This is a genomic window from Streptomyces sp. NPDC042201 (assembly GCF_055582185.1).
This window is the reverse complement of record NZ_JBVJDS010000013.1, coordinates 112,744-212,381: the sequence shown is the minus strand read 5'-3', so window position 1 is coordinate 212,381 and position 99,638 is coordinate 112,744. Positions and strand designations below refer to the sequence as shown.

Sequence of the window (99,638 nt, the reverse complement as noted above, 5' to 3'; positions counted from 1 at the left end):
TTCGCGATCTCCCACAGCCCATCCGGAACAATCCAACTCCACATACCCCGCCCCATGCACAGCCCAACGAGCCACCCCCACATAGGACACGGTCTAAGCCTTGATTGGTGCGGTCGACCTGGCGGCCTGCTCGATCTTCGCGCAGTAGGCTGCACGGGCTTCCTCGTCGATCGACTTCTCGTGTTCGGAGCGCAACCCGGTCCGGCCGTCGAGGCCCTCGCGCAGGATATCGGCGTGCCCGGCATGCCGGATGGACTCGCCGAGGACATGGACCAGGATGGCGAACAGGTTGGTGTCGGCATAAGGCTCCGGCCACCACGGCACGTGGCCGGGGGCGTCGAGGGGAAGCTCGTTGATCGTCGCGTCCGAGTGTTCCCACGTGCGCCGGTAGAACCCGATGATCTGATCGCGGGTCTCGTCCTCCGTCGCCCACAGATCGCTGCCGTTGGAGTCCTGCCACCGGGGCAGCGGTTCCGGGGAAGGGCGGTCGAAGACCTCGCCGAAGTACCTGGCCTCGACGGTGGCCACGTGCTTGACCAGGCCGAGGAGATTGGTCCCGGTCGCTGTCAAAGGTCGGCGGGCGTCGTATTCGGACAAGCCGTCGAGTTTCCAGAGCAGCGCCTTGCGGTCCCGCCGCAGTCTCCCGTGCAGGTTGTCTTTCGCGAATTCATCGATCATGCGGCATGAGCCTGCCATGGGCCGCTCGTGGTCTCAAGATCCCGTACGTGGCCCACAACGACAGGCAGAGCCGAGGCCTGGCCATGGCCGCCGCCCTGACCTGCTACAAGAAGCTCGCGAAACTTGCCACGTGAGACACCCTCTAAGCTTGTTCTTTGTCTTCCGGTCTCGAACTGAGTCGCTCACCTGGGGATTCGCCGGACGCGGGAGCGGCCTTCGTCTGATCATGTGCTCCGACCAAGGTGCACGTGACCGAGACGAAGGCCGTGAGTGTCCCGTCTCATTCGATCTTGCCGGTGACCAACCCCATGACCAGTGCGGATGCAAGGACGCGTGAGACAGGTCGAGGCCGGAATCTCGGTTGACGTTGTCGCTCGCCAAAGTTCACGACGACCAATCTCAGATGATCTTGTCGCTCGGCGTGGGATGGTCAGTATCCGAGCTTGCGTCGCCGCCATGCCTCTGTTTTGCACCTCGCTGAGCAGTAGACGGCTCCTTTCCGGTGTTCCAGCCCTTCGGTCCAAGTGGACTTGCAGATCAGGCATTTCACCTTCAGCCTGGACGGTTCCGCTTGATGGAGCCTCCATCTGCGTGCCCGGCATGCGCTTGAGCAGAAAGCTGCGTTCGGGCGGCCCTGCGAGCCGAGTCGGGTTCCGCAAGTGAGACAGCGCAGGTCGTTGGTGCCGCGGCTAGGATCCGCCCCTTCGCGCGAGCCAGCGACAGGCGGAATGGGAAATGGGTGATCGTCGGCCGTGCGGTAGTGACGCTCTGCCTCCATCCAACGGCGGAGTGCATCGCGCTGGAGTGCCCGTGTTTGTCGGCCAGCCGCACCAGGACGCCGGAGAGGCCGATCACGGTGTGCACCTTGCCGTCGAACCTCGCCCGGTCACCGGGCCTAACCGCCAGCGGAGGTCTCACCAGGCCGGCACCACCCGCTGGACCATGCTTCGCGGCCCCAACGGACGTGATTCCAGGTCAACTTCCAGAACTCGGCGCCAGAGCAAATGATAGAGAACCGGCAGCACAGCCGGGCGGTCACCGACCCGCTCGGCCCCGGCCAACAGGGCCTCCGGCTCAGTGAAGGCCGCCGCCAAGTGCGAGGCGACAGGTTCCCGGTGGTTGCGCGGGTGCCGGTAGCCCGCCAGCCACTTGACGTTCGCCAACAGCACCGGATCGATCACTCCACACCCGGTGGAAGGCCCAACCGGCGAGTTCGCAGGCCCGTGCGGTGGCTGCGAACGCCTCCGCATCGTCCGGCGCGATCCGATCGTCCGGACGGACATCCACCACCAGGCCGCCGCCGTCATCGAGTCGGGCGAAGAAGTCCGGGACGTGCCCGCGACGGCCGCGCCGGCCGGGCCAGAACAGCCGGAACGGCTGGCCAGCCAGAGCCGTGACCTGCGGATCGAAGTCCATCAGCATCGCGTGGTGCCGTTCCAGGTGCGACTCGCAGGACAGCTGCCCGGCCGTCGTGGCCGCCCAGTAGTCACGGGTCACGGACTTCTGCCCCTGGTAGGACTTGACCGTACGCACCGGCGACAGCCGCTCGAACCTCAGTGTCCAGCAGGCCGACAACGGCTCGCGGCGGCGTACGCAGTCCTCATCGACGTATACCACCTCGAACGCAGCCTGCCCCAGCCTTTCGACATCCATCGCCCGGCCCCCGGATCGATCACACGGAATCGATCCAAGCGAAGTCGCCAGCAGACACCTCCGCCAGCGATGCGGCCTCAGACCACCCGTGAGAGGGAACAGCACCTGAGACGGAGCATGGTCAGCGGCAACTCCAGCTGAGACTGCGGTCCGGGTCTGCCCAGGTCAGGAACGTGATCGCAGAGAACGAGCCAGGGCACCGGGCGGGGCATCGGGCGGAGCCGTTCCCGCCGCCGAGTGGGAACGCCCTCGCAGAGCACCTCGTCACCGTTTCTCTGAGCTGCGGTGATGTCCACAAACCGGAGCCGGTGGCGGTCGACCGGCCTGGTTCGCGGCCCGGAATCGCGGTTGCTGACCAGATCACTCCGTTACGGGCAGGCACTCGGTGAGCAGGTCGATGACGTCGTGCCAGGCGCGCTGCGCGTGCTGTGGGTGGTAGCCGACGCCGGGGACCATGGGGTGGTCGACCGGCGGGTGGTGGAAGGCGTGCAAGGCGCCGCCGTAGACCGCGAGGCGCCAGTCGACGCCCGCGGCCTGCATCTCGGCGGTGAACGCGTCCCGTTGCGCGGGCGGCATGATCGGGTCTTCCGACCCGACCCCGGCCCACACTGGGCAGCGGATGCGCGCCGTCTCGCCCGGTCGGCCTGTGGTCAGTGCGTTGACTGTGCCGATCGCGCGTAGGTTGACGCCGTCGCGCCCGAGTTCCAGCCCGATGGCGCCGCCGGTGCCGTAGCCGACGGCGGCGATCCGGTCGGGGTCGGTCCGCGGTTCGGCGCGCAACACGTCGAGCGCCGCGTGGCCTATGCCCCGCATCCGGTCGGGGTCGGCGAGCAGCGGCATGCAACGGGCCAGCATCTCGTCTGGGTCGCCCAAATAGCGCCCGCCGTGGACGTCGAAGGCCAGCGCTACGTATCCCAGTTCGGCGAGCGCATCGGCCCGGCGGCGCTCGACGTCGCTGAGCCCCGGGCCCTCTGGTCCGAGCAGCACCGAGGGCCGACGGTCGACGCCGGCCGGGAGCGCGAGGTGCCCGATCATCGTCAGGCCGTCGGCCGGGTACTCGACCGTGCGCGTTGTAATCGTCGTCATGAGACTGGACCGTAGTGATCGTCGAGCCCGGTCGGGCCGGTGTTCTCCGCCGGCGGAACAGCGCGGGAGTGCCTCTGAAATGCGGCGATGGCTCACAAGATCCGTCACAAACCCCGTTCCCGCAGCAGCGTTATCGGATCACCTGCCCTGGGCACGGTGCTGGAGGTGGACCTGCCGGGTCCTGCGCCGGGGGACCGGCGCCTACACGACGAACAAGTCGGATGCGAAGGGGTTCGCGGAAGCGTTCGCTGAACTCGACGGCCAGTAGAGGGAGCCCCCGCGAGCGCAGAGCTGGGGCGAACCCGACTGAGCGACAACATCGCGTGAGAATCAGTCTCCGCCCCGGCCCACTGCGACAACGTCACATGAGACCAGCCGCGAATCCAACAAGGTCACGTGAGACAGCGAGAACATTGCGAGAGACGGGACACGAAGGCCGTGAGGATGAGTCTGCTGCCTGCTGCCGTCCGGGGCGAAGCGTTCGCGGAAGCGTCACGCTTCCGTGGCGAGTTCTACGAGTGTCTGACCGCACGGCGCGACGAGTTGTTCGAGCTGGTGGACGCGGTGCTGTGTGCGGACGGTGCGGTCCACCCAAGGCTCACCCACCGCTCATCCTGGCTCGACCACGATGGTGAACTACCCCTGGTTGAGGGGACGTTGATGCGGTTGAAAGTCGAGCACCTGTCGAAGGACCGGGATGCCCCGCCGGTGTGGTCATGGTCCTCCAAGACCGGGGCCACCCCGGACGACGTGGACCGCTTCTGGCAGGCGTTTCTCCGCCGCTTCGATCTGGAACACACCTTCCGCTTCGCGAAGCAGACTCTCGGCTGGACCAGCCCGAAACTCCGCACTCCCGAGGCCGCGGACCGCTGGACCTGGATCCTGATCGTCGCTCACACCCAGCTTGCAGGGCACCCCGCTACGACGTCAGCAAGACCGTCAAACGCCCCGAGACCCTCAAGGCCATCGGCAAGCCCGGAAGATCTTGGTAGATAAAGAACAAGCTAAGGGGCTATATGAATGTCTCGGTGATGACTTTCTCACGTTCCCAGCCCCGTATGGCGCACGATCAGCGGATGGCCTGCACCACGTAGAGAGCACCAAGTGCTGCGGGCAGGGTGCCGAGAAGTAGTCGCAGAGCTGTCTCGGGGAGGCGCGGTTGGAGGTGGGCGCCGAGATAGCCGCCGACCAAGCCGCCGACTCCGCAGGCGAGGCCCAGGAGCCATTCCGGCGCTACATCTCCACGGCTGATCAGGGACAGCAACGCGAAGGTGGCCGCGCCAACGAGCGAGGTCGCGAATGTGGAGGCGAGGGCCGCCGGGGCGACGCGGGCGACCGGCAGGCCACGGCCAACGAGGATCGGTCCGAGAAGCGAACCGCCTCCGATTCCGTAAATCCCTCCCACGATGCCCACGGCCAGCGCGAGGCCGGTGACGGTGCGTGCGGACGGTTCACCAGCGGCCCGCTGGGGTGTTGGGCGGAGGGTGCGTGTGCACAGCCACAGGCCGAGCGGGAGGAGGAGGGCGGCGATGAGGAGTCGGAAGACGGTGGGGCCTGGGAGGGCGAAGACCCGGATGACGGCGCCGAGGATCACTCCGGGCAGGGTGCCGGCCACCAGGAGCCTGGTGAGTGGTCCGCGCAGGGCGCCGGTTTGGCTGTAACGCCACAAAGCCCCGGGTCCGGCGATGACGTTGAAGAGGAGGTTGGTCGGCGTGACCGCGGGGTTCGGCACACCGAAGACGCTCAGCTGGACCGGGAGGAGGAACACCGCCCCGGACACCCCGACCGGTGCGGTCATTGTCGCGATCAGCAGCCCTGCGGACAGGCCTCCCAGCGCAGTCAACCAGTCCACCGTTGCTCCCGCCCGTGTCCGTTGCCGGACCAGTATCAGCACGCCCGCCGGCGGCGCGGCCGGTCGGCAACGCGATGTTCATGAGCAGCAGGTGCAGCCGGGGCGGCAGCCGCGCGCGTCCGTCTCGTCGCCCGAGGACGGCACAGCTGCGACGGAGTGGGCGGATGGTGCGCAACAGCCCTTGCCCTGCCAGGCGTCGCGCCCTTCCTTCACCGCGATGGCGGCGATGACGAGGGCGGCGATGGGGTCGGCCCAGGACCAGCCGAGGGTGGCGTTGAGAACCAGCCCGATCAGCAGGACGGCGGAGAGGTAGGTGCACAGCAGGGTTTGCTTGGAGTCTGCGACTGCGGAGGCGGAGCCGAGTTCGCGCCCGGCGCGGCGCTGTGCGGCGGAGAGGAACGGCATGATCGCCAGGGACAGGGCGGCGATGACGATGCCCGGGACGGAGCGGTCCGCCTCGCCGGTTCCGGTCAGGGCTCGTACGGCGTCGAGTGTCACGTACGCGGCGAGTGCGAAGAAGGAGACGGCGATGATCCGCAGCGTGGTCTTCTCCCGGGCCTCGCGTACGCCGTGGTCGCGGGCGGAGAACTGCCAGGCGACTGCGGCGGCGGAGGAGACCTCGATGACGGAGTCCAGGCCGAAGCCGACCAGCGCGGTGGAGGAGGCGATCGTCCCGGCGGTGATCGCGACGGCCGCCTCGATGACGTTGTAGGTGATCGTCGCAGCGACCAGCAGCCGTATCCGCTTCGCGAGCGCGTCGCGGCGGGCCGGGGACGGCCCCAGGGATATCGCGGTCATCAGCAGCAGCCCTTCGTGGCGGCGTCCGGGCAGGTCTTGTCCGACTCGACCGCGACCACCGCGGCGAGGACATGCTCCAGGGCGTGGCCGAGGCGTTCGTCGGCGAGTTCGTAGCGGGTGCGGCGCCCGTCGGGCACGGTGACGACGAGGCCGCAGTCGCGCAGGCAGGCAAGATGGTTCGACAGCCGAGTGCGCGAGATGTCGAGGGTGTCGGCGAGGTCGGAGGGATAGGCCGGTTCCTCGCGCAGCGCGAGAAGGATCCGGCAGCGGATCGGGTCGGCGAGCGCGCGGCCGAAACGGGCCAGCACCTCGATGTCAGAAGCAAGAGTCAGCAGCACCCGCAAGACAGTACAGCGATATCTGAATTCAGGAAATCATGGATCATTGGCTCCGGCCGGACACCTTGCTCCGCTACGGTGCGCCGAGATCTTCCGGCTGGCATTCGGCGGCGGGCCGCCGCGAAGGAGCAGGCGATGAACGCGGTGGGGACCTCGGCCGGTGGCGGCGAGTTGAAGCGGCGCCTGGGGGTGTCCGACGCGGTGCTGATCGGGCTGGGGTCGATGATCGGGGCGGGCATCTTCGCGGCGCTCGGTCCGGCGGCCCAGGCGGCCGGGTCCGGGCTGCTGCTCGGGCTGGCCCTCGCGGCGGTGGTCGCATACTGCAACGCGATGTCCTCGGCGCGGCTGGCCGCCCGCTATCCGGCCTCCGGCGGCACCTACGTCTACGGCCGCGAACGGCTCGGTGACTTCTGGGGCTACCTGGCCGGCTGGGCATTCGTCGTCGGCAAGACCGCCTCCTGTGCGGCCATGGCGCTGACCGTGGGCACCTACGCCTGGCCCGGTCAGGCCCACGCGGTTGCGGTGGCCGCCGTGGTGGCACTGACCGCGCTCAACTACACGGGTGTGCAGAAGAGCGCGCGGCTGACCCGCGTCATCGTCGCGGTGGTCCTGGCGGTTCTCGCCTCGGTGGTCACCGCCTGCCTGACCAGCGGGACTGCCGAGACCGACCGGCTGGACATCGGCGCGGACGCCACGACGGGTGGTGTTCTGCAGGCGGCCGGGCTGCTGTTCTTCGCCTTCGCCGGATACGCCCGCATCGCCACCCTCGGCGAAGAGGTACGCGACCCGGCCCGCACCATCCCCCGCGCGATTCCCCTCGCCTTGGCCATCACCCTCGTCGTCTACGCCTGTGTGGCCGTCGCGGTTCTGTCGGTGCTCGGGCCCGAACGGCTCGCCCACGCCACCGAACCGCTCACCGAGGCCGTACGGGCGGCCGACGTCCCCGCCCTGGCCCCCGTCGTGCGCGTCGGTGCGGCAACCGCCGCGCTCGGCTCCCTGCTCGCCCTGATCCTCGGCGTCTCCCGTACCACCCTGGCCATGGCCCGCGACCGGCACCTGCCCCACACCCTGGCCGCCGTCCACCCGCGCTACGGCGTTCCCCACCACGCCGAACTCGCCGTGAGCGCGGTCGTCGCCATCGCCGCCGCCACCGTCGACGTGCGCGGCGCGATCGGCTTCTCCTCCTTCGGCGTCCTGGCCTACTACGCGATCACCAACGCCGCCGCCTACACCCTCACCCCGGCCGAGCGCCGCCTGCCACGCGCCGTTCCCGTCCTCGGCCTGGCCGGCTGCACGATCCTCGCCTTCGCCCTGCCCCTGACCTCCGTCATGACCGGAGCCGCCATCCTCGCCGCCGGCGCGGCCGTCTACGGCGTACGAAAGGCACGCGTCCGCAGCTGACCGGCGCTGAGCCCCACCCACTCTGGGGCGGGCGAAGCACCACACCCGATCTAGGGTGGTGCGCAGACCGGCAGCCTGGCCGGAACATGTGAAGAAAGACGCAGCCGTGACGGGACAAGAGCAGACCCCCCAACTGGCGCAGGCGTAGCCCGAGCACTGGCAGCACACCTACACCGCCCACCCCGGCATGTACGGAGAACAGCCCTCCGAGCCAGCCATCCACGCCGTCGGCGTCTTCCGTACGGCCGGAGCCCGGGACGTCCTGGAGCTCGGCGCCGGACACGGCCGCGACGCCCTGCACTTCGCCCGGATGGGCTTCACCGTCCAGGCCACCGATTTCTCCGCCACCGGCCTGGAACAGCTCACCCACGCCGCCCAGGCGCAGGGCGCCGGGGACCGTGTGGCCACCACTGTGCACGACGTCCGCGAGCCGCTGCCGCTGGCGGACGGCTCCGTGGACGCGGTATTCGCGCACATGCTGCTCTGCATGGCCCTGTCGACCAAGGAGGTCCACACCCTGGTCGGCGAGATCGCCCGGGTGCTGCGGCCCGGCGGGTCCTTCGTCTACACCGTCCGGCACACCGGCGACGCCCATTACGGCACCGGCACCACGCACGGCGACGACATCTTTGAACACGGCGGCTTCGCAGTGCGCTTCTTCGATCGCGACCTGGTCGACGCCCTCGCCGACGGCTGGACCCTGAACGAGGTCCACGCCTTCGAGGAGGGCGACCTGCCCCGCCGACTGTGGCGCGTCACCCAGGCCCTGCCCCGGTGAGTGCCGCCCCGATCCCGGTGCCCGACATCACCGTCGATGGCACCGGCCAGCTCTGCATCACCCTCCTCCTGCGGCTCGTCGCCCGCGTCAAGGACGCCCAGCCCGGCACGGTCGTACATCGCCACTGACCCGGCCGGCCCGCTGGATCTGCCCGCCGGGTGCCGCATGACCGGCCACACCTACCTCGGACCCGTCGCGGAACCCGATGACACACCTGCCGTCTACGCCCTGCGCCTGGCCGCCGACGCGCGGCCGACCATCCCCCACGCGCCCTGGCACCCGGCCTCGGCCTGACGCGCCCCGGCCGCGCGGATCAGCGCAGGATTTGACGGCGCTGATCTCAGCTGCCGCAGGCACAGCCCGCGGCTGCCTGCGCGGACGCTGCGGTCCCGGCGGTTTCGTTCTGCCCGGAACAACAGGCATCGCCGTCCAGAGCGGGGCTCTTGCCCAGCTGGTCGGCGTCGGCCTTGACGACATAGACCTCCCCCGGCTCCTTGCCGGGGCCGTGGACCCACACCTTGTCCTGGAGGGCGTAGCAGCAGGACGTGTCGTTCTCCTCGAACGTCGCGAGCCCGGCGTGCTTGAGCCGGGTGGCGGCGGTGACCTCGTCGGTGCTGTCGACCTCGACGCCCAGGTGGTCCAGGCGAGTTTCCTGGCCCGTCTCGCCCTCGATCAGGACGAGCTTGCGGCGGAGTGGTGATCGCGAAGTTCGCGTAGCCGGGGCGCCGCTTGGCCAGTTCCACGCCGAACAGCTTGGAGCACCTTCGGCGTCTGGGCGGACATCACCCGAGACCTCCCAGTCATCAGCCCAGCCGATGATGTGACCCCGACGGATGCGGCGGCGGTGAGTACATCTTCCCGCTGCACCGGGGATGACGCGGCGAGCTTCACCCGCGACAGCCGCCGCACACCGAGCAGGCACGTGCCCGCAACCGTCGTAGCGGCCACCCCCAGGACGATCTTGGTCAGCCTAGGAAGGTCAGGCGGACCTGGCGGCGGGGGTTGTCGATGTTGGTGTCTACCAGGCAGATGGACTGCCAGGTGCCCAGTTCCAGGTGGCCGTCGATGACCGGCAGGGTGGCGTGGGGTGGGACGAAGGCGGGGAGGACGTGGTCTCTGCCGTGGCCCGGGGTGCCGTGGCGGTGTTGCCAGCGGTCGTCGGCGGGGAGCAGGGTATGGAGCGCGGCGAGGAGATCGGTGTCGCTGCCGGCGCCCGTTTCGATGATGGCCACGCCGGCGGTCGCGTGGGGCACGAAGATGTTCAGCAGACCGTCCCGGCCCGCCGCGCTCTCCTGGAGGAAGCTCTCGCAGGCGTGGGTCAGATCGGTCACGGCCTCGGCGGTGCCGGTGCTGATGTTCAGGATCCTGGTGGTGAATGCGTCGGACATGCGTCCATCCTGCCGCCCGGTCCCTGGAATCGCGCGTCCGCGTGCCGAGACACCATTGACCTGATCAGGAAACGCTCGCTACGTTCTGCGCCATGTTGCGTTCAGCTCTGCTCACCACGCGCGGTCACATCGACCTGCTGCGGGTGGCGTCCGCCGCGTGTTGTCGCGGCTGCTGACGTCTTCTCAGCGCTCTCCCCGCTCTCTCTTTTTCGGCTGCGCCCCCTATCCGTGTGCCGGCCTGGCTCTCGTCGCACCGCCACGCGTGGACGCTGAGGCGATAGTCCCCCGCGCACCCTCTCGCGCCCGCTCCCCTCCTCGCCCTTCCGCTGCCTGTGGAGCCGCCATGACCGTCGACCATGCCCCGCCGGATATATCAGCCATATCCGTGAATCAACCGCCCGTTCTGGAGCCGGTCACTCCTGTCTCCGCCCCCGGCTCCCGGCGCCGCTCCGTCCCCCGCTGGCTCCGCAGGACCATCGGGCCGCTGCTGCTTCTGCTCAGCTGGCAGGTGCTGAGCGCGACCGGCGTGCTGCACCGCGACATCCTCGCCTCCCCCGGCACCATCGCCCGGGCGGCCGGCGATCTGATCGCGGACGGCACCCTGCCGGCCGCCATGGGAATCTCGCTCCAACGCGTCGCTGTCGGCCTGCTGCTCGGCGGTGTGATCGGGATCGCGCTCGCGCTGGTCTCGGGGCTCTCCCGGCTCGGCGAGGACCTGGTCGACGCGACCGTACAGATGCTGCGCACCGTGCCCTGGGTCGGGCTGATCCCGTTGTTCATCATCTGGATGGGCATCGGTGAGGCACCCAAGATCGCGCTCATCGCGCTCGGCGTCGCCTTCCACCTCTATCTCAATGTGTACGCGGGCATTCGCGGCGTCGACGAGCAACTCATCGAAGCGGGGCAGTCGTTGGGGCTGGGCCGCTGGGGGCTGATCCGGCATGTCGTGCTGCCGGGCGCGCTGCCCGGTGCGATGACCGGGCTGCGGTACTCGCTCGCCACGGCCTGGCTCGCCCTGGTCTTCGGCGAGTCCATCAACGCCGACGCCGGCATCGGCTTCCTGATGAACCAGGCCAGGGAGTTCTTCCGTACCGAGGTCATCGTCGTCTGCCTGGTCGTCTACGCCTTTCTGGGCCTGCTCGCCGATGCCGTTGTCCGCACTCTCGAAAGGCTGCTGCTGCAATGGCGACCGACCTTCACGGGCCAGTGAGCCCCGTGAGTCCGCACGCACCCCAGGTGTCCTCCTCCGGCCCGGCGGTACGGGTCGAGGGACTGACCCGGTCGTTCGACGGCCGTCCGGTGATCGACCAGCTCGATCTGACCCTGCGGCCGGGGGAGTTCACGGCGCTGCTCGGCCGCAGCGGCTGTGGCAAGTCGACCCTGCTGCGGGTGCTGGCCGGCCTCGACCGTGACATCGAGGGCACGGTGCTCGTGCCCAAGCGGCGTGCGGTCGCCTTCCAGGCGCCGCGGCTGATGCCCTGGAAGCGGGTCTGGCGCAATGTGTTGCTCGGGCTGGACGGCAAGCCCGAACGGGCCGTCGCCGAGAGCGCGTTGGCGGAGGTCGGGCTCAGTCACCGGTCGGGCGCCTGGCCCAAGACGCTCTCGGGCGGCGAGGCCCAGCGCGCCTCGCTGGCCAGGGCGCTCGTACGGGAACCGGATCTGCTGCTGCTCGACGAGCCGTTCGGCGCGCTGGACGCGCTGACCCGGATCAAGGCGCAGCGGCTGGTGGCCGAGTTGTGGCAGCGGCGCGGCTGCGCGGTCCTGCTGGTCACCCATGACGTGGAGGAGGCGCTGCTGCTCGCGGACCGGGCGCTGGTGATGCGGGACGGCGTCATCGCGTACGAGACGCCGGTCGCGCTGGAGCGCCCGCGCTCCGTGGGTGATCCCGGCTTCGCCGCGCTGCGCTCCCGGCTGCTCACCGAGCTGGGCGTGGACGAACCGGTCGCCCCGAGCAGCGCCGCCTAGGCCGAGCGCCCGAGCACACAGCAGAGAGCACAGAGCCCAGAGCACCAGCCGCCCGAGTCCTGTTCCGCTCCCGTATCCCCGTACCGCTCCCTCAGAAAGTCATCCGACCATGAAACGCTTCCTGCCCGCCGCCCTGCTGCCGCTCGCCCTGCTCCTCACCGCCTGCTCCGGCTCCTCGTCCGCCGGCGGTTCCGGCGGCGCGGGCGGGAACACCGACGGCAAGGGGTCCGTGACCCTCAATGTCGGTGACCAGAAGGGCGGTTCCGAGGCGGTCCTGCGCGCCGCCGGTGAACTCGACGATCTCCCGTACAAGATCACGTGGTCGACGTTCACCTCCGGTCCGCCGATGCTCGAAGCGGTCAACGCCGGCGCCGTGGACATCGGTTCCGTCGGCAACACCCCGCCCGTCTTCGCCGCCGGAGCCGATTCGAAGATCACGGTGGTGGCCGCGAGCCACGGCGATTCCGGGGGCGAGGCCATTCTCGTACGCAAGGACTCGCCGCTGAAGAAGACCACCGACCTCAAGGGCAAGTCGGTCGCGGTCGCCCAGGGCAGCTCGGCGCACTACCAGCTGATCGCCTCCCTCAAGAAGGCCGGTCTCGGCCTCGACGACATCAAGGTCACGCTGTTGCAGCCGGCCGACGCGCTCGCCGCGTTCACCAGCGGCAAGGTGGATGCCTGGGCCGTCTGGGATCCGTACACCTCGCAGGTACTGCACGGCGGACAGGGCCGGGTGCTGACCGACGGCCGGGGCGCTGTCAACGGGCTGAACTTCCAGGTCGCCGCGCCCGCAGCCCTCAAGGACAAGGAGAAGGCCGCGGCGCTCGGTGACTTCGTCGAGCGGCTGCGCCGGGCGCAGGACTGGGTCTTCGAGCACCCCGAGGAGTGGGCGAAGGTCTGGGCGAAGGACACCGGGCTGCCGTACGAAGTGGCCCTGGACGCGGTGAAACTGAGCTACGGAACCCGAGTACCGGTCGCTCTGGACGCGGCCGCCGTCGCCTCCGAGCAGGAGATCGCCGACACCTTCGCCGACTTGAAGCTCATCCCCCGCCGCTTCGACTTCGCCGACTACGTGGACGACCGCTTCAACAAGGACCTGCCGCCGTCGACCTCCCCGGCGCGCAGCTACGGAAAGGCCTCTTCCTGATGAGCATTCATCTGCACTGGTTCCTGCCGACCGGCGGCGACGGGCGCACGCTCGTGGACCGCCATGCCTATACCGACGGGGGTATCAAGCGCTCCAGGATCACCCCGGTGAGCGGGGTGCGCGCCCCCGACATCGACTATCTGACGCAGATCGCCAAGGCGGCCGAGCAGTTGGGCTTCGAGGCGGTGCTGACCCCGACCGGTACGTGGTGCGAGGACGCCTGGCTGACGACGGTGGCGCTCGCGCAGCACACCGACCGGCTGAAGTTCCTGGTGGCGTTCCGGCCGGGGCTGATCTCGCCGGTGCTGGCGGCGCAGATGGCGGCCACGTACCAGCGCATCACCCGCGGGCGGCTGCTGCTCAATGTGGTGACCGGCGGGGACTCCACCGAGCAGCGGCGCTTCGGTGATCATCTCGACCACGACCGGCGCTATGCCAGGACGGCGGAGTTCCTCTCGGTGATCCGGGGCGCCTGGAGCGGACGCCCGTACGACTTCGACGGTGAGCACTACCAGGTGGAGGGCGGGCTGACCGCGCTGCCGCCCGACCCACTGCCGGAGATCTTCTTCGGCGGCTCGTCCCCGGCGGCGGGACCGGTCGCGGCCGACCACGCGGATGTCTATCTGACCTGGGGCGAGCCCCCGGCGCAGGTGAAGGAGAAGATCGACTGGATTCGCGGTCTCGCGGAGGAGCGGGGCCGTACGGTCCGCTTCGGCATCCGGCTGCACACGATCTCGCGGGACTCCGCGCGGGACGCCTGGGCCACGGCGAACCGGCTGCTGGACGATCTCGACCCCGAGACGGTCGCCGCCGCCCAGCAGGCGCTGGGCAAGAGCGAGTCGGTCGGGCAGCAGCGGATGCTCGCGCTGCACGGCGGTTCGCGTGACCAGCTGGAGATCTCGCCGAATCTGTGGGCGGGGGTCGGCCTGGTACGGGGCGGTGCGGGCACCGCCCTGGTGGGCAGCCACGCCGATGTCGCCGACCGGATCGAGGAGTATCACGCGCTGGGGATCGAGCACTTCGTGCTCTCGGGCTATCCGCATCTGGAGGAGGCGTACTGGTTCGGGGAGGGCGTGACGCCGGAGCTGGCGGCGCGCGGGCTGCTCGCGCACGTGCCCCCTTCCCCGCTGCTGGGCGTGCCCGCGGTGAACGGCCGTCCGGCGTCGGCCCCCGGAGGTGCCCCGCTGCTGTTCGCCGGGGGCCGCTGAGCGGGAAGATCTCCGGCCCACGGTCTGTTGGTAGAACCGTGAACGACTTCGGGGTACGGGACATCGATGTGGTGGTCGTCGGCGCCGGGCAGGCGGGCCTGTCCGGCGCCTTCCATCTGCGGCGGTCCGGGCTCGCTCCCGACCAGGACTTCGTGGTGCTCGACCATGCCCCGCGGCCGGGCGGCGCCTGGCAGTTCCGCTGGCCCTCGCTGACATACGGCAAGGTCCACGGCATGCACTCGCTGCCCGGCATGGAGCTGACCACCGCGGAGGCCGATGACAGCCGGCCCTCCTCCGAGGTGATCGGCGCGTACTTCACGGCGTACGAGGAGCGCTTCGGCCTGCGGGTCCACCGGCCCGTCGATGTCGCGGCGGTGCGGGAGGGCGCGGGCGGGCGGCTGCGGGTCGAGACGTCCGAGGGGACGTGGTCGGCGCGGGCACTGATCAATGCCACGGGCACCTGGGACCGTCCGTTCTGGCCGCGCTATCCCGGTCAGGAGACCTTTCTGGGCCGCCAGCTGCATACGGCGGACTATCCAGGCCCCGCGGAGTTCGCCGGGCTGCGGGTCGTCGTGGTGGGCGGCGGAGCATCCGGCACCCAGCATCTGATGGAGATCGCGAAGGTCGCCGCGGACACGACCTGGGTGACGCGCCGGCCGCCCGTCTACCGCGAGGGGCCGTTCGGTGAGGAGCAGGGACGGGCCGCCGTCGCGCTCGTCGACGAACGGGTGCGCCAGGGCCTGGCGCCGCAGAGCGTCGTGTCGGTGACCGGGCTGCCGGTGAACGAAGCGATCACCCGGGCGCGCGAGGAGGGGGTGCTCGACCGGCTGCCCATGTTCGACCGGATCACCCCTGACGGCGTGGCCTGGCCCGACGGGCGGACCGTGGCGGCCGATGTGATCCTCTGGGCGACCGGGTTCCGCGCGGCCATCGACCATCTGGCACCGCTCGGACTGCGGGAGCGCGGCGGCGGTATCCGGGTCGAGCGGACCCGTGCCGTACGCGACGAGAGGATCCATCTCGTCGGGTACGGGCCTTCGGCCTCCACCATCGGGGCCAACCGGGCCGGACGGGCGGCGGCGCGGGACATCGTCCGGCTGCTGGAGCGCGAGGCGGCGGCGGCCTGACGAGCCCCAGCCGCCCCGCGGGTCAGCCTGCGTCGCTCGCGCTCCCGCGCTTCTCGTTGAACTCCTGGACGTTCTTCTCATGCTCGGCGTAGCTGTTGGTGAAGCGGGTGTCCCCGGGGGCCACCGTGACGAAGTACAGCCATTCTCCGCTCGGGGGGTTGATCGCGGCGTTCATGGCCTGCTCCCCCGGGTTCCCGATCGGCGTGGGCGGCAGGCCCTTGCGCTCGTACGTGTTGTACGGGCTGTCGGTCTTCGTGTCGGCCTGGGTGGTGTCCAGGGTGGAGCGGTTCAGCGCGTAGTTGAGGGTCGAGTCCATCTGGAGCGGCATGCCCAGGGCGAGCCGGTTGTGCACGACCCTGGCGACCTTGCCCATGTCGGCCGCCGTATCGGCCTCCGCCTGCACGATGCTGGCGATGGTGACCGTCTGATAGACCGTCACTCCGTTGCGCTTGGCGCCGTCGATGATGCGGTCGGCCCCGAAGCGTTCATTCGCGGTGTTGACCATATAGCTGAGCAGCGCGGCGGGCGTGGTCGAGGAGAGGACCGGATACGTCGCCGGGAAGAGATACCCCTCAGGGTTGCCCCCGGCGGCCTGTGGCAGCTTGAGCCGCGCGGTGAGCGCCGCTTTCCGGGCGGCGCCGGCGGGCACGCCCAGAGCCTGGTCGACGGTGGCGTACACCTGGGAGGCGCGCCGGCCCTCCGGAATGACCAGGGTCGTCGGCGCTTCCTGGGTGCTGGTCCCGCTGTTCCCCCCGGTCAGCAGAAGTACGGGAACCAGCACCACGGCCGCCACGACGAGGGTCGCGGTCACGATCAGGACCAGTCGGCCACGGCGGGTGAGACGGGGTCTGCGCCCGGGCCTGGCCGGCGGAGGCTCGTTCATCATGCGGGAACGCTAACCCGGAGTGATCGCCGATCCCGGCACCTGCGGTACTACGACACGGATCGCTTACGGACAGTGAGCGATCCGTGCGGACAAGCGCTCGAGTTCACGGCGCGATGGGTGCCAGGCTCTCGGCCGGTGCCGGGGTGCCGTCGGGCGTCGGATCCCCTTCGGCGATGTCGGCGTGTGCCGGCCGGCTGTCCCTGCGGACCAGTGCGGCGTAGCGGCCGTCCTGCCCGAGCAGTTCGTCATGGGTGCCGCGCTCGGTGATGCGCCCGGTGTCGAGGACCACGATCTGGTCCGCGTCCCTGACGGTGGAGAGCCGGTGCGCGATGGTGATCGTGGTGCGTCCCTCGGAGAGGGCGTCGATGGCCTGCTGCACCGCGTGCTCGGTGCGGGTGTCCAGCGCGCTGGTCGCCTCGTCGAGAATCAGGACGGGCGGGTCGCGCAGGATGGTCCGGGCAATCGCCAGCCGCTGCTTCTCGCCGCCGGAGAAGCGGTATCCGCGCTCGCCGACGAGAGTGTCGTAGCCATCCGGGAGCGAGGCGATGTGGTCATGTATCTGGGCGGCGCGCGCCGCTGTGCGTATCTCCTCGTCCGTGGCGTCCGGCTTGGCGAAGCGCAGGTTCTCCGCCACGGAGGCATGGAAGAGATAGGTCTCCTGGGACACGACACCGACCGCGCGGGCGAGGGTGTCGAAGTCCACGTCCCGTACGTCGACGCCGTCGAGCAGGACCCGGCCGCCGGTCACGTCGTACAGCCGGGGTACGAGATAGCTGAGCGTCGACTTGCCGGAGCCCGTGGGCCCGACGACGGCGAGGCTGCCCCCGGCGGGAACCGTCAGATCGATCCCCCGGAGCGTCATGCCGTCCTTGTCGTCATAACTGAAGTCGACGCCGTCGAACCGCACTTCGCCGCGGACCTTGTCGATCCTGACCGGCCGCTCGGGCTCGGTGATGTCGACGGGCAGATCGAGGTATTCGAAGATGCGCTGGAAGAGGGCGAGCGACGTCTGCATCTGCACTCCGGTGGAGAGCAGGCTCACGGCGGGCCGGAAAAGGCCCTGCTGGAGCGAGACGAAGGCGACGAGCGTACCGATGGAGACGGCGGTGCCACCGGTGCCCAGCGCGATGCCCGCGGCCCAGTAGATGACGGCCGGCATGGCGGCCATGACGATCCCGATGGTCGACATCCGCCACCGGCCGGCCATGTTGGAGCGCACTTCCAGGTCGACCAGGCGCTCGGACTCGTCGGAGAAGGACTTCGTGAGCGAGTCGGCGCGCCCCATCGTGCGGCCGAGGAGGATGCCGCTCACCGAGAGCGACTCCGTGACGGTGGCGGCCATCGTGGCCATCTGCCGCTGGCGGTCCGTGGTGATCTTCTTGCGCTCGCGGCCGACCATCCGGCTGATCCAGACGAACACCGGCAGCAGGACCATCGAGACGGCGGTGAGCCGCCAGTCCAGCGCGAGCATCGCGACGACGGAGGCGACGACGGCCGTGAGGTTGGAGACCAGGGAGGTCGCGGTGGAGGTCACGGTCGCCTGCATACCGCCGATGTCGTTGGCGATACGGGACTGGACCTCTCCGGTCCTGGTCCTGGTGAAGAACGCGAGCGGCATGCGCTGCAGCTGGGTGTAGACGCCGGTCCGCAGATCGTGCATGACCCGCTGGCCGACCGTGGTCGAGATCAGGGTCTGCAGCACGCCGAAGACACTGTTGACGACCGCGGTGAGGATCATGCCGAGGGCGAGCAGACTGAGCAGTCCGGTGCGGCCCTGCGGGATCGCGGTGTCAAGGATCTCGCGGAGCATGAACGGCGAGGCGACCGAGACCAGCGACGAGGCGCCGACGAGCAGTCCGACGACGGCGAGCCGGCCGCGGTAGGGGCGGAAGAGACCGAAGATGCGGCGCAGCTGGGCGGGTGGCTCCGGCTGCCCCGAACCCTCGGAGCGGGGCGAGGGGGTCCAGGTGGATGATTCGGGTTTCATGAGCTCCTTCGACGGGTGAGGGGCTTCGACGGACAGTTCGCCACACAGGTGGAACAGTGCGGACTTTGCAGAGCTTAGCTCACTGTTACCTATGTTCACAATGAGCCTTGTCCTGATATTATTCCGCCATGAGCACCCCCGACGTCGACGGCATGCTGGCCGAGCAGCTGCTGCGGCTGACCCGCCGGCTCCACCGCATCCAGACGCGGCAGATGGAGCCGATCGGCATCACTCCGGCACAGGCCCGGCTGCTGCGCACCGTCGCGTCGTACGACAGGCCGCCGCGGATGGCCGACCTCGCGGAGCGGCTCGAAGTGGTGCCCCGCGCCGTGACCAGCCTGGTCGACGGGCTGGAGGCGAGCGGCTCGGTGCGGCGCGTGCCCGATCCGACCAACCGCAGGGTGGTGCGGATCGAGCTGACCGAGACCGGCCGGGCCACGCTGAGATCACTGCGCGTCGCGCGCCGGTCGGCGGCGGAGGACATCCTGGCCCCTCTGACCACCGAGCAGCGCGAGGTGCTGGGCGGACTGTTGTCGACTCTGGTCGACGGAGGTCATGAGCACCAGCGCCGCTGCTGACCGAGCCCGGCGCTGACACCGAAGCCGACACCGACACCGAAGCCACTGTCCCCCGTCTGGGTGCATCCGCGCTGTTCATTCCAGGCCCCGTGCGGGCGGCCCCAGCTGGCTCGTTCTGGCTCCTGCTCGGAAAACCCATTGCCCCGGGCGCTCCAAAAGGGCGAACCTTGCACGGTTTGGGCCACCCACGAGCCATGGGACATCATGCAGATTCGCGACCTTCCGTATCCCGATCCAGGGGTTCCCGATGCTCGGTCAGGCCCCCGGTTCCTGCTGTGGCTCGGACGCAGTCAGCTGGGCGGCCAGCTCAAAGCCGTGTGCTGGGGCCTGCTGCACTTCGCCGGCATCGCCGGCCTGTCGGCGTGCGCCGGGCTCGCCGTCCAGGCGGTCATCGACCGCTCCGGCGGCCGGCTCGCGCTCGCCGGCGGCCTCATCGCGCTGTTCGGCGCCGCCATCGCCGTCGGCGACACCATGCTGCACCGCACCGCCGTCACCAACTGGATCACGGCGGCCGCACGCGTCCAGCAGCTGCTGGCCCGCAAAACCGCGGAGCTGGGCTCCGCGCTGACCCGACGGGTCGCCGCCGGCGAGGTCGTCGCGGTCTCCACCGGCGACGTCGAGAAGATCGGCTGGTTCGTGGAGGCGCTCTCGCGCTTCCTGGCCGCCGCCATCGCGATCGTACTGATCTGCGTCGGCCTGGTCCTGTACCTGCCGGAGCTCGGCACGATGATCGCCGTCGGCGTGCCGGTGCTCGCCCTCGCGGTGCTGCCGCTGCTCCCCCGCGCCACCCAACGGGCCGACATCCAGCGCGAGAAGGCGGGCAAGGCCACCGAACTGGCCTCGGACACCGTCGCCGGCCTGCGGGTGCTGCGCGGGATCGGCGGCGAGGAGCTGTTCCTCGGCCGCTACCGCGCCGCCTCGCAGGAGGTGCGCAAGGCCGCCGTCCGCAGCGCGCGTATGTGGTCGCTGATCTCGGCGATCCAGGTCCTGCTGCCGGGCATCCTGCTGATCACGGTCGTCTGGTACGGAGCCCGTCTCGCCCTGGACGGACGCATCGAGGTCGGCGGTCTCGTGACCGTCTACAGCGCGGTGACCCTGCTGCTCTTCCCGCTGCGGCACTTCGAGGAGATCGCCATGGCGTACTCCTTCTCCCGGCCGTCCGCCAAGCGCGCGGCCCGGGTGCTGTCGCTGGAGCGGACCTCGTTCGAGGACGAGCGCGGCGGTCTCGACGACGCCCGGCCGACCGGGGATCTGTACGACCCCGCCACCGGCCTGCTCGCCCCGTCCGGGCAGCTGACCGCCGTGGTGTGCGGCGATCCGGACGCGGCGGGGCGGCTCGCCGAGCGGCTGGGCGGCCACGCGACCGAGGAGGAGAAGAGTCTGTCGGTGCTGCTCGGCGGGGTGGCGCTGGACGATCTCCCGCTGGACGCGGCGCGGGCCAGTGTGCTCGTACAGGACAAGGACCCGGTCCTGCTGTCAGGGACGCTCACGGAGCTGCTGGACATCCCGGCCTCCGGCGCTGTCGACGCGGAACAGGCGCTGGAGGCCGCCCAGTGCGGGGATGTCCTCGAAGCGCTCGTCCAGGCGTCGGTGGACGGCAGCGGCGATCCGATGCGGTCCAGGATCACCGAGCGGGGCCGCTCGCTGTCCGGCGGGCAGCGTCAGCGGCTGGCGCTGGCCCGTTCGCTGGTCACCGATCCGGAGGTGCTGGTGCTCGACGAGCCGACCTCCGCCGTCGACTCGCACACCGAGGCACGGATCGCGGAGAGCGTGAAGGCGCTGCGGTCGGGCCGTACGACCGTGGTGTTCGCCTCCTCGCCGCTGCTGCTGGACCGCGCGGACCGGGTGGTGTTCGTCCACGAGGGCAAGGTCACGGCCGTGGGTCTCCACCGCGAGCTGGTACGCGGCGACGCCGACTACCGCGCGGTCGTCACCCGCGAGACCGAGGACGAGCAGCACGCCGGGCAGGACTCCCCCGCCGGCGAGGAATCCCCCACCGAGCAGGAACACATCATGACGCCGGCTTCACCGCGGGCACGGGAAGAGATCGAGGAATCAGCATGATCGGCCTGGCGCCTCCGGCGTACGACCCGGCGGCCCCGGCGTCGGCGACGACCCTGCCGGTGGGCACACCGGCGACCGTACGGGCCTATGTGCGGGAGCTGCTGAGCAGACACCGCAAGGCGTTCATCCTGCTCGTCACCGTCAATGCCATCTCGGTGATCGCCTCGATGGTCGGTCCCTATCTGCTCGGCGGCATCGTCGAGGACCTCTCCAACGGCGCGCGCGAACTGCATCTGGAGCGCGTCGCCGTGGTGTTCGCGGTCGCGCTGGTCGTCCAGACCGTGTTCGTACGGATGGTGCGGCTGCGCGGGGCGATGCTCGGTGAGGAGATGCTCGCGGATCTGCGGGAGGACTTCCTCGTCAGGGCCGTCGGGCTGCCGCCCGGCGTGCTGGAGCGGGCCGGCACCGGCGACCTGCTGTCCCGGATCACCACCGACATCGACCGGCTGGCGAACGCCATGCGCGAGGCCGTGCCGCAGCTCGCGATCGGCATCGTGTGGGTGGCGCTGCTGCTCGGCGCGCTGACCGTCACCGCGCCGCCGCTGGCGCTCGCGGTGCTGCTGGCGCTGCCGCTGCTGATCGTCGGCTGTCGCTGGTACTTCAAGCGGGCGCCCTCGGCGTACCGCTCGGAGGCCGCCGGATACGCGGCTGTCGCGGCGATGCTCGCCGAGACGATCGACGCCGGCCGGACCGTCGAGGCGCACCGCCTCGGCGGGCGCCGGGTGGCGCTGTCGGAACAGCGGATCAAGGAGTGGACCGCGTGGGAGCGATACACGCTCTGGCTGCGGTCGGTGCTGTTTCCGGTCATCAATCTCACCCATGTGACGATCTTCCTGGCGGTGCTGGTGATCGGCGGGGTCTTCGTCCTGCAGGGCTGGATCAACGTCGGTCAGCTGACGACGGGCGCGCTGTTCGCCCAGATGCTGGTGGACCCCGTCGGTCTCATCCTGCGCTGGTACGACGAACTCCAGGTCGCCCAGGTGTCCATCGCGCGGCTCGTCGGGGTGCGGGACATCGAGCCCGCCGCGGGTGACGCGTCGGTCGTGCCGGAAGGGCGGGACGTCAGCGCGGACGAGGTGCACTTCGGCTACCGCGAGGGCATCGACGTACTGCACCGGGTGACGCTGAACGTCAGCCCCGGTACCCGGCTCGCGCTGGTCGGTCCTTCGGGCGCCGGGAAGTCGACGCTGGGCCGGCTGCTCGCGGGTATCTACGGTCCGCGGACGGGCCAGGTCACCCTGGGCGGGGCGGAGTTGTCCGAGATGCCGGCGGAGCGGGTGCGGGAGCATGTCGCCCTGGTCAACCAGGAGCATCACGTGTTCGTGGGCTCACTGCGCGACAATCTGCTGCTGGCCCGCACGGGCGCGCAGGACGCCGAGCTGTGGGCGGCCCTCGGCGCGGTCGACGCGGACGGCTGGGCGCGGGCGACGGACAAGGGCCTGGACACCGAGGTCGGTTCCGGCGGTACGGCCCTGACTCCCGCGCAGGCGCAGCAGATCGCGCTGGCCCGGCTGGTGCTCGCGGATCCGCACACCCTGGTGCTGGACGAGGCGACCTCGCTGCTGGACCCGCGGGCGGCCCGGCATCTGGAACGCTCCCTGGCCCGGGTGCTGGACGGCCGTACGGTCGTGGCCATCGCGCACCGGCTGCACACCGCGCATGACGCGGATGTGATCGCGGTGGTCGAGGAGGGCCGGATCACCGAGCTGGGCAGCCATGACGAGCTGGTGTCGGCGGACGGCGCGTACGCGGCGCTGTGGCGGTCCTGGCACGACTGAGCAGGACTGAGCAGGGCTGAGCGGGGCTGAGCAGAGCCGCGCACGGTCGGCCCGGGCGAGCACGGGGGGCTCGTCCGGGCGGGCCGTGCGCGGCGGTCAGATGAAGCCCAGCGCGGCCGCGCCGCCCAGCCCGCCCAGCAGCATGAAGGCCGGCATCAGCACCTTCATCTCCACCCAGGCACCGGCCCGGAAGCGCAGGGCCTTCGGCGGGCCTATCGGGTACCAGCGCTTACGGCCCAGCGGTATGGGCCACAGGATCGGGCAGCCCGACACCGTCAGCGCGTCACCGATGTCATGCACGAGCGCGCCCAGGACGATCGGCAGGCCGAGCCAGAGATATTCCTGGCCGGGGCCGGTGAACAGCCAGGCCGCGCCATTGCCCGGCTTGTCCAGGATGTCCGCCAGCATCCAGGCGCTGGTGGCGCCGAGCAGCCAGACGAGCACATCGCTGGAGACCCGGGCGGCCCGCCACAGCAGGCCCTCCACCGCCAGCACCAGATGGACGAAGAGGATGAAGAGCACGGCCCAGCGGCCGCCGGATATCGCCAGCGCCGAGGCGCCACCACCGGTCAGGACCGCCCAGAGCCAGGTGTGGGTCAGCGTGCGGTGCCCGCCGGTGCGGCGGGGGTCGCCCGGCTTCCTGGTCGCCTTGTAGACGGAGTACGACAGTTTGTCGACGATCTCGCAGAGCGCGCGCGACACCGGACCGAAGGCCCGGGAGATCGTCGCGGCCTTGTGATCGAGGTCGGGAGCGAGGGCGGCACCCGCGCAGATCAGGGCGCCGACGACGAGGACCGGCCACGGCATCTCGTATCCGGCGGCGGCCGCGGCGGCACCCACCCCCAGCCAGGCCGCTGCCCCTGACAGAGAGTGTGCCGGTCCCATCATGGTCGTACCCGCCCCATTGCAGTGGTGATGAAGCCCCGTGTGCTGAAGCTCAGTTGACAGGGCAGCGTATCGCCCATGATCTTCGGCCCGCCGTCCGGTTCCCTGATCCCGGCGGAAGCCAGGCAAGATGGGGGCGTGACCCTTATCGATCAGCTGCCGCCGGATGCCGACCCCGATGCCCTCTTCGAGGCTTTCTCCTCCTGGGCCGAGGGCCAGGGCCTCACGCTCTATCCGGCTCAGGAGGAAGCGCTGATCGAGGTGGTCTCCGGGGCCAATGTGATTCTGTCCACCCCCACCGGCTCCGGAAAGAGCCTGGTCGCGGCGGGTGCGCACTTCACGGCGCTGGCGCAGGACAAGGTCACCTTCTACACCGCGCCGATCAAGGCGCTGGTCTCGGAGAAGTTCTTCGACCTGTGCAAGCTTTTCGGCACGGAGAACGTCGGCATGCTGACCGGCGACGCCTCCGTCAACGCGGACGCACCGGTGATCTGCTGCACCGCCGAGGTGCTGGCGTCCATCGCGCTGCGGGACGGCAAGCACGCCGACATCGGCCAGGTCGTGATGGACGAGTTCCATTTCTACGCGGAGCCGGACCGTGGCTGGGCCTGGCAGATCCCCATTCTGGAACTGCCGCAGGCACAGTTCATCCTGATGTCGGCGACCCTCGGTGATGTCGCCCGCTTCGAGGAGGACCTGACCCGCCGCACGGGGCGGCCGACTTCCGTCGTACGGTCCGCGACCCGGCCGGTCCCGCTGTCGTACGAGTACCGCCTCACCCCGATCACCGAGACGCTGACCGAGCTGCTGGAGACCAAGCAGGCGCCGGTCTACATCGTGCACTTCACGCAGGCCGCCGCCGTCGAGCGGGCGCAGTCGCTGATGAGTATCAACATGTGCACGCGCGAGGAGAAGGACCGGATCGCCGATCTCATCGGCAGCTTCCGCTTCACCACCAAGTTCGGCCGCAATCTCTCTCGTTACGTACGGCACGGCATCGGGGTGCACCACGCGGGCATGCTGCCCAAGTACCGGCGGCTGGTGGAGAAGCTCGCCCAGGCCGGTCTGCTGAAGGTCATCTGCGGTACGGACACGCTGGGCGTCGGGGTCAACGTCCCCATCCGTACGGTGCTGTTCACCGCGCTCACCAAGTACGACGGCACGCGCGTGCGCACCCTGCGGGCACGGGAGTTCCATCAGATCGCGGGCCGGGCGGGCCGGGCCGGGTTCGACACGGCGGGCCTGGTCGTCGCGCAGGCGCCCGAGCATGTCGTCGAGAACGAGAAGGCGCTCGCGAAGGCGGGCGACGATCCCAAGAAGCGCCGCAAGGTGGTCCGCAAGAAGGCCCCCGAGGGCTTCGTCGCCTGGTCGGAGACCACCTTCGACAAGCTCATCGGCTCCGATCCCGAGCCGCTGACCTCCCGCTTCCGGGTCACGCACACCATGCTGCTGTCGGTCATCGCCCGTCCTGGCAACGCCTTCGCGGCGATGCGCCATCTGCTGGAGGACAACCACGAGCCGCGCAAGCAGCAGCTGCGGCACATTAGGCGGGCCATCGCCATCTACCGTTCGCTGCTGGACGGCGGGGTGGTGGAGCGTCTGGAGACCCCCGACGCGGAGGGCCGTATCGTCCGGCTCACCGTCGATCTCCAGCAGGACTTCGCGCTCAACCAGCCGCTGTCCACCTTCGCGCTGGCCTCGTTCGAGCTGCTGGACCCCGAATCGCCTTCGTACGCGCTGGACATGGTCTCGGTCGTGGAGTCCACGCTCGACGATCCGCGGCAGATCCTCGCCGCCCAGCAGAACAAGGCGCGCGGCGAGGCGGTCGCCGCGATGAAGGCGGACGGCGTCGAGTACGAGGAGCGGATGGAGCGGCTCCAGGACGTCTCGTACCCCAAGCCCCTGGAAGAGCTGCTCGTCCACGCCTACAACGTGTACCGCACCAGCCATCCGTGGGTGGGTGACCATCCCGTCTCGCCCAAGTCGGTGATCCGGGACATGTACGAACGGGCGCTGTCCTTCACGGAGTTCACCTCGTTCTACGAGCTGGCCCGCACCGAGGGCATTGTGCTGCGCTATCTGGCGGGCGCGTACAAGGCGCTGGAGCACACCATTCCGGACGACCTCAAGTCGGAGGATCTGGAGGATCTCACCGCCTGGCTCGGCGAGATGGTCCGTCAGGTCGACTCCAGTCTGCTCGACGAGTGGGAGCAGCTGGCCAATCCGGAGGTGGAGACCGCCGAGCAGGCGCAGGAGAAGGCCGACCAGGTCAGGCCGGTCACGGCCAACGCGCGCGCCTTCCGGGTCCTCGTACGCAACGCGATGTTCCGCCGGGTGGAGCTGGCCGCCCTGGACAAGGTCAACGATCTGGGCGAGCTGGACAGCGAGTCGGGCTGGGACGCGGACGCGTGGGGCGAGGCGATGGACGCGTACTGGGACGAGTACGAGGACCTGGGCACCGGACCCGATGCCCGCGGGCCGAAGCTGCTCGCCATCGAGGAGGACCCGGAGCACGGCCTGTGGCGGGTCCGGCAGGCCTTCGCCGACCCCAACGGCGACCACGACTGGGGCATCAGCGCGGAGGTCGACCTCGCGGCCTCCGACGAAGAGGGCCGCGCCGTCGTGCATGTCACGGCCGTCGGCCAGCTCTGAGAACGGGAGAACACCGAACCATGACGAACCCCGCCGAGCGGCTGGTCGATCTGCTCGATCTGGAGCGGATCGAGGTCGACATCTTCCGCGGGCGCAGCCCCGACGAATCGTTGCAGCGGGTCTTCGGCGGGCAGGTCGCCGGCCAGGCCCTGGTCGCGGCCGGCCGCACCACCGACGGAGACCGCCCGGTCAACTCGCTGCACGCGTACTTCCTGCGGCCGGGACGCCCGGGTGTCCCGATCGTCTATCAGGTCGAACGGGTCAGGGACGGACGGTCGTTCACCACCCGCCGCGTCACCGCCGTCCAGCAGGGCCGCACGATCTTCAATCTGACGGCCTCCTTCCACCAGCCGGAGGAGGGCGGCTTCGAGCACCAGCTGCCGCCGCGCCTCGACTTTCCCGATCCCGAGACGCTGCCGACGGTCTCCGACGAGGTACGTGAGCATCTGGGCCGACTGCCCCAGTCCCTCGAGCGGATGGCCCGGCGCCAGCCGTTCGACATCAGATACGTGGAGCGGCTGCGCTGGACCCAGGAGGAGATCAAGGACGCGGACCCGCGCAGCGCGGTGTGGATGCGCGCGGTGGGGCCGCTGGGGGACGACCCGCTGGTGCACACCTGCGCGCTGACGTACGCGAGCGACATGACGCTCCTGGACGCGGTCCGTATCCCGGTGGAGCCGCTCTGGGGGCCGCGCGGCTTCGACATGGCGTCGCTGGACCACGCGATGTGGTTCCACCGCCCGTTCCGCGCGGACGAGTGGTTCCTGTACGACCAGGAGTCACCGATCGCCCGGGGCGGCCGGGGCCTGGCCCGGGGCCGGATCTACGACCGGGAGGGCCGGCTGCTGGTCTCCGTCGTACAGGAGGGCCTGTTCCGGCGGCACGACGACGCTTCGTAGCGCGACGGACCTGCGTCGTCGCTGTCAGACGCCGGGGATCGGGTCCTGGTCGGCCTCGCGCCGCCGGGTCCTGATGTCCGGCGCGGGCGGATGGAGCTTGGCGTCACAGGCGGGGCCGAGACCGGTACGGCGCGATGCCGCACCGGTGAGCGGCCTGCCGCACATACCGCATCTGACCGGACGGCGGGCGCCGCCGTCCGGTTGCGAGCCGGGCAGCCGGTCGTCGCCGGAGCCGGGCAACCGGTCGTCGCCGCGCCGTGATTCGTGCCTGTCCGAACTGTGCATGTCCCAGCTGTACCAGCCCGCCTGCGGCGGCGCTCACGCGCGGGTCCACAATGAAGCGAGAACGCCGGCCCCGAGGAGATCTTGATGACTCTGTACGACATCCCGCTGCACACCCTCACCGGTGAGCCCACCACCCTGGCCGCCTACCAGGGCCGGGCCGTGCTGCTGGTGAACGTCGCGTCCAAGTGCGGTCTCACCCCGCAGTACGCCGGGCTGGAGCGGCTGCAACAGCAGTACGGGGACCGGGGCTTCACCGTCCTCGGCGTGCCCTGCAACCAGTTCGCGGGCCAGGAGCCCGGCGACGCGGAGGAGATCCAGACGTTCTGCTCGGCGACGTACGGGGTCAGCTTCCCGCTGCTGGAGAAGACGGACGTGAACGGGGAGACCCGGCACCCGCTGTACGCGGAGCTGACGAAGACCGCCGACGCGGAGGGCGCGGCCGGGGACGTGCAGTGGAACTTCGAGAAGTTCCTGCTCTCGCCGAAGGGCGAGGTGGTCGCCCGCATCCGCCCCCGCACCGAGCCGGAGGCCCCGGAGGTCGTCGCGGCGATCGAGGCGCAGCTTCCGGCCTGACGGCGGACCGCCGGGGCTGCCGCCGCGCGTGAGCGGCCCCGGCCCCGCGAAGATCCGCCGGACAGGGCCTAGCGGATCGGCATGCCCGACAGGGTGCGGGCGATCACCAGGCGCTGGATCTCGCTCGTGCCCTCGAAGATCGTGTAGATCGCGGCGTCCCGGTGCATGCGCTCGACCGGGTACTCGCGGGTGAAGCCGTTGCCGCCGAGGATCTGCACGGCCTGCCCCGTGACCGCCTTCGCGGTCTCACTGGCGAACAGCTTCGACATGGAGCCCTCCGCCGAGGTGAACGGCTTGCCGGTCGCCGCCATCCAGGACGCACGCCACACCAGCAGCCGGGACGCGTCGATCCGCGTACGCATGTCGGCCAGCTGGAACGCGATGCCCTGGTTGTCGATGATCGGACGGCCGAACTGGCTACGCGTCCTGGCGTAGTCGAGCGCGACCTCGTACGCCGCCCGCGCCGTGCCCACCGCCATCGCGCCGACCGCCGGGCGGGAGGCCTCGAAGGTGGCCATGGCCGCGTTCTTCACCCGCTCGCCCCCCGGCGCCGCCGCTCGCTCCCGCGCCCGGGCGAGACGCTCGTCCAGCTTCTCCTTGCCACCGAGCAAGCAGTGCCCCGGCACCCGGACGTCCTCCAGGACGACCTCGGCGGTGTGGGAGGCGCGGATGCCGTGCTTCTTGAACTTCTGGCCCTGGGAGAGACCGGGGGTGGCCGGCGGGACGATGAAGGAGGCGTGGCCCTTCGAGCCGAGAGCCGCGTCGACCACGGCGACCACGACATGGACGTGGGCGATGCCGCCGTTGGTGGCCCAGGTCTTGGTGCCGTTGAGCACCCACTCGTCCTTGGCCTCGTCGTACACCGCGCGGGTACGCATGGCGGACACGTCGGAGCCCGCGTCCGGCTCCGACGAGCAGAAGGCGGCGACCTTCACGTCGTCCGCGTCGCCGTACATCTGCGGGATCCAGGTGCCGATCTGCTCCTCGGTGCCGTTGGCGAGGACCCCGACGGCCGCCAGGCCCGTACCGACGATCGACAGGGCGATGCCGGCGTCACCCCAGAACAGCTCCTCCATCGCCATGGGGATACCGAGGCCCGTAGGGTCGAAGAACTGCTGGGCGTAGAAGTCCAGGGAGTAGATGCCGATCTTGGCGGCCTCCTGGATGACCGGCCACGGCGTCTCCTCACGCTCGTCCCACTCGGCGGCGGCCGGGCGGATGACGTCCGCGGCAAAACCGTGGAGCCACTCACGGACCTGCTTCTGGTCGTCATTGAGATCGAGCGTGAACTCGGTCATGGTGCCCTCCAGCACTCCATCGCCTGCATATGTTACTTAAGGTAACAGCAGTCTGTTACTCGCAAGTAGAGGATGTCAACCGGCAACAACCTGGTCAGCATTGACGGCGGCAACGGTGTTACGTTGCCCAGGCGTCACGCAATCGCACGGGCGGGGAGACACCATGGAGACCACACAGCAGGCCGAGCAGCAGCGGTCGGCGCGACAGCGGCGGCGCCAGCTGCTGGAGGCCGCCGACCGGGTGGTCCTCCGGGACGGTCCGCACGCTTCCATGAACGCCATCGCCGCCGAGGCGGGCATCACCAAGCCGATTCTCTACCGTCACTTCGGCGACAAGGGCGGGCTGTACCGGGCGCTCGCCAAGCGCCACACCGACGCGCTGCTGGACGCCCTGCGGACGGCGCTCGACGCGCCCGCCGAGCGGCGCGAGCGGGTCGAGGCGACGCTCGACACGTATCTCGCCGCGATCGAGGCGCGTCCCCAGGTCTACCGCTTTCTCATGCATCCGGCCGAGGACACCCAACTGCCCGAGCAGGGCTTCGATGTCGGCCGCCATTCGGCCCCGCTGCTGCGCCGCCTCGGTGAGGAACTCGCCAAAGTCATCGAGGACCGGGTCGACCTCGGTCCCGGCAGCGAGCAGCTCGCCCGCGTCTGGGGGCATGGCATCGTCGGCATGATGCACGGCGCCGGCGACTGGTGGCTCGGCGAACGCCCCTGCTCACGGGAGCAATTGGTGCGCAGCCTGGCCGATCTGCTGTGGGGCCGGCTGGCCGAGGTCAGCGACCGCGCGGGCGGACCCGGCTTCTGAGCGGCCCGGAGATGGACCGTGCGGGTTACGAGCCGGTGGCCCAGGGCGCCCGGCGCGCGGCCCGGAGCGCCCTGGAGCGCCGCCATCCGCTGAGCCGGTCGGGGTAGACCATGCCCTCCAGATGGTCGCACTCGTGCTGCAGACAGCGGGCGAAGAAACCCGAGCCGCCGATCCGTACCGGTTCACCGTCCTGGGTGACACCCTCCACCACGGCATGGTCGAACCGCTCGGTCCCGGCCTCGATGCCCGGCAGCGACAGACAGCCCTCGGGGCCACGCAGCGTGATGCCGTCCGCCTCCGTGAGGCGCGGGTTGACGACGTGTCCGAGATGCCGGACGTCCTCGTCGTCGGGACAATCGAACACGAACACCCTCAGCGGCACGCCTATCTGGTTCGCCGCGAGACCCACCCCCCGGGCGGCGTACATCGTGGCGAACAGATCCTCGACCAGGGCGCCGAGCGCCGGTCCGAAGTCCGTGACGGGCTCACAGGGCGCGCTCAGCACCGGATCGCCGAACAATTTCATGGCGTGTACTCGCCCGGTACTGCCGGGGATCGGACGGTTTCGCATGACGGTCAGGGTACGGTCCACAGTGACCTCCGCCTTCTGCCCGGTGCCGCGGTTCGGGCCCCTGGCCGGATCTCGATAGGCTGACCCACGGACCGATGCGAGGAGGACCAAGGACGATGTCAGGCAACACGGAGCCGCTGTCGCCGCGGGCCAAGCTGGCCGTGACGGCGGGCAAGGCCGCAGCGGCGGTGTCGCGCGCAGCTGGGCGCGGCAGCGGATCGGTGATCGGCGGCAAGGTGGCGCTCAGACTCGACCCCGATCTCCTGGGGCGGCTCGCGCAACATCTGGACGTCATCCTCGTATCCGCGACGAACGGCAAGACCACGACGACGCGGCTGATCGCCGAGGCCCTGCGGGCCGCGGGGCCCGTCGTGTCGAACGCGCTGGGCGCCAACATGCCGGCCGGGATCACCTCGGCCCTCGCGGGCGGTTCCGACGCACGGTACGGCGTGATCGAGGTGGACGAGAAGTACCTCGCCGGTGTGGCGCGCGACACAACGCCCAAGGCCATCGCGCTGCTCAACCTCTCCCGCGACCAGCTCGACCGCGCCGCGGAGACCCGGATGCTCGCCGAGAAGTGGCGCGAGGGCCTGGCCGGCACGAAGGCCATCGTGATCGCCAACGCCGACGACCCGCTGATCGTCTGGGCGGCCTCCTCCTCGCCCAATGTGGTGTGGGTGGCGGCCGGGCAGGAGTGGAAGGACGACGCCTGGTCCTGCCCCTCCTGCGGCGGTGTGATGCAGCGCCCGGGCGACGACTGGTTCTGCGGCGAGTGCGGATTCCGCAGGCCCCCGCCCAGCTGGGCGCTGCACGGCGATCATGTGCTCGACCCGCACGGCTCCGCCTGGCCGATCCACCTCCAGCTGCCCGGACGTGCGAACAAGGCGAACGCGGCGACGTCCGCCGCCGTCGCGGCGACCTTCGGGGTGCCGCCGCAGGTGGCGCTGGAGCGGATGTACCAGGTGCAGGCCGTGGCCGGCCGGTACGACGTGGTGTCCTTCCTCGGCCGTGACCTGCGGCTGCTGCTCGCCAAGAACCCCGCGGGCTGGCTGGAGACCTTCTCCCTCATCGATCCGCCGCCGACCCCCGTTATCCTCGCCGTGAACGCCCGTGGCGCCGACGGCACGGACACCTCGTGGCTCTGGGACGTCGACTACACCCGGCTCGCCGGGCATCCGATCTTCGTCATCGGCGACCGGAAGCTGGACCTCGCCGTACGTCTCGAAGTGGCCGGTCTGGACTTCCGGGTCTGCGAGACGGCCGACGAGGCCGTGCAGATGGCCCCGCCCGGACGGATCGAGGCCATCGCCAACTACACCTCGTTCCAGGATCTGCGCCGCCGCGTCGGCAACTGAGACCCAGGGACACCCGACCCCGGCCGCCGACGAACGACCCCGGCCGCCGACCCCCCGACGGACCGACGGACACCCTGAAGGACGAGCGAGCATGAGTGACAACGGCCTGCGCCTGGTGTGGATCTACCCGGACCTGCTGAGCACCTACGGGGACCAGGGCAATGCCCTGGTGGTGGAACGCCGGGCCCGCCAGCGCGGTCTGGGCGTCACCCGCGTGGACGTGCGCAGTGACCAGCCGGTGCCGACCTCCGGCGACATCTATCTGATCGGCGGCGGCGAGGACCGGCCGCAGCGGCTGGCCGCGGAGCGGCTGCGCCGGGACGGCGGGCTCAGCCGGGCCGTCTCCAACGGCGCGATCGTGTTCTCGGTCTGTGCCGGCTACCAGATCCTGGGCCATGAGTTCATCAATGACCTGGGCGAGCGCGAGGCCGGCCTCGGGCTGCTCGATGTGGTGTCCACCCGCGGCGAGGGCGAGCGGTGCGTCGGTGACGTACTGGCGGACATCGACCCGCGGCTGAATCTGCCGCAGCTGACCGGTTTCGAGAACCATCAGGGCATCACGCACCTCGGTCCGTCCGCGCGGCCGTTCGCGCGGGTCCAGCTCGGCCGGGGCAACGGTACGGGCGACGGCACCGAGGGCGCGTACAACGACACCGTCTTCGGCACGTACATGCACGGTCCGGTGATGGCGCGCAATCCGCAGATCGCGGACCTGCTGCTGAAGCTGGCCCTCGATGTGAACGCGCTGCCGCCGACGGACGACCGCTGGTACGAGGCGCTGCGTGCGGAGCGGGTCGCCGCGGCGGTCCAGCCGGCCTGACGGCTGCCCGGAGCCTGTCCGGAGCCTGTCCAGCAGTCGGACGCGGTTTTCGGTACCGCCAGGGCACGCCGGTAGGCTGGCCGCCATCTGGCCGGACGATGGAGTCCGGCCGTCGTCCCTCGTTGCAAAGGTATTCCGGGCCATGCGAATTGGTGTGCTCACCTCAGGCGGCGACTGCCCAGGCCTCAACGCCGTGATCAGGTCCGTCGTACACCGCGCCGTCGTCGACCACGGCGACGAGGTGATCGGCTTCCACGACGGCTGGAAGGGCCTCCTGGAGTGCGACTACCGCAAGCTCGACCTGGACGCGGTCGGCGGCATCCTGGCCCGCGGCGGGACCATTCTCGGCTCGTCCCGGGTCCAGCCCGCGCATCTGCGGGACGGGGTGGAGCGTGCCAGGGGCCATGTGGCCGAGCTGGGTCTCGACGCGATCATCCCGATCGGTGGTGAGGGCACCCTCAAGGCCGCCCACCTTCTCTCCGACGCCGGGCTGCCGATCGTCGGCGTACCGAAGACCATCGACAACGACATCGCGTCGACGGACGTGACCTTCGGATTCGACACGGCCGTCGGGGTCGCCACCGAGGCGCTGGACCGGCTGAAGACCACCGCCGAGTCCCATCAGCGGGTACTGATCGTCGAGGTCATGGGCCGGCACACCGGCTGGATCGCGCTGCACTCCGGCATGGCGGCCGGCGCGCATGCCATCGTCGTGCCCGAGCGGCCCTTCGACATCGGTGAGCTGACCGAGCTGGTCGGCAAGCGCTTCTCGGCGGGCAAGCGGTTCGCGATCGTCGTGGTCGCGGAAGGCGCCAAGCCGCGCGAGGGCTCGATGGAGTTCGACGTGGGCATCAAGGACGTGTACGGCCACGAGCGCTTCGCGGGCGTGGCCCGGCAGCTCTCCATCGAGCTGGAGGAGCGGCTCGGCAAGGAGGCCAGGCCGGTGATACTCGGCCATGTCCAGCGCGGTGGCACCCCGACGGCGTACGACCGTGTCCTCGCGACCCGCTTCGGCTGGCACGCTGTCGAGGCCGCGCACCGCGGCGAGTTCGGCATGATGACGGCGCTGCGTGGCACGGACATCGTCATGGTCCCGCTGGGCGAGGCCGTGGAGACGCTCAAGACGGTGCCCGCCGAGCGGTACGCCGAGGCGGAGTGCGTGCTCTGAGCGCCGCCTGAATCCCTGGTACGGAGTACGACCTGGTGCGCACCAGGTCGTCACCGCCCCCGGTCGCAGCAGCGGCCGGGGGCGGTTCTAGTCTGGTGGGGACAACCGGCACGTATCAGGTCGGCCGGCCCCGGGCCGGCGCGTACCGGGCCGGCGGGTAGCAGGCACGTCCCACGGGAGCACACGGATGGATCACAGCGGGCACGGCATGACCATGGATCTGCCGCCGTTCACGCTGGGACGGGCGCTGGAGTACTCCCCGGACCTGTTCTTCCTGATCGGCTGTCTGCTGGGGCTGGCGCTGTACGGCTGGGGCGTGCTGCGGCTGCGACGGCGCGGCGACCGCTGGTCGGCCGGCCGTACCGTCGCCTTCACGCTCGGTGTGCTGAGTGTGGCGCTGGTGATGTGCACCGCGCTGAACGACTACGGCATGGTCATGTTCAGCGTGCACATGGTCCAGCACATGGTGATCAGCATGGTCTCCCCGATCCTGCTGCTGCTCGGTGCGCCGGTGACGCTGGCGCTGCGGGCGCTGCCGGTCGCGGGCCGCGGCCGCAAGGGCCCGCGCGAGCTGCTGCTCGCGCTGCTGCACAGCCGCTATGTACGGATCATCACGCATCCCGCCTTCACCATCCCGCTCTTCATCGCCAGCCTGTACGGGCTGTACTTCTCGCCGCTCTTCGACTTCCTGATGGGGTCGAAGCCCGGCCACCTCGCGATGATGGTGCACTTCCTCGCGGTCGGTCTGATCTTCTTCTGGCCGATCATGGGGGTCGACCCGGGACCGCACCGGCCCGGCTATGTGATGCGGATGCTGGAACTCTTCGCCGGGATGCCGTTCCACGCCTTCTTCGGCATCGCGCTGATGATGGCGAGCGAGCCGATGGTCACCACGTACCGCACTCCCCCGGCCTCGCTCGGGATCGACGCCCTCACCGACCAGAACGCGGCGGGCGGTATCGCCTGGGCGTTCAGCGAGATCCCGTCCGTGCTGGTCCTGGTCGCGCTGGTCTACCAGTGGTACCACTCGGAGCAGCGCCAGGCGACGCGTTCCGACCGGGCCGCGGACCGGAACGGTGACAAGGAGCTGGCGGAGTACAACGCCTATCTCGCCTCACTACAGGCCCGGGGCCAGTAGCGCGAACCCGTCGTCACGGGCGACGATGTCCTTCACGGGCGACGCGGCCTTCACGGCCACGGCCGGGAGGAGGACGTACATGTCCGGATCCACCAAGACGATGGGTGTCGTGACGGTCGGTGCGCTGGTCGTCGTGACGGGCTACACCGCGGCGCTCGGCAGCAATGGCTGGCTCTGGTTCGGGTGGGTGGTACTGGGCCTGGTCACGATCGGGATGATCGCCTCACGCGGCAACTGAGCGGGCGGCGGAATCATGCGGGGCTCACCCGACAGCGGAGCCCCGGACGGGTCCTGGGACCGGTCCGGGGCCGTATGCCCTCCTGGTCACGCGCTCACTTGGACTCGGTGACGCGGAGCGCGGGCTTCCCGTTCACGTTCGCCGGAGTCCCGTCGGTGCCGTGCTTGAGCGATTCGAGGATGGCCATGCCCTGGCCCACCAGGCCGGCCGCCATGTCGTTGACGCCGTCGGTGCCGTTGAGCACGGTCAGGTTCGCGCCGGACATGCCCCGGGAGGCCGCGTCGGCCAGCGCCGGCAGGTTCTCCACGATGCGGTTGGCCGCGATGAGTTCCTGGTTGCCGTCCTTCAGGGACGTGGCACGGGCGGTGTTCGCGTCGGCCTGCGCCTGAGCGAGGGTCCGCTCGGTGTACGCGCTGCCGTCCGCCTCGAACTTCGCCTGGTCACGGGCCGCTTCGGCCAGCGTGCGCTGCCGGTACGCCTCGGCGTCCGCCGGACGCCTGACCTCGGCCTCCAGCCGCTGGGCGGCCAGCTGCGCCTGACGCTGCGCCAGCGCCGTCTGCTCCTCGATGGTCTGCTGCGAGGCCCTGGCCTCGGCCAGCGGTCCCGCCTGGGCGGCGCGGGCGATGACCTGCTCCGTCTCGGCGTGGAAGCCGGCCCGCTTGATCCCGGTGTCCCGCTCGTACTCCGCCTTGAGAGCGGCCGCCTGCTGCTCGCGTTCCGACGCCTCCTGGTCCGACTTGGCCTGGGCGATCCGCGCCTGGCTCGCGACCGCGGCCGCGTGCGGGGCCGCCAGGTTGTTGATGTAGCCGGTGGCGTCGTCGATCTCCTGGATCTGCAGGGCGTCCACGACGATGCCGAGCTTCTCCATCTCGCTGTGACTGCCCTGCTTCACTTCCTGGGCGACCCGGTCCCGCTCACGGATGATCTGCTCGACGGTCAGTCCGCCGATGATGGAACGGAGGTGACCCGCGAAGATCCGGCCCACCAGCTCTTCCATCCGGTCCTGTTCGGCCAGGAAGCGCCGGGCGGCGTTGGCGATCGACACGGCGTCGTCGCCGACCTTGAACACGGCCACCGCGCGGACCTTGAGACGAATTCCCTGCTGCGTGACGCAGTCCTCGACGATTTCCGCCTCCCGCAGCGCCAGGGACAGCATGCGGGCCTTCTGCTTGATGGGCGTGACGAAGCTGCCATGGCCGGTGACGATCCGGAACTGGGTGTCCTGGGCCTGTCGCTTGGAACCGGATATGAGCATTGCCTCGTTGGGCGCGGGAACATGCCAGAAGAGCATGGGGGGCTCCTGTCGTACTTATGCTTATGCCTTTTCGTGCTTCTTAGGAAGGGAAGGGCTCCACGATCACCGACCGGGCCGAGATGGAGTCGACGACGATCACGCGAAGGTTTCTGCCGATCGGATGGGCGGCCCAGGCCGCGTACGCCTCGGACCCGCCCCGTACGGACACCAGCACCTCGCCGGGCCCGTCGGCCGGGATCGGAACGGTGACCCTGCCGATCGCTCCGACCGGGCTGTTCTGCGAGGAGTCATCTGCCACGCACATACGTCGTTGCTCCACCCGTTTCCCTCATGACGTCGCTCATGCCCCCAGGCGGAAGGACGTGGAACAGTGTGTCGGGGACCGCGGACGCGGGTGCGTGTGCCCGTGTCCCTACAGCCGGTTCATCAGCCGCGATCATGCGCGATCACGCCTCCTGGAGGGCCGCTCCTGGGCCTCGTCGGCCATCGAGGGTGCCCCCGGCGAATCGGCCGACGGCGACCGTGCCCTCGATATCTTCACGATACTCCGCGAGGCGTCAGGGAGGCGTTATCGCCGACGGCGCCCGCGCGCGGCGTTGCGCTGAGCGCCACGGCGGCCTCGCTCGTGTACATCAGGAAGGTCAGCGTCTCCTGGAAGTAGAGCCGGACGCTCGTGTCGTCGTGGGACAGATAGCCGATGGACACGTCCTGGCCGATGCGCAGTTCGAAGTCCCCGCCCCGCGTGGACAGCAGGAAGGCGCCGTCGATGGCGGGCGCCCAGATGATCTCGCCGTCCAGGACCCGGTCGATGTGCTTGTGGATCGGGTAGCCGTGGTCGGACGTCTCGTTGACCGCGGTGTAGGCGTCGGCGCTGAGCGCCAGGGTGTACGCGCCGCCAACGCCCGCCAGCCGCAGGGTGCTCACGGCCTGGCTGATGGCGTCCGGGTAGTCGCGCACCTCGGCCGGCAGGGCCAGTTCCGGGTGGGACGTGCTCCGACGGATGCCCGCGATACCGGCTTCCGGATACCCCTCGAACACCGCGCGGTCCTCGGCGAACGCGATCTTCCGGGCCGCGTCCTTCACCGGCTGCCAGTCCGCGTCCTTGGCCCCGCGCTCGACGTCGTCGACCTGACGGCGGTCGACCGTGAACGGCACGCGCAGCTCGACCACCGGCTGTGAGCGCCGCGTATGGGCGACGATTCCGCCGGCCGGCGGATCGATGGTCTCCAGATGGCCGGTGCCGACCGCCGCCGCCTCGGCGTCGAGCGGCTCGGGCAGGTCGACGATCCGGCGGCCGGCGACATGGCGCTTGAACGTGCGCCGTGCCTCCTCCTCCAGGTCGGCCCACGCGGCGTCGGAGATGGGCGCCAGTTCACGGTGCAGGTTCTTCATCGGGGGTGCTCCTCTTCAGGTTGCCGATCCCCAGTGAGTCGTCGTCCGCGGGCGCAGGCGTGACCTCGGGTGCCGCGCCGGCCGTATCCGCCGTGCGGGCCCCGGCCGTGGTCTCCGTACCCGGCGGATCGGGCAGGTTGTCGAGGAAGTCGGCGCTCGGCACGAAGAACAGCGTGCCGGTGACGGCGGTGGAGAAGTCCAGGATCCGGTCGTGGGTGGCCGGCGGGCTGCCGAGGAACATGTTCTCCAGCATCTGTTCGGTGACGGTGGGGGAACAGGCGTACCCGATGAAGTACGTGCCGAACTCGCCCCGCCCGGCGCTGCCGAAGGGCATGTTGTCGCGCAGGATCTGCCGCTGGGTGCCATCAGGGTTCGTGATCGTGTTCAGTGCGACATGAGAGTCGGCCGGTTTGACGGCGTCGTCCAGCTCGATGTCGGACAGCTTCGTACGGCCGATCACCTTCTCCTGCGCCTCGACCGGCAGGGCGTTCCACGCCGGCAGGTCGTGCAGGTATTTCTGTACGATCACATAGCTGCCGCCGGCGAACTCCGCGTCCTCGTCCCCGATCAGGACCGCCGCGCTCGCCGCCCGCCCGACCGGATTCTCCGTACCGTCCACGAAGCCGAGCAGATCGCGTACGTCGAAGTACTTGAACCCGTGCACCTCGTCGCGGACCGTGACGGACCCGCGCAGGCGGTCCATGATCTGGGTGGCCAGCCCGAAGCAGAGGTCCAGCCGCATCGCCCGGATGTGGAAGAGCAGGTCACCGGGCGTGGATACGGCGCGGTGCCGGGCGCCGGCCAGTTCGCGCAGCGGATGCAGCTCCGCCGGGCGCTCCCCGCCGAACAGGCGGTCCCAGGCCGGCGAGCCGATGCCCGCGACACAGCTCAGCTCCCCACGGGGCGCCCGGAACCCGACGGCCCGCTGGAGCCCCGACAGGTCGGACAGGAGGTCGCGCGCGATGGGCTCACCGCCCGGGTCGACCGTCACCACCAGGAAGATCGCGGCGCCCGTCAGCGGGCTCAGCACCGGCTGCGGGGTCACCTCGTGGGCGGGAGAGGCCATCGGCGCGCACCTCCTCGCTCGGCAGGCCCGGAGGCCGGCAGGGCTCGGACGCCCGCCGACGCGCTGGGTGCCCCCGGCCTCCTCCATTCTGCTGGGCGGCCGCCGGCCGCGCATCCGGTGGTATTACCAGGGGCGGCGCCCACACATACACTTGCCTCCGCCGGGAACCCGGTTGACCTGGGACAACGTGGTCCTGGAGCAGGTCGGGTCAGTAAGGAGCTCACGCAGTGTTCTATTACGTCCTCAAATACGTGCTGCTGGGGCCTCTGCTGCGGCTGCTGTTCCGGCCCCGGATCGAGGGGCTGGAACACATTCCCGCCGAGGGCGCGGCGATCGTCGCGGGAAATCATCTGTCGTTCTCCGATCACTTCCTGATGCCGGCGATCATCAAGCGGCGCATCACCTTTCTCGCGAAAGCCGAGTACTTCACCGGCCCCGGCATCAAGGGCCGGCTGACCGCATTCTTCTTCCGCGGTGCCGGGCAGATCCCGGTGGACCGGTCGGGGAAGGAGGCCGGGCGGGCGGCGATCCGGGAAGGGCTGGGGGTGCTCGCCAAGGACGAGCTGCTGGGGATCTATCCGGAGGGCACCCGCTCGCACGACGGCCGGCTCTACAAGGGCAAGGTCGGGGTCGCGGTGATGGCGATCAGGGCGCAGGTGCCGGTGGTGCCGTGCGCCATGGTCGGGACCTTCGAGATCCAGCCGCCGGGACAGGTCGTCCCGCGGATCAAGCGGGTCTCGATCCGCTTCGGCGAGCCGATGGAGTTCTCGCGCTACGCGGGTCTGGAGAACGAGAAGGCGGCGATCCGCGCGGTCACCGACGAGATCATGTACGCGATCCTCGAACTGTCCGGGCAGGAGTACGTCGACCGCTACGCGGCCGAGGTGAAGGCCGAACTGAAGCCCGAGCAGGCCAGGAAGTTCCCGAGGCTGCGCCGCTGAGAGCGGATCCGCCACCGGCGAAAGCCCCTGGGCGCGGCGTTCTCCGTACCTCTAGCGTCCCCCGTATGGCCAGGGGAAGAGCAGTGGTGATCGGCGCGACGGGACAGACGGGGCGGGTCGCGGTACAGGCGCTCGCCGAGGACGGCTGGGAGGTGTGCGCGGCCTCCCGGGGCGGCGCCAGGGACGAGCGCTGGCCCGGGGACGTACGGGCGGTACGGCTGGACCGGGAGGACGACGCGGCGCTGGCCGCGGTGGTGGGCGACGGCTGCGATGTGCTGGTGGACCTGGTGGCGTTCGGGCGGCCGCACGCACGGCAGTTGACCGGACTCGCCGACCGGATCGGTTCGGCGGTCGTCATCTCCAGCGGCGCGGTGTACGAGGACGAGCGGGGCCGTAGTTTCGACACGCAGGGCGAGCCGGACGGCGTTCCCCGCTATCCCATGCCGATCCCGGAGAGCCTGCGGACCGTGGCGCCCGGCGAGGCGACGTACGGCACGAGAAAGGTGCGGCTGGAGCGGGATCTGCTCGCGGCGGGCGACACCCTGCCGGTGACGCTGCTGCGGGCGGGCGCGATCCACGGGCCGTACTGCCGCTCACCGCGCGAGCTGTTCTTCGTCAAGCGGCTGCTGGACGGCCGCCGGCGGCGGGTGCTGGCGTACGGCGGCCGTAGCCGCTTTCATCCCGTCCATGTGTCCAACCTCGCCGAGCTGATCAGGCTGGCGGCGCTGCGTCCTGGCTCCCGGGTGCTCAACGCCGCGGATCCACAGGCACCGACCGTCGCGGAGATCGGTGAGGCGATCGACGCCGTGATGGGCCGGGAGAGCGAGACGGTGCTGGTGGACGGTCCCTCGCCGGAGGGAATCGTCGGCTCCACTCCCTGGGGACTGGAGCATCCCGTCGTCTACGACATGTCGGCCGCCGAGGGGCAGTTGGGCTACCGGCCTGTCACCGGCTACGCCGCGTCACTGCCGGAGACCGTCGGCTGGCTGACCGCCCAGCTGGACGGCCGGGACTGGAAGGACGCGTTCCCGGAGATGGCCAGGACGTACGGGCCCCACGGCGATCTCTTCGACTACGCGGCGGAGGACGCCTGGCTGGAGCGGGCCGGGCGGGGAACGGCGTAGCCAGGGCCCGAGACCTGCCGGTCGCCGGACCCAAGGAGGGGGCGACCGGACGGGCCGGTCGCCCCCTTGGAAACCCCTTGGTGCTCCCCCGCCTTACGGCTTGGGCGTGGCGTGCGGGGCGCACGTCACATCGCGGCTGTCCAGCGCGCCGGTCAGCAGGTAGGACTTCACCCGGTCGTTGACGCACGGGTTCACCAGGTTGGTGATGCCGTGCGAACCGGCGTCCTGCTCGGTGATCAGACGCGAGCCCTTGAGGCGCTTGTGCAGCTCGACAGCGCCCTCGTACGGCGTGGCGGCGTCACGCGTGGACTGCGTGATCAGCACCGGCGGCAGACCCTTGCCGGTCTTGACGTCGACCGGGGTCTGCTGCTTGACGCCCCAGGTGGCGCAGGGCAGGTTCATCCAGGCGTTGGACCACGTGAGGAACGGGTGGTCCTCGTGGAGCCGGGTGTTGTCCCGGTCCCACTTCTGCCAGCTGGTGGGCCACTGGGCGTCGGTGCACTCGACGGCCGTGTAGACCGCGTTGCCGTTCTCCGCGGACGCGTTGCCCTTGGTGTCGGACAGGTCCGGGGCCGCGGCGTCGACGAGCGCCTGGGTGTCACCGCCGAGGTACGCGCTCCAGATGCTGGCGACAGGCACCCAGCTGGAGTCGTAGTACGCGGCGCCCTGGAACAGCCCGAGCAGCTCGGCCGGTCCGACGACACCGCCGAACGGGCTCTTCTTGGCGGCGGCGCGGAGCGCGTCCCACTGCTGCCTGACCTTCTCGGGGGTGGTCCCGATGTGGAAGGTCGCGTCGTTCTGGGCGACCCACTTCATCCAGTCCTGGAACCGGCCCTCGAAGGCGACGTCCTGGTCCAGGTTGGCCTGGTACCAGATCTTCTCCTTCGACGGGTTGACCACGCTGTCGACGACCATGCGTCGCACATGCGTCGGGAAGAGCGTGGCGTAGACGGCGCCGAGGTAGGTGCCGTAGGAGACGCCCACGAAGTTCAGCTTCTTCTCACCGAGCCCGGCCCGGATGACATCCAGGTCGCGTGCGGTGTTGGGCGTCGTCATGTGCGGCAGCATCCAGCCGCTGCGCTCCTTGCAGCCGTCCGCGTACTCGGCCGCGAGCTTGCGCTGGGCGCGCTTGTCGGCCTCGCTGCCGGGGACCGGGTCCGCCTTCGGCGCCTTGACGAACTCCTGCGGGTCGATGCAGGAGATGGGGGCCGAACGGCCGACCCCGCGCGGGTCGAAGCCGACGAAGTCGTACGCCTTCGCGGCGTCGGCCCAGATGGCGTTCTTGGTGACGACGCGGCGCGGGAACGCCATGCCGGAACCGCCGGGACCACCGGGGTTGTAGAGCAGGGCGCCCTGGCGTTCGTCCGGGGTGCCGGTGTTGCCGATGCGGTCGACAGCGAGCTTGATCTGCCGGCCGTTGGGCTTCGTGTAGTCGAGCGGGACACTCACCCAGCCGCACTGGATGGGCTTTTCCAATGCCCAGTCGGCCGGACAGTCCTGCCAGTCGATGCCCTTCTTCGCGGCCCGTTCGGCCGCGACGGTGGCGCCGTACGCCGCGGAGTCGCCGTGGTGACGGCCGTCCGCGGTGGCCGCCGGAGCGGCTATCGCGCCCGCTATGAGCGTGCCCACGAGCAGAGTGCCGGCCGAGCCGAGCACTGCTGTACGTCTCAAGTGGAGCCTCCCCCTTGGTGATGCGCTGCCCGTGCAGCGCTGTTCGATGGTGCTCCTGGGGATCCTTACGCCTATGAGGCCACCGGGAACAGGCCGGATGACCATTTCTTTACCTAACCCATAACCGGTGACCGCGGTCCCGCTCAGCGGTACGCCTCTTCGGTCAACACCTCGTCCAGTACCCGCCGCAGCCGCAGAGCGTCCGGCGCGACGGCCGTGACCAGGACGGCCGGTCCGGCCAGCGGGGTGAGTACCGCGGTGTCGCCGAGCATCCGCGGCCGTGCCGGTTTGTCCTCGAACTCCGGTCCGGCGAGCAGGAGTTGACCCACGGCGCGGTGTCCGCCGAGAACCGCTCCGCCGTCCCAGCCGCCGGGCGCGCCGGGGCCGTACGCGAGCTCCTGGTCGAACAGGGGGCGCCCGGCCCGCCGGACGGTGAGCCGGGTGAAGAGGGTGCCGGGCAGCTCGCCGTGGCGGCCGAGGATCTGCTCCTCGCGGAGCACCAGGCGTCCGGTGGCGGCGAGTTCGACGCGCGTACTCATCCGCAGATCGCTGCCGTACGCCGAGATGAGCTGCTCCGGCAGCCAGCTCAGCTCGGCCTCCTCGCCGACGGTCAGCCGCACGTCGTAGCGGGCGGGTCCGGCCTCGCCTCCGGCCACGCGTCCGGGCAGGGCGACCGTGGCCGCCGCGGCGTCCACGGTCAGCCGGGCCCCGTCCCGTACCTCCGCCTCGATCGCGAGCCGGTCGCCGCCGAGCGGCGCGCTCATCGCGCCGACGACGGTGACCCGGCTCCCGGGACCGGTGGCGCGGGTACGGCGCACCGCGAGCGGTCCCTCGCCGGCCAGCACGGGCAGCCCGGCGCGGGTGGCGACGATACGGGCGGTGGCGTGGACGCTCACGCGGTCCAGGCGGCGAGCCGCGCGAGCACCCAGTCCGACACCGGCCGCACCCCCTCCTCGGCCTCCCCGGTCTTCAACGACATGAAGGCGACCGGGAGTTCGCCACGCTGTTCCTTGGCGTCGCGGGCCATCCGGCCGAGGTCGGAGCCGACGTACGGGGCGAGGTCCGTCTTGTTGATCACGAGCAGATCGGCGGTGGTGACGCCGGGGCCGCCCTTGCGCGGAATGTCGTCGCCGCCCGCCACATCGATGACGAAGATCTGCGCGTCGACCAGTCCCTTGGAGAAGGTGGCGGTGAGATTGTCCCCGCCGGACTCGACGAGGATCAGATCGAGCGGGCCGACCGCGTCCTCCAGATCCTCGACGGCTTCGAGGTTGGCGGAGATGTCGTCGCGGATCGCGGTGTGCGGGCAGGCGCCGGTCTCGACGGCCTGGATGCGCTCGGGCGGCAGGACGGCGTGACGGAGCAGGAATTCGGCGTCCTCGCGGGTGTAGATGTCGTTGGTGACGACGGCGAGGGACAGCCGGTCGCGCAGGGTGCGGCAGAGCGCGGCCACGGTCGCGGTCTTGCCGGAGCCGACAGGCCCGCCGAGGCCGATACGCAGGGCGCGCCGCCTGCCGTCGGGACGCACGGCGTCGGCGCTGACCGCGGCCGGGCCGGTGTGGGTGTGGTCGAGGTGCATGGGGCGGCTCCTGTCGGGGCGGTGCGAGGAGGGGTCCTGAAGACGGGGACGACGGGGACGGCCGGGACGACGGGCGGTGCGACGGGCGCGACGGGCACGACGGGGCTCACGAGGCGAACAGCCGTACCGGCCAGGCGGCATGCGCCTGCGCGGTGATGTCGAGCAGCGGGGCCGAGGCGGCGGGCAGCGCGTCGACGCCCTCGTACGCCGCCCGCGCGGCCCGCTCCGCGACCTGGTCCAGCTCGGGCGCGAGGCGGGCGAGAACGGCGGCGGCCTCGAAGGGGTCGAGGCTGAGGAGCCGTACGGCCGCGGTGGCGGGACCGCTGACCGTCTCGTACGCCGCACAGTGCGCGGCGTCCTCGGGGGTCAGTCCGGCGGAGCGGGCGACGAGACCGAGCACGACGGGCTGGTGCGCGCCGCGCGGCCGGGCCGCCGCGAGCGCGTCCAGTTCCTGGCCGGGCCAGGTGGCGCGGGCGGCGCGCATCAGCTGCCGGCCGAGCTTGCGCGCGGTCGCCCGCAGCGCGGGCGAGGGGGTACGGGCGTCCGCGGCCTCGTCCAGTTCCAGCGGGTCCAGGCCCCGGGCCGCGGCGGCGGCGAGCGCCGCCGCGGTGAGCCCGGTGGTGTGCAGCCTGCCCCGGCAGAAGGCGGCCAGGTCCCCGGCGTCGCGGATCCGCCCCGCCTTGACGGCCGCCTCCGCCCCGCCCGAGTGGGCGTGGCCTCCGGCGGGGAACCGGCCGTCGGCGAGGACGAGCAGCGCCGCGCGGCTCACCGGGGATCCCCCGGCAGTCCACGAGATGCCAGCAACGGGCTCGTCGGCAACGGGCTCATCAGAAGAGGAAGTAGCGCTGGGCCAGGGGAAGTTCGGCGGCGGGCGCGGGCTCGACCGGCTCCCCGTCGATCGTCACCGTGAACGTGTCACTGTCGACCTCGACGCGCGGCAGGGCGTCGTTCTCCCGCATGTCCGCCTTGGTGATCCGCCGGGTGTTCCGGATCGGCACGAACGCCTTGGCCAGGCCCAGGCGTTCGGGCAGCCCGTCCTCGATGGCCGCCTCCGCCACGAAGTTGAACGAGCTCGCCGCCGCGGCCCTGCCCAGGGCGCCGAACATCGGCCGCGGCAGGATCGGCTGCGGGGTCGGGATGGAGGCGTTGGCGTCGCCCATCTGCGCGTACGCGATCTGTCCGCCCTTGATGACGAGCTGCGGCTTGACGCCGAAGAAGGCCGGATCCCAGAGCACCAGGTCGGCGAGCTTGCCGGTCTCGACCGAGCCGATCTCCTGGTCGAGCCCTTGGGCGACGGCCGGGTTGACCGTGTATTTGGCGACATAGCGGCGGGCGCGGTGGTTGTCGGCGCGGCCGTCGCCGGGCAGGGCGCCGCGCCGCTTCTTCATCACGTGCGCGGTCTGCCAGGTCCGCATGATCACCTCACCGACACGGCCCATGGCCTGGGCGTCGGAGGAGATGATCGAGATGGCTCCGAGGTCGTGCAGGATGTCCTCGGCGGCGATGGTGGAGGGCCGGATCCGGGACTCCGCGAAGGCGAGGTCCTCGGGCACGGACGGGTTGAGGTGGTGACAGACCATCAGCATGTCGAGGTGTTCCTCGATGGTGTTGACGGTGTGCGGCCGGGTCGGATTGGTGGAGCTGGGCAGGACGTACGGCTCCGAGACGACGGTGATGATGTCCGGGGCGTGCCCGCCGCCCGCGCCCTCGGTGTGGTACGCGTGAATGGTGCGTCCCGCGATGGCGGCGAGGGTGTCCCCGACGAAGCCCGCCTCGTTCAGGGTGTCCGTGTGAATGGCGAGCTGGACGCCGGTCTCCTCGCAGACGCCCAGACAGGCGTCGATGACGGCGGGGGTGGCGCCCCAGTCTTCGTGGATCTTGAACCCGAGCGCCCCGCCGCGCAGTTGGGCGTGCATCGCGTCGCGCGACATGGTGTTGCCCTTGCCGAGCAGACCGATGTTGACGGGGAAGGTCTCCAATGCCTCGAACATCCGGGCGAGGTGCCATGCCCCGGGCGTGACGGTGGTGGCCTTCGTGCCCTCGGCCGGTCCCGTACCGCCGCCGACGAGGGTGGTGACGCCGGACGCGAGCGCCTGGTCGACGATGGTCGGCGAGATGAAGTGGACGTGCGCGTCGATCGCACCCGCGGTGAGGATCTTCCCGTTGCCCGCGATGACTTCGGTCTCGGGTCCGATGACCAGGTCGGGGTGGACGCCGTCCATGGTGTCGGGGTTGCCGGCCTTGCCGATCCCGGTGATCCGGCCGTCCCGTACGCCGATGTCGGCCTTGACGATGCCCCAGTGGTCGATGATGACGGCACCGGTGATCACGGTGTCGGGCGCGCCCTCGGCCCGGGTCGTACGGGACTGGCCCATCGACTCACGGATGACCTTGCCGCCGCCGAACACCGCCTCGTCGCCGGCGAGTCCGGGCCCGCCGGAGCGGTCCTCCTCGATCTCGACGAGCAGATCGGTGTCGGCGAGGCGGATCCGGTCGCCGGTGGTGGGGCCGAAGAGATCGGCGTACCCGGCGCGGGACAGCTCAGTCATCGAGGGGACCTCCGGTCTCTCCCCGCAGGCCCGGGACGACGCGCAGCCCGGCGAGGGGAACGAGTGCGATGCCGACGGGGACTCCGGGTTCGAAGCGCACGGCGGTGCCGGCGGCGATGTGCAGCCGCTTGCCGCGGGCGGCGGCGCGGTCGAAGTCCAGACCGGGGTTGGCCTCGGCGAAGTGATAGTGGGAGCCGACCTGGACCGGCCGGTCGGCGGTGTTGAGGACGGTCAGCCGGGTGACCTCGCGGCCCTCGTTGAGGGCTACGGGCTCGTCGGCGTAGAAGATCTCTCCGGGAATCATCGGCGGCGCTCCCCCGTCAGACGATCGGGTCGTGGACGGTGACGAGCTTGGTGCCGTCCGGGAAGGTGGCCTCCACCTGCACGTCGTGGATCATCTCGGGGATGCCTTCCATGACCTCGTCCCGGCCGAGCACCGTGCGTCCTGAGGCCATGAGTTCGGCGACGGTACGGCCGTCCCGTGCGCCTTCGAGGAGGTGCGAGGTGATCAGGGCGACCGCCTCGGGGTGGTTGAGCCGCAGTCCACGCGCCCTGCGCCTGGCCGCCACATCCGCGGCCACATGGATGAGCAGACGCTCCTGTTCGTGCGGGGTCAGTTGCACGCTTCCACCTCATCGTCTCCGGCCCGGTGAAGGACCGGGCGCAGCGCGAGCCTAGCCAGATTCAACACTCTGTTGAACTGTGATCGCCGATCTTCACAGTCAGGCATTGCACGGTATGGCGGAAGTTTTACCGGCGTGTAAACAAATCAGTCATACGGGGCGGCCTCCCGGCCGCGGCGTCACCTGCCGTGGCCGGGAGGCCGCTCACCCGTCTCCGGACCGCGACCCTCCGGGGCGCGGTGTTCCTGGCGGTGCTCCGGCCGGTGCTCCGGCCGGTGTTCGGCCGCGATGCCGAAGCGGCGCCGTTCGCCGGGAGCGGACGGCATGGAGCGGATCGCCGAGACCGAGCTGATCACCTGCTCCTCCTCCACCTCTCGCTCCTTCTCAAGTCGCTCCAGGTCAGCGGCCGAGACCAGCGCGACGAGCGGCTTCCCGTGACGGGTCACGACCACTCGCTCGCCGCCGTAGACGACGCGATTGATCAGATCGGCGAGTTCTGCCCGGGCTTGCGTCACCGGAATCTCGTAGGACATAGTCCCCATCATAACGGTCTGTACATCCTGTACATTTTTTACAGAGACCAGTGCATGAGGAGAGGTACGTCATGAACCGCCTTTCGGCCCGCTATGTCCTGCCCGAGTTCACCGAGCGGACGAGCAACGGAACCCGCACCCTCGATCCGTACTCCAAGCTCCTGGAGGAACGGATCATCTTCCTCGGCACCGCCGTCGACGACACCGCGGCCAACGATGTGATCGCGCAGTTCCTGCACCTCGAGTACGCCGCGCCCGACCAGGACATCTGTCTCTACATCAACTCCCCGGGCGGCTCGGTCAACGCCATGTCCGCGATCTACGACACGATGCAGATCGTCACCTGCGACGTGGAGACGACCTGCCTCGGCCAGGCGGCCTCGGCCGCGGCCGTGCTGCTGGCCGCCGGCGCCCCGGGCAAGCGGATGGCGCTGCCCGGCGCCCGGATCGTCCTCCAGCAGCCCGCCATCGAGGAGCCCGTCCAGGGCCAGCCGTCCGATCTGATGATCCACGCCGAGGAGATGCTGCGGCAGCGGGCCCTGCTCTCGTCGATGCTGGTGCGCCACACCGCGCAGAGCGCGGAGCGGATCGCCGAGGACATCGACCGGGACACGATCTTCGACGCGCCCGGTGCCAAGGCGTACGGCCTGGTCGATCACGTGGTCCAGAACCGCAAGACGTCCCTCGGCGGCCCCTTCAACCCGTCCGGCTCCTCCGGCAGGCGGTGACCGGTGACGCTGCCGCCCGAACTGCCGCCGCTGCCGGCACTGACCCGGGCCGAGGGCGATGTCGTCGACAGCTATCTCGGGATCATCGACCTGCTGGGCCGGATCAACCCGGCGCGCGGCGCGGACACCTACAGCGCGCTGCGCGCGGCCCAGGCCCTGCCCGCGCTGGCCGCCGAGCTCAGGGACGCCCTGACGGCGATGCACGCGCGGGGCGAGACCGAGCTGCACGCGTCGACCCTGGCGCGAGCGTTGAGGGTGCTGGACGGGGAGCGGCGGGCGGATCGGGTCACCATGCCGCCCGGACAACCGACTTGAGCGCGGGCGGCGCTCCCGTACGGACGCGTCCGTACGGGAAAAGCCCCCTCGTTCGGCGTATGAACTGCCTGGACAGGACGGGGGAATGAAGTTGCGCAAAGCGGCCGGACGCGCGACGCGTCGCCTTGCTCCCGTGCAGGTGGAGCCCTCATCAGACGCCATGGCCCTGACACGAAACGCCGCTCAGCCACCCATATGGGTCCAACGTGATGAGACTCACATATCGTCGTTTCGCCTCGGAAATCCACCTGTTGCTACGTCAAGATCCGTGGGACGACAAGCCCCCGCCACCACGACGGGGCGGTCCGGGCGGACGCTGAGTCCTGCCGCCGCGCCGGATGTCTGGTCGACACGAGTGGATCGGCAGGAGTGGAGGACCCGAGCGGTACGGGATGACCTGATACAAGGTCACCCCTAGGGGTTAAGTCGCTTAGGCGGCCGGGCATCTTCGCCTGTCCGAACCCGACAGGTCATCCTTCACAGGCGGCTGACGAAGGGTTGCGCATGACTGCGCAGACGTATGTCCCGTCTTTGCTCTCACGGGCCGGTGCGGTATCGGCCCTCACGATCGCGGCCGTCGGCGGCACCATGCTGGCGCCCGGTGCCACGGCCGAGGCACACGCCGCTCACGCGGCCATGGCTCTACGGATCGCCGCCTCGAAGCAGGGGGCGCCGTACCAGTACGGAGCCACCGGGCCGCACAGCTTCGACTGCTCGGGGCTGACGCTCTACTCGTACAAGAGAGTGGGTAAGCGGCTCCCCCGCACGGCTCAGCAACAATACAACAAGACCAGACATATCCCCCCCTCCGGCCGACACCGCGGGGACCTCGTGTTCTTCCATTACGGAAGCAACGTCTACCACGTCGGAATCTACGCGGGCCGCGGGAAGATCTGGCACTCGCCGAAGACCGGGGCCGTGGTGCGGCTGGAGCGGATCTGGACCCGCGGTGTCTGGTACGGCCGGGTGAACTGAGCGCGCGGGGGACGGCCCCGCACTCGGACGGGCGCTGACGGCGCGTCGGATCGCGCCGTCGGTTGCCCCCGGGGCCCCGGCCGGTCCTGGCCGGTCCGTGGCTCAGCCCTGGACGGGGGCCGTCCAGGGCAGGGTGATCCAGACCGTCTTGCCGCCCTCCGAGGTCGGTGTGACGGACAGCCGGCCGCCGCACTCGGCGGTCAGCGAACGGATGATGACCATCCCTCGGCCGTTGTCCTGCTGTACGGCCGCGGGGAGCCGCTGCGGCCAGCGCGGGTGGCTGTCGGTGACCCCGAGGCGCAGCTGTTCGTGACGCTCCAGCCGGATCTCCACGGTGAACGTGGGCGACTGGCCGAGGGTGTGCTGCACGGCGTTGGTGGCCAGTTCCGAGACGATCAGCCGGACCGTGTCGGCGGTCTCGGCCTCGCTCGGCAGCCCCCATTCGGTGAGCAGTTCCGCGACGTATCTTCGCGCCGCGGGCACCGACGCCGGATCGCTCGGCAGGGTGATGGATGCTTCCTGGTGATCTGCCATGGCGACGCTGTCCCTTTCCCGCCGGACCGGACTCCGGCACAGCACGGATGACTGTGCGGACGGCCTCGGACCGCGCTTCGCCGCCAGAGTGCCACTCATCGTGGCGTTCCCACGGCCGATCCACCGAGATCTGCATATATCTGTCGCTCGAAGCGGTGAACTCTGCGACGCGAGACCGTATCCGGGCGCCGGAAAGATACCTTCGTCGGTCATGCGGCATATTCCGGCGGTGCGCCGGCACAGGCTCGGGGACGAACTGCGCAGGCTGCGCCGGAGCGCGGGACTGACGAGCGGGGAGACGGCCCGGCTCCTCGGCTGGCACCAGTCGAAGGTGAGCCGGATCGAGACGGGCGTCAGCCGGGTGAAGGACACGGATCTGGCCGGGCTGCTCGACGCGTTGCGCATCGGCGACCCGCGGCTGCGGACGCTGCTCGGCGCCCTGGCGGGGACGGCGGGCGACGGGCCGGGGTGGTGGCAGGCGTACGGCGGGGTGATCCCGCCCGGCTATCGGGATTTCATCAGCCTGGAGTCGCAGGCCAGCGCGGCGCGCACGCTGGAGACGTCCGTGGTGCCGGGCCTCCTGCAGACACCCGGCTATGCCAGGGCCGTGACACGGGCCGCGCTGGAGGGTCTGCCGGCCGCGACGGTGGACGCCCTGGTCGATGTGCGGCTCGCGCGTCAGGAGGTGCTGCGGACCGCGACGCCGCTGGAGCTGCACGCCGTGCTCGACGAGGCGGTGCTGCGGCGGGAGGTCGGCGGGCGTGCGGTGATGCGGGAGCAGTTACGGCGACTGGCGGAGCTGGCCCGGCTCCCCCACGTACAGCTGCGGGTGTTGCCGTTCACCGCCGGCGGCTATGCCGGGCTCACCGGACCCTTCGTCGTCTTCTCTTTTCCGCACATTACCGATCTGGATTTGGTCGTTCTCGACCACTTGACGAATAGCCTCTATCTGGAGCGGAAGGAAGACCTGGAGGCGTACCGCTCGGCGTTCGACACGACGCAGGCGCATGCCCTCTCGTCCGAGGACTCATTGGATCTCATCGCCGGCATCGGTGACGGCGCGTAGGGAGCATCATGTCCGCTTACCTCGCACAGCCCCCTGCCCAGACTTCAGCCCCCACTCCCCCCACTCCCCCGCTCTCCGCCGGCCCGTGGCGGCGCAGCAGCCGCAGTACCGGGATGAACAACTGCGTGGAGACCGCCCGCACCGGCGCGGACGGACTCGCCGTACGGGACTCCAAGAACGTGACCCGCCCGCATCTGTCCTTCTCCACGGCCGCGTGGACGTCCTTCGTCTCCGCGTTCGGTGAGGAGGTGTTCGGGGCCTGAGAGCGGTCGCGTACGGACACTCAGCCGACGGCCGTGACCGCTTCCGCGGGCGCGGTCGCCGCGATCGTCCGCACCGCCGTGTCGATCTGCCGCTCTGTCAGATCGGCACGCGCGGTGAGCCGGATCCGGGAGATACCGTCCGGCACCGAGGGCGGACGGAAACAGCCCACGGCCAGACCCGCGGCGCGGCAGTCGGCGGCCCAGCGCACGGCCGCCTCCGGTGACGGCGCCTGTACGGACACCACGGCGGCGTCCGGCCGCACGGCGGTCAGCCCTTCCCCGGTCAGCCGCTGGTGCAGCGTTCTGGCGACCGCCCGTGCGCGGTCCGCCCGGGCGGGCTCCCGGCGCAGCAGCCGCAGACTCTCCAGGGCGCCGCCCACGGCTGCCGGGGCCAGACCGGTGTCGAAGATGAAGGTACGGGCGGCGTTGACCAGATGGTCGATGACCCGCGCAGGGCCGAGGACCGCGCCGCCCTGGCTGCCCAGGGACTTGGAGAGCGTCAGGGTGGCCACCACACCGTCCGCCCCCGCGAGGCCCGCCGCGTCCAGCGCGCCCCGGCCACCCTCGCCGAGCACGCCCAGACCGTGCGCGTCGTCCACGACCAGGGCCGCGCCCCCCGTACGGCAGACCTCGGCCAGCTCCCGCAGGGGCGCCGCGTCGCCGTCCACCGAGAACACCGCGTCGCTCACCACGAGGGCCCGCCGCCCGCCGTGCTCGTCGAGGGTCTTGCGTACGGCGTCGGGCGACGCGTGCGGTACGACCACGGTCTCGGCGCGCGAGAGCCGGCAGCCGTCCACGATCGAGGCGTGGTTGCCCGCGTCGGACACGAGCAGCGAGCCGCGCGCCGTCAGCGCGGTGAGGGCGGCGAGATTGGCGGCGTAACCGGAGGAGAGGACGAGCGCGGCCTCGAAGCCGCAGAAGGCGGCCAGTTCCCGTTCCAGTTCGGCGTGCAGGGCGGTGCTGCCGGTGACCAGCCGGGAGCCGGTGGCGCCCGCGCCCCAGCGGCGGGCGGCGTCCGCCGCGGCGCCGGTCACCGCGGGGTGGCGGGCGAGGCCCAGATAGTCGTTGCTCGCCAGATCCAGCAGGGCGGAGTCGGCCGGACGCGGCCGGAGCGTACGGACCAGACCCGCCCGCGCACGGCGCCGCGCCTCGTCGTCGGTCCACGCGAACGGATCGTCGTGCCGGTCGGGGGAATCCCGCTGATCCTGCTCCATGGGTCCGGTCCTTTTGTAGGCAGCGCACAGACCCTAACCGGGGCGCGACCGGGTCAGGGTGTGGCCATGCACACACCTCGATCCGCCGGTGTTGTCGGGTTCCTCCTTGGCCGCGGGGCTCCCGGTAAGCCAGGATCGGCACTATGGATCTGCTGAAGACGCTGGTGGAGAAGGGCCTGCGGCGCGAGCTGCCGACCCGCGAAGAAGCCCTCGCCGTACTGGCGACCTCCGACGACGATCTGCTCGACGTGGTGGCCGCGGCCGGGAAGGTGCGCCGTCAGTGGTTCGGGCGGCGGGTGAAGCTCAACTATCTGGTCAACCTCAAGTCCGGTCTGTGTCCCGAGGACTGCTCGTACTGCTCGCAGCGGCTCGGTTCCACGGCGGGGATCCTCAAGTACACCTGGCTGAAGCCCGACGAGGCGTCGAAGGCCGCGGCCGCCGGAGTGGCCGGCGGGGCGAAGCGGGTCTGTCTGGTCGCGAGCGGCCGCGGTCCCACGGACCGGGATGTCGACCGGGTGTCGCAGACCATCGAGGCGATCAAGGAGCAGAACGAGGGCGTCGAGGTGTGCGCCTGCCTCGGGCTGCTCTCCAACGGACAGGCGGAGCGGCTGCGGGCCGCGGGCGCCGACGCGTACAACCACAACCTCAACACGTCCGAGGGGACGTACGGGGACATCACCACCACGCACACCTACGCCGACCGGGTGGAGACGGTGCAGCAGGCCCAGGCGGCGGGCCTCTCCGCCTGCTCCGGGCTGATCGCCGGCATGGGTGAGAGCGACGCGGACCTGGTGGATGTGGTCTTCTCGCTGCGCGAGCTGGACCCGGACTCGGTGCCGGTCAACTTCCTGATCCCCTTCGAGGGGACGCCGCTCGCCAAGGAGTGGAACCTCACCCCGCAGCGCTGCCTGCGCATCCTGGCGATGACGCGGTTCGTCTGCCCGGACGTGGAGGTCAGGCTCGCGGGCGGACGCGAGGTGCATCTGCGCACGATGCAGCCGCTCGCGCTGCACCTGGTCAACTCGATCTTCCTCGGCGACTACCTCACCAGCGAGGGCCAGGAGGGCAGGGCGGACCTGGAGATGATCGCGGACGCGGGCTTCGAGGTGGAGGGCGCGGACACGACGACGCTGCCCGAGCACCGCGCCGGCGGCTGCGCTCCGTGTGGCGGAGGGGAGGCCGCACCGGCCGCCGCCGATGCCGGGACCGCGAGCGTCGGGGCCGCCGCCGAGGCGGTCGCCCCGGCCCGTACGGACCTGGTGGCGGTACGCCGCCGTGGCGCCGGTACCGACCTGGCGCCCAATGCCTGAGCTTGCCCCGGGTGACCTGCTGGCCCTGGACCGGGCCCATGTCTGGCATCCGTACGGTCCCATGCCGGGCCGCGCCGAACCGCTGGTCGTGGAGTCCGCGTCCGGGGTGCGGCTGCGGCTCGCCGAACCCGCCCACGGGCAGCGCGAGTTGGTCGACGGGATGTCGTCCTGGTGGTCGGCGATCCATGGCTACAACCACCCGGTGCTCAACGAGGCGGCGCGTGGCCAGCTGGACCGGATGAGCCATGTGATGTTCGGCGGGCTCACCCACGAGCCGGCCGTACGGCTCGCGGCCACGCTCGTCGACATCACTCCTGAGCCGCTGCGCCATGTCTTCCTCGCCGACTCGGGTTCGGTGTCGGTCGAGGTCGCGGTGAAGATGTGCCTCCAGTACTGGCGCTCGGTGGGACGGCCCGCGAAGCAGCGGCTGCTGACCTGGCGGGGCGGCTACCACGGCGACACCTGGCAGCCGATGTCGGTGTGCGACCCCGACGGCGGGATGCACGATCTGTGGTCGGGGGTGCTGCCGCGCCAGATCTTCGCGGACGCGCCGCCGGACGCGTTCGAGGAGCCGTACGCGGACGGGCTGCGCGAGCTGATCGCCCGGCACGCGGACGAACTCGCCGCGGTCATCGTCGAGCCGGTGGTGCAGGGCGCGGGCGGGATGCGCTTCCACTCCCCCGGCTATCTGCGGGTCCTGCGGGACGCGTGCGACGAGCACGACGTGCTGCTGATCCTCGACGAGATCGCGACCGGCTTCGGCCGTACGGGCACGCTCTTCGCCGCCGAGCAGGGCGGCATCTCACCCGATGTGATGTGTGTCGGCAAGGCGCTGACCGGCGGCTATCTCACCATGGCCGCCACGCTGTGCACCGCACGGGTGGCCGAGGGCATCTCGCGCGGCGATGTCCCGGTGCTGGCGCACGGACCGACCTTCATGGGCAATCCGCTCGCCTCCGCGGTCGCCAACGCCTCGATCGGGCTGCTGCTGGGCCAGGACTGGGAGCGCGAGGTCAAACGGATCGGGACCGGTCTGCGCGACGGGCTCGCGGAGACGGCGTCCCTGCCCGGCGTACGGGACGTACGGGTGCTGGGCGCCATCGGGGTCGTCCAGCTGGACCACGAGGTGGACATGGCCGCCGCGACCCGGGCAGCGGTGCGCGAGGGCGTCTGGCTGCGGCCGTTCCGCGATCTGGTGTACACGATGCCGCCGTATGTGACGGGTGACGAGGATGTCGCCAGGATCTGCCGCGCGGTGGCCGCGGCGGCCTCGGCGTCCGCGGCGGCACGGAAGGGCTGACATGCCGGTAGTGATGGTGACGGGGACCGGGACGGAGATCGGCAAGACCGTCGTCACGGCGGCGCTCGCCGCGGCGGCGCTCGCGCGGGGACGTACGGTCGCGGTGCTCAAGCCGGCGCAGACGGGGCTCGCCCCCGGCGAGGCGGGCGACGTGGCCGTGGTGGCACGGCTGGCGGGGAAGGTCACCGCAGTCGAACTCGCGCGGTTCCCCGACCCGTTGGCGCCCGCGACCGCCGCCCGGCGGGCCGGGGCGGCGGCGGTACGGCCCGAGGAGGTGGCCGTCGCGGCCGAGAAGCTGGCCGCCGAGCACGATCTGGTGCTGGTCGAGGGCGCGGGCGGACTGCTCGTACGGTTCGACGAGGCGGGCGGGACACTCGCGGACGCGGCGCGGCTGCTGCGGGCTCCGGTGCTGGTGGTGGCGCCGGCCGGGCTCGGCACGCTGAACGCGACCGCGCTGACCGCCGAGGCGCTGCGCGCCAGACAGCTCGATCCACTCGGCGTGGTTGTCGGCAGCTGGCCTGCCGCACCGGATCTGGCGGCGCGGTGCAATCTGGCGGATCTGCCGGAGGTGGCGGGGGCGCCGCTGCTCGGCGCCGTACCGGAGGGCGCGGGCGCGCTGCCGCCCGCGGAGTTCCGGGCGCGGGCGGCGTCATGGCTGGCGCCGCGGCTGGCGGGGCGATGGGACGCGGCCTCGTTCAGCGCGGAGTTCGCAGCGGATGCGGGGACGCGGCCGGCCGTGGGGTGAGCGCTGTCCGCGTCGCGGTGCTCACGCCCGCTCGACGATCATCTTCCCCACGTTCTCGCCGCGCAGCATGCCCAGGAACGCGTCCACGATCGACGCGCGCCCGTCGAGGCGGAGGACGACGGAGCGGTGCTCTCGATGGTGGGCAGCGGTCTCGGCATGGCGATCATGCCGATGCTCTCGCTGACCGGAGCACCGCCGTCGGTCCGGATCACCTCGCTCGGCCGGGGGCGGCCTTCGCGGTCCGTCGGTTACGTCACCGCTGCCGGGCCGGCGGGCACGGCCGCGGTGCGCGCGCTCATCAGAGAAATCCGCCGGCTTCGGACTCTTCCCGCGTCATCCGGAGATCACAGGATGGAGCCCGGGCTGTAGCCCGCGGCCTCGGGGTGCTGCTTCACGATCTCGTCGACGCGGGCGACGACCGTGGCGATCTGATCCTCCGCCGCGCCCGTGAAGGACAGCTTGTCCGCCATCAGCGCGTCCAGTTGGGCGCGGTCGAGGGGCATACGGTCGTCCGCGGCCAGCCGGTCCAGCAGTTCATTGCGCTCGGCGCCCTGCTCGCGCATGGCCAGGGCCGAGGCCACCGCGTGCTCCTTGATGACCTCGTGCGCCGCCTCGCGGCCCACCCCGGCGCGTACCGCGCCCATCAGCACCTTGGTCGTCGCGAGGAACGGCAGATAGCGGTCCAGCTCGCGCGCCACGACCGCGGGGAACGCGCCGAACTCGTCAAGGACCGTCAGGAACGTCTCCAGCAGCCCGTCGAACGCGAAGAACGCGTCCGGCAGCGCCACCCGGCGGACGACGGAGCACGAGACATCGCCCTCGTTCCACTGGTCGCCCGCCAGCTCGCCGGTCATCGACGCGTAGCCGCGCAGGATCACCATGAGGCCGTTGACGCGCTCGCAGGACCGGGTGTTCATCTTGTGCGGCATGGCGGAGGAGCCGACCTGGCCGGGCTTGAAGCCCTCGGTGACCAGTTCGTGCCCGGCCATCAGCCGGATCGTCTTCGCGACCGAGGACGGCGCGGCCGCCAGTTGCACCAGCGCCGTCACCACGTCGTAGTCCAGCGAGCGCGGATACACCTGGCCGACCGAGGTGAAGGCCTGCGCGAAGCCCAGATGGCCCGCGATGCGCCGCTCGAGCTCCGCCAGCTTCGCGGTGTCCCCGCCGAGCAGGTCGAGCATGTCCTGCGCGGTGCCGACCGGGCCCTTGATGCCGCGCAGCGGGTAGCGGCCGAGCAGGTCCTCCAGCCGTCCGTACGCCACGAGCAGCTCGTCGGCGGCCGTCGCGAACCGCTTGCCGAGGGTGGTGGCCTGGGCGGCAACATTGTGCGAGCGGCCGGCCATGACCAGCTCGCCGTACTCGCCGGCGAGCTTCGCGAGGCGCGCGAGCACCGCGACCGTACGGTCCCGCGTCAGCTCCAGCGAGAGCCGGATCTGGAGCTGCTCGACGTTCTCCGTCAGGTCACGGGACGTCATGCCCTTGTGCACCTGCTCATGGCCGGCGAGCGCGTTGAACTCCTCGATCCGCGCCTTCACATCGTGCCGGGTGACCTTCTCGCGCTCCGCGATCGACGCCAGGTCGACCTGGTCGAGCACGCGCTCGTAGTCGGCGAGGGCGGTCCGCGGCACCTCGATCCCGAGGTCCTGCTGCGCCCGCAGTACGGCCAGCCACAGCTGGCGCTCCAGCTTCACCTTCTGCTCGGGGGACCACAGCAGGGCCAGCTCCGCCGAGGCGTAGCGGCCGGCAAGGACATTGGGGATGCGAGGCTTCGCAGACACGGCAGTCACGTGAGCTGATTCTACTGGCGGTTTGTGCAGGTCGGCGCCGCGGCCCGGTTTGTGGCTTGCTACGAGAGACCCGGGGCTTGCTACGAGAGACCCGGCGGGGCGGAGTCCGGGCCCGGCGCCGTGAGAGGCGGCGTCCGGTACGGCAGCAGCTCGGGACGCTTGGCCGGACGGCCGTCCCCGGAGGAGCGCCCGGTGACGCGGCGCATGACCCACGGCCCCAGATGCTGGCGCGCGAACCGTATGTCGCTCGTGCGCCGCATCACCCACCGGACGGGCGCGGCCTGCGGCAGCTCCGCGCGCCAGTCGTCCTCCGCCTCCAGGCCCAGCGCCTGCCAGACGGCCTCGGCGACCCGGTGGTGGCCCTCCGCGGTCAGATGCAGCCGGTCCACGTCCCACAGCCGCTGGTCGCCCAGCACCGTCGCCCCGTACAGATCGACGACCAGGGCGCCGTGCCGCTGGGCCAGGTCGTCGACGAAGGTGAACAGCTCCTCCATCCGCGGCCGGAAGCGCTCCATGACCGGACCGCTGCGGCCGGGACTGCGCATCAGGACCAGCTTTCCGCAGGACGGCGCGAGGCGCTCCACGGCCTCTTCGAGCAGCCCGCGCACCCTCCCCATGTCGCACTTCGGCCGGAGCGTGTCATTGAGTCCGCCGACCAGCGTCACCACGTCCGGCGCCATCGCCGCGGCGACATCCACCTGTTCCTCGACGATCTGGCCGATGAGCTTGCCGCGTACGGCGAGATTCGCGTACCGGAACCCGGGGGTGCGGGCGGCGAGACGGGCGGCGAGCAGATCCGCCCAGCCGCGGTACGAGCCGTCGGGAAGGAGGTCGGACATGCCTTCGGTGAAGGAGTCACCGACCGCGACGAAACTGGTGTAGTTGGCATTCATCTCCATGGCGGAGCGATCGTACCGCGCGGTACGCAGGCGTCCCGAGGGAGCCCCGGCACCGCCGTCACGCGTGCCTGCCCACCAGCTCGCGCAGGACGTCCTCCATCGTCACCAGGCCTTCGAGCCTGCCGTCCTCGTCCTCGGCCGCGGCCAGATGGGTACGGCTGCGGCGCATCGCGGTCAGCACGTCGTCCATCGGTGTCGTGACCCGCACCCGCGCGACGGCGCGCATGGCCGCCACCGCGAACGGCACATCGCGCGGCAGGGCGTCCAGCGCGTCCTTCACATGGAGGTAGCCGAGGATCCGCCGTGAGGCGTCGACCACCGGGAAGCGGGAGAAGCCGGACTCGGCGGCAAGCCCTTCCAGCTCCTCGGGGGTGACCCCGGGCCGCGCGAAGACCACCCGCTCCAGCGGCATCACCACATCGCTCACCGGCCGGCGCCCCAGCTCCAGCGCGTCGTGCAGCCGCTCGGCCGCGCGGTCGTCGAGCAGCCCGGCGTGGCCCGCGTCCGTGACCAGTCGGGCCAGTTCGTCGTCGGAGAAGGTGGCGGACACCTCGTCCCTGGTCTCCACCCGGAGCAGTTTCAGCAGGGCGTTGGCGAAGGCGTTGACCGTGAAGATCACCGGCCGCAGCCCCCGGGCCAGTCCCACCAGCGGCGGACCGAGCAGCAGCGCGGCCCGGGCGGGTCCGGCCAGGGCGACGTTCTTCGGCACCATCTCGCCCAGCAGCATGTGCAGATACGTCGCCAGGACGAGCGCGATGACGAACGAGATCGGATGCACCAGACCCTGCGCCACGCCGACCGCGTGGAAGAGGGGCTCCAGCAGATGCGCGATGGCGGGCTCGGCGACGATACCGAGCACCAGCGTGCAGAGCGTGATGCCCAGCTGCGCCGCCGCCAGCAGCGCCGACACATGCTCAAGACCCCAGATGACACTGCGCGCCCGCCGGTTCCCGGCCTGCGCCTCCGGCTCGATCTGGCTGCGGCGTACGGAGATCAGCGCGAACTCGGCCGCGACGAAGAAGGCGTTGACGACGAGCGTCAGCAGGCCGATGAACAGCTGGACGGCGGTGATCATCCGCTCTCCTCGGTGTCCACAGTGTCCTCGGCGGCCTCGGCGGCCGGGCGGGGCGCGCGCAGCAGCAGACGGGCGGCGCGCCGGCCGGTGGCATCCGTGACATCGAGCCGCCAGCCGTCCAGTTCGACGACGTCGCCCTCGGCCGGGATCCGGCCCAGCTCGGCGGCGACGAGCCCGGCGAGCGTCTCGTACGGCCCCTCGGGCATCCGCAGTCCGACGGCCTCCAGCTGGTCGGCGCGTGCGGCGCCGTCCGCCGACCAGAGCGCCCTGCCCTCCGCGTCCTCGCCCAGCGGGGCCAGGTCGGGGGTCTCGTGCGGGTCGTGCTCGTCGCGTACCTCGCCGACGACCTCCTCCACGATGTCCTCCAGCGTCACCACCCCCGCCGTCCCGCCGTACTCGTCGATGACGACGGCCATCGTGGTGCCGCCGGAAAGACGGTCGAGGAGCTTGTCCACGGTCAGGCTCTCCGGCACCAGCAGCGGCTCCCGCAGCAGCTCGGCCACCGGGAACCGGGGCCGGCGCTCCGCCGGGACCGCCAGCACGTCCTTGATGTGCGCCACGCCGACGACCGAGTCGAGGCTGCCCCGGTAGACGGGGAAGCGCGAGAGGCCGGTGGCGCGGGTGGCGTTGGCGACATCCTCCGCCGTGGCCCGCACGTCGAGGGCCATGAGCTGCACCCGCGGGGTCATCACGTTCTCCGCGGTCAGCGCGGCCAGACTCAGGGTCCGTACGAACAGCTCGGCGGTGTCCGCCTCCAGCGCGCCCTTCTGCGCGGAGTGCCGGGCCAGGGCGACGAGCTCCTGCGGGCTGCGGGCGGAGGCCAGCTCCTCGGTGGGCTCCAGGCCGAAGCCGCGCACGATGCGGTTCGCGGTGTTGTTCAGATGGCTGATGAACGGGCGGAAGGCCAGGGTGAAGTACCGCTGCGGGGTGGCCACCACCTTGGCGACGGCCAGCGGCGAGGAGATCGCCCAGTTCTTCGGGACCAGCTCGCCCACGACCATCAGGACGAGGGTCGACAGGGCCGTACCGATGACCAGGGCCACCGAGGAGGCCGCGGAGGGGGAGAGGCCCACGGCCTCGACCGGCCCGCGGATCAGCTTGCCGACGGACGGCTCGGCGAGCATGCCGACGACCAGATTGGTCACGGTGATACCGAGCTGGGCGCCGGAGAGCTGGAAGGTGAGACTGCGCACAGCCTTCAGGGCGCCCGCGGCGCCCCGCTCCCCTCGCTCGACGGCCCGTTCGAGATCGCCGCGCTCGACGGTGGTGAGCGAGAATTCCGCCGCGACGAAGGCCCCGCAGGCGAGGGCGAGCAGCACCGCCACGAGGAGCAGAAGCACTTCGGTCATCGGTTCACCTCCGTCCCATGATCGGTCAGCGGGAGAAGGACCGCGCGACGGCTCGACGGCCCGGCCCGCCCGGCGGCCCGTGGGGAGCCTCAGCCGTCCAGCGGCTTGACCCAGCGGGTCCACTGCGGCTGCGGACCGTATCCGGCCGCCCGCCAGGTGTGCTGAGCGCGCTCGTTGCGGTCGAGCACCATCGCGTCGCCGCGTCGCCCGCCCAGGCGTACGAAGCGCTCCTCGGCGGCCGCGAGCAGCGCCCCGCCGATGCCCAGGCGCCGCTGGTCAGGACGCACGGCGAGCCGGTAGAGATGGCAGCGCCAGCCGTCGAACCCGGCGATCACCGTGCCGGCGAGCGCGCCGCCCCGCTCCGCGAGGATCAGCGCCCCGGGATCGCGGGCCACCAGCCGCTCGACGCCGTCGCGGTCGTCCGTGATGCTGGTCCCTTCGGCGGCGGCCTTCCAGAAGGCGAGCACCGCGTCGAGGTCGGCCGGCGACGCGGCCCGTATCCGGAGATCGTCCATGCCCGGATCCCATCACCGGCCGCCGTGCCCCGTCGAACGGATTCCGCGATGCGGTCAGCTGCCGCGCAGCTCCTCGATCACCGGACCGAAAGCCTCCATGAACGGGTCGAGGACAGTCAGGTAGCTGAAACCGAACCGCTCCCGCCGCTCCCGCAGCTGGTCGGCGATCTGCCGTACGGTGCCCACGGCGATCACCGGAACTTCCAGGATCTGGTCCTCGGTCAGATGCGGAGCCATCGGGCGCAGCTCCCGTACCGCCGCCCGCCGGTCCTGGGTGACCGTCACCATCTGGAGCAGCAGATTCAGCTCCGCCGGGGCCGGCCGGCCGGCTTCGAAGCCCCGGTACGCCGTGACCCGCCCGTCCAGTTCCTCGGCGGTGAGCACCCGTACACCGTCCGGTGTGACCCGGGCCCCGGTGAAGGCGGTGATCTCCGCGTGCTCGGCGGCCAGCCGCAGCACCCGGTCACCGTTCCCCCCGATCAGCAGCGGCGGCCGCGGCAGCTGCGCCGGCCGGGGGACATGTGCCTCGTCGCCGAGCAGCCGGTCCAGTTCCCCGACCATGCGCGTGAGCAGATCGACCCGTTCGCGCGGCGGGAGGAACTCCAGACCGGCCCGTTCGTGCTCTTCCTGTACGTAACCGGTGCCGAGCCCGACCTCCAGCCGCCCTTCGGTCAGCGTGTCCGTGGTCGCGATCTCGCGGGCGAGCAGCGCGGGGTTCCAGAAGGCGGTGTTGAGCACGAACGTCCCGAGGCGTGGCCGCCCGGTCGCCTCCGCCGCGGCCACCAGGGCCGGGAACGGCGCGGGCATCCCCAGGTGGTCCGGCACCTGGATCACGTCGAAGCCGAGGTCCTCGGCCCGTCTGCACCGCTTGCGCCACTCCGGGCCGGCGGCGGGCGTCAGCATGTTCACAGCGAACCGGAAGGGGCGTGGCATGGAGTCTCTCCTTCTCTTCGTGTGTCCCGGCCTCTTCGGGAGTCCCGGCCTGTGCGGGTGTCCCGGCTCTCGGGTGTCCCGGCGGGCAACCACTTGTCCGCGCTAGCACTGACGCGCTAGCTTGGTGGGGTGGCCAAGACTCAGCTGAACGTACGCGTGGACGAGACCACCGCGGAGGCCGCTCGCCGACAAGCCTCTCAGCGCGGGGTGAGCGTGAACCGCTATATCGAGGAACTCGTCCAGCAGGACACGGGCGAGGCCGGACGTACCTTCGTCGAGTCCGCCGCCGACTTCATGAAGCAGTACGCATCGGTCTTCGTCGAGGAGTTCGGCGCGGAGCGCGAAGGCGCGCGTTGACCTTGCGGATCGAACTGGCCTGGCTCCTGATGGTCGCCGAGCACCACACACCCGGAGACCCGCAGGTCACCGACTGGGGCGCGCTTGTCGCCGCCGTCAGCCGCCATGACGCGGAGATATTCGGCACCCCCGTCTACAGCGACCCGCACGCCCGCGCCGCCGCCCTGCTGCACCTGCTGCTCCACGTGCCGGCCCTGGAGCGCTCCAACGCGATGTACGCCTCCGCCGTGGCGTACGGCTATCTCGTCGCGAGCGGGCTGAAGGTCGTCACCTCGCCCGAGCAGGTCCGGGATCTGGCCAAGCTGGTCAAGGGCGGCACGGCCGACGTCCGGGCCATCGCCGAGGAGCTGCGCGGCTGGAGCCTCTGAGCCGCGGCCTCCGACGGGACACCCGGCGAGGCGGGTCGCTACGGCGGGTCTGTCTCCGTGACCGCGGCGACGAGCCGCGACCGCCGCTCCCCGCCCTCGCCCGCCACGCCCACCGCGAGCCAGCGGCCCTCGATCCGCCACAGGTGGAGATACCGGAGCCCTTCGCTCAGCTCGCGCCAGGGCTCCGGTATCTCCTCACCCTCGCCGCCCCGGACGTGGACGCTCCACAGGCTGATGTACTGCGGCTCCCCGAAACGGGCGGAGAGGATCTCCGTCAGCGCGGTGTGCTCCGCGGCGCACTGATCGGCGTCCTCGATCAGGCGCGCGACGTCCTCGTCCCCGCCGTCGTACCGGAAGCCGTCACTTCGGGGCAGCTCGGCGAGGTGGTAGCCCGGTCCGCTCGTGCCCACCTCGGAGGGGCCGCGCTCCGCCGGGAACGCGCGGACACGCAGCAGCTCGATGACGGCGAGGTGCTGTGCGGTGGTCATCGACTCAGTAAACCCTCGGGGACTGACAATTGGCTGCCCGTCAGGTGAGTACGGTGCGGTGCCACTGCCCCGTTCCGACTCCTCGTGCGGTCGCCCAGGCGTCACAGCCTAATAAGGCGGGCGTGCTCGCCACTCGCCGCACCGCCAACCACCGAGTAGCATCCGCCAGACACGCGCACGACCGGGAGGACATACCGTGGGGCGGCTGACCGGCGGAGACCCTTCGCTCCTGCGGCGGATCAACTCAGCGGTGCTCCTGCACTCCCTGCGCGGCGCCGGCTCCCTCACGCTCACGGATCTGACCCGGGTCACGGGTCTGTCCAGGCCGACGGTCGAGGGCGTGGTGGAAGGGCTCATGGTGGCCGGCCTGGTCGTCGAGTCCGCTCCGGAGGAGGGCGAGGCCCGTAAACAGGGCCGCCCGGCGCGGAGATTCCGGTTCCGGGCCGAGGCCGGGCATCTGCTGGGCATCGAGATCGGGCCGCACCGGGTGGCCGCGCTGCTCTCCGGGCTGGACGGCCGGATCATCGGCGCCGGGTCGCGGGAGGTCTCGGAGACGGCCGACGCGGACGAACGCCTGGAGCGGGTCAGGCTCGCCGTGGCCGATGTGCTGCGGCGCGCGGGGGTGGCGCGCAGCTCCCTGCGGGCGGTGGGGGTGGGCAGCCCCGGGATCGTGGAGGCCGACGGGACCGTACGGCTGGGCACCGCGCTGCCGCAGTGGACGGGCCTGGCACTCGGTGAGCGGCTGCGCCGCTCGTTCCGATGTCCGGTGCTGGTGGAGAACGACGCCAACGCGGCGGCCGTGGCCGAGCACTGGAAGGGCGCGGCCACCGACTCCGACGACATCGTCTTCGTCCTGGCGGGGCTGAGTCCCGGGGCGGGCGCCCTGATCGGCGGGCGGCTGCACCGCGGCTTCGGCGGGGCGGCCGGCGAGATCGGCGCGCTGCATCTGCTGGGCCGCGATGTGACACCGGAGAAGCTGCTGTCAACGACGGACGAACCCCTCCATCCACTCGACGAGCAGGCGGTGGCCAAGGTCTTCGCACACGCCCGGGAGGGCGATGTGCGCGCCCAGGAGGCCGTTGAGCGCTTCATCCAGCGGCTGGTGCACGATGTGGCGGCGCTGGTGCTGGCGCTGGACCCGGAGCTGGTGGTCGTCGGCGGCTGGGCAGCCGGACTCGACGGCGTACTGGATCCGCTGCGCGACGAACTCTCCCGCTACTGTCTGCGCCCGCCCCGGGTGGCGCTCTCGCTGCTCGGCGAGGCGGCGGTGGCCACCGGGGCGCTGCGGCTGGCTCTCGACCATGTCGAGGAGCAGCTGTTCGCGGTGGAGGGAACGGTGACGGCCCGCCGCTGAGCGACGGGCCGTACGGTACGGGCAAGCGTGCGGAAGGCCAAGCTTCAGGAAGCCCGGCGCTCCTCCGGCTGGTCGCTGATCTCCAGGTCGCCGGAGTCCCCGAAGGTGAGCCGGCAGGTGTCGGCGCGGTAGGTGGCCACCGAGACGGCGGCGGTACGGCCCTCCACGACATAGCGCGTCGTCACCACGAGGACGGGGGCGCCCGGGAGCCGGTCCAGCTCCTTCGCGTCGTCGGCGCGCGCCGAGCCCAGCTCCACCGCGCGGTCCTGGCCGTCGAGGCCGAGGCGCTGCAGCTCACGCAGGACGCTGCGGGCGCGCGCGGGTCCGGACGGCGCGTCGATGGCCGACAGCTCGGGCACCGACGAGGACGGTACGTAGAGCAGCTCGGCCGCCACGGACTGCCCCTGGGTGACGCGGATCCTGCGGACGGTGTGGACCTCTTCGGCGGCGTCCGTCTCCAGCAGCCTGGCCACCGCGACGGGCGCGGGCGCCAGGGCGCAGTCGAGGGGCTGCCAGGTGTCCTGGGCGGCGCCCGGCCATTCGTGCTGGGGCGTGGAGACGTCCACGCCCACGCGCGGCGGGGCGACGGTCGTGCCGACACCGCGGCGGCGCTGCAGCCTGCCTTCCAGCTCCAGCTGTTCCAGAGCCTGCCGGAGCGTGGCGCGGGCGACCCCGAAACGGGCCGCCAGGTCACGCTCGTTGGGCAGGACCTCCCCCACCGCGAAGTCGGAGTCGAGCGCTTCGCCGAGCACGGTCCTGAGGTGCCAGTACTTAGGCTCCGGCACTGATTCGAGCTGCGTGGTCCCCACCCTGATCCTCCGCAATCGCCGTGTCCTCGGCGGGTTTTACGTGCCCTTGTTTATTAAAGGTTCCTGCACTAACAGCGACGATAGGACGGCTCATCCCGTTGGTCAAGACCAATCCTCTGCCGTTACCGAGAGAAAGCACACTCCGACGCAGGGTGTTCACAGGACGTTCGTACACCGCCGGGGCGCGCGCGGCACGGAGCCCCGCGTCCGGGGCGGCGGACGGGGGCTCTGGGGCACAAACGGTCAGTGCGCGGACACTCCACCGAGCTTGTCCGGGTTGCGGACGAGGTGGATGCACTGCACCCGGCCGTCCCTGATCTCCAGCTGAAGGACGAGATCCGGCGCTCCGCCCACGCTGACCAGCACTGCGGGAGCGCCGTTGATCTCCATGACCTCGAAGGTGTACTGCGCGATGTCGCCGGCGACGGCGAAGAGGAAGCGGCCCACCTTGTCGGCGCCGTCGATGATCCGCAGGGGCGCCTTGGACTTGCCGCCGCTGTCGCCGACCAGCCGGACGTCCGGCGCCAGCAGGGAGAGCAGCGCTTCGAGATCGCCGCCGCCCGCCGCGGCGAGGAACCGCTCGGTGAGAGCGCGGCGTTCGGCCGGGTCGACGTCGTAGCGGGGTTTGCGTTCCTCGACATGGCGGCGGGCCCGGCCCGCGAGCTGCCGTACCGCCGCCTCGCTGCGGTCGAGCGTGACGGCGATCTCGCCGAACGGGAAGCCGAAGGCCTCCCGCAGCACGAACACCGCGCGCTCCAGCGGCGAGAGCGATTCGAGCACGACCAGCACGGCGAGCGAGACCGATTCGGCCAGCACGGCGCACTCGGCCGTGTCGGGGACGGCGGGCCCGAAGTCGGTGACGATCGGCTCGGGAAGCCAGGGGCCGACATAGGCCTCGCGCCGCGTCTGCGCCTGGCGCAGCCGGTCGATGGCGAGCCGGGTGGTGATCCGTACGAGATACGCGCGCGGCTCGCGGATGTCCGTACGCGCGTCGGCGCTCCAGCGCAGCCAGGCGTCCTGCACCACGTCCTCGGCGTCGGCGATCCGGCCGAGCATGCGGTAGGCCACACCCGTCAGTACGGTCCTGTGCGCTTCGAAGGCGTCGGTGCTCGCGGTGTCGGTTGCCACGTTCCCATCCCAGCCGACGGCCCGACGGAGGTCCAGGCGATATCCGTGCGGCGCCGGACACAACCGGCCGGGCCGCGCCGGAGCGTGGAACCGGACGCGGCTGTTCACGCGGGGTTCGCGCGATGGCCGCCGCCGGGCGTTAGGCATGGCACGACACCCACGGCACACCTGCCCAGGAGACCCCTCGATGTCACACAGCTCCGAGAACACCTCAGGCCGGTCACCGGCCGCCGGCGTCCCCCAATCCCCCGCCCGTCGCAGTGTGCTGCGCGGCTCGCTCGCCGCCTCGGCCGCGCTGGCCCTGCCCGGCGCCGCTTTCGCGGCCGCCGCCCCCGCGCAGGCCCTGTCGGGTCGGCCGCGGGCCGCCTGGGGCGTCCAGACCGGCGATGTCACCTCCTCGTCGGGGCTGGTGTGGGTACGGTCCGACCGGCCCGCCCGCATGATTGTGGAGACCTCGGCCACCGAATCGTTCCGCCGCGCCCGTAGTTGGCACGGTCCGCTGCTCGGCCCCGGCACCGACTTCACCGGGACGGTCCCGCTGCGCGGACTGGCCGCCGGCGAGCAGGTGCACTACCGGGTGACACTGGCCGATCCCGAAGATCCCCGCCGTACGGGCGAGCCGGTGTACGGCACCTTCCGCACGGCGCCGGCGCGGCGCGGACAGGATGTGCGGTTCCTCTGGTCGGGCGACATCGCCGGGCAGGGCTGGGGCATCAACCCGGACATCGGCGGCCACCGCGTCTACGACGAGATGCGCCGGCTCAACCCGGACTTCTTCCTGTGCAGCGGCGACACGATCTACGCGGACGGGGTGATCGAGCCGAGCGTGACGCTGCCCGACGGCCGGGTCTGGCGCAACGTCACCACCGAGGAGAAGTCGAAGGTCGCGGAGACCCTCGCCGAGTACCGGGGCAACTTCCGGTACAACCTGCTCGACGCACACGTACGGCGCTTCAACTCCGAGGTCCCTTCGATCACCCAGTGGGACGACCACGAGGTGCGCAACAACTGGTACCCGGGCCAGATCCTGGACGACGACCGCTACACCGAGAAGAACGTGGACGTACTGGCCGCCCGCTCGGCTCAGGCGTTCCATGAGTACTTCCCCATCTCGGCCCCGCACGCGCGCGGTGCGGACCGGCGTATCCACCGGGTCGTGAACCACGGCCCGCTGCTCGATGTGTTCGTCCTCGACATGCGAACGTTCCGCAACGCCAACTCCCCCGGCCGGCAGGCCGACGACGTCAACGGCATCCTGGGCGCCGAGCAGCTCCAGTGGCTCAAGCGCGAGTTGTCGCGCTCGCGCGCGGTGTGGAAGGTGATCGCCGCCGATATGCCGATCGGTCTCGTCGTGCCGGACGGTACGACGAACATCGAGGCCGTCGCGCAGGGCGATCCGGGCGCTCCGCTCGGCCGGGAGCTCCAGATCGCCGATCTGCTGCGGTACATCAAGCACCAGCGGATCACCGGCACGCTGTGGCTGACGGCGGACGTCCACCACACCTCGGCGCAGCACTACACGCCCGAGCTGGCCGCCTTCAAGGACTTCGCGCCTTTCTGGGAGTTCGTCTCGGGGCCGATCGCGGCGGGCCAGTTCCCGGCCAGCGCGCTGGACGGCACGTTCGGCCCCGACCGGGTCTTCGTGAAAGCTCCTCAGGGATCCAATCTCTCGCCGATGGAGACGCCGCCGCTCTTCGGCGAGGTGGACATCGACGGTGGCAGCGGGGAGCTGACGGTCCGGCTGCGGGCGCAGGGCGGCACGGTGCTGTTCACCAAGGTGCTCCGGCCGGGGAAGGTCGGGCAGTAGGAGCCCGAAGTCGATTGTCAGTGCCTGGATCTAACGTCTTTTTCATGACGCGATCCGTACAGGCGCTTGCCTATTCACGTCCGTCCGCCCTGGAGAACACGCGGGGCGGACGGCTGCTCGGTCTGGAGACCTCGGGCGGGCTGACACCCGCCGGAGCCGAGGCGCATCCGCGCTTCTTCGCCGGATTTCTGTCGTCGCCGCGCGCGGCCGCCCGGGGGCTGCTCGCCGTCGCGGACGTGGCGGGCGCGCGCTACTACCAGCGGGTGCTGGCGGCGTCGCTCGACCCGGTGGTGACGGGGAACGGGGACCGGCTGCGCTTCGAGTCGTTCTCCGGCTGCTGCGGGGTGTACGCGCGTCTCGATGTGCTGCGGGAGGGACTCGACGGCGCCGGGACGGGACATGGCACGACCAATGTGGATGTGAACAATCCGCTGCGCGAGGCCCTGTCACGGATGACGGCCGACGATCCGCTGCATCTGCGGGTGGGCCCCGACGAGTTGACGGTCACCACCCTGGACGGCCCGGTGGTGGAGAAGAAGGTTCCGCTGCCGGACCGCTGGCTGCGCGGCTTCGCGGAGGCGCAGGTGGTCTCCGCCGGATTCGACCTGCGGGCCGAGCTGACCGCGGCGGAGGCCGTCCGCTTCCTGCGCTCGCTGCCGCGCGGTTCCGGCAACGCCTCCCGTGGGGCGATGTGGGTCGTACCCGCGGGGAGAACGCTGCGGCCGACCACCAGGCCGGTGCCGGGCGCTGTCTGTCTGCCGGGCCCCGAGCGGCTGGTGGCGTTGCAGCGGGTGCTGCGGGACGCGACGGCGCTGCGGGTGTACGGGCCGGTGGCCGACGGAGCCGCGGCGGCGAGCGCCTGGGAGGTGGTGCTGCCGGGGATGCGGCTCACCCTCACGCTGTCGCCCGACGCGGCGCGCGGATTCTCCGGCGAGGGCGGGGTGCTGGAGGCGCTGGCCACCGAAGAGGCCGCGGGGGACGCCGAGCTGGTGTCCGTACTGCTGGCGTGGGAGCCACGGATCGATCCGGTGGAGCTGGCCGCGGAGGCGGGGCTGACGGTGGAGCGGGTCCGGGCGGCGCTGACCCGGCTGGGGACGGCGGGCCGGGTCGGCTACGACATCGCGGACGCGGGGTACTTCCACCGGGAGCTGCCGTACGACGCGCGGCGCGTGGAGCGGCACAATCCGCGGCTGGTCTCGGCCCGCGCCCTGCTCTCCTCGGGCGCCGTGGCGCTGGACGGCGAACTGGCCTCCGTGGCCTCGGGCGAGCGGCGCTATCAGGTGCGGGAGACGGGCGGGGTGCTGAGCTGCACCTGCCGTTGGTGGGCCGACTACCGGGGACGACGCGGGCCGTGCAAGCACGCGCTGGCCGTCCGGATGGCCCGGCGCGAGGCCGTTCTGACCGCCGGAGGTGCCCGATGAGCGAGTTGCTCGACGGTGTACGGGCCGGTCGTGTCGAGAGTGTTCCCGGGCTGGTCGAGCCGCTGACGGCGGCGGACCGCAAGGAGGCGCTGGCCGCGCTGAAGGCGCTGCGCACGGAGCTGCGCGGGTGGCCGTGGGGCCGGTGGCGGGAGCGTGGGCAGATCCAGCGGGCGCTGGTCGTGGCGGGCGCCGGCTGCCATACGGGGGCGGCGGCGACCGCGGCCTGGCTGGGCGCCCGCGATCTGCGGGAGGGTTCCCGGCTGCCGCACGTCCTGCTGCTCGACCTTCTCTCGGACCGCGAGCCGGCCTGGCTCGGCGATGTCGCCCACCGGCTCGCGGGCCGGGCGTCGACCGCGGAGCTCGACTACCCGTTCATCTCGGGGCTGGTCCGGCTGTCGGGTTGTCCCGCGCCGGCCACGGACGGATACGTGCACGGCTGGGTCGACGCGGCGGCGCCGCGCGACGGGCTCCTCGCCTCGCTGCGCGAGGATCCGCAGGTGCGGGTCATGGTCCCGCGGCTCTTCGGGACGGCCGAACTGCCGCGTCCGCTGGCCTGGTACAACGACCCCGCCGAGCCGCACCACTGGCCGTCGGTGCTCACCGCCCTGGCCGAGGAGGGGGTGGTGGAGCGGCGGCTGCTCGTGGACTCCTCCGTCGCGCGCCTGCTGCGCGGCGGTGTGCCGGGCGATCTGGTCTTCTTCCTGAATCTGCTGGACTGGCTGGCGCTGACCCCGGACGAGGAGCGGGAGCACATCTCCGACTGGATCGCCATGGCGTCGGACGGGACCTCGCAGGTCGCCGGTCACGCGCAGGGGGTGCTCGCCCGGCTCGCCGTGTCCGGCGCCCTGCCCGCGCGGAGCCTCGCGGACATGTCGCGGTCCGTGCTCTTCCGCTCCGAGAAGAAGCTCGTCCGGGCCCAACTGGTGCTGCTGGGCAAGGTCCTGCGCGCGGACAGCGGCTCCGCGGGCGAGCTGCTGCCTGCGGTCGCCGAGGCGTTCGGACACGAGGACACGGGTGTCCAGGAACGGGCGCTGAAGCTGGTGGCCCGGCACCTGTCCACCGTGGAGAGCGGCCTGCGGTCGGAGCTGGCCGCCGCGGCCGCGCTGTTGAGCCCCGTCCACCGGGCTCGGGCCACCGAGGTCTTCGGCGAACTGCCGGCGGAGCCCGATCCCGGCCCGTACGAGGAGTTCCTGCCGCCCGCGCCGGAGCCGGTGCGTCTGGAGCCGGCCCCGGCGACCCTGGCCGAACTGGTCGAGGAAGTGTCGGCGCTGGTCATCGCGGGCGGCGACATGCCGACGTTCGAGCGGACGCTCGACGGTCTGGTCCGCCACGCCCACCGGGACAGGACGGCGCTGGCCGACGCGCTGCGCGACGCGTTGGCGGACCGCTGGTGGCTGGACGACACGGCCGCGCACCACCGTGACGAGCGGTTCTCCCGGTTGACCCGGGGTGTGGAAGTGGTGGCCGCGTCGGTGCTCGGCAAGGTCTCCGAGCGGATGCTGTCGCAGGCGAACGCGCGCGGGACGGCGTCGAGTTCCTGTGCGCACTCCGCGCTGAACGGGGTGATCGACGCACGGCTGTGGGAGGCCGCTCATCTGGTGCGCGCGAAGCCCGTCCCCTTCCTGCTCGCCACCCCGACCTGGAGCACCGGCGCGCTGGACCCCGAGGTCCTGGTGGAGCGGCTGGCCGAATACCAGCGCCTGCGCGCCACCCCGGCTCCGGTCGACTTCGCCCAGGCCCTGCTGCGTGTACGGCGCGGCCGGCACCCGGAGACGGCGCGCGCCGCCGCGGCGCTCGGCACCCCCGAAGCCGACCGGCTCGCCGCCTGGCTCATCGAGGAGGGGACCGCGCTCCCCGCGCTTGGACGTACCGGGGCGGCCGGGGCGGCCGGGGCATCGGAGCCGACCGAGCAGTCTGAGCAGGCCGAACAGATCGAACGGTCCGAGCCGTCCGGGGCCGGCCGCTGGTGGCCGCGTTCCCGGACAAAGGCGCAGCGGCTGCTGGCCGAGAGGAGAGAACGGCTCGTCATCCACCGGGAGTTCCCCCGTGCGTTCCAATGGCTGGGCCGTACGGAGATCCGTACCCGCTCGCACTGCTACCACTGGGGCGGGGAGCTGACCAGAAGCTGGCCGGCCGTGCTGCCGGAGGACCGGGACACGCTCGCCGCCTGGCTGCTGCCCGAGGTGGTGGGCTGCGCGGAGCACGACCAGCGGGCCGGGGCCTGGTGGCTGCCGCTCCTCGCCGAGAGCGGCGGTCCCGCGGGGCTCGCGCTGCACCGGGCGCTGGCGTACGGTCTGGGCGCCCGGCACCCGGAGGACCGGCTGTCGGCCGTGGACGCCCTGCTGGTGCTCGCCGCCCGTGGCGACCTGGACGGATCGCTGCTGGGCCAGGAGCTGGCCACCCTGGTGGACTCGGGTCCTGTCAAACTGAACCGGCTGGCCGACTCGGCCCGTACGGCCGCCGCCACCGGTGCGTATGGCACGGTCTGGTCCGTGCTGCGCGCCGCGCTGCCCGCCCTGTTGGCCCCGGGGGCCGCGCGCGCCGGGACGGCACGACCCGGTCTCGGGGAGATCCTGTCCGTGGCCGCCGAGTGTGTGGAGCGGTGCGGTGCGGCGGAGGAGATATCCGGTCTGCCGGAGGTGGCCGGACGCGGCGGTGCCTCGCGGGTGACCGCGCAGGCGGCCCGGCTACTGGCCGCATTGCGCTCCGAAAGCGATCAGTCCAAGCCAAAATTGACGTGAGACGCCCCAAAAGGGAACAGATCCATACTTAACCCATCAGTCACAAACCGTTCGTGATCACGCAACACCATTCGGTCAGAGTGAGGTCATGACTGATGTGACATCTGCGAAGAGTGTCCGCCGTCCGCACCACTGGCGGCGGGATCTTGTCGAACTGGCCGCCCTGTTCACCGCTGTGGCCGTCGCCGACGCCCTGGCGAACATGATCGCGCACGGACCCGACGGGGCTTTTCTGCTGGTCGCGTCGGCCGTGGCGCTCGCCGCCACGGCCGCGTTCCACACCTGGTGGGCACGCAGGCACAGTCAAGCCCCACCCACGCCCGGCGCCGGCGGGACCACCGCCGGCGCCGTGACCTCGCCCGATCCGGGGGTACGGGAAGGGCGAGGGGCGGCGGAGACCACGCTCTGGCGGATGCGGACCACCGTGCGGGACGAGCCGGGGAGTCTGGCCGCGCTGTGCACGGCGTTCGCGGCGCACCGCGTGGACATCCTCACCCTGCAGACCCATCCGCTGGCCGACGGCACGGTCGACGAGTTCCTGCTGCGCGCCCCGGCCTCGCTCCAGGCGAAGGACCTCACCCGTGAGGTCTCGGCCGCGGGCGGCAGCAGTACGTGGATCGAGCGCGCCGACACACACGACCTGGTGGACACCCCGACCCGGGTGCTCGGCCTCGCCACCCGTACCGCCCTGGACGCGGCGGAACTGCCTCTCGCGCTGCGCCAGCTGCTCGGCCGCTGCACGATCCACTCCCGGCCCGCCGTCTCCGTCACCGGGCGTGTCACCGGCGAGACCGCGCCCGTCGAAGGCGTCCTGGACGGCACATCGATGCGGCTGCGCGATCCGAACGGCGGCAGCATCACCGTCGAGCGTCCCTATCTCCCCTTCACCCCCACCGAGTTCGCCCGGGCCCGCGCCCTGGTCGAGCTGGACGCCCGGCTCGGCCCGCGCATCCCCCGCAGCCAGGACGTGCTCACCCTCCCGCAGGGTGAGGAGATCACCGTCCGCCGCGCCGACCCCGACGATCTCGACGCGGCCCTCGCCCTGCACCGCCGCTGCTCCGACCGCACGCTCGGGCTGCGCTACCACGGCCCGGTGGGCGACGCCGACCGCTACCTCAACCACCTGCTCAGCCCGCGCTTCGGCCGTACCCTCACGGTCGAGACGGCCTCCGGCCGCCTGGTCGCCCTCGGTCATCTGCTCTGGGACGGCGACGAGACCGAGGTCGCCCTGATCGTCGAGGACGCCTGGCAGCGGCGCGGGATCGGCTCCGAGCTGCTGGGGCGGCTCGTCGCGCTCGCCGTCGAGGCCCGCTGCGGCAGCGTCTACGCCGTCACCCAGGCGTCCAACACGGGCATGGTCGCGGCCATGCGCGGCCTCGGCCTGCCACTCGACTACCAGATCGACGAGGGCACGCTCGTCATCACGGCCCGGCTGGACCGGACGGCCGCGGGGACGCCGGCTCCGTACGGGGACGCCGTACTGCTCGATCATGAGCAGGCCGAGTCCTAGGCGAGTCATTCCGAAGTCCCGTCTGCCCGGCGGCGCCCAGCACGCACGCTCGCGGCGTTGCCGAAATGCCCTAGTAGCTCCGCTACGAGGACACCTCGGCGCCTTGCGACCGCACGCACCGGACACCGCCGGGCCCGCCCTCCGGGCGGGCGACGCTACTTCGGAACAACTCGTCCAGGCGTCGTCACCACCGCGCGGCCGGCGTGGGCGGGCCGCTCACCCAGTGCCCCGTCCAGATCCCGCCAGAGATCCTCGACGTCCTCCAGACCGACCGACATCCGCAGCAGCCGGTCGCTGATTCCGGCGGACCGCCGGTCTCCTTCCGCCACGATGCGGTGGCTGATGGAGGCCGGGTGCTGGATGAGTGAGTCGACGCTGCCCAGACTGACCGCCGGGGTGATCAGCCGTACGCCGGCGGTCACCCGGTGCGGATCTCCGTGCACCTCGAAGGCGATCATCGCCCCGCCCAGCCGCGGGTAGTGGACCCGGGCGATCCGCGGATCGGCGGTCAGCCTGCGGGCCAGTTCCGCCGCGGTCTCCGACGCGGCCCTGATCCGTACGGGCAGCGTGGACAGACCGCGCAGCAGCAGATAGCCGGCCATCGGATGCAGGACGCCCCCGGTCGCGAACCGGACCTGGCGCAGCTTTCTCGCGAACTCCTCGTCGCACGCCACCACCCCGCCCAGCACATCGCCGTGGCCGCCCAGATATTTGGTCGCGCTGTGCAGGACGAGCCGCGCGCCGTGCTCCCTGGGCCGCTGGAGCACGGGGGTGGCGAAGGTGCTGTCGACCAGCAGCGGCACCGATCCGCACCCGTGCGCCAGGGCCCGGATGTCGACCTCCGCCAGGGTCGGATTGGCCGGCGTCTCGACCATCACCAGCCCGGTGTCCGGGCGGATCGCCTCCTCGACCCCGGCCGGGTCGGTCCAGGTCACTTCCGTACCGAGCAGCCCGGCGGTCAGCAGATGGTCACTGCATCCGTAGAGCGGACGCACCGCGACCACATGGCGCAGGCCCATGCTCGCGCGCACGAGCAGTACGGCGGTGAGCGCGGCCATTCCGCTGGCGAAGGCCACCGCGCTCTCGGTCCCTTCGAGCCGGGCGAGCGCCGTCTCGAAGCGGGCCGTGGTCGGATTGTCCAGCCGCGCGTAGACGGGCGGTCCGGCCGGCCGTGCGCCGGTGGTGGCGAACTCGTCGATGCGCGCCGCCTCCGCCCGGGTGTCGTACGAGGGGTAGGTGGTGGACAGATCGAGAGGCGGGGCGTGTACGCCGAGGCTCGCGAGATCGTCGCGTCCCGCGTGCACGGCTTCGGTGGCCAGGGCCCGGATGGGAGCCTCGGTCGGACCGTCGAAGTCTGTAATGTCCATGACCTCACTCTGAACACCCGGCGGCCTGTGTGGGCAAAGTGCCGTGCTACGTTCGGCCGATGGCCGAATCTGTCGTGCTGGACGCGATCGATCTGCACATATTGCGCCTGCTGCAGAACGACGCACGGACCACCTACCGGGAGATCGCCGCCGAGGTCGGCGTGGCGCCCTCGACCTGCCTGGACCGGGTGGCCAGGCTGCGCAGGTCCGGGGTGATCCTCGGGCAGCGGCTGCGCCTCGATCCGGCCAAACTCGGCCGTGGTCTGGAGGCCCTGCTCTCGGTCCAGGTCCGGCCGCACCGCCGGGAGCTGATCGCTCCGTTCGTGGAGCGGATCCGGACGCTCCCCGAGTCGCGGGCGCTGTTCCATCTCACCGGCCCCGACGACTATCTGGTGCATGTGGCGGTGGCGGACACGTCCGACCTCCAGCGTCTGGTGCTGGACGAGTTCACCTCACGGCCCGAAGTCGCCCGCGTCGAGACCCGGTTGATCTTCCAGGAGTGGGACTGCGGTCCGCTGATGCCGCCTTCGTCGGCCAATCCGACCGGCGCGCGCGAAACAAAGATGTGACGTGAGGGGCAGTCTTGGAGAGGATGGCCCGCATGTCAGCCACAGCCGGCAGCGCGCTGCCCCGCCAGGTCGCCGACGCCTACGTCGACGCACTCATCGAACTCGATCCGATCACCGGCACCTTTCTGGGGGTCGCGGAATGCTCCCGCCGCCTCCCCGACTTCTCCCCGGCCGGGCAGCAGGCTCTTGCCGACCTCGGCCGCGCGACCCTCGCCCGGCTCGACCGGGCCGAGGCGCTGCCGGGCGCGGACAGCGATGCCGAGCGGCGCTGCGGCCGGCTGCTGCGTGAGCGCCTCACGGCCGAACTCGCCGTCCATGACGCCGAGGAGGGGCTGCGCGCGGTCAGCAATATCCACTCGCCCGCACACCACATCCGCGATGTCTTCACCGTGACACCGACCGACACGGACGAGGACTGGTCGGCCGTCGCCGAGCGGCTGCGGGCCGTACCCGCCGCGCTGGCGGGATTCCGCTCCTCGCTGGAGCTGGGTCTCGAACGCAAGCTGCCGGGCGGCCCCCGTCCCACCGAGACGTTCATCGGCCAGCTGACGGACTGGGCGGGCGAGGACCGCGGCTGGTTCGAGGAGTTCGCCTCGGCCGGCCCGGACTCGCTCCGTGCGGAACTGGACAGCGCCGCTGGTGAGGCCACCGCGGCCGTCGCGGAGCTGCGCGACTGGATGCGTGAGGTGTACGCGCCCGCCGTCGAGGACGCGCCCGACACCGTGGGCCGGGAGCGGTACGCCCGCTTCTCGCGCTACTACAACGGCACCGACCTCGATCTGGACGAGGCGTACGCGTACGGCTGGTCCGAATACCACCGGCTGCTCGCCGAGATGAAGACCGAGGCCGGCAAGATCCTTCCGGGCGCCGGCCCATGGGAGGCGCTCGCCCATCTCGATGAGCACGGGGAGCACATCGAGGGCGTCGACAACGTCAGGGACTGGCTGCAGAACCTGATGGACGAGGCCATCGAGGCGCTGGACGGCACCCACTTCGAACTCGCCGAGCGGGTACGGCGGGTGGAGTCCAGGATCGCCCCGCCCGGCGGCCCCGCCGCCCCGTACTACACCGGTCCTTCCGAGGACTTCTCGCGCCCCGGCCGCACCTGGCTGCCGACCATGGGCGACACCCGCTTCCCGGTGTACGACCTGGTGTCGACCTGGTACCACGAGGGTGTCCCCGGCCACCATCTGCAGATCGCGCAGTGGACGCATGTCGCCGACCGGCTCTCCCGCTACCAGGCCTCGGTCGGCCAGGTCAGCGCCAACGCGGAGGGCTGGGCGCTCTACGCGGAGCGGCTCATGGACGAGCTGGGCTTCCTGCCGGACGCGGAGCGCAGGCTCGGCTATCTGGACGCGCAGATGATGCGTGCCTGCCGGGTGATCGTGGACATCGGTATGCATCTGGAGCTGGAGATCCCGGCGGACTCGCCGTTCCACCCGGGCGAGCACTGGACCCCCGAGCTGGCGCAGGAGTTCTTCGGCAACCACAGCGGCCGCCCCGCGGACTTCGTGGAGAGCGAGCTGACCCGCTATCTGTCGATGCCGGCGCAGGCGATCGGCTACAAGCTGGGCGAGCGCGCCTGGCTGCTCGGCCGGGAGAACGCCCGCAAGGCGCACGGCGACGCCTTCGACGCGAAGGCGTGGCACATGGCCGCGCTCTCGCAGGGCTCGCTGGGTCTTGACGATCTGGTGGACGAGCTGTCGAAGCTCTGACCGGCGGACAAGCATGACCGGGGCCGGGCTCGGCCGAGAGGCGCGAGCCCGGCCCCGGCCGGCCCTGACGAGGGGAAGGGTTCAATGGGGGCGGGGTTTGTCTTCTGTGCGGATCCGCTGCGGGCGAGCCGGACGGATCCGGTGTTCGCCGAGGAGGCGGCTCTCGCCAGGGAGCACGGCGCGGCGGTCGCTCTCCTCGACCATGACGCGCTGCTTGCCGGGGACACGGCGGCCGCGCTCGCGCGGGTGAGGCGGGACTCGGGGCCGTACTGGTACCGGGGCTGGATGATGCCGGCGGCGGTCTACGAATCGCTGGAGCGTGGGCTGTACGAGCGGGGCTGCGCGCTGCTGACTGGTGCGGGCGCGTACCGCCGCGCCCATGAACTGCCCGGCTGGTACGAGGAGTTCGCCCACCTCACACCGCGCAGCGGCTGGCAGGCCGGGCAGCCAGGTGCTCCCCCGGCGCAGGACGAGCTGGCCGCCCTCGCGGCTCCGCTCGGGACGGGCCCCGGGGTGGTGAAGGACTTCGTCAAGTCCCGTAAGCACGAGTGGGACGAAGCGTGCTTCGTACCCGAACTGACGGACCCCGCCGGGGTCGCGGCCGTGGTGGGCCGGTTCTTCGCGCTCCAGGAGGATTCCCTCGCCGGGGGCGTGGTGCTGCGTGCGTACGAGCGGTTCGTGCCGGGCGGCGAGGCCCGGGTGTGGTGGCTGGACGGCACGCCGGTGCTCACCACCGCCCACCCGGACACGCCCGGCCGGCTGCCGGAGCCGGAGCTGGGCGCGGTGCGCGTCGCGGTGCGGGCGCTCGGCTGCCGGTTCGTGACGACGGACATGGCGCTGCGCGAGGACGGTGCGTGGCGGGTGGTGGAGGTGGGGGACGGCCAGGTGAGCGGCCTGCCGGCCGGGGCGGACGCGACGGAGCTGTTCGCGGCCCTGGCCGGCGCCGATACCTCCGGTCAGCGGCGGAGACCGCCCTCCGAGTCGATGACCTGACCGGTGATCCAGCCGGCTTCGTCGGTGGCCAGCCAGGCGATCAGCCGGGCCGGGTCGTCGGGCATGCCCCAGCGCCCGGACGGGAACATCGCGGCGATGGCGTCGTAGTCCGCCCCTGACAGGTAATCGGTGTCGACGGGGCCTGGGTTGACGGTGTTGACCGTCACCCCGATCTCCGCGAGCGAGGTGGCGAGGGACCGGGTCGCCGAGGCGAGGGCGCCCTTGGCCAGGCCGTACGCGATCTCGTCCGGCATCCCGCCCGCGAGATCCTGGCCCGAGGTCATCATCATGACCCGGCCGCCGGGCGCACGGTCCGTACCGTCCGTGGGCGTGGAACGGAGCCGGGCGTACGCCTGGATGAGCAGGATCACCGACCGGGTGTCGACCGCCCAGTGGGCGTCGAGCATCGCCGCGTCGATGGTGTCGAGCGTGCCGTCGGAGCCGCTGAGCGCGTGGTTGGCGACAAGGATGTCCAGCCTGCCACCGAGCGCCTCGGCGGCGGTGGTGATCAGCGCGGCGGGTGCCTCGGTCCCGGAGAGATCCCCGGGACCGTGCACCACGCGCGCGTCCGGATCCGCGCGTGCCTCACGTACGAGAGCGGCGACTCCTTCCGGGCCCTCGGGGTCGGCGCCCCAGGGCTGGCCGGCGTCGTGCGGCACATGGTGATGGAGATAGACGGAGGCTCCGTACGCCGCGAGGCGCCGGGCCACCGCGCAGCCGATGCCGCCACGACGGCTGGCCCCGGTGACAAGAGCGGTCCTGCCGAGCAGCGGCAGCGGGTCGCGGCGCAGGGCTTGGGCGGTGGGAGGTGCGAGTTTGGGCATGGGCACCCATGATGGTCGGCGCCGGGCCGGCTGTCATACGGATTACGAGCCGCCGTCCCGGCCCGGTCCGCTCGGGAGGGCCGGTCTGGTCGCGATGACGACGGTGGCGTCGAGTTCGTCGGACGTGGCCACCCGCGGGATCAGCCCGTCACGGGCGACGGTGTCGACGGCCCGCGGCGCTTGGCGCTCGCTCGTCTCGAACAGCAGATGGCCGCCCGGTGCCAGCCACACCGCCGCCGCGGCCGTCACCCGCCGCAGGACGTCGAGCCCGTCCGCGCCCCCGTCGAGTGCCACCCGCGCCTCGTGCACACGGGCCTCCGGGGGCAGCAGCCCGATCTCCTCGGTCGGCACGTACGGCACGTTGGCGAGCAGGACGTCGACGCGGCCCCGCAGCGTGGCGGGCAGCGGGTCGTAGAGGTCTCCCTCGAACACCTCACCACCGGCGGCGACGACGTTGCGCCGGGCACAGCGCACCGCGGCGGGGTCGATGTCGGCGGCGTACCACTCGGCGTGGTCCAGGGCCGCGACCAGCGCCGCGCCCAACGCGCCCGAGCCACAGCACAGGTCGACGACGACAGCGCGCGGCGGGGCGAGGACGGCGGCCTCGCGTACGAGGAACTCGGTGCGGCGCCGGGGTACGAAGACCCCGGGGTCCACGGCCACCCGCAGACCGCAGAACTCCGCCCAGCCGAGGACGTGTTCGAGCGGGAGGCCGTCGACCCGCCGGTCCACCATGGCGGCGAGGCCGGCCGGTGTCCTGGCTTCGGCGATGAGCAGGCGTGCCTCGTCCTCGGCGAAGACACAGCCGGCGGCCCGGAGCCTGGTGACGATGGCGGACGAAGGGAGAAACGACGGGGAGAGCGACATGGGAGCCTTTCGGGATGCCTGTGGGGCTCCCTCGGTCACCTATGCCTGACGGACCGCGCGGTCATGAGAGGGGAGCACCCGACCTGATACAGCGGTAATGGGTCTCACCTCCTCGGTACGTCCACTGCTGGAGACGGCAACACTACCCGAGCCCCACCGCCACGCGCAGACCTTCGCACCGAGCCGAGCCGGGGGCCGCCGGCCCCCGGGAAAACGGGTACCGGCGCATCCGTCCCGTACGGCAGCCTCGTCGGCATGACGACGCGCACGCTCTATCTCTCCCCCCGCGTGACCTCGACGGCCACCGCCCTCGCGGCGGCCGCCGCGCGCCGCGGGATACCGTCGCGGACGCTGCACGCCCGACGGGTTCCCGAGGAGCATCGGGGGGATCCAGGAGCGGCGCTCTACGCCGGGCCGCTGTTCGCCGACACGGTCGCGCGGGAGCTGGGGCTCGAGCTGCTGGAGGCGCACGAGGACTGGCTCGCGACGCTGCCGTACGAACTGACCCGGCGCCGGATCGAGTGTCTGGCCATCGGACGGGCCCGGGAGCTACGCGTCCCGGCCTTTGTGAAGCCGCCCAACGACAAGAGCTTCCCGGCGAAGATCTACTTCGACGGCAGCCGGCTGCCGGGACCAGACGCCGTGGACGACGACGCGCTGGTACTGGTCAGCGACATCGTGGCGTTCACCGCGGAGTTCCGGCTGTTCGTGCTGGACGGCGAGGTGGTCACGGGCAGCCGCTACGCGGTGCACGGCGAGATGGACATCGCTCCGCTGGAGAGCGATCCACGGCGTGCCGAGGTGCTGGACTTCGCCGCCCGGCTCTTCGCACCGAAGGTGCCCGCGCTGCCGAGTGCGGTGGTCGTGGACGTCGGTACGGTCGACGAGGGCGCGGACGGCAGGGCATGGGCGGTCGTGGAGGCCAACGCGGCCTGGGCCAGCGGGCATTACGCCTGTGACACCGACGCCGCGCTCGATGTCCTGCTGCGCGCGGCACGCCCCGTCGCGGACCCGGTGGACGCGCCGTTCCTGCGTCCGCTGCCCACCGTCGTAGGGTGATCGGGCGCCGTACGAGGGGTCAGCAGCCGCAGTCCGCCGGGCCGGCCGGCGCGGTCAGCGGATCGGCGGCGCGGCGCTCCCGGCCGTGCCGGGTCTCGACCTCGAAGCCCTCCCGGATCCAGTACTCGATGCCGCCGAGCATCTCCTTGACGCGGTAGCCGAGACCGGCGAGGGCGAGCGCGGCGCGGGTGGCGCCGTTGCAGCCGGGGCCCCAGCAGTACGTGATGACCGGCACCGCCTGGTCGAGGAGCCGCTCCGCCTGTCCGGCGATCAGCGCGGTCGGCAGATGGACCGCGCCGGGGACATGGCCCTGGTCCCACGACGCGGTGGAGCGGGAGTCGAGGACCACGAATCCGGGGTCGCCGCCCGCTTCCAGCGCGGCGGCGACATCGGAGACGTCCGCGTGGAATGCGAGGCTCGCGCCGAAGTACGCGACGGCCTCGGCGGGGGTGGCCGGCGGAATCCGCAGGACGGGGCTGGGGGAGTCGGAAGGACCGGGAACGGCGGGCGGGGAGGTGCTGAGAGACGTGGTCATGACCAGAAATCTACGGTCGCCGATCCGTCTGCTGAAGAGGAATTCCCCGGCGCTTGCCTTGATGGACCGGTGCTTTCCCTGCTATTTCTCGGTGATGACCGAGTATTCACCGGACGCCACGGACTGGCACATTCTGGACACCCTGCAACGCGACGGCAGGATCAGCTTCGCCGAGCTCGCCCGGGCCGTCTCGATGTCCCCGAGCGCGGTGACCGAGCGGGTGCGCCGGCTGGAGGAGGCCGGGGTGATCTCCGGCTACACCGCCGTGGTCGACCGGGAGCGGCTCGGCCGGCCGATCCTCGCCTTCGTACGGCTGCGCTATCCGAACGGCAACTACAAGCCGTTCCACGATCTGCTGGAGGCAACCTCCGAGATACTGGAGGCCCACCATGTGACGGGCGACGACTGCTTCGTACTGAAGGTCGCCGCCCGCTCCATGAGCCATCTCGAAGAGATCTCGGGCCGCATCGGGGCGCTGGGCTCGGTGACCACGAGCGTGGTCTACTCGTCCCCGCTCGCCCGCCGTTCGCTCAGCCGCTGAGCACAGCCGCCTGAGCTCGGCCGCCTGAGCTCGGCCGCCTGAGCACAGCCGTCAGCCCGCCACGCGCTGGCGGACCGCCGAGCCGTGCCGGTCCTTGACGATCTCCAGCTGGGTGGGGATTCGGCGGCGCAGATCGGCGACATGGCTGACGATGCCGACGCTGCGGTCCCGTTCCCGCAGCGAGTCCAGCACGTCCAGGACCTCGTCCAGCGTCTGGTCGTCCAGGCTGCCGAAGCCCTCGTCGATGAAGAGGGTGTCCAGCCGTACGCCCCCGGCCTCGTCGGTGACGACATCCGCGAGGCCGAGCGCGAGCGCGAGGGAGGCGAAGAAGGTCTCGCCACCGGAGAGCGTCGCGGTGTCCCGCGCGCTGCCGGTCCAGGCGTCGATGACCTGGAGCCCCAGACCGGACCGCCGCTGGCCGCCGGCCCTGGCGTCGGAGTGGACCAGGGCGTAGCGGCCGGAGGACATGCGCTGGAGCCGTACGGTGGCGGCGGCCGCGACCTGTTCGAGGCGGGCGGCCAGGACGTACGACTCCAGGCGCATCCTGCGTTCGTTGTCGGTGGAGGTGCCCGCGGTGAGCCCGGCGAGGCGGGCCACCCGGTCGTACTCCTCGCGCACCGGGCCCAGTCCGCGCACCTCGGCCTCGGCCCGCCGGGAGAGCCTGCCCAGCTCGGCGCGGCGGTCCCGGGCGGTGGCACAGGCGGACGACGCGTCGCGCAGGGCGCGCTCGGCCGCCCGGTGGGCGGCTTCGGCGGCGCCGGGGTCGGCGGCCGGACGGCCGGCGGCGGCCTTCGTCTCCGGTTCGGCGAGCCGGTCGGCGACGGCGGCGGCCTCGGCCTGCCAGTCGTCGAGGCGGTGCTGAAGGTCGCGCCGGGACGCGCCGGTGAGCAGGGCGGACGCCGCGGCCTGCGGGGTGTCGAAGCCGGCCCGGAAGGCGGCGTCCGCGAGCCGGCCGTCGGCCTCCTTGAGGCGCAGCGCGGTGGTGTCGTAGGACCGTACGGCTTCGGCGGCTTCGGACAGCCGCCTGGCCCGGCGCTCCAGTTGCTCGGCGCGCTCGGCGACGCTGTCCGCGTCGCCCCGGGCGCGTACCAACTCCGCTCGCAGCACGGTCTGTTCGCGATCGAGGGCTTCACGCCGCGAGGTGCGGGCCGCGACCCGGTGTTCGGCCTGCCGCCGGGCGTCGAGCCGGCCCTCGTGCTCACGCTCGGCGCGGCCGAGGGCCTCGCGGGCGGCGTGCGTACCGGCCGCGACCCGGTGTGCTTCGGTGTGTTCCCGCTCCAGCCGCTCGGTGAGCGCGGCGAGTTCGCCGAGGCTCGACTCGCCGGCCGCCGCACGGGCCGCCGCGTACCGCTCCCGTACGGCCGCGTGCGCGCGCTCGGCCTCGCCCCGGGCCAGGTCGGCGCGCCGGTACGCCGCCTGCGCCGCGTCCTCCGTGGCGGAGTCCACCTGGCCGTCGGCCGCCCGCGCCGGCACGGGATGCGCGTCCGAGCCGCAGACCGCGCAGGGCTCGCCGTCGACGAGCCGGGCGGCCAGCTCGGCCGCGATGCCCCGCAGCCGTCGCTCCCGCAGGTCGAGCCAGGTCTCATGCGCGGTGTTGGCGTGTTCCCGGGCGGAGCCGAGCCGCTGTTCCGCGTCGGTGGCGGCCGCTTCGAGGGTGTCGCGCAGGCGGGCCGCTTCGAGCCGGTGACGGGCGGGGTCGAGCTGTCCGGCGAGCTGTTCCGCGCGGGTCGCCGCCTCCTGGGCGGCCTCGATACGGTCCTGCACCGTCCGGCGTACGGACTCCCAGCCGGCCAGCCAGCCGGCCGCTTCGTGGAGGATCTCCTCGTCGGCCCGCGCCTGCCGGTCCAGATCACCGTGTTCGGCCGTGATCTCCGCGCTGCGCCGCTCCGCGCGCCGGGCCGCGTCGAGCGCGCCGAGTTTCTGGCGCATGGTCCGTTCCAGCGCGGCCAGTTGTTCCGCACCGGCGTCGGCGAGACCGGACGACAGCAGGTCCCGTGCGCGTGCGTACGCGCTGGCCGCCGTGTGATGCGCCTGCTCGGCGTCGTCGCGCAGGGCGAGCGCCGGGGCGACCAACTCCGCCTTGTGGGCGCGCTCCAGGAGCGCCTGCGCCCGCTCGCACTCCGGGCGGCGCGCTTCCAGCGCCTCGGCCCGCAGCCGGGTGTCCGCGAACCGCTGCTGCAGCCTGGCCAGTTCACGTTCGGCGTCCAGTGCCTGCCGGGCGGCCCCCTGCCGGCCCTCGGCGGCGGACAGCGCCGACTCGGCGATGTCGGCGCACTCATGGGCGCCGGACCGGGCGAGCGCGGCCCATTCCAGGACGGCGGAAGCGAGCCCGGCGTCGCCCGGCTGCCGGTCGGGCAGCGGCGGCGCGGAACTGCCGCGCGCCGCTTGGGCGATGCGCTGGGCGATGCCGAGGAGCCGGTCGTCCCCGGCGCGCACCTGATGCTCGGCGGCGCGGCGCAGCTCGGCGAGCCGCTCCTCGACGGCGGCGAACCGGCGGGTGTCGAAGAGCCGTCCGAGCAGCTTGCCGCGCGCCTCGGCGTCGGCGCGCAGAAAGCGTGCGAAGTCGCCCTGGGGCAACAGCACCACCTGGCAGAACTGCTCCCGGCTCATCCCGAGGAGCTGGCCGATCTCCTCGCCGAGCTCCTGGTGGGAGCGGCTCATCGCCCGCCAGGCGCCGCTCGCGGCGTCGTACTCACGCAGCCAGCTCTGTGCCTTCTCGGTGGTGAAGCCGGTGCCCTTCTTCTTGAGGCGCAGCTGCGCGGGCCGCCGGGTGATCTCCAACCGGCGCCCGCCCACGGTCAGTTCGAGGCCGACCTCGGTGTATGTCCCCACGGCCGCGTGGTCGCTGCGCAGGGCGGCGCCGGGGCTCTGGCGGGCCCCCGGCACGGCGCCGTACAGCGCGTAGCAGACCGCGTCGAGGACCGAGGTCTTTCCGGCGCCGGTCGGGCCGTGCAGCAGGAACAGCCCGGCGGTGGAGAGCGCGTCGAAGTCGACTTCCTGCGTGGCGGCGAAGGGGCCGAAGGCGGTGATGGTCAGCCGGTGCAGTCTCACGGATTCACCTCACGCACCGTCGCGTCGACCCGGACATCGTCGAAGGCGTCGCGCAGTACGGTGCGCTCCCGCTCGTCGGGCCCGGCCCCGCCCCGTACATGGGCCACGAAGTCCTCCGCGATCTGCTGGTCGGTGCGGCCCGCGAGGCGCTGCGCGTAGGAGGCGAGCGGATCGTCGCCGGCCCGCTCGGGATCGAAGACCAGGCTGAGCGTATACGGGAAGCGCTCGGCCAGCCGGGCCATGGGCTCGGCCGGGCGCACCGGGTCGGTGAGGGTCGCCTCGACCCAGGACTCCTCGTGGCGGGCGAGGGCCGGATCGTCGAGCAGCGCGTCGAGCCGGCCACGGATCCGGGCCAGGGCGCGCGGCACCGGGCAGTCGATCCGCTCCGCCTCGATCTCGCCGTCCGGCCCCAGCTCCACCAGCCACATGGTCTTGCGGTGCGTGGTCTCCGAGAACGAGTAGGCGAGCGGGGAGCCCGCGTAGCGGACGCGCTCGGTGAGGGCCTGGGAGCCGTGCAGATGGCCGAGGGCGACATAGTCGACGCCCGCGAAGATCCCGGCGGGCACGGCGGCGACACCGCCGACGGTGATGTCCCGCTCGCTGTCGCTGGGGTCACCGCCCGCGACGAAGGCGTGCGCGAGGACCACGGAGCGGGTGCCGGGGGCGCGCCCCGCGAGATCGGCCCGTACCCGCTCCATCGCGGCGCCGAGCACGGCCTCGTGTCCGGCCTTCGACGCCTTGAACTCGTCCTTCACCAGAGCGGGTTCGAGATACGGCAGACCGTAGAAGGCCACGTCGCCCCGGGCGTCGGAGAGCAGGACGGGGGTGGCGCAGCCGGCCGGGTCGGTCCGCAGATGGATCCCGGCCCGCTCGATGAGACCCGCGCCGACACCGAGCCTGCGGGCCGAGTCGTGGTTCCCGGAGATCATCACGGTCGGTACGCCCGCCTCGGCGAGGCGGTGCAGCGCCCGGTCGAAGAGCTCCACGGCGGTGAGGGGCGGCACGGCACGGTCGTAGACATCACCCGCCACCAGAACCACGTCCACGTCGCGGTCGCGGACCGTCGCCACGAGGTGGTTGAGGAAGGCGGCCTGGGCGTCGAGCAGACTCACCCGGTGGAACGACCGTCCCAGATGCCAGTCCGACGTGTGCAGAATCCTCAAAGCTCAGCTTCTCCTCGGCGTCCGGGGCGGGGTGGGGTGGGTGAGTGGGTGGGCGAACCGTCGTCAGATGTCAGAAGAACGTCTCCGCGCCCAGTTCCAGCACCGCCGTCCCCGCCGTCGTGTCCGCGAGCCACGCCCGGAACTCCTCCACCTCGGTGTCCGGCAGACCGATCCCGATCGTCACCGCCTCCGCGTACCGCACCTCGCGCACCGCGCGGCCCATCGCGCGCAGATCGTTCTCCAGCCGGCCCGCGCGCTGGTGGTCGACGGTGACGGTGGCGAGCCGGAAGCGCTGCCGGGTCAGCGTGCCGACCGTGTCCAGGGCCTCGCCGACCGCTCCCCCGTACGCCCGGATCAGTCCGCCCGCCCCGAGCTTGACCCCGCCGTAGTAGCGGGTGACGACCGCTGCGGCGTAGCGCACCTCGCGGCGCATCAGCATCTGCAGCATCGGCACCCCCGCGGTGCCGCCCGGTTCGCCGTCGTCACTCGCCTTCTGTACGGAGGCGTCGGCGCCGATCACATAGGCGTAGCAGTTGTGGGTGGCCGTCGGGTGCTCCCTGCGGACGCGTGCGACGAACTCCTGCGCCTCCCGCTCGCTCGCGGCGGGCGCGAGCGCGCAGATGAAGCGCGACCGGTTGATCTCGGTCTCGTGCACGCCCGCACGGGCGACGGTCCGGTACTGCTCCTGCATGCCCCCACCCTATGCAGGCGTACCGGCCAGGACGGGCCCGGGGGAATCGCCAGGACCGGCCGTCTGTTGTCATGGGGCGAACCGACGACCACAGGAGGCAACCGTGTACGGCGACCCGACCACCATCCGCAGGGTCCTCACGGAGCGGGGCGACACCTGGGCGGTGGTGGGACTGTCCTCGAACCAGCAACGCGCGGCGTACGGAGTGGCGGCGGTCCTGCAGCGCTTCGGCAAGCGCGTCGTACCGGTGCACCCCAAGGCCGAGACAGTCCTAGGCGAGCAGGGCTACGCCTCGCTGGCCGACATCCCCTTTCCCGTCGACGTGGTGGACGTCTTCGTCAACAGCGCGCTGGCGGGGCCGGTCGCGGACGAGGCGGTGGCGATCGGGGCGAAGGCCGTGTGGTTCCAGCTCGGGGTCGTCGACGAGGAGGCGTACGAGCGCACCCGCGCGGCCGGTCTCGACATGGTGATGGACCGCTGCCCCGCCATCGAGATCCCCCTGCTGGGCGGCTGAGCGGCTGAGCGGCCGGGGCCGGCGCGTCAGACGCCGAGTCCCTCCAGGACCACCGCGCCGGGCAGGCCCGCGAAGACCTTGCCGGGGACGATCAGCTTGCCGCGGCGGCGGCCGCTGCCGATCAGGACCCATTCGGTGTCGAGCACCGCGGAGTCCACGAGCAGCGGCCAGCCGGCGGGCAGCCCGATCGGGGTGATGCCGCCGTACTCCATGCCGGTCTCCGCGACCGCCGTGTCCATCGGCGCGAACGAGGCTTTGCGCGCGCCGAGTTGCCTGCGGACCGCGCCGTTGACATCGACGCGGGTCCGGGACAGCACGACACACGCCGCGAGCGTCGACTCGCCGCCCCGCTTGCCCGCCACGACCACGCAGTTGGCGGACTGGTCGAGCAGCTCGGCGCCGTAGTGCTCGGTGAAGGCCGCCGTGTCCGCGATGGCCGGGTCGGTGTCGACGAACACCAGCTGCTCGGCGGGCACATCGCCCTGCCACGCGCGGACCGCGTCGGCGACCGGCTGGGTGAGCAGGTCGAGGCAGTCGGGGGCGGGGCGGGCGTTGTCGAAATGTCCCAGGGGAGCGCGCATGCGCGTCACGTTAACAGCGCTCCCCCGGCCGCGATCCCGGCGTCTCAGCCTGCGGGCGGGATGGAGACGGACATGATCAGCTCGACCGTCCCGGCGCCGTCGTTGCGATAGGTGTGCGGGACGTTCGCCTCGAAGGCCGCCGACGCGCCCGCCGGTACGGAGTGCGGCTCGCCGTCCACGACGAGGGTCAGCTCACCGGCGGTCACATGGAGCAGTTCGGTCGTGCCGGCCGGATGCGGATCGGATGAGCTGGCGTCGCCGGGCATCAGCGTCCAGGACCACAGTTCGACCGGGCCGCGGGCCTCGGCGCCGACCAGCAGGGTGGTGCGGCTGCCGGCCGGTGTGGACCACATCCGTACGGCCTGGCTCCCGGGCACGACCGTGACCTGGGGGCCCTTCTCGTAGTCGAGGAGTGTGGTGATGGAGACGCCGAGGGCGTCGGCGATCTTGACGGTGGTGCCGACGCTCGGGTTGGTACGGGCCTGCTCGATCTGGATGATCATTCCGCGGCTGACGCCCGCCCGTGCGGCCAGGGCGTCGAGCGTGAAGCCCCGCTCCCCCCGCCAGCGCTTGAGATTGCGGGCGAGCGACTGCGTGAGCTGGTCCAGGTCCGACACATTCCGTCCAATATGCGCAAGGGGAGCGTTCAACAGGCCGCACTACGGTGGGGTGCACCCGATCGTTCATCGCACTGTACTGCGAGGACCCCGGCCGAGCCCGTTCCCCTCCGTTGTCTAGGGTCTTTCGTTTGGATCAGGCCGGATCAGGGAGCGGGGCCTGGTGCCGTGTATCGCAAGGCGGAGGAGGGAGTCATGGCGGAGCCATGGCGACCGACGACAACGCGGCGAGGTGCGGCACCAGGCCCCGCGAGCCCGGCATGATCCAAACGAGAGGCCCTAGGTCTCCGGATCCAGTTCGGCGAGGGCCAGCAGCTGCTCGGGAGTAATGCCCTCCGGGATCGGCACAGGCGCGGGGGTGCGCAGCGGCGGCTGCCAGCCCAGCTCCGGATCCCAGCTCCGTACGACCCGGGCGGGCGCCCCCGCCACCACCGCGTGGTCCGGCACCTCTCCCCGTACGACGGCGCCCGCGGCGACCACCACGTTCCGGCCGAGCCGGGTGCCGGGCAGGATCACCGCGCCGGTGCCGAGCCAGCAGCCGGGACCGATCTCCACCGGTTCCATGCGGGGCCACTGCGTGCCGACGGGCGTCTTGGGGTCGTCGTAACTGTGGTTGGTCGAGGTGATGTAGACGTACGGGCCGCAGTACGTCTCCGTGCCGATGGTCACCGTGGTGTCGGCGATGACATGGCTGCCACGGCCGAGCACCACACCGTTGCCCAGCGTCAAAACCGTGTCGGGGCCGAGGTCGAGACCGGGCATCATCCCCGCGGTCAGCGTGACCTGCTCGCCGATGACGCAGTGGTCGCCCAGCTCGATCCACGGCTCGCCGAACACCGTGCCCTGCGGAAAGGCCAGCCGGGTGCCGGTGCCGATCCGGCGGAAGCGCAGCCGCCCCGGACGCCCGGCGCTGACCGCGCCCGCCTCCTGGACCCAGCTCCAGCCGCGATGGACGGCCCGCGAGACGAGACGGCGCCACCAGGCGGTCAGCGAGGAGAACGTGTTTCTGTCCTTCGGCACGCCGCCACCGTACTCTTCGTGCCCTCCGCACTCTTCGCGCCCTCTGAGCTCCCCCGCGGCCGCCATATGCGCTCCCCCCGCCGACGCGACGGACCGAGTTGGCTGGAATCCGCTGATCACAGGGGGTATCGGCGCTCCGGGCGGAGGGTTCCTGAAGGCCGGACGGGCGACAATCAGGTCCGTACCGGCAGGACCGGACCCGGATGGCACGGTCGGCGGCAGCTTCCTCAACTACCACGCCACCATGGGCCGGTGGGTGACTTCGGGCCGAACTCTTCCGTTGTACCGGCTCCGGCCGTTCTGAGTCTTCCCGCACCGCACGGCCTGGTTAGCATGAGCGCCACATGTGGTGCGGAAGATCGCCGTCCTCATCGGTGTCCGATCCCGCCCGTGCGGCCGAAGCGCGCTGGTCGGCCGGCTGTTTCCCCCCGCACTCAAGTACCGAGGGACCGCGGAATGTCAGTGCCTGTCGCCCCCACCCCGCACCGCATACGCACCAAACGGTCGTTGTCGCTCGCCGTCCCCCTGGCTCTGCTGGTGGTGGCCGGCGCGGCAGCGGGCGCGGTGGCCGCCGCGGCCCCCGGGCCCGCCCGTACCTGGGTCGCGGCCACCGTCGCGGTCGCGTGGGTGTGCGTGGCGGTCACGCTCGTCACCACCGCGCTGATACTGCGGCGTGGTGCGGTCACGGCCGACAGCGAGCTCAGCACGGCGCGGACGCAGCTGGCCCAGGCCGGCGCGGAGTCCGCGCATCTGCTGAACGTCACGCTGCCCTCGGTGGTCAAGAGACTGCGGGACGGCGCGAGCGCCGAGGAGACGCTCGCCGTCACAGCCCCGCCCTCCGATCCCCAGCTGCGCCGTGTCCTGCAGGCGTTCACCATCGAGGTCGGCGCCGCCGAGGAGCGCGCGGCCGGCGCGGCCGCCGACAGCGAGAGCGCCGTGACGCGGCTGGCGCAGGCGAGCGACGATCTGGACCGGCTGACCACGCGGACGCTCCCCGCCGCGATGAGCGGACTGCGCTCGGGCGGCTCGGCGGACACGGTGCTCGGCTCCGTCGAACCGCCCGCCGATCCACGGCTGCAGGTCCTGCTGTCCACGCTGGTCAGGGACTTCGCCGCCAGCGAGCGGCGTGCCGCCGCGGCCCAGGCGGCCAGCGCGAAGGCACTGAGCCGGGTGCAGGCGAAGGCCGTGAGCATGCTGGCCGATCTGCGCGAGATGCAGGACCGGCACGGCGAAGAGGTCTTCGGGGATCTCCTCAGGCTCGATCACAACACCTCGCAGCTCGGCCTGCTCACCGACCGGCTGGCCCTGCTGATGGGCGGCCGTGCGAGCCGCGCCTGGAACAAGCCGATCGCCATGGAGAGCATCCTGCGCGGCGCGGTGGGCCGGATCGCCGCCTATCAGCGGGTACGGCTGCACTGCTCCACCAGCTCCGCCATCGCCGGGTTCGCCGCCGAGCCCGTGATGCATCTCCTCGCCGAACTGATGGACAACGCCGCGAACTTCTCCCCGCCGATCGACGAGGTGCATGTCTATGTCGAGGAGCGCACCGCCGGTCTGGTGGTGACCATCGAGGACAGCGGTCTGAAGATGGCCGACGCCGCGATGCGGCGTGCCGAGGAATCCGTGTCGGGCCGGATCACCGACCTCGCGCTGCTGCAGGGCACCCGGCTCGGTCTGGCCGTGGTCGGCCGGCTGGCCGCCAAGTACCACATCAGCGTCAACTACCGTCCCTCGTCCCGCGGTGGCACGGGCGTCGTGGTGCTGTTCCCGCCGCAGCTCCTCGCCCAGCAGCGCGGTATGGCGCCGGAGCGCTCCCTGCGGCGCCAGGCCCCGGCGGCGACCCTGCCCGCGCCCGCCGCGCCGCCGGTCACCTCCTCCCCGGCCGCCCAGCCGTCCGCCCAGCCGTCCGCGCCCACCCGTCCCGCAGCGCCGGCGCCGTCCGCGCCGTCCACCCCGCAGGCCGCGCCGGAGCCGGGGGCCGGCGCCGAGGCGGCGACGACCAACGGTCTGCCGGTGCGTCCGCCCGGCCGCACCATGGCGGCGGCCGACCGGGGCAGGCCACGGCCGGCGGCGGAGACGGAGACCGGCACCGTACGGCCCGGCCGCGACGCCGGATCCCAGTTCGGGGCCTTCCACCGCGCACGCCGCACGCCCAAGGACCCTGGTAATCCCGCCGAGTAACCGGCCGCGACTCCCCGTACGGCGCCCGGGGAAACCGGCGCCCATCCCCACCCAGAACGCGAGATTGGAGGCACGGGCTGGTGACCGGCTTACCGGACACAACCCGCCCCACGCACCCCATGCAGACCACTGACAACAGCCTGACCTGGCTCCTCGAGAGCCTGTTGGAACGCACCCCCGGCACGCGGCATGCCCTGGTGCTCTCTCGTGACGGGCTGAAGCTCTGCTGGAGCCGTCATCTCACCCTCGACCAGGCCGACCAGCTGGCCGCCATCTGCTCCGGGATCCAGGCGCTGGCCCAGGGCGCCTCGGTGGAGTTCGGCAACGGCACGGGCGGCGTACGGCACTCGATGACGGAATTCCACGGGGGGCTGCTGTTCATCGTGGAAGCCGGCGACGGGGCCCATCTGGCGGTGGTGGCCGAGGACGGCGCCGACCCCGGTGTGGTGGGCCATCAGATGACCGAGCTGGTCGAGCAGATCGGTGAGCATCTGCGGGCCGAGCCGCGCACACCGGCCCCGGAGAGTTCTCCGTCATGACCCGCCGGCCCGTCGACACCGGGGATCCCGACCGGCTGTACACCGTCACCGGTGGCCGCAGCCGGGTCGACGACGACTCGTTCGACCTGGTCACCCTGATCGTCAGCGAGTGTGAACCGACGCCGGGCATGCAGTCCGAGCATGTCCGGATCCTCGAACTGTGCCGCCATCCCACCGCGGTCGTGGAGATATCCGCGGAGCTGAAGCTGCCGGTGATGGTGGTACGGATTCTCCTCGGCGATCTCCTCGCGACGGGCCGGATCACCGCCCGCCATCCACGCTCGGCGCGATCCCTCGCCGAGCTGCCCGACTCCGCCCTCTTGAAGGAGGTGCTCCATGGACTCCGGAACCTCTGAGCTGCCGGCCCGTACTCCGCTGGCCGACGCCGCCGAGACCGGTCTCAAGATCGTCGTCGTGGGCGGGTTCGGGGTCGGCAAGACCACGCTCGTCCGGTCGGTCAGCGAGATCCGTCCGCTCAACACCGAAGAGGTCATGACGCAGGCCGGGGTCGGCGTCGACGAGACGGCCGGGCTGACCAACAAGACCACCACGACCGTGGCCTTCGACTTCGGCCGGATCAGTCTCAACGACCGCATGGTGCTCTATCTGTTCGGGGCGCCGGGACAGGAGCGGTTCTGGTTCCTGTGGGACCGGCTGTTCTCCGGGACGCTGGGCGCGGTCGTGCTGGTCGACACCCGGCGGATGAGCGAGTCCTGGTACGCCATCGACCGCCTCGAACACCACAAGACGCCGTTCGTGGTCGCGGTCAACCGCTTCGACGAGGACATCTCGGCGTTCTCGCTGGCGGAGATCCGGCAGGCGCTCTCGCTGCCGGAGCATGTCCCGCTGATCGACTGTGACGCGCGGGTCCGCTCGTCCGGCAAGAATGTCCTGATCACCCTCGTGGACCACCTCTACGAACTGGCCATGGCCCGGGAGCTGACATCGTGACCGACCCCGCAGGCATACCAGCCGACCAGGCCCCGCCACCGGGCTGCCCCGCGCACGCCGGCGCGGTGCCGCTGAGCGGCCTGGAGTACCAGCAGACCCCGTCCCAGCTGTACCGCACCCTGCGCAGGGAGCACGGCGCCATCGCTCCCGTCGTGCTCGACGGCGGCATCCCCGCCTGGCTGGTGCTCGGCTACTCCGAGGTCTCGTACGTCACCGGCCACGACGAGCTGTTCGCCCGTGACTCGCGGCGCTGGAACCAGTGGGAGTCCATTCCCGCCGACTGGCCGCTGATGCCGTTCGTCGGCTACCAGCCGTCGGTCATGTTCGCCGAGGGCCGGGAGCACCAGCGGCGGGCCGGTGTGATCACCGAGGCGCTGGAGGCGATCGACCAGTTCGAACTCGCCCATATGTGCCGGGAGATCGCCGAGGGGCTCATCGACGCGTTCGCCGGCAGCGGGCAGGCCGAGCTGATGGCCGCGTACGCGCACGCGCTGCCGATGCGGGCCGTGGTCCGGCTGTGCGGTATGCCGGCCGACGGCCTGGACACCGAGGACCTGGTACGGGATCTGAGGATCTCCCTGGACGCCGCCGAGGGTGACGACCCGGTCGCCGCCTATATGCGGGTGCAGGAACGCATGCGGCAGCTGGTGAAGGACAAGCGGAACAGCCCCGGTTCGGACGTCACGTCCCGGATGCTGTCTCATCCGGCCGGGCTGACGGACGAGGAGATGATCGTCGACCTGATCACCATCATCGCCGCCGCCCAGCAGCCGACGGCCAACTGGATCTGCAACACCCTGCGTCTGCTGCTGACCGACGACCGGTTCGCGCTCAATGTGTCCGGTGGGCGGCTCAGCGTCGGGCAGGCGCTGAACGAGGTGCTGTGGCTGGACACCCCGACGCAGAACTTCATCGGCCGGTGGGCGGTGCGCGACACCCAGCTCGGCGGCCGGCACATCAAGGCCGGTGACTGTCTGGTCCTGGGGCTCGCCGCGGCCAACACGGATCCGCAGATCTGGCCCGAGGGGCATATCGGCCCGGAGAACTCGGCGCATCTGTCGTTCAGCAACGGCGAGCACCGCTGCCCCTATCCGGCTCCGCTGCTCGCCGACGTCATCGCGCGCACCGCGATCGAGACGCTGCTGGAGCGGCTGCCCGACGTGGTGCTGGCCGTGGAGCCGGACGAGCTGGCCTGGCGGCCCTCCATCTGGATGCGGGGGCTGACCGCGCTGCCGGTGGAGTTCACCCCGGTCGTCCAGTAGGGCCGGCCGCCGGGCCCGGGGCATCCCCGGGCCCGGCGGATGCCGTCATGCCGTGACGGGGGTGAACTCCACCGGCAGGGACTGCGGTCCGCGGGTGAACACACCCTGCTCGTGCGGGTCGAACCCGTCGGCCAGCCGGACGTCCGGCATCGCGTCGAGCAGCTGGTTGACGCCGGTCTCGACCTCCGCCTTGGCCAGCAGGGCACCGACGCAGAAGTGCCGTCCGAGCGCGAAGGCCAGATGGTCGGCGGCCGCGGAGAAGGCGGTCGTCGTGGTCAGGTCGTCCCGGAAGATATTGAAGGTGTCCGGCTCCTGGTAGCGGGAGCCGTCGCGGTTGGCGGCGCCGATCAGACAGGTGACCGTGGCCCCGCTCGGTACGGTGCCGCCGCTCAGCTCCACGTCCTTCGCCGTCTGGCGCATGATCATGTGCACCGGCGGGGTGAAGCGGAGGGTCTCCGCGAACGCCCGGTCGATCAGGGTGCGGTCCGCCTGGACGGCCGCGAGCTGCTCGGGGTGCGTCAGCAGATTCGCGAAGATGCTGGCGATGGCCTTGTCGGTGGTCTCGCCGCCCGCGGCGAGCAGCAGGCTGCAGAACGCCTTGATGTCCTCGTCGCTCATCCGTACGCCGTCGACCTCGGCGGCGCAGAGGGTGGAGAGCAGATCGTCACCGAGGTTGTCCCGCCGGTCCCGGATGATCGGGATCATGTACTCGGCGAACTCGACGCGGGTACGGTCTCCGGCCGCCGCGACCTCCGCGTCGCCCGACAGGTTGCCCAGGAAGGCGATGACCGCGGTGTACCAGCCGTGGAACCGGGCGTGGTCGGCCTTGTCGAGGCCCAGCATGTCGGCGATGACGTTGACCGGGAAGCGGGTGGCGAAGTCCTTCACGAGATCGACGGACCCGGTGTGCCGGAACGAGTCGATCAGTTCGCGGGAGTTGCGGTCGATGACCGGCAGGAACTTGTTCTGGAGATCGCTGCCGCGGAAGGCGGGGGCGACCAGCGCACGGCGTACCGAGTGCTCCCGCCCGCTGAGCTGAAGGATCGTTTTGCCGTGTACGGGTTCGATCTGCCAGTCGTAGTTGTCGGTGGTGAACACCGACTCCTTGTCCTTGAAGGCCCGCTCGACATCCTCGTAGCGGGAGATGATGTAGCTCTTTGTGGCCTCGTGCCAGATGAGCGGCGCACTCTCCCGCATCACGCGATAGGCCGGGTAAGGGTTCTCGGCGAACTCGGGCGACAGTATGTCGGGGATCTGCTGTGCGGTGGCCATGAAGCTCCCTCGGTATGTACTCGCCCGATGGGTAACGGGCGGCAGACCCAAGGTTATTGATCATCCGTCATCAGAAGAAGTCCGGTCCTGGCCGACCTGGTGCGGGGCCGCCGGGAGCGGTCGCCTACGGTGCCGGTACGCGCGGCCACGACGTCACGCGCGACCGGGAGCCACCGAGGGGACGACATGACGGAACGGGCATTGATCAGGGGCGTGGGCGGGAAGGAGCCCAGGATCGATCCGACGGCGTTCACGGCCCCGACGTCCGTGGTGGTCGGCGAGGTCACCGTGGCCGCGGGCGCCAGTGTCTGGTACCAGAGCGTGCTCCGGGCCGACTGCGGGGCGATCGTGCTGGGCGCCGACAGCAATGTCCAGGACAACTGCACCCTGCATTCCGACCCCGGCTGCCCACTCACCGTCGGCGCGCGTGTATCGGTCGGCCACAACGCCGTACTGCACGGCTGCACCGTCGAGGACGAGGTGCTGATCGGCATGGGCGCCACCGTCCTCAACGGCGCGCACATCGGCGCGGGCTCGCTGGTCGCGGCGCAGTCGCTCGTACCGCACGGCATGCGGGTGCCGCCCGGTTCACTGGTCGCGGGGGTGCCCGCCAAGGTCAAGCGTGAGCTGACCGAGGAGGAGCGCGCGGGGATCAGGCTGAACGCGGCGGTGTACCTGGATCTGGCGAAGGCACACCGCGAGGCGTACGAGAGCTGAGCGGCGGGGGGCCGAGCGGCGGGCCGGGGCTCCTGGCGGCTTCCGGTCAGTCGGCGGCGCGTACGGCGTCGGGATCGGCCGCCGCCTGCGCGGTCGTCGCCCGCGGGGACTCCGACTGCTCGGCGGCCTTCTTGGCGCGGTTCTTCAGGACGAGCATCGAGATGAGCCCGGTCAGCACCGCGAGCACGAGGCCGAGCCAGGAGAAGCGCTTGAGCCAGGCCTCGGCGACCACGCCCACCGAGTAGATGACGGCGGTCGTACCGCCCGCCCACAGGATCCCGCCCAGCACATTGGCGATCAGGAACTTCCAGTACGGCATGCGCAGCACGCCCGCGAGCGGACCCGCGAAGATCCGCAGCAGCGCGACGAAGCGGCCGAAGAAGACCGCCCACATGCCCCACTTCTCGAAGGACCGCTCCGCCATGGAGATCTGGGCCTCGCCGAAGTGCTTGGGGAACTTCCCGCCGAGCCAGGCCAGCAGCGGCCGGCCGCCCCTGCGGCCGATGGCGTAGCCGATCGAGTCACCGATGATCGCGCCGGCCGAGGCGCAGGCGCCGAGGATGTACGGATCGATGTCGCCGTGCTGGGAGGCGAGCAGCGCCGAGCTGACCAGCACGATCTCGCCCGGCAGCGGGATACCGAGGCTTTCCAGCCCGATGACCACACCCACCAGGAGATAGATGCTGACCGCGGGGATGGTCTCGAGCCACTCCTGCACGTGCAACGCCGGTTCCTCCCGTGATTCCCTGTCCAGCCGTCGGGCTCACCGCCCGGCGCGCGCCTCACAGGCGCACGCCGGGCAGCCTACCTGCTGGCGGGGCGGGGCCGGCGCGGTCAGGAGTTCGGGCGGAGGGTCCAGACCACGGTCATCTCACCCGTGACCGCGCCGTCCTCGCGGGTGAGGGCGACGGTCACGGGGAATTCGGGGCGCGCTCCGCCGTCCAGGTCCGCGACGACATCCGCCGCCGGGCGGCCCAGCGCGGCGGTCGCCGTGAGGGTTCCCATGGCGAGTTTCCGGTAGTCGATCCGCGCCGTGACAGCGAGCGGAACCGCGCGGTGGAGCTGGTCACCGAAGGCGGCGAGCACGATGGCGCCGCTGGCGGACTCGGCGAGCGTGAACATCGCTCCGGCGTGCGGTCCGCCGACATGGTTGTGGTATTCGGGCTGGTCCGGCAGCCGGACGACGGCGCGCTCGGCGGTGGTCTCCAGGAACTCCAGCCGAAGGGTCCTGGCCATGGGGACGGTGGCGGCGAGCATCTCGCCGACGGACATCTGCTCAGCGCTCATGAGGGCGATGTTACCCACGAGTAGTGGGGCTTGGCCATCCCCTGCCGGGGCGGGCGTGGCAGCGGTGGCACGACCCCTCTATGGTTACTCGCCATGTGGCCAGGACAGCAGCCGCCCGGGGGCGAGCAGAACCCGCAGGACCAGAATCCCAATCCGTACCAGCAGCCGGGGTACCAGCAGCCGAATCCGTACCAGC

The 99,638-nt window shown here is 71.3% G+C and carries 102 protein-coding genes, 3 pseudogenes and 1 riboswitch (1 of these 106 running past the window's edge); of the genes and pseudogenes, 55 read left to right on the top strand and 50 right to left on the bottom strand.

All coding sequences use genetic code 11. The features are described from left to right. Positions 1–93: 93 nt before the first annotated feature. A complete protein-coding gene (locus ACZ6MZ_RS28650; protein WP_469355215.1) occupies positions 94–678 on the bottom strand; it encodes a DinB family protein in 585 nt (194 codons plus the stop codon). Positions 679–683: 5 nt separating this feature from the next. Between ACZ6MZ_RS28650 and ACZ6MZ_RS28645 the strand changes: the two genes are divergently transcribed. Further along, a complete protein-coding gene (locus tag ACZ6MZ_RS28645; RefSeq protein ID WP_389790902.1) occupies positions 684–812 on the top strand; it encodes a hypothetical protein in 129 nt (42 codons plus the stop codon). 940 nt (positions 813–1,752) lie between these two features. On the opposite strand, the gene ACZ6MZ_RS28640 is transcribed toward ACZ6MZ_RS28645, so the two are convergent. Further along, positions 1,753–2,331, bottom strand: coding sequence for a TnsA-like heteromeric transposase endonuclease subunit (locus ACZ6MZ_RS28640; protein WP_469355213.1), 579 nt, complete (start codon positions 2,329–2,331; stop codon positions 1,753–1,755). A 360-nt stretch (positions 2,332–2,691) separates the two neighbouring features. After that, complete coding sequence (locus ACZ6MZ_RS28635) at positions 2,692–3,417, bottom strand: dienelactone hydrolase family protein (protein ID WP_469355210.1); 726 nt, start codon at positions 3,415–3,417, stop codon at positions 2,692–2,694. Positions 3,418–4,002: 585 nt separating this feature from the next. On the opposite strand from ACZ6MZ_RS28635, the pseudogene ACZ6MZ_RS28630 reads away from it, so the two are divergent. Next, positions 4,003–4,374, top strand: a pseudogene (locus tag ACZ6MZ_RS28630) (NF041680 family putative transposase); the annotation flags it as partial. 112 nt (positions 4,375–4,486) lie between these two features. Here ACZ6MZ_RS28630 and ACZ6MZ_RS28625 read toward each other — a convergent pair. The 3 genes from ACZ6MZ_RS28625 to ACZ6MZ_RS28615 all read right to left on the bottom strand — a co-directional run bounded on the left by ACZ6MZ_RS28625 (position 4,487) and on the right by ACZ6MZ_RS28615 (position 6,402). Then, a complete protein-coding gene (locus ACZ6MZ_RS28625; RefSeq protein ID WP_469355208.1) occupies positions 4,487–5,269 on the bottom strand; it encodes a TSUP family transporter in 783 nt (260 codons plus the stop codon). A 78-nt stretch (positions 5,270–5,347) separates the two neighbouring features. Beyond that, positions 5,348–6,067, bottom strand: coding sequence for a cation efflux transmembrane domain-containing protein (locus ACZ6MZ_RS28620; protein WP_389790906.1), 720 nt, complete (start codon positions 6,065–6,067; stop codon positions 5,348–5,350). Further along, positions 6,067–6,402: an ArsR/SmtB family transcription factor gene (locus tag ACZ6MZ_RS28615; RefSeq protein ID WP_389790907.1), complete on the bottom strand. Its 336-nt coding sequence runs from the start codon at positions 6,400–6,402 to the stop codon at positions 6,067–6,069. Before ACZ6MZ_RS28615 ends, ACZ6MZ_RS28620 begins: the two co-directional genes overlap by 1 nt. Positions 6,403–6,540: 138 nt before the next feature. Here ACZ6MZ_RS28615 and ACZ6MZ_RS28610 point away from each other — a divergent pair, with 138 nt between their 5' ends. From ACZ6MZ_RS28610 to ACZ6MZ_RS28595, 4 genes are all read left to right on the top strand, one after another. Continuing rightward, positions 6,541–7,806, top strand: coding sequence for an APC family permease (locus ACZ6MZ_RS28610; RefSeq protein WP_469355206.1), 1,266 nt, complete (start codon positions 6,541–6,543; stop codon positions 7,804–7,806). 187 nt (positions 7,807–7,993) lie between these two features. Next, entirely contained in the window at positions 7,994–8,584 is a 591-nt protein-coding gene (locus tag ACZ6MZ_RS28605; protein WP_469355204.1) for a class I SAM-dependent methyltransferase, read from the top strand. Beyond that, positions 8,581–8,712, top strand: coding sequence for a hypothetical protein (locus ACZ6MZ_RS28600; protein WP_469355203.1), 132 nt, complete (start codon positions 8,581–8,583; stop codon positions 8,710–8,712). Before ACZ6MZ_RS28605 ends, ACZ6MZ_RS28600 begins: the two co-directional genes overlap by 4 nt. Before the next feature lie 37 nt (positions 8,713–8,749). Further along, a complete protein-coding gene (locus tag ACZ6MZ_RS28595) occupies positions 8,750–8,878 on the top strand; it encodes a hypothetical protein (RefSeq protein ID WP_469355201.1) in 129 nt (42 codons plus the stop codon). Between the two features lie 46 nt (positions 8,879–8,924). Here the strand turns inward: ACZ6MZ_RS28595 and ACZ6MZ_RS28590 are convergent. Next, a pseudogene (locus tag ACZ6MZ_RS28590) lies at positions 8,925–9,342 on the bottom strand (ArsI/CadI family heavy metal resistance metalloenzyme); the annotation flags it as partial. Positions 9,343–9,549: 207 nt separating this feature from the next. Then, positions 9,550–9,972 (bottom strand): secondary thiamine-phosphate synthase enzyme YjbQ, encoded by a 423-nt coding sequence (locus ACZ6MZ_RS28585; RefSeq protein ID WP_469355199.1) that lies wholly within the window; start codon positions 9,970–9,972, stop codon positions 9,550–9,552. A gap of 92 nt (positions 9,973–10,064) precedes the next feature. On the opposite strand from ACZ6MZ_RS28585, the gene ACZ6MZ_RS28580 reads away from it, so the two are divergent. The 6 genes from ACZ6MZ_RS28580 to ACZ6MZ_RS28555 all read left to right on the top strand — a co-directional run bounded on the left by ACZ6MZ_RS28580 (position 10,065) and on the right by ACZ6MZ_RS28555 (position 15,419). Beyond that, positions 10,065–10,148, top strand: a complete 84-nt coding sequence (locus ACZ6MZ_RS28580; protein WP_343234701.1) for a putative leader peptide — start codon at positions 10,065–10,067, stop codon at positions 10,146–10,148. Positions 10,149–10,315: 167 nt separating this feature from the next. Further along, positions 10,316–11,182, top strand: a complete 867-nt coding sequence (locus tag ACZ6MZ_RS28575; protein WP_384330893.1) for an ABC transporter permease — start codon at positions 10,316–10,318, stop codon at positions 11,180–11,182. After that, positions 11,155–11,937, top strand: a complete 783-nt coding sequence (locus ACZ6MZ_RS28570; RefSeq protein WP_469355197.1) for an ABC transporter ATP-binding protein — start codon at positions 11,155–11,157, stop codon at positions 11,935–11,937. Before ACZ6MZ_RS28575 ends, ACZ6MZ_RS28570 begins: the two co-directional genes overlap by 28 nt. Positions 11,938–12,046: 109 nt before the next feature. Continuing rightward, the gene (locus ACZ6MZ_RS28565) at positions 12,047–13,084 is read left to right on the top strand and encodes an ABC transporter substrate-binding protein (protein ID WP_384330896.1); all 1,038 of its coding nucleotides are present in this window, start codon (positions 12,047–12,049) and stop codon (positions 13,082–13,084) included. After that, positions 13,084–14,292: an LLM class flavin-dependent oxidoreductase gene (locus ACZ6MZ_RS28560; protein ID WP_384180562.1), complete on the top strand. Its 1,209-nt coding sequence runs from the start codon at positions 13,084–13,086 to the stop codon at positions 14,290–14,292. The genes ACZ6MZ_RS28565 and ACZ6MZ_RS28560 overlap by 1 nt, the downstream gene beginning before the upstream one ends. A gap of 38 nt (positions 14,293–14,330) precedes the next feature. After that, entirely contained in the window at positions 14,331–15,419 is a 1,089-nt protein-coding gene (locus tag ACZ6MZ_RS28555; protein ID WP_469355194.1) for an NAD(P)-binding domain-containing protein, read from the top strand. 22 nt (positions 15,420–15,441) lie between these two features. Here the strand turns inward: ACZ6MZ_RS28555 and mltG are convergent, their stop codons facing one another. Both mltG and ACZ6MZ_RS28545 read right to left on the bottom strand, forming a co-directional pair. Beyond that, a complete protein-coding gene (mltG, locus tag ACZ6MZ_RS28550) occupies positions 15,442–16,305 on the bottom strand; it encodes an endolytic transglycosylase MltG (protein WP_384330905.1) in 864 nt (287 codons plus the stop codon). 103 nt (positions 16,306–16,408) lie between these two features. Then, the gene (locus ACZ6MZ_RS28545; RefSeq protein ID WP_469355192.1) at positions 16,409–18,292 is read right to left on the bottom strand and encodes an ABC transporter ATP-binding protein; all 1,884 of its coding nucleotides are present in this window, start codon (positions 18,290–18,292) and stop codon (positions 16,409–16,411) included. Between the two features lie 128 nt (positions 18,293–18,420). Between ACZ6MZ_RS28545 and ACZ6MZ_RS28540 the strand changes: the two genes are divergently transcribed. The 3 genes from ACZ6MZ_RS28540 (at position 18,421) to ACZ6MZ_RS28530 (ending at position 22,712) form a co-directional block, all read left to right on the top strand. Then, positions 18,421–18,870, top strand: a complete 450-nt coding sequence (locus ACZ6MZ_RS28540; protein WP_384330908.1) for a MarR family winged helix-turn-helix transcriptional regulator — start codon at positions 18,421–18,423, stop codon at positions 18,868–18,870. Between the two features lie 204 nt (positions 18,871–19,074). Then, on the top strand, positions 19,075–20,934 hold the full coding sequence (locus tag ACZ6MZ_RS28535) for an ABC transporter transmembrane domain-containing protein (protein WP_469355190.1): 1,860 nt from the start codon (positions 19,075–19,077) through the stop codon (positions 20,932–20,934). After that, positions 20,931–22,712 carry an ABC transporter ATP-binding protein gene (locus ACZ6MZ_RS28530; protein ID WP_384180574.1) on the top strand — a complete coding sequence of 594 codons (1,782 nt, stop codon included), beginning with the start codon at positions 20,931–20,933 and terminating at the stop codon, positions 22,710–22,712. Before ACZ6MZ_RS28535 ends, ACZ6MZ_RS28530 begins: the two co-directional genes overlap by 4 nt. Positions 22,713–22,808: 96 nt before the next feature. On the opposite strand, the gene ACZ6MZ_RS28525 is transcribed toward ACZ6MZ_RS28530, so the two are convergent. After that, the gene (locus ACZ6MZ_RS28525; RefSeq protein ID WP_389790915.1) at positions 22,809–23,600 is read right to left on the bottom strand and encodes a metal-dependent hydrolase; all 792 of its coding nucleotides are present in this window, start codon (positions 23,598–23,600) and stop codon (positions 22,809–22,811) included. 75 nt (positions 23,601–23,675) lie between these two features. Here ACZ6MZ_RS28525 and ACZ6MZ_RS28520 point away from each other — a divergent pair, with 75 nt between their 5' ends. Continuing rightward, positions 23,676–26,249 carry a DEAD/DEAH box helicase gene (locus ACZ6MZ_RS28520; RefSeq protein WP_384180578.1) on the top strand — a complete coding sequence of 858 codons (2,574 nt, stop codon included), beginning with the start codon at positions 23,676–23,678 and terminating at the stop codon, positions 26,247–26,249. A 20-nt stretch (positions 26,250–26,269) separates the two neighbouring features. Further along, positions 26,270–27,148, top strand: coding sequence for an acyl-CoA thioesterase (locus tag ACZ6MZ_RS28515; protein ID WP_389677999.1), 879 nt, complete (start codon positions 26,270–26,272; stop codon positions 27,146–27,148). A 24-nt stretch (positions 27,149–27,172) separates the two neighbouring features. Here ACZ6MZ_RS28515 and ACZ6MZ_RS28510 read toward each other — a convergent pair whose 3' ends face one another. Beyond that, the gene (locus ACZ6MZ_RS28510) at positions 27,173–27,433 is read right to left on the bottom strand and encodes a DUF6011 domain-containing protein (protein ID WP_469355188.1); all 261 of its coding nucleotides are present in this window, start codon (positions 27,431–27,433) and stop codon (positions 27,173–27,175) included. An 84-nt stretch (positions 27,434–27,517) separates the two neighbouring features. On the opposite strand from ACZ6MZ_RS28510, the gene ACZ6MZ_RS28505 reads away from it, so the two are divergent. Continuing rightward, complete coding sequence (locus ACZ6MZ_RS28505; protein WP_384180583.1) at positions 27,518–28,006, top strand: glutathione peroxidase; 489 nt, start codon at positions 27,518–27,520, stop codon at positions 28,004–28,006. A gap of 68 nt (positions 28,007–28,074) precedes the next feature. Here the strand turns inward: ACZ6MZ_RS28505 and ACZ6MZ_RS28500 are convergent, their stop codons facing one another. Then, a complete protein-coding gene (locus ACZ6MZ_RS28500; RefSeq protein WP_469355186.1) occupies positions 28,075–29,304 on the bottom strand; it encodes an acyl-CoA dehydrogenase family protein in 1,230 nt (409 codons plus the stop codon). Between the two features lie 163 nt (positions 29,305–29,467). Here ACZ6MZ_RS28500 and ACZ6MZ_RS28495 point away from each other — a divergent pair, with 163 nt between their 5' ends. After that, positions 29,468–30,112 (top strand): TetR/AcrR family transcriptional regulator, encoded by a 645-nt coding sequence (locus tag ACZ6MZ_RS28495; protein ID WP_384180587.1) that lies wholly within the window; start codon positions 29,468–29,470, stop codon positions 30,110–30,112. Between the two features lie 25 nt (positions 30,113–30,137). On the opposite strand, the gene def is transcribed toward ACZ6MZ_RS28495, so the two are convergent. After that, entirely contained in the window at positions 30,138–30,683 is a 546-nt protein-coding gene (def, locus tag ACZ6MZ_RS28490) for a peptide deformylase (RefSeq protein WP_384180589.1), read from the bottom strand. Between the two features lie 116 nt (positions 30,684–30,799). Here def and ACZ6MZ_RS28485 point away from each other — a divergent pair, with 116 nt between their 5' ends. The 5 genes from ACZ6MZ_RS28485 (at position 30,800) to ACZ6MZ_RS28465 (ending at position 35,402) form a co-directional block, all read left to right on the top strand. Beyond that, positions 30,800–32,038 carry a Mur ligase family protein gene (locus tag ACZ6MZ_RS28485; RefSeq protein WP_384180591.1) on the top strand — a complete coding sequence of 413 codons (1,239 nt, stop codon included), beginning with the start codon at positions 30,800–30,802 and terminating at the stop codon, positions 32,036–32,038. Positions 32,039–32,129: 91 nt separating this feature from the next. Further along, a complete protein-coding gene (locus ACZ6MZ_RS28480; RefSeq protein WP_384180593.1) occupies positions 32,130–32,858 on the top strand; it encodes a type 1 glutamine amidotransferase in 729 nt (242 codons plus the stop codon). Positions 32,859–33,000: 142 nt separating this feature from the next. Further along, positions 33,001–34,026, top strand: a complete 1,026-nt coding sequence (locus tag ACZ6MZ_RS28475) for a 6-phosphofructokinase (protein ID WP_389790920.1) — start codon at positions 33,001–33,003, stop codon at positions 34,024–34,026. Positions 34,027–34,213: 187 nt separating this feature from the next. After that, positions 34,214–35,164 carry a cytochrome c oxidase assembly protein gene (locus tag ACZ6MZ_RS28470; protein WP_469355183.1) on the top strand — a complete coding sequence of 317 codons (951 nt, stop codon included), beginning with the start codon at positions 34,214–34,216 and terminating at the stop codon, positions 35,162–35,164. A gap of 79 nt (positions 35,165–35,243) precedes the next feature. After that, positions 35,244–35,402, top strand: coding sequence for a hypothetical protein (locus ACZ6MZ_RS28465; RefSeq protein WP_384180599.1), 159 nt, complete (start codon positions 35,244–35,246; stop codon positions 35,400–35,402). Between the two features lie 94 nt (positions 35,403–35,496). On the opposite strand, the gene ACZ6MZ_RS28460 is transcribed toward ACZ6MZ_RS28465, so the two are convergent. The 4 genes from ACZ6MZ_RS28460 to ACZ6MZ_RS28445 all read right to left on the bottom strand — a co-directional run bounded on the left by ACZ6MZ_RS28460 (position 35,497) and on the right by ACZ6MZ_RS28445 (position 39,115). Continuing rightward, a complete protein-coding gene (locus ACZ6MZ_RS28460; protein WP_384180601.1) occupies positions 35,497–36,693 on the bottom strand; it encodes an SPFH domain-containing protein in 1,197 nt (398 codons plus the stop codon). A 43-nt stretch (positions 36,694–36,736) separates the two neighbouring features. After that, positions 36,737–36,961: a hypothetical protein gene (locus tag ACZ6MZ_RS28455; RefSeq protein ID WP_384180603.1), complete on the bottom strand. Its 225-nt coding sequence runs from the start codon at positions 36,959–36,961 to the stop codon at positions 36,737–36,739. 233 nt (positions 36,962–37,194) lie between these two features. After that, positions 37,195–38,049: a family 1 encapsulin nanocompartment shell protein gene (locus ACZ6MZ_RS28450; RefSeq protein ID WP_384180605.1), complete on the bottom strand. Its 855-nt coding sequence runs from the start codon at positions 38,047–38,049 to the stop codon at positions 37,195–37,197. After that, positions 38,030–39,115, bottom strand: coding sequence for a Dyp-type peroxidase (locus ACZ6MZ_RS28445; RefSeq protein ID WP_469355180.1), 1,086 nt, complete (start codon positions 39,113–39,115; stop codon positions 38,030–38,032). The genes ACZ6MZ_RS28450 and ACZ6MZ_RS28445 overlap by 20 nt, the downstream gene beginning before the upstream one ends. 227 nt (positions 39,116–39,342) lie before the next feature. Here ACZ6MZ_RS28445 and ACZ6MZ_RS28440 point away from each other — a divergent pair, with 227 nt between their 5' ends. Continuing rightward, on the top strand, positions 39,343–40,056 hold the full coding sequence (locus tag ACZ6MZ_RS28440) for a lysophospholipid acyltransferase family protein (RefSeq protein ID WP_384180609.1): 714 nt from the start codon (positions 39,343–39,345) through the stop codon (positions 40,054–40,056). A 65-nt stretch (positions 40,057–40,121) separates the two neighbouring features. Continuing rightward, positions 40,122–41,180 (top strand): NAD-dependent epimerase/dehydratase family protein, encoded by a 1,059-nt coding sequence (locus ACZ6MZ_RS28435; RefSeq protein WP_469355178.1) that lies wholly within the window; start codon positions 40,122–40,124, stop codon positions 41,178–41,180. Between the two features lie 93 nt (positions 41,181–41,273). On the opposite strand, the gene ACZ6MZ_RS28430 is transcribed toward ACZ6MZ_RS28435, so the two are convergent. The 8 genes from ACZ6MZ_RS28430 to ACZ6MZ_RS28395 form a co-directional block, all read right to left on the bottom strand. Beyond that, a complete protein-coding gene (locus tag ACZ6MZ_RS28430; RefSeq protein ID WP_389790929.1) occupies positions 41,274–42,836 on the bottom strand; it encodes an alpha/beta hydrolase in 1,563 nt (520 codons plus the stop codon). Positions 42,837–42,994: 158 nt separating this feature from the next. Then, positions 42,995–43,747 (bottom strand): urease accessory protein UreD, encoded by a 753-nt coding sequence (locus tag ACZ6MZ_RS28425; RefSeq protein WP_389790924.1) that lies wholly within the window; start codon positions 43,745–43,747, stop codon positions 42,995–42,997. Beyond that, positions 43,744–44,430, bottom strand: coding sequence for an urease accessory protein UreG (gene ureG / locus ACZ6MZ_RS28420; protein WP_384180617.1), 687 nt, complete (start codon positions 44,428–44,430; stop codon positions 43,744–43,746). The genes ACZ6MZ_RS28425 and ureG overlap by 4 nt, the downstream gene beginning before the upstream one ends. A gap of 106 nt (positions 44,431–44,536) precedes the next feature. Continuing rightward, positions 44,537–45,199, bottom strand: coding sequence for an urease accessory protein UreF (locus tag ACZ6MZ_RS28415; RefSeq protein ID WP_389790926.1), 663 nt, complete (start codon positions 45,197–45,199; stop codon positions 44,537–44,539). A 58-nt stretch (positions 45,200–45,257) separates the two neighbouring features. Further along, positions 45,258–46,979, bottom strand: coding sequence for an urease subunit alpha (locus tag ACZ6MZ_RS28410; RefSeq protein WP_469355176.1), 1,722 nt, complete (start codon positions 46,977–46,979; stop codon positions 45,258–45,260). Continuing rightward, complete coding sequence (locus tag ACZ6MZ_RS28405) at positions 46,972–47,283, bottom strand: urease subunit beta (RefSeq protein ID WP_384180623.1); 312 nt, start codon at positions 47,281–47,283, stop codon at positions 46,972–46,974. The genes ACZ6MZ_RS28410 and ACZ6MZ_RS28405 overlap by 8 nt, the downstream gene beginning before the upstream one ends. Positions 47,284–47,299: 16 nt before the next feature. Beyond that, the gene (locus ACZ6MZ_RS28400) at positions 47,300–47,602 is read right to left on the bottom strand and encodes an urease subunit gamma (RefSeq protein WP_384180625.1); all 303 of its coding nucleotides are present in this window, start codon (positions 47,600–47,602) and stop codon (positions 47,300–47,302) included. Between the two features lie 179 nt (positions 47,603–47,781). Next, positions 47,782–48,135: a type II toxin-antitoxin system Phd/YefM family antitoxin gene (locus ACZ6MZ_RS28395; protein ID WP_469355174.1), complete on the bottom strand. Its 354-nt coding sequence runs from the start codon at positions 48,133–48,135 to the stop codon at positions 47,782–47,784. Between the two features lie 71 nt (positions 48,136–48,206). Between ACZ6MZ_RS28395 and ACZ6MZ_RS28390 the strand changes: the two genes are divergently transcribed. From ACZ6MZ_RS28390 to ACZ6MZ_RS28380, 3 genes are all read left to right on the top strand, one after another. Then, positions 48,207–48,863 (top strand): ATP-dependent Clp protease proteolytic subunit, encoded by a 657-nt coding sequence (locus tag ACZ6MZ_RS28390; RefSeq protein ID WP_386878908.1) that lies wholly within the window; start codon positions 48,207–48,209, stop codon positions 48,861–48,863. Positions 48,864–48,872: 9 nt separating this feature from the next. Continuing rightward, entirely contained in the window at positions 48,873–49,178 is a 306-nt protein-coding gene (locus ACZ6MZ_RS28385; protein ID WP_384180880.1) for a hypothetical protein, read from the top strand. Between the two features lie 322 nt (positions 49,179–49,500). Beyond that, a riboswitch (cyclic di-AMP (ydaO/yuaA leader) is annotated at positions 49,501–49,679 on the top strand. Between the two features lie 3 nt (positions 49,680–49,682). After that, positions 49,683–50,153, top strand: coding sequence for a C40 family peptidase (locus tag ACZ6MZ_RS28380; RefSeq protein WP_389790959.1), 471 nt, complete (start codon positions 49,683–49,685; stop codon positions 50,151–50,153). 102 nt (positions 50,154–50,255) lie between these two features. On the opposite strand, the gene ACZ6MZ_RS28375 is transcribed toward ACZ6MZ_RS28380, so the two are convergent. Then, the gene (locus tag ACZ6MZ_RS28375) at positions 50,256–50,687 is read right to left on the bottom strand and encodes an ATP-binding protein (protein ID WP_389790958.1); all 432 of its coding nucleotides are present in this window, start codon (positions 50,685–50,687) and stop codon (positions 50,256–50,258) included. 211 nt (positions 50,688–50,898) lie between these two features. On the opposite strand from ACZ6MZ_RS28375, the gene ACZ6MZ_RS28370 reads away from it, so the two are divergent. Continuing rightward, positions 50,899–51,753, top strand: a complete 855-nt coding sequence (locus ACZ6MZ_RS28370; RefSeq protein ID WP_469355172.1) for a helix-turn-helix domain-containing protein — start codon at positions 50,899–50,901, stop codon at positions 51,751–51,753. An 8-nt stretch (positions 51,754–51,761) separates the two neighbouring features. After that, positions 51,762–52,016, top strand: a complete 255-nt coding sequence (locus ACZ6MZ_RS28365; RefSeq protein ID WP_389790956.1) for a DUF397 domain-containing protein — start codon at positions 51,762–51,764, stop codon at positions 52,014–52,016. Between the two features lie 20 nt (positions 52,017–52,036). Here the strand turns inward: ACZ6MZ_RS28365 and ACZ6MZ_RS28360 are convergent, their stop codons facing one another. Next, positions 52,037–53,230: an 8-amino-7-oxononanoate synthase gene (locus tag ACZ6MZ_RS28360; protein ID WP_469355170.1), complete on the bottom strand. Its 1,194-nt coding sequence runs from the start codon at positions 53,228–53,230 to the stop codon at positions 52,037–52,039. Positions 53,231–53,373: 143 nt separating this feature from the next. Between ACZ6MZ_RS28360 and bioB the strand changes: the two genes are divergently transcribed. The 4 genes and pseudogenes from bioB to ACZ6MZ_RS28340 form a co-directional block, all read left to right on the top strand. Next, complete coding sequence (gene bioB / locus ACZ6MZ_RS28355) at positions 53,374–54,540, top strand: biotin synthase BioB (protein ID WP_469355169.1); 1,167 nt, start codon at positions 53,374–53,376, stop codon at positions 54,538–54,540. Beyond that, positions 54,533–55,840, top strand: coding sequence for an adenosylmethionine--8-amino-7-oxononanoate transaminase (locus tag ACZ6MZ_RS28350; protein WP_469355167.1), 1,308 nt, complete (start codon positions 54,533–54,535; stop codon positions 55,838–55,840). The genes bioB and ACZ6MZ_RS28350 overlap by 8 nt, the downstream gene beginning before the upstream one ends. A 1-nt stretch (position 55,841) precedes the next feature. Next, positions 55,842–56,585, top strand: coding sequence for a dethiobiotin synthase (bioD, locus tag ACZ6MZ_RS28345; RefSeq protein ID WP_469355165.1), 744 nt, complete (start codon positions 55,842–55,844; stop codon positions 56,583–56,585). A 96-nt stretch (positions 56,586–56,681) separates the two neighbouring features. Next, positions 56,682–56,954, top strand: a pseudogene (locus tag ACZ6MZ_RS28340) (LysR family transcriptional regulator); the annotation flags it as partial. On the opposite strand, the gene purB reads toward ACZ6MZ_RS28340, so the two are convergent. The 6 genes from purB to ACZ6MZ_RS28310 form a co-directional block, all read right to left on the bottom strand. Continuing rightward, a complete protein-coding gene (purB, locus tag ACZ6MZ_RS28335) occupies positions 56,930–58,372 on the bottom strand; it encodes an adenylosuccinate lyase (protein WP_384180649.1) in 1,443 nt (480 codons plus the stop codon). The pseudogene ACZ6MZ_RS28340 and the gene purB overlap by 25 nt on opposite strands. A gap of 80 nt (positions 58,373–58,452) precedes the next feature. After that, positions 58,453–59,271, bottom strand: a complete 819-nt coding sequence (locus tag ACZ6MZ_RS28330; RefSeq protein WP_469355163.1) for an SGNH/GDSL hydrolase family protein — start codon at positions 59,269–59,271, stop codon at positions 58,453–58,455. Between the two features lie 58 nt (positions 59,272–59,329). Beyond that, positions 59,330–60,343: a hemolysin family protein gene (locus ACZ6MZ_RS28325; protein WP_469355221.1), complete on the bottom strand. Its 1,014-nt coding sequence runs from the start codon at positions 60,341–60,343 to the stop codon at positions 59,330–59,332. Continuing rightward, positions 60,343–61,695: a hemolysin family protein gene (locus ACZ6MZ_RS28320; protein WP_469355161.1), complete on the bottom strand. Its 1,353-nt coding sequence runs from the start codon at positions 61,693–61,695 to the stop codon at positions 60,343–60,345. Before ACZ6MZ_RS28320 ends, ACZ6MZ_RS28325 begins: the two co-directional genes overlap by 1 nt. 89 nt (positions 61,696–61,784) lie before the next feature. Continuing rightward, positions 61,785–62,210: a GNAT family N-acetyltransferase gene (locus tag ACZ6MZ_RS28315; protein WP_469355159.1), complete on the bottom strand. Its 426-nt coding sequence runs from the start codon at positions 62,208–62,210 to the stop codon at positions 61,785–61,787. A gap of 54 nt (positions 62,211–62,264) precedes the next feature. After that, a complete protein-coding gene (locus tag ACZ6MZ_RS28310; RefSeq protein WP_469355157.1) occupies positions 62,265–63,143 on the bottom strand; it encodes an LLM class F420-dependent oxidoreductase in 879 nt (292 codons plus the stop codon). A 129-nt stretch (positions 63,144–63,272) separates the two neighbouring features. Between ACZ6MZ_RS28310 and ACZ6MZ_RS28305 the strand changes: the two genes are divergently transcribed. Further along, the gene (locus ACZ6MZ_RS28305; protein WP_384180659.1) at positions 63,273–63,500 is read left to right on the top strand and encodes a toxin-antitoxin system HicB family antitoxin; all 228 of its coding nucleotides are present in this window, start codon (positions 63,273–63,275) and stop codon (positions 63,498–63,500) included. Further along, positions 63,497–63,868, top strand: a complete 372-nt coding sequence (locus ACZ6MZ_RS28300; protein WP_386878900.1) for a fic family toxin-antitoxin system, toxin component — start codon at positions 63,497–63,499, stop codon at positions 63,866–63,868. Before ACZ6MZ_RS28305 ends, ACZ6MZ_RS28300 begins: the two co-directional genes overlap by 4 nt. A gap of 38 nt (positions 63,869–63,906) precedes the next feature. Here ACZ6MZ_RS28300 and ACZ6MZ_RS28295 read toward each other — a convergent pair whose 3' ends face one another. Further along, positions 63,907–64,356, bottom strand: coding sequence for a hypothetical protein (locus tag ACZ6MZ_RS28295; protein WP_469355155.1), 450 nt, complete (start codon positions 64,354–64,356; stop codon positions 63,907–63,909). 196 nt (positions 64,357–64,552) lie between these two features. On the opposite strand from ACZ6MZ_RS28295, the gene ACZ6MZ_RS28290 reads away from it, so the two are divergent. Then, complete coding sequence (locus tag ACZ6MZ_RS28290; RefSeq protein ID WP_384180665.1) at positions 64,553–65,710, top strand: ROK family protein; 1,158 nt, start codon at positions 64,553–64,555, stop codon at positions 65,708–65,710. Between the two features lie 44 nt (positions 65,711–65,754). Here ACZ6MZ_RS28290 and ACZ6MZ_RS28285 read toward each other — a convergent pair whose 3' ends face one another. Next, a complete protein-coding gene (locus ACZ6MZ_RS28285; protein ID WP_384180667.1) occupies positions 65,755–66,519 on the bottom strand; it encodes a GntR family transcriptional regulator in 765 nt (254 codons plus the stop codon). A gap of 243 nt (positions 66,520–66,762) precedes the next feature. Beyond that, positions 66,763–67,647 (bottom strand): RNA polymerase sigma factor SigJ, encoded by an 885-nt coding sequence (sigJ, locus tag ACZ6MZ_RS28280; protein WP_469355152.1) that lies wholly within the window; start codon positions 67,645–67,647, stop codon positions 66,763–66,765. Between the two features lie 187 nt (positions 67,648–67,834). Between sigJ and ACZ6MZ_RS28275 the strand changes: the two genes are divergently transcribed. From ACZ6MZ_RS28275 to ACZ6MZ_RS28260, 4 genes are all read left to right on the top strand, one after another. Then, complete coding sequence (locus ACZ6MZ_RS28275) at positions 67,835–69,454, top strand: alkaline phosphatase D family protein (RefSeq protein ID WP_469355150.1); 1,620 nt, start codon at positions 67,835–67,837, stop codon at positions 69,452–69,454. Between the two features lie 44 nt (positions 69,455–69,498). Next, positions 69,499–70,875, top strand: coding sequence for an SWIM zinc finger family protein (locus ACZ6MZ_RS28270; protein WP_469355148.1), 1,377 nt, complete (start codon positions 69,499–69,501; stop codon positions 70,873–70,875). Beyond that, positions 70,872–73,616, top strand: coding sequence for a DUF7824 domain-containing protein (locus tag ACZ6MZ_RS28265; protein WP_469355146.1), 2,745 nt, complete (start codon positions 70,872–70,874; stop codon positions 73,614–73,616). Before ACZ6MZ_RS28270 ends, ACZ6MZ_RS28265 begins: the two co-directional genes overlap by 4 nt. Before the next feature lie 88 nt (positions 73,617–73,704). Continuing rightward, positions 73,705–75,126 (top strand): GNAT family N-acetyltransferase, encoded by a 1,422-nt coding sequence (locus tag ACZ6MZ_RS28260; protein ID WP_469355144.1) that lies wholly within the window; start codon positions 73,705–73,707, stop codon positions 75,124–75,126. 155 nt (positions 75,127–75,281) lie between these two features. On the opposite strand, the gene ACZ6MZ_RS28255 is transcribed toward ACZ6MZ_RS28260, so the two are convergent. Next, positions 75,282–76,493, bottom strand: a complete 1,212-nt coding sequence (locus ACZ6MZ_RS28255) for a trans-sulfuration enzyme family protein (protein WP_389790944.1) — start codon at positions 76,491–76,493, stop codon at positions 75,282–75,284. Positions 76,494–76,552: 59 nt separating this feature from the next. Between ACZ6MZ_RS28255 and ACZ6MZ_RS28250 the strand changes: the two genes are divergently transcribed. The 3 genes from ACZ6MZ_RS28250 (at position 76,553) to ACZ6MZ_RS28240 (ending at position 79,770) form a co-directional block, all read left to right on the top strand. After that, positions 76,553–77,062 (top strand): Lrp/AsnC family transcriptional regulator, encoded by a 510-nt coding sequence (locus ACZ6MZ_RS28250; RefSeq protein ID WP_384180679.1) that lies wholly within the window; start codon positions 76,553–76,555, stop codon positions 77,060–77,062. A 32-nt stretch (positions 77,063–77,094) separates the two neighbouring features. Next, positions 77,095–78,777, top strand: coding sequence for a DUF885 domain-containing protein (locus tag ACZ6MZ_RS28245; protein WP_384180680.1), 1,683 nt, complete (start codon positions 77,095–77,097; stop codon positions 78,775–78,777). A gap of 84 nt (positions 78,778–78,861) precedes the next feature. Continuing rightward, positions 78,862–79,770, top strand: coding sequence for an ATP-grasp domain-containing protein (locus ACZ6MZ_RS28240; protein ID WP_469355141.1), 909 nt, complete (start codon positions 78,862–78,864; stop codon positions 79,768–79,770). Here the strand turns inward: ACZ6MZ_RS28240 and ACZ6MZ_RS28235 are convergent. Together ACZ6MZ_RS28235 and ACZ6MZ_RS28230 are read right to left on the bottom strand one after the other, a co-directional pair. Continuing rightward, positions 79,734–80,594 (bottom strand): SDR family oxidoreductase, encoded by an 861-nt coding sequence (locus tag ACZ6MZ_RS28235; protein ID WP_469355139.1) that lies wholly within the window; start codon positions 80,592–80,594, stop codon positions 79,734–79,736. The genes ACZ6MZ_RS28240 and ACZ6MZ_RS28235 overlap by 37 nt on opposite strands. A 42-nt stretch (positions 80,595–80,636) precedes the next feature. After that, on the bottom strand, positions 80,637–81,461 hold the full coding sequence (locus ACZ6MZ_RS28230; protein WP_469355137.1) for a putative protein N(5)-glutamine methyltransferase: 825 nt from the start codon (positions 81,459–81,461) through the stop codon (positions 80,637–80,639). Positions 81,462–81,716: 255 nt separating this feature from the next. Between ACZ6MZ_RS28230 and ACZ6MZ_RS28225 the strand changes: the two genes are divergently transcribed. Then, on the top strand, positions 81,717–82,520 hold the full coding sequence (locus ACZ6MZ_RS28225) for an ATP-grasp domain-containing protein (protein ID WP_386878892.1): 804 nt from the start codon (positions 81,717–81,719) through the stop codon (positions 82,518–82,520). 19 nt (positions 82,521–82,539) lie between these two features. Here the strand turns inward: ACZ6MZ_RS28225 and ACZ6MZ_RS28220 are convergent, their stop codons facing one another. Further along, positions 82,540–83,055 carry a rhodanese-like domain-containing protein gene (locus ACZ6MZ_RS28220; RefSeq protein ID WP_469355135.1) on the bottom strand — a complete coding sequence of 172 codons (516 nt, stop codon included), beginning with the start codon at positions 83,053–83,055 and terminating at the stop codon, positions 82,540–82,542. Between the two features lie 94 nt (positions 83,056–83,149). On the opposite strand from ACZ6MZ_RS28220, the gene ACZ6MZ_RS28215 reads away from it, so the two are divergent. Continuing rightward, positions 83,150–83,596: an Lrp/AsnC family transcriptional regulator gene (locus tag ACZ6MZ_RS28215; protein ID WP_384180692.1), complete on the top strand. Its 447-nt coding sequence runs from the start codon at positions 83,150–83,152 to the stop codon at positions 83,594–83,596. A gap of 51 nt (positions 83,597–83,647) precedes the next feature. On the opposite strand, the gene ACZ6MZ_RS28210 is transcribed toward ACZ6MZ_RS28215, so the two are convergent. From ACZ6MZ_RS28210 to ACZ6MZ_RS28200, 3 genes are all read right to left on the bottom strand, one after another. Continuing rightward, positions 83,648–86,647: an AAA family ATPase gene (locus ACZ6MZ_RS28210; protein WP_469355133.1), complete on the bottom strand. Its 3,000-nt coding sequence runs from the start codon at positions 86,645–86,647 to the stop codon at positions 83,648–83,650. Beyond that, positions 86,644–87,810 (bottom strand): exonuclease SbcCD subunit D, encoded by a 1,167-nt coding sequence (locus ACZ6MZ_RS28205; RefSeq protein ID WP_469355131.1) that lies wholly within the window; start codon positions 87,808–87,810, stop codon positions 86,644–86,646. The genes ACZ6MZ_RS28210 and ACZ6MZ_RS28205 overlap by 4 nt, the downstream gene beginning before the upstream one ends. 70 nt (positions 87,811–87,880) lie before the next feature. After that, positions 87,881–88,501, bottom strand: a complete 621-nt coding sequence (locus tag ACZ6MZ_RS28200) for a YigZ family protein (RefSeq protein WP_469355129.1) — start codon at positions 88,499–88,501, stop codon at positions 87,881–87,883. 103 nt (positions 88,502–88,604) lie between these two features. Here ACZ6MZ_RS28200 and ACZ6MZ_RS28195 point away from each other — a divergent pair, with 103 nt between their 5' ends. Then, positions 88,605–89,015 carry a CoA-binding protein gene (locus ACZ6MZ_RS28195; RefSeq protein ID WP_389790938.1) on the top strand — a complete coding sequence of 137 codons (411 nt, stop codon included), beginning with the start codon at positions 88,605–88,607 and terminating at the stop codon, positions 89,013–89,015. Positions 89,016–89,041: 26 nt separating this feature from the next. Here the strand turns inward: ACZ6MZ_RS28195 and ACZ6MZ_RS28190 are convergent, their stop codons facing one another. The 3 genes from ACZ6MZ_RS28190 to ACZ6MZ_RS28180 form a co-directional block, all read right to left on the bottom strand. After that, on the bottom strand, positions 89,042–89,596 hold the full coding sequence (locus ACZ6MZ_RS28190; protein WP_389790937.1) for a YbaK/EbsC family protein: 555 nt from the start codon (positions 89,594–89,596) through the stop codon (positions 89,042–89,044). 44 nt (positions 89,597–89,640) lie between these two features. Next, entirely contained in the window at positions 89,641–90,213 is a 573-nt protein-coding gene (locus tag ACZ6MZ_RS28185) for a helix-turn-helix domain-containing protein (protein WP_389790936.1), read from the bottom strand. A gap of 279 nt (positions 90,214–90,492) precedes the next feature. Further along, on the bottom strand, positions 90,493–91,233 hold the full coding sequence (locus tag ACZ6MZ_RS28180; RefSeq protein WP_469355126.1) for an acyltransferase: 741 nt from the start codon (positions 91,231–91,233) through the stop codon (positions 90,493–90,495). Positions 91,234–91,689: 456 nt separating this feature from the next. Between ACZ6MZ_RS28180 and ACZ6MZ_RS28175 the strand changes: the two genes are divergently transcribed. The 5 genes from ACZ6MZ_RS28175 (at position 91,690) to ACZ6MZ_RS28155 (ending at position 96,166) form a co-directional block, all read left to right on the top strand. Beyond that, entirely contained in the window at positions 91,690–93,414 is a 1,725-nt protein-coding gene (locus ACZ6MZ_RS28175) for a sensor histidine kinase (protein ID WP_469355124.1), read from the top strand. 119 nt (positions 93,415–93,533) lie between these two features. Beyond that, a complete protein-coding gene (locus ACZ6MZ_RS28170) occupies positions 93,534–93,953 on the top strand; it encodes a roadblock/LC7 domain-containing protein (RefSeq protein WP_389790933.1) in 420 nt (139 codons plus the stop codon). Next, positions 93,950–94,309 carry a DUF742 domain-containing protein gene (locus ACZ6MZ_RS28165; protein WP_389790932.1) on the top strand — a complete coding sequence of 120 codons (360 nt, stop codon included), beginning with the start codon at positions 93,950–93,952 and terminating at the stop codon, positions 94,307–94,309. The genes ACZ6MZ_RS28170 and ACZ6MZ_RS28165 overlap by 4 nt, the downstream gene beginning before the upstream one ends. Beyond that, on the top strand, positions 94,290–94,904 hold the full coding sequence (locus ACZ6MZ_RS28160) for a GTP-binding protein (protein WP_469355122.1): 615 nt from the start codon (positions 94,290–94,292) through the stop codon (positions 94,902–94,904). Before ACZ6MZ_RS28165 ends, ACZ6MZ_RS28160 begins: the two co-directional genes overlap by 20 nt. Continuing rightward, entirely contained in the window at positions 94,901–96,166 is a 1,266-nt protein-coding gene (locus ACZ6MZ_RS28155) for a cytochrome P450 (RefSeq protein ID WP_389790930.1), read from the top strand. Before ACZ6MZ_RS28160 ends, ACZ6MZ_RS28155 begins: the two co-directional genes overlap by 4 nt. A 45-nt stretch (positions 96,167–96,211) precedes the next feature. Here the strand turns inward: ACZ6MZ_RS28155 and ACZ6MZ_RS28150 are convergent, their stop codons facing one another. Beyond that, the gene (locus ACZ6MZ_RS28150; protein ID WP_469355120.1) at positions 96,212–97,438 is read right to left on the bottom strand and encodes a cytochrome P450; all 1,227 of its coding nucleotides are present in this window, start codon (positions 97,436–97,438) and stop codon (positions 96,212–96,214) included. 186 nt (positions 97,439–97,624) lie between these two features. Here ACZ6MZ_RS28150 and ACZ6MZ_RS28145 point away from each other — a divergent pair, with 186 nt between their 5' ends. Beyond that, a complete protein-coding gene (locus ACZ6MZ_RS28145; protein WP_469355118.1) occupies positions 97,625–98,155 on the top strand; it encodes a gamma carbonic anhydrase family protein in 531 nt (176 codons plus the stop codon). A 46-nt stretch (positions 98,156–98,201) separates the two neighbouring features. Here the strand turns inward: ACZ6MZ_RS28145 and ACZ6MZ_RS28140 are convergent, their stop codons facing one another. Beyond that, complete coding sequence (locus tag ACZ6MZ_RS28140; RefSeq protein ID WP_469355116.1) at positions 98,202–98,879, bottom strand: DedA family protein; 678 nt, start codon at positions 98,877–98,879, stop codon at positions 98,202–98,204. 110 nt (positions 98,880–98,989) lie between these two features. After that, positions 98,990–99,442, bottom strand: a complete 453-nt coding sequence (locus tag ACZ6MZ_RS28135; protein WP_469355114.1) for a DUF4442 domain-containing protein — start codon at positions 99,440–99,442, stop codon at positions 98,990–98,992. Positions 99,443–99,535: 93 nt separating this feature from the next. On the opposite strand from ACZ6MZ_RS28135, the gene ACZ6MZ_RS28130 reads away from it, so the two are divergent. Beyond that, positions 99,536–99,638: the beginning of a DUF8017 domain-containing protein gene (locus tag ACZ6MZ_RS28130; protein WP_469355112.1), read on the top strand. 941 nt of this gene lie beyond the right edge of the window; the window shows 103 of its 1,044 coding nt (coding positions 1–103); the start codon lies at positions 99,536–99,538; its stop codon lies beyond the right edge, outside the window.

Coding starts and splice junctions, on each gene's coding strand:
- ACZ6MZ_RS28465 (WP_384180599.1), top strand. CDS start 35,244: ATGTCCGGATCCACCAAGACGATGGGTGTCGTGACGGTCGGTGCGCTG.
- ACZ6MZ_RS28350 (WP_469355167.1), top strand. CDS start 54,533: ATGCCTGAGCTTGCCCCGGGTGACCTGCTGGCCCTGGACCGGGCCCAT.
- ACZ6MZ_RS28360 (WP_469355170.1), bottom strand. CDS start 53,230: ATGGAGCAGGATCAGCGGGATTCCCCCGACCGGCACGACGATCCGTTC.
- ACZ6MZ_RS28510 (WP_469355188.1), bottom strand. CDS start 27,433: ATGCACAGTTCGGACAGGCACGAATCACGGCGCGGCGACGACCGGTTG.
- ACZ6MZ_RS28460 (WP_384180601.1), bottom strand. CDS start 36,693: ATGCTCTTCTGGCATGTTCCCGCGCCCAACGAGGCAATGCTCATATCC.
- ACZ6MZ_RS28365 (WP_389790956.1), top strand. CDS start 51,762: ATGTCCGCTTACCTCGCACAGCCCCCTGCCCAGACTTCAGCCCCCACT.
- ureG (WP_384180617.1), bottom strand. CDS start 44,430: ATGCACCTCGACCACACCCACACCGGCCCGGCCGCGGTCAGCGCCGAC.
- ACZ6MZ_RS28410 (WP_469355176.1), bottom strand. CDS start 46,979: ATGACTGAGCTGTCCCGCGCCGGGTACGCCGATCTCTTCGGCCCCACC.
- ACZ6MZ_RS28260 (WP_469355144.1), top strand. CDS start 73,705: ATGACTGATGTGACATCTGCGAAGAGTGTCCGCCGTCCGCACCACTGG.
- ACZ6MZ_RS28150 (WP_469355120.1), bottom strand. CDS start 97,438: ATGGCCACCGCACAGCAGATCCCCGACATACTGTCGCCCGAGTTCGCC.
- ACZ6MZ_RS28585 (WP_469355199.1), bottom strand. CDS start 9,972: ATGTCCGACGCATTCACCACCAGGATCCTGAACATCAGCACCGGCACC.
- bioB (WP_469355169.1), top strand. CDS start 53,374: ATGGATCTGCTGAAGACGCTGGTGGAGAAGGGCCTGCGGCGCGAGCTG.
- ACZ6MZ_RS28215 (WP_384180692.1), top strand. CDS start 83,150: ATGACCGAGTATTCACCGGACGCCACGGACTGGCACATTCTGGACACC.
- ACZ6MZ_RS28405 (WP_384180623.1), bottom strand. CDS start 47,283: ATGATTCCCGGAGAGATCTTCTACGCCGACGAGCCCGTAGCCCTCAAC.
- ACZ6MZ_RS28530 (WP_384180574.1), top strand. CDS start 20,931: ATGATCGGCCTGGCGCCTCCGGCGTACGACCCGGCGGCCCCGGCGTCG.
- mltG (WP_384330905.1), bottom strand. CDS start 16,305: ATGATGAACGAGCCTCCGCCGGCCAGGCCCGGGCGCAGACCCCGTCTC.
- ACZ6MZ_RS28315 (WP_469355159.1), bottom strand. CDS start 62,210: ATGGACGATCTCCGGATACGGGCCGCGTCGCCGGCCGACCTCGACGCG.
- ACZ6MZ_RS28200 (WP_469355129.1), bottom strand. CDS start 88,501: ATGCAGGAGCAGTACCGGACCGTCGCCCGTGCGGGCGTGCACGAGACC.
- ACZ6MZ_RS28575 (WP_384330893.1), top strand. CDS start 10,316: ATGACCGTCGACCATGCCCCGCCGGATATATCAGCCATATCCGTGAAT.
- ACZ6MZ_RS28375 (WP_389790958.1), bottom strand. CDS start 50,687: ATGGCAGATCACCAGGAAGCATCCATCACCCTGCCGAGCGATCCGGCG.
- ACZ6MZ_RS28245 (WP_384180680.1), top strand. CDS start 77,095: ATGTCAGCCACAGCCGGCAGCGCGCTGCCCCGCCAGGTCGCCGACGCC.
- ACZ6MZ_RS28560 (WP_384180562.1), top strand. CDS start 13,084: ATGAGCATTCATCTGCACTGGTTCCTGCCGACCGGCGGCGACGGGCGC.
- ACZ6MZ_RS28255 (WP_389790944.1), bottom strand. CDS start 76,493: ATGGACATTACAGACTTCGACGGTCCGACCGAGGCTCCCATCCGGGCC.
- ACZ6MZ_RS28395 (WP_469355174.1), bottom strand. CDS start 48,135: ATGTCCTACGAGATTCCGGTGACGCAAGCCCGGGCAGAACTCGCCGAT.
- ACZ6MZ_RS28570 (WP_469355197.1), top strand. CDS start 11,155: ATGGCGACCGACCTTCACGGGCCAGTGAGCCCCGTGAGTCCGCACGCA.
- ACZ6MZ_RS28470 (WP_469355183.1), top strand. CDS start 34,214: ATGGATCACAGCGGGCACGGCATGACCATGGATCTGCCGCCGTTCACG.
- ACZ6MZ_RS28135 (WP_469355114.1), bottom strand. CDS start 99,442: ATGAGCGCTGAGCAGATGTCCGTCGGCGAGATGCTCGCCGCCACCGTC.
- ACZ6MZ_RS28485 (WP_384180591.1), top strand. CDS start 30,800: ATGTCAGGCAACACGGAGCCGCTGTCGCCGCGGGCCAAGCTGGCCGTG.
- ACZ6MZ_RS28475 (WP_389790920.1), top strand. CDS start 33,001: ATGCGAATTGGTGTGCTCACCTCAGGCGGCGACTGCCCAGGCCTCAAC.
- def (WP_384180589.1), bottom strand. CDS start 30,683: ATGCGAAACCGTCCGATCCCCGGCAGTACCGGGCGAGTACACGCCATG.
- ACZ6MZ_RS28480 (WP_384180593.1), top strand. CDS start 32,130: ATGAGTGACAACGGCCTGCGCCTGGTGTGGATCTACCCGGACCTGCTG.
- ACZ6MZ_RS28435 (WP_469355178.1), top strand. CDS start 40,122: ATGGCCAGGGGAAGAGCAGTGGTGATCGGCGCGACGGGACAGACGGGG.
- ACZ6MZ_RS28265 (WP_469355146.1), top strand. CDS start 70,872: ATGAGCGAGTTGCTCGACGGTGTACGGGCCGGTCGTGTCGAGAGTGTT.
- ACZ6MZ_RS28230 (WP_469355137.1), bottom strand. CDS start 81,461: ATGTCGCTCTCCCCGTCGTTTCTCCCTTCGTCCGCCATCGTCACCAGG.
- ACZ6MZ_RS28225 (WP_386878892.1), top strand. CDS start 81,717: ATGACGACGCGCACGCTCTATCTCTCCCCCCGCGTGACCTCGACGGCC.
- ACZ6MZ_RS28545 (WP_469355192.1), bottom strand. CDS start 18,292: ATGAAACCCGAATCATCCACCTGGACCCCCTCGCCCCGCTCCGAGGGT.
- ACZ6MZ_RS28390 (WP_386878908.1), top strand. CDS start 48,207: ATGAACCGCCTTTCGGCCCGCTATGTCCTGCCCGAGTTCACCGAGCGG.
- ACZ6MZ_RS28535 (WP_469355190.1), top strand. CDS start 19,075: ATGCAGATTCGCGACCTTCCGTATCCCGATCCAGGGGTTCCCGATGCT.
- ACZ6MZ_RS28650 (WP_469355215.1), bottom strand. CDS start 678: ATGATCGATGAATTCGCGAAAGACAACCTGCACGGGAGACTGCGGCGG.
- ACZ6MZ_RS28500 (WP_469355186.1), bottom strand. CDS start 29,304: ATGACCGAGTTCACGCTCGATCTCAATGACGACCAGAAGCAGGTCCGT.
- ACZ6MZ_RS28250 (WP_384180679.1), top strand. CDS start 76,553: ATGGCCGAATCTGTCGTGCTGGACGCGATCGATCTGCACATATTGCGC.
- ACZ6MZ_RS28160 (WP_469355122.1), top strand. CDS start 94,290: ATGGACTCCGGAACCTCTGAGCTGCCGGCCCGTACTCCGCTGGCCGAC.
- bioD (WP_469355165.1), top strand. CDS start 55,842: ATGCCGGTAGTGATGGTGACGGGGACCGGGACGGAGATCGGCAAGACC.
- ACZ6MZ_RS28445 (WP_469355180.1), bottom strand. CDS start 39,115: ATGGCCTCTCCCGCCCACGAGGTGACCCCGCAGCCGGTGCTGAGCCCG.
- ACZ6MZ_RS28505 (WP_384180583.1), top strand. CDS start 27,518: ATGACTCTGTACGACATCCCGCTGCACACCCTCACCGGTGAGCCCACC.
- ACZ6MZ_RS28620 (WP_389790906.1), bottom strand. CDS start 6,067: ATGACCGCGATATCCCTGGGGCCGTCCCCGGCCCGCCGCGACGCGCTC.
- ACZ6MZ_RS28240 (WP_469355141.1), top strand. CDS start 78,862: ATGGGGGCGGGGTTTGTCTTCTGTGCGGATCCGCTGCGGGCGAGCCGG.
- ACZ6MZ_RS28220 (WP_469355135.1), bottom strand. CDS start 83,055: ATGACCACGTCTCTCAGCACCTCCCCGCCCGCCGTTCCCGGTCCTTCC.
- ACZ6MZ_RS28270 (WP_469355148.1), top strand. CDS start 69,499: ATGACGCGATCCGTACAGGCGCTTGCCTATTCACGTCCGTCCGCCCTG.
- ACZ6MZ_RS28190 (WP_389790937.1), bottom strand. CDS start 89,596: ATGCGCGCTCCCCTGGGACATTTCGACAACGCCCGCCCCGCCCCCGAC.
- ACZ6MZ_RS28235 (WP_469355139.1), bottom strand. CDS start 80,594: ATGCCCAAACTCGCACCTCCCACCGCCCAAGCCCTGCGCCGCGACCCG.
- ACZ6MZ_RS28605 (WP_469355204.1), top strand. CDS start 7,994: ATGTACGGAGAACAGCCCTCCGAGCCAGCCATCCACGCCGTCGGCGTC.
- ACZ6MZ_RS28275 (WP_469355150.1), top strand. CDS start 67,835: ATGTCACACAGCTCCGAGAACACCTCAGGCCGGTCACCGGCCGCCGGC.
- ACZ6MZ_RS28450 (WP_384180605.1), bottom strand. CDS start 38,049: ATGAAGAACCTGCACCGTGAACTGGCGCCCATCTCCGACGCCGCGTGG.
- ACZ6MZ_RS28520 (WP_384180578.1), top strand. CDS start 23,676: ATGATCTTCGGCCCGCCGTCCGGTTCCCTGATCCCGGCGGAAGCCAGG.
- ACZ6MZ_RS28170 (WP_389790933.1), top strand. CDS start 93,534: ATGCAGACCACTGACAACAGCCTGACCTGGCTCCTCGAGAGCCTGTTG.
- ACZ6MZ_RS28175 (WP_469355124.1), top strand. CDS start 91,690: ATGTCAGTGCCTGTCGCCCCCACCCCGCACCGCATACGCACCAAACGG.
- ACZ6MZ_RS28540 (WP_384330908.1), top strand. CDS start 18,421: ATGAGCACCCCCGACGTCGACGGCATGCTGGCCGAGCAGCTGCTGCGG.
- ACZ6MZ_RS28595 (WP_469355201.1), top strand. CDS start 8,750: ATGACCGGCCACACCTACCTCGGACCCGTCGCGGAACCCGATGACACA.
- ACZ6MZ_RS28145 (WP_469355118.1), top strand. CDS start 97,625: ATGACGGAACGGGCATTGATCAGGGGCGTGGGCGGGAAGGAGCCCAGG.
- ACZ6MZ_RS28635 (WP_469355210.1), bottom strand. CDS start 3,417: ATGACGACGATTACAACGCGCACGGTCGAGTACCCGGCCGACGGCCTG.
- ACZ6MZ_RS28310 (WP_469355157.1), bottom strand. CDS start 63,143: ATGCCACGCCCCTTCCGGTTCGCTGTGAACATGCTGACGCCCGCCGCC.
- ACZ6MZ_RS28380 (WP_389790959.1), top strand. CDS start 49,683: ATGACTGCGCAGACGTATGTCCCGTCTTTGCTCTCACGGGCCGGTGCG.
- ACZ6MZ_RS28515 (WP_389677999.1), top strand. CDS start 26,270: ATGACGAACCCCGCCGAGCGGCTGGTCGATCTGCTCGATCTGGAGCGG.
- ACZ6MZ_RS28370 (WP_469355172.1), top strand. CDS start 50,899: ATGCGGCATATTCCGGCGGTGCGCCGGCACAGGCTCGGGGACGAACTG.
- ACZ6MZ_RS28610 (WP_469355206.1), top strand. CDS start 6,541: ATGAACGCGGTGGGGACCTCGGCCGGTGGCGGCGAGTTGAAGCGGCGC.
- ACZ6MZ_RS28645 (WP_389790902.1), top strand. CDS start 684: ATGAGCCTGCCATGGGCCGCTCGTGGTCTCAAGATCCCGTACGTGGCC.
- ACZ6MZ_RS28330 (WP_469355163.1), bottom strand. CDS start 59,271: ATGGAGATGAATGCCAACTACACCAGTTTCGTCGCGGTCGGTGACTCC.
- ACZ6MZ_RS28565 (WP_384330896.1), top strand. CDS start 12,047: ATGAAACGCTTCCTGCCCGCCGCCCTGCTGCCGCTCGCCCTGCTCCTC.
- ACZ6MZ_RS28295 (WP_469355155.1), bottom strand. CDS start 64,356: ATGACCACCGCACAGCACCTCGCCGTCATCGAGCTGCTGCGTGTCCGC.
- ACZ6MZ_RS28165 (WP_389790932.1), top strand. CDS start 93,950: ATGACCCGCCGGCCCGTCGACACCGGGGATCCCGACCGGCTGTACACC.
- ACZ6MZ_RS28525 (WP_389790915.1), bottom strand. CDS start 23,600: ATGATGGGACCGGCACACTCTCTGTCAGGGGCAGCGGCCTGGCTGGGG.
- ACZ6MZ_RS28580 (WP_343234701.1), top strand. CDS start 10,065: ATGTTGCGTTCAGCTCTGCTCACCACGCGCGGTCACATCGACCTGCTG.
- ACZ6MZ_RS28640 (WP_469355213.1), bottom strand. CDS start 2,331: ATGGATGTCGAAAGGCTGGGGCAGGCTGCGTTCGAGGTGGTATACGTC.
- ACZ6MZ_RS28495 (WP_384180587.1), top strand. CDS start 29,468: ATGGAGACCACACAGCAGGCCGAGCAGCAGCGGTCGGCGCGACAGCGG.
- ACZ6MZ_RS28320 (WP_469355161.1), bottom strand. CDS start 61,695: ATGACCGAAGTGCTTCTGCTCCTCGTGGCGGTGCTGCTCGCCCTCGCC.
- ACZ6MZ_RS28455 (WP_384180603.1), bottom strand. CDS start 36,961: ATGTGCGTGGCAGATGACTCCTCGCAGAACAGCCCGGTCGGAGCGATC.